This is a genomic window from Pseudomonas sputi, assembly GCF_021603585.1.
Classification (GTDB): Bacteria; Pseudomonadota; Gammaproteobacteria; order Pseudomonadales; family Pseudomonadaceae; genus Aquipseudomonas; species Aquipseudomonas sputi.
Map to the genome: position 1 here is coordinate 54,903 of NZ_BQHI01000008.1, position 114,548 is coordinate 169,450.

Annotated in this window: 102 protein-coding genes and 1 pseudogene (2 of these 103 cut by a window edge); 52 read left to right on the forward strand and 51 right to left on the reverse strand. The window is 62.1% G+C overall.

What is annotated here, in order from left to right; all coding sequences use genetic code 11:
- A protein-coding gene (locus tag L6D81_RS13800) for an MFS transporter (RefSeq protein WP_236180160.1) crosses the window boundary here: on the reverse strand, positions 1-847 show its 5' portion. The gene continues 365 nt to the left of window position 1, outside the view; 847 of the gene's 1,212 nt are visible here — the first part of the coding sequence; it begins with the start codon at positions 845-847; the stop codon falls past the left edge of the window.
- A 257-nt stretch (positions 848-1,104) separates the two neighbouring features.
- On the opposite strand from L6D81_RS13800, the pseudogene L6D81_RS13805 reads away from it, so the two are divergent.
- Positions 1,105-1,296: pseudogene (locus tag L6D81_RS13805) on the forward strand (hypothetical protein); the annotation flags it as partial.
- A 116-nt stretch (positions 1,297-1,412) separates the two neighbouring features.
- On the opposite strand, the gene L6D81_RS13810 reads toward L6D81_RS13805, so the two are convergent.
- A complete protein-coding gene (locus L6D81_RS13810) occupies positions 1,413-5,708 on the reverse strand; it encodes a DEAD/DEAH box helicase (protein ID WP_236180162.1) in 4,296 nt (1,431 codons plus the stop codon).
- A gap of 178 nt (positions 5,709-5,886) precedes the next feature.
- Between L6D81_RS13810 and L6D81_RS13815 the strand changes: the two genes are divergently transcribed.
- Positions 5,887-6,771, forward strand: coding sequence for a sugar nucleotide-binding protein (locus L6D81_RS13815; RefSeq protein WP_236180164.1), 885 nt, complete (start codon positions 5,887-5,889; stop codon positions 6,769-6,771).
- The gene (locus tag L6D81_RS13820) at positions 6,764-7,693 is read left to right on the forward strand and encodes an NAD-dependent epimerase/dehydratase family protein (protein WP_236180166.1); all 930 of its coding nucleotides are present in this window, start codon (positions 6,764-6,766) and stop codon (positions 7,691-7,693) included. Before L6D81_RS13815 ends, L6D81_RS13820 begins: the two co-directional genes overlap by 8 nt.
- A gap of 178 nt (positions 7,694-7,871) precedes the next feature.
- Here the strand turns inward: L6D81_RS13820 and L6D81_RS13825 are convergent, their stop codons facing one another.
- From L6D81_RS13825 to L6D81_RS13845, 5 genes are all read right to left on the reverse strand, one after another.
- Positions 7,872-8,570 (reverse strand): OmpW/AlkL family protein, encoded by a 699-nt coding sequence (locus L6D81_RS13825; protein WP_236180168.1) that lies wholly within the window; start codon positions 8,568-8,570, stop codon positions 7,872-7,874.
- A 177-nt stretch (positions 8,571-8,747) separates the two neighbouring features.
- Entirely contained in the window at positions 8,748-9,266 is a 519-nt protein-coding gene (locus L6D81_RS13830; RefSeq protein WP_236180171.1) for a DUF3299 domain-containing protein, read from the reverse strand.
- Between the two features lie 11 nt (positions 9,267-9,277).
- Complete coding sequence (locus L6D81_RS13835; RefSeq protein ID WP_236180174.1) at positions 9,278-10,543, reverse strand: ABC transporter permease; 1,266 nt, start codon at positions 10,541-10,543, stop codon at positions 9,278-9,280.
- A gap of 1 nt (position 10,544) precedes the next feature.
- Positions 10,545-11,255, reverse strand: coding sequence for an ABC transporter ATP-binding protein (locus L6D81_RS13840; protein ID WP_236180176.1), 711 nt, complete (start codon positions 11,253-11,255; stop codon positions 10,545-10,547).
- Between the two features lie 14 nt (positions 11,256-11,269).
- Positions 11,270-11,863 (reverse strand): DUF2796 domain-containing protein, encoded by a 594-nt coding sequence (locus L6D81_RS13845; protein ID WP_236180177.1) that lies wholly within the window; start codon positions 11,861-11,863, stop codon positions 11,270-11,272.
- A 135-nt stretch (positions 11,864-11,998) separates the two neighbouring features.
- Between L6D81_RS13845 and L6D81_RS13850 the strand changes: the two genes are divergently transcribed.
- A complete protein-coding gene (locus tag L6D81_RS13850; RefSeq protein WP_236180180.1) occupies positions 11,999-12,355 on the forward strand; it encodes a hypothetical protein in 357 nt (118 codons plus the stop codon).
- 4 nt (positions 12,356-12,359) lie between these two features.
- Here the strand turns inward: L6D81_RS13850 and trxA are convergent, their stop codons facing one another.
- Genes trxA through L6D81_RS13865 form a run of 3 tightly spaced genes read right to left on the reverse strand, consistent with a single transcriptional unit; the run spans position 12,360 to position 14,389 of the window.
- Positions 12,360-13,232 (reverse strand): thioredoxin, encoded by an 873-nt coding sequence (gene trxA / locus L6D81_RS13855; protein WP_236180182.1) that lies wholly within the window; start codon positions 13,230-13,232, stop codon positions 12,360-12,362.
- A gap of 39 nt (positions 13,233-13,271) precedes the next feature.
- The gene (locus L6D81_RS13860) at positions 13,272-13,928 is read right to left on the reverse strand and encodes a class I SAM-dependent methyltransferase (RefSeq protein WP_236180184.1); all 657 of its coding nucleotides are present in this window, start codon (positions 13,926-13,928) and stop codon (positions 13,272-13,274) included.
- Positions 13,925-14,389 (reverse strand): YbaY family lipoprotein, encoded by a 465-nt coding sequence (locus tag L6D81_RS13865; RefSeq protein ID WP_011336139.1) that lies wholly within the window; start codon positions 14,387-14,389, stop codon positions 13,925-13,927. Before L6D81_RS13865 ends, L6D81_RS13860 begins: the two co-directional genes overlap by 4 nt.
- Before the next feature lie 128 nt (positions 14,390-14,517).
- Here L6D81_RS13865 and nrdR point away from each other — a divergent pair, with 128 nt between their 5' ends.
- The 12 genes from nrdR to L6D81_RS13925 all read left to right on the forward strand — a co-directional run bounded on the left by nrdR (position 14,518) and on the right by L6D81_RS13925 (position 23,208).
- Positions 14,518-14,982 (forward strand): transcriptional regulator NrdR, encoded by a 465-nt coding sequence (gene nrdR, locus L6D81_RS13870; protein WP_003228656.1) that lies wholly within the window; start codon positions 14,518-14,520, stop codon positions 14,980-14,982.
- On the forward strand, positions 14,979-16,112 hold the full coding sequence (ribD, locus tag L6D81_RS13875) for a bifunctional diaminohydroxyphosphoribosylaminopyrimidine deaminase/5-amino-6-(5-phosphoribosylamino)uracil reductase RibD (protein ID WP_236180186.1): 1,134 nt from the start codon (positions 14,979-14,981) through the stop codon (positions 16,110-16,112). Before nrdR ends, ribD begins: the two co-directional genes overlap by 4 nt.
- Positions 16,113-16,159: 47 nt before the next feature.
- Positions 16,160-16,822, forward strand: coding sequence for a riboflavin synthase (locus L6D81_RS13880; protein ID WP_007955571.1), 663 nt, complete (start codon positions 16,160-16,162; stop codon positions 16,820-16,822).
- Between the two features lie 16 nt (positions 16,823-16,838).
- Positions 16,839-17,930 carry a bifunctional 3,4-dihydroxy-2-butanone-4-phosphate synthase/GTP cyclohydrolase II gene (gene ribBA, locus L6D81_RS13885; protein ID WP_039771922.1) on the forward strand — a complete coding sequence of 364 codons (1,092 nt, stop codon included), beginning with the start codon at positions 16,839-16,841 and terminating at the stop codon, positions 17,928-17,930.
- A 91-nt stretch (positions 17,931-18,021) separates the two neighbouring features.
- Positions 18,022-18,498, forward strand: a complete 477-nt coding sequence (gene ribH / locus L6D81_RS13890) for a 6,7-dimethyl-8-ribityllumazine synthase (protein WP_003228649.1) — start codon at positions 18,022-18,024, stop codon at positions 18,496-18,498.
- Positions 18,495-18,995, forward strand: coding sequence for a transcription antitermination factor NusB (gene nusB, locus L6D81_RS13895; protein WP_024014489.1), 501 nt, complete (start codon positions 18,495-18,497; stop codon positions 18,993-18,995). The genes ribH and nusB overlap by 4 nt, the downstream gene beginning before the upstream one ends.
- Before the next feature lie 27 nt (positions 18,996-19,022).
- Complete coding sequence (gene thiL / locus L6D81_RS13900; RefSeq protein WP_236180188.1) at positions 19,023-19,988, forward strand: thiamine-phosphate kinase; 966 nt, start codon at positions 19,023-19,025, stop codon at positions 19,986-19,988.
- The gene (locus tag L6D81_RS13905) at positions 19,985-20,488 is read left to right on the forward strand and encodes a phosphatidylglycerophosphatase A family protein (protein ID WP_127651238.1); all 504 of its coding nucleotides are present in this window, start codon (positions 19,985-19,987) and stop codon (positions 20,486-20,488) included. The genes thiL and L6D81_RS13905 overlap by 4 nt, the downstream gene beginning before the upstream one ends.
- Positions 20,489-20,516: 28 nt before the next feature.
- A complete protein-coding gene (locus L6D81_RS13910) occupies positions 20,517-21,242 on the forward strand; it encodes a substrate-binding periplasmic protein (RefSeq protein WP_236180190.1) in 726 nt (241 codons plus the stop codon).
- A gap of 132 nt (positions 21,243-21,374) precedes the next feature.
- Positions 21,375-21,992, forward strand: coding sequence for a GTP cyclohydrolase II (ribA, locus tag L6D81_RS13915; protein ID WP_007955551.1), 618 nt, complete (start codon positions 21,375-21,377; stop codon positions 21,990-21,992).
- The gene (locus L6D81_RS13920; protein WP_236180191.1) at positions 21,989-22,408 is read left to right on the forward strand and encodes an MFS transporter; all 420 of its coding nucleotides are present in this window, start codon (positions 21,989-21,991) and stop codon (positions 22,406-22,408) included. The genes ribA and L6D81_RS13920 overlap by 4 nt, the downstream gene beginning before the upstream one ends.
- Positions 22,408-23,208: a cobalamin-binding protein gene (locus L6D81_RS13925; protein ID WP_236180193.1), complete on the forward strand. Its 801-nt coding sequence runs from the start codon at positions 22,408-22,410 to the stop codon at positions 23,206-23,208. Before L6D81_RS13920 ends, L6D81_RS13925 begins: the two co-directional genes overlap by 1 nt.
- On the opposite strand, the gene L6D81_RS13930 is transcribed toward L6D81_RS13925, so the two are convergent.
- The 4 genes from L6D81_RS13930 to L6D81_RS13945 all read right to left on the reverse strand — a co-directional run bounded on the left by L6D81_RS13930 (position 23,205) and on the right by L6D81_RS13945 (position 28,356).
- Positions 23,205-25,088, reverse strand: coding sequence for a TonB-dependent receptor domain-containing protein (locus L6D81_RS13930; RefSeq protein WP_236180195.1), 1,884 nt, complete (start codon positions 25,086-25,088; stop codon positions 23,205-23,207). The two genes, L6D81_RS13925 and L6D81_RS13930, sit on opposite strands and share 4 nt — an antisense overlap.
- Positions 25,089-25,239: 151 nt before the next feature.
- Entirely contained in the window at positions 25,240-27,138 is a 1,899-nt protein-coding gene (gene dxs / locus L6D81_RS13935; protein ID WP_236180196.1) for a 1-deoxy-D-xylulose-5-phosphate synthase, read from the reverse strand.
- A gap of 91 nt (positions 27,139-27,229) precedes the next feature.
- Positions 27,230-28,117 carry a (2E,6E)-farnesyl diphosphate synthase gene (gene ispA, locus L6D81_RS13940; protein ID WP_236180198.1) on the reverse strand — a complete coding sequence of 296 codons (888 nt, stop codon included), beginning with the start codon at positions 28,115-28,117 and terminating at the stop codon, positions 27,230-27,232.
- A complete protein-coding gene (locus L6D81_RS13945; protein WP_007894317.1) occupies positions 28,114-28,356 on the reverse strand; it encodes an exodeoxyribonuclease VII small subunit in 243 nt (80 codons plus the stop codon). The genes ispA and L6D81_RS13945 overlap by 4 nt, the downstream gene beginning before the upstream one ends.
- A 363-nt stretch (positions 28,357-28,719) precedes the next feature.
- Here L6D81_RS13945 and L6D81_RS13950 point away from each other — a divergent pair, with 363 nt between their 5' ends.
- Genes L6D81_RS13950 through L6D81_RS13975 form a run of 6 tightly spaced genes read left to right on the forward strand, consistent with a single transcriptional unit; the run spans position 28,720 to position 38,893 of the window.
- Positions 28,720-29,511 (forward strand): YfaP family protein, encoded by a 792-nt coding sequence (locus L6D81_RS13950; protein WP_236180200.1) that lies wholly within the window; start codon positions 28,720-28,722, stop codon positions 29,509-29,511.
- A 35-nt stretch (positions 29,512-29,546) separates the two neighbouring features.
- A complete protein-coding gene (locus tag L6D81_RS13955; RefSeq protein WP_236180202.1) occupies positions 29,547-31,259 on the forward strand; it encodes a DUF2138 domain-containing protein in 1,713 nt (570 codons plus the stop codon).
- A complete protein-coding gene (locus L6D81_RS13960) occupies positions 31,229-31,894 on the forward strand; it encodes a DUF1175 domain-containing protein (RefSeq protein WP_236180204.1) in 666 nt (221 codons plus the stop codon). The genes L6D81_RS13955 and L6D81_RS13960 overlap by 31 nt, the downstream gene beginning before the upstream one ends.
- Entirely contained in the window at positions 31,891-36,456 is a 4,566-nt protein-coding gene (locus L6D81_RS13965; RefSeq protein WP_236180206.1) for an alpha-2-macroglobulin family protein, read from the forward strand. Before L6D81_RS13960 ends, L6D81_RS13965 begins: the two co-directional genes overlap by 4 nt.
- A 1-nt stretch (position 36,457) precedes the next feature.
- Positions 36,458-38,077: a DUF2300 domain-containing protein gene (locus L6D81_RS13970; protein WP_236180207.1), complete on the forward strand. Its 1,620-nt coding sequence runs from the start codon at positions 36,458-36,460 to the stop codon at positions 38,075-38,077.
- Positions 38,078-38,080: 3 nt separating this feature from the next.
- Positions 38,081-38,893, forward strand: a complete 813-nt coding sequence (locus L6D81_RS13975; RefSeq protein WP_236180209.1) for a YfaP family protein — start codon at positions 38,081-38,083, stop codon at positions 38,891-38,893.
- A 9-nt stretch (positions 38,894-38,902) separates the two neighbouring features.
- On the opposite strand, the gene L6D81_RS13980 is transcribed toward L6D81_RS13975, so the two are convergent.
- From L6D81_RS13980 to exaC, 10 genes are all read right to left on the reverse strand, one after another.
- Positions 38,903-39,439 carry a hypothetical protein gene (locus L6D81_RS13980; RefSeq protein ID WP_236180210.1) on the reverse strand — a complete coding sequence of 179 codons (537 nt, stop codon included), beginning with the start codon at positions 39,437-39,439 and terminating at the stop codon, positions 38,903-38,905.
- A gap of 344 nt (positions 39,440-39,783) precedes the next feature.
- Positions 39,784-40,524: a S24 family peptidase gene (locus L6D81_RS13985; protein WP_236180212.1), complete on the reverse strand. Its 741-nt coding sequence runs from the start codon at positions 40,522-40,524 to the stop codon at positions 39,784-39,786.
- A gap of 221 nt (positions 40,525-40,745) precedes the next feature.
- A complete protein-coding gene (ppa, locus tag L6D81_RS13990) occupies positions 40,746-41,273 on the reverse strand; it encodes an inorganic diphosphatase (RefSeq protein WP_007933577.1) in 528 nt (175 codons plus the stop codon).
- Between the two features lie 114 nt (positions 41,274-41,387).
- Positions 41,388-42,200 carry a M90 family metallopeptidase gene (locus L6D81_RS13995; protein WP_236180214.1) on the reverse strand — a complete coding sequence of 271 codons (813 nt, stop codon included), beginning with the start codon at positions 42,198-42,200 and terminating at the stop codon, positions 41,388-41,390.
- Positions 42,201-42,204: 4 nt separating this feature from the next.
- Positions 42,205-42,855: a DedA family protein gene (locus tag L6D81_RS14000; protein WP_236180216.1), complete on the reverse strand. Its 651-nt coding sequence runs from the start codon at positions 42,853-42,855 to the stop codon at positions 42,205-42,207.
- A gap of 227 nt (positions 42,856-43,082) precedes the next feature.
- On the reverse strand, positions 43,083-43,544 hold the full coding sequence (locus tag L6D81_RS14005; RefSeq protein ID WP_007958617.1) for a GNAT family N-acetyltransferase: 462 nt from the start codon (positions 43,542-43,544) through the stop codon (positions 43,083-43,085).
- A gap of 116 nt (positions 43,545-43,660) precedes the next feature.
- Entirely contained in the window at positions 43,661-44,494 is an 834-nt protein-coding gene (eutC, locus tag L6D81_RS14010; protein WP_373874306.1) for an ethanolamine ammonia-lyase subunit EutC, read from the reverse strand.
- Positions 44,491-45,885, reverse strand: coding sequence for an ethanolamine ammonia-lyase subunit EutB (locus L6D81_RS14015; RefSeq protein ID WP_236180220.1), 1,395 nt, complete (start codon positions 45,883-45,885; stop codon positions 44,491-44,493). Before L6D81_RS14015 ends, eutC begins: the two co-directional genes overlap by 4 nt.
- Before the next feature lie 52 nt (positions 45,886-45,937).
- Positions 45,938-47,389: an ethanolamine permease gene (eat, locus tag L6D81_RS14020; protein WP_236180222.1), complete on the reverse strand. Its 1,452-nt coding sequence runs from the start codon at positions 47,387-47,389 to the stop codon at positions 45,938-45,940.
- A 103-nt stretch (positions 47,390-47,492) separates the two neighbouring features.
- Positions 47,493-49,013, reverse strand: coding sequence for an acetaldehyde dehydrogenase ExaC (gene exaC, locus L6D81_RS14025; RefSeq protein ID WP_236180223.1), 1,521 nt, complete (start codon positions 49,011-49,013; stop codon positions 47,493-47,495).
- Positions 49,014-49,312: 299 nt separating this feature from the next.
- On the opposite strand from exaC, the gene L6D81_RS14030 reads away from it, so the two are divergent.
- The 4 genes from L6D81_RS14030 (at position 49,313) to L6D81_RS14045 (ending at position 53,604) form a co-directional block, all read left to right on the forward strand.
- Entirely contained in the window at positions 49,313-51,229 is a 1,917-nt protein-coding gene (locus L6D81_RS14030) for a sigma-54-dependent Fis family transcriptional regulator (RefSeq protein WP_236180225.1), read from the forward strand.
- Positions 51,230-51,333: 104 nt separating this feature from the next.
- Positions 51,334-52,683 (forward strand): UDP-N-acetylmuramate:L-alanyl-gamma-D-glutamyl-meso-diaminopimelate ligase, encoded by a 1,350-nt coding sequence (gene mpl / locus L6D81_RS14035; protein ID WP_236180227.1) that lies wholly within the window; start codon positions 51,334-51,336, stop codon positions 52,681-52,683.
- Positions 52,680-53,327: a flavin prenyltransferase UbiX gene (gene ubiX, locus L6D81_RS14040; protein WP_236180229.1), complete on the forward strand. Its 648-nt coding sequence runs from the start codon at positions 52,680-52,682 to the stop codon at positions 53,325-53,327. The genes mpl and ubiX overlap by 4 nt, the downstream gene beginning before the upstream one ends.
- Positions 53,320-53,604, forward strand: a complete 285-nt coding sequence (locus tag L6D81_RS14045) for a YceK/YidQ family lipoprotein (RefSeq protein ID WP_236180231.1) — start codon at positions 53,320-53,322, stop codon at positions 53,602-53,604. The genes ubiX and L6D81_RS14045 overlap by 8 nt, the downstream gene beginning before the upstream one ends.
- Positions 53,605-53,647: 43 nt before the next feature.
- On the opposite strand, the gene L6D81_RS14050 is transcribed toward L6D81_RS14045, so the two are convergent.
- From L6D81_RS14050 to L6D81_RS14065, 4 genes are all read right to left on the reverse strand, one after another.
- On the reverse strand, positions 53,648-55,663 hold the full coding sequence (locus tag L6D81_RS14050; protein ID WP_236180233.1) for a hypothetical protein: 2,016 nt from the start codon (positions 55,661-55,663) through the stop codon (positions 53,648-53,650).
- An 830-nt stretch (positions 55,664-56,493) separates the two neighbouring features.
- Positions 56,494-57,135 (reverse strand): oxidoreductase, encoded by a 642-nt coding sequence (locus L6D81_RS14055; protein WP_236180235.1) that lies wholly within the window; start codon positions 57,133-57,135, stop codon positions 56,494-56,496.
- A gap of 27 nt (positions 57,136-57,162) precedes the next feature.
- The gene (locus L6D81_RS14060) at positions 57,163-58,890 is read right to left on the reverse strand and encodes a C13 family peptidase (RefSeq protein WP_236180237.1); all 1,728 of its coding nucleotides are present in this window, start codon (positions 58,888-58,890) and stop codon (positions 57,163-57,165) included.
- A 110-nt stretch (positions 58,891-59,000) separates the two neighbouring features.
- Positions 59,001-59,456 (reverse strand): MaoC family dehydratase, encoded by a 456-nt coding sequence (locus L6D81_RS14065; protein ID WP_007909575.1) that lies wholly within the window; start codon positions 59,454-59,456, stop codon positions 59,001-59,003.
- A gap of 193 nt (positions 59,457-59,649) precedes the next feature.
- Here L6D81_RS14065 and L6D81_RS14070 point away from each other — a divergent pair, with 193 nt between their 5' ends.
- From L6D81_RS14070 to L6D81_RS14080, 3 genes are read left to right on the forward strand one after another with little or no spacing between them, the layout of a single operon-like run.
- The gene (locus L6D81_RS14070) at positions 59,650-60,012 is read left to right on the forward strand and encodes a CidA/LrgA family protein (protein ID WP_236180238.1); all 363 of its coding nucleotides are present in this window, start codon (positions 59,650-59,652) and stop codon (positions 60,010-60,012) included.
- Positions 60,012-60,728, forward strand: a complete 717-nt coding sequence (locus L6D81_RS14075; RefSeq protein WP_236180240.1) for an LrgB family protein — start codon at positions 60,012-60,014, stop codon at positions 60,726-60,728. Before L6D81_RS14070 ends, L6D81_RS14075 begins: the two co-directional genes overlap by 1 nt.
- Positions 60,729-60,738: 10 nt before the next feature.
- Positions 60,739-61,329, forward strand: a complete 591-nt coding sequence (locus L6D81_RS14080) for an LON peptidase substrate-binding domain-containing protein (protein WP_236180242.1) — start codon at positions 60,739-60,741, stop codon at positions 61,327-61,329.
- 19 nt (positions 61,330-61,348) lie between these two features.
- On the opposite strand, the gene L6D81_RS14085 is transcribed toward L6D81_RS14080, so the two are convergent.
- The 4 genes from L6D81_RS14085 to L6D81_RS14100 all read right to left on the reverse strand — a co-directional run bounded on the left by L6D81_RS14085 (position 61,349) and on the right by L6D81_RS14100 (position 69,188).
- Positions 61,349-63,169, reverse strand: a complete 1,821-nt coding sequence (locus L6D81_RS14085) for a hypothetical protein (protein ID WP_236180244.1) — start codon at positions 63,167-63,169, stop codon at positions 61,349-61,351.
- Between the two features lie 1,047 nt (positions 63,170-64,216).
- Positions 64,217-66,877: a hypothetical protein gene (locus L6D81_RS14090; RefSeq protein WP_236180246.1), complete on the reverse strand. Its 2,661-nt coding sequence runs from the start codon at positions 66,875-66,877 to the stop codon at positions 64,217-64,219.
- A 243-nt stretch (positions 66,878-67,120) separates the two neighbouring features.
- Positions 67,121-68,437 carry a bifunctional DedA family/phosphatase PAP2 family protein gene (locus L6D81_RS14095; RefSeq protein WP_236180248.1) on the reverse strand — a complete coding sequence of 439 codons (1,317 nt, stop codon included), beginning with the start codon at positions 68,435-68,437 and terminating at the stop codon, positions 67,121-67,123.
- 55 nt (positions 68,438-68,492) lie between these two features.
- On the reverse strand, positions 68,493-69,188 hold the full coding sequence (locus L6D81_RS14100; RefSeq protein WP_236180250.1) for a DNA-3-methyladenine glycosylase: 696 nt from the start codon (positions 69,186-69,188) through the stop codon (positions 68,493-68,495).
- Positions 69,189-69,365: 177 nt separating this feature from the next.
- Between L6D81_RS14100 and L6D81_RS14105 the strand changes: the two genes are divergently transcribed.
- From L6D81_RS14105 to L6D81_RS14165, 13 genes are all read left to right on the forward strand, one after another.
- The gene (locus tag L6D81_RS14105) at positions 69,366-70,637 is read left to right on the forward strand and encodes a glutamate-5-semialdehyde dehydrogenase (RefSeq protein WP_236180252.1); all 1,272 of its coding nucleotides are present in this window, start codon (positions 69,366-69,368) and stop codon (positions 70,635-70,637) included.
- Positions 70,606-71,328, forward strand: a complete 723-nt coding sequence (nadD, locus tag L6D81_RS14110) for a nicotinate-nucleotide adenylyltransferase (RefSeq protein ID WP_236180255.1) — start codon at positions 70,606-70,608, stop codon at positions 71,326-71,328. The genes L6D81_RS14105 and nadD overlap by 32 nt, the downstream gene beginning before the upstream one ends.
- Positions 71,329-71,400: 72 nt before the next feature.
- Complete coding sequence (gene rsfS / locus L6D81_RS14115) at positions 71,401-71,895, forward strand: ribosome silencing factor (RefSeq protein ID WP_007958654.1); 495 nt, start codon at positions 71,401-71,403, stop codon at positions 71,893-71,895.
- 9 nt (positions 71,896-71,904) lie between these two features.
- Positions 71,905-72,372, forward strand: coding sequence for a 23S rRNA (pseudouridine(1915)-N(3))-methyltransferase RlmH (gene rlmH, locus L6D81_RS14120; RefSeq protein WP_009051038.1), 468 nt, complete (start codon positions 71,905-71,907; stop codon positions 72,370-72,372).
- A gap of 9 nt (positions 72,373-72,381) precedes the next feature.
- A complete protein-coding gene (gene mrdA / locus L6D81_RS14125) occupies positions 72,382-74,277 on the forward strand; it encodes a penicillin-binding protein 2 (protein ID WP_236180257.1) in 1,896 nt (631 codons plus the stop codon).
- Between the two features lie 31 nt (positions 74,278-74,308).
- Complete coding sequence (rodA, locus tag L6D81_RS14130; protein WP_236180419.1) at positions 74,309-75,412, forward strand: rod shape-determining protein RodA; 1,104 nt, start codon at positions 74,309-74,311, stop codon at positions 75,410-75,412.
- Positions 75,413-75,429: 17 nt separating this feature from the next.
- Positions 75,430-76,440 (forward strand): lytic murein transglycosylase B, encoded by a 1,011-nt coding sequence (gene mltB / locus L6D81_RS14135; RefSeq protein ID WP_007958658.1) that lies wholly within the window; start codon positions 75,430-75,432, stop codon positions 76,438-76,440.
- The gene (locus L6D81_RS14140) at positions 76,440-77,447 is read left to right on the forward strand and encodes a septal ring lytic transglycosylase RlpA family protein (protein WP_236180259.1); all 1,008 of its coding nucleotides are present in this window, start codon (positions 76,440-76,442) and stop codon (positions 77,445-77,447) included. The genes mltB and L6D81_RS14140 overlap by 1 nt, the downstream gene beginning before the upstream one ends.
- A 184-nt stretch (positions 77,448-77,631) precedes the next feature.
- Complete coding sequence (locus tag L6D81_RS14145; protein ID WP_236180260.1) at positions 77,632-78,789, forward strand: D-alanyl-D-alanine carboxypeptidase family protein; 1,158 nt, start codon at positions 77,632-77,634, stop codon at positions 78,787-78,789.
- Between the two features lie 84 nt (positions 78,790-78,873).
- Entirely contained in the window at positions 78,874-79,149 is a 276-nt protein-coding gene (locus L6D81_RS14150; RefSeq protein WP_011336094.1) for a DUF493 domain-containing protein, read from the forward strand.
- Positions 79,149-79,796: a lipoyl(octanoyl) transferase LipB gene (gene lipB, locus L6D81_RS14155; protein WP_039771855.1), complete on the forward strand. Its 648-nt coding sequence runs from the start codon at positions 79,149-79,151 to the stop codon at positions 79,794-79,796. Before L6D81_RS14150 ends, lipB begins: the two co-directional genes overlap by 1 nt.
- A 25-nt stretch (positions 79,797-79,821) precedes the next feature.
- A complete protein-coding gene (gene lipA, locus L6D81_RS14160; RefSeq protein ID WP_162130488.1) occupies positions 79,822-80,820 on the forward strand; it encodes a lipoyl synthase in 999 nt (332 codons plus the stop codon).
- Positions 80,821-80,993: 173 nt separating this feature from the next.
- Positions 80,994-81,941 carry a S66 peptidase family protein gene (locus tag L6D81_RS14165; protein ID WP_236180262.1) on the forward strand — a complete coding sequence of 316 codons (948 nt, stop codon included), beginning with the start codon at positions 80,994-80,996 and terminating at the stop codon, positions 81,939-81,941.
- A gap of 51 nt (positions 81,942-81,992) precedes the next feature.
- On the opposite strand, the gene L6D81_RS14170 is transcribed toward L6D81_RS14165, so the two are convergent.
- The 5 genes from L6D81_RS14170 to leuS form a co-directional block, all read right to left on the reverse strand.
- Positions 81,993-83,315: a lytic murein transglycosylase gene (locus L6D81_RS14170; RefSeq protein WP_236180264.1), complete on the reverse strand. Its 1,323-nt coding sequence runs from the start codon at positions 83,313-83,315 to the stop codon at positions 81,993-81,995.
- A gap of 61 nt (positions 83,316-83,376) precedes the next feature.
- Complete coding sequence (gene arfA, locus L6D81_RS14175) at positions 83,377-83,541, reverse strand: alternative ribosome rescue factor ArfA (RefSeq protein ID WP_007958672.1); 165 nt, start codon at positions 83,539-83,541, stop codon at positions 83,377-83,379.
- Between the two features lie 140 nt (positions 83,542-83,681).
- Positions 83,682-84,719, reverse strand: a complete 1,038-nt coding sequence (holA, locus tag L6D81_RS14180) for a DNA polymerase III subunit delta (RefSeq protein WP_236180266.1) — start codon at positions 84,717-84,719, stop codon at positions 83,682-83,684.
- 39 nt (positions 84,720-84,758) lie between these two features.
- Positions 84,759-85,364: an LPS-assembly lipoprotein LptE gene (locus tag L6D81_RS14185; protein WP_236180268.1), complete on the reverse strand. Its 606-nt coding sequence runs from the start codon at positions 85,362-85,364 to the stop codon at positions 84,759-84,761.
- 87 nt (positions 85,365-85,451) lie between these two features.
- Complete coding sequence (leuS, locus tag L6D81_RS14190) at positions 85,452-88,058, reverse strand: leucine--tRNA ligase (RefSeq protein ID WP_236180270.1); 2,607 nt, start codon at positions 88,056-88,058, stop codon at positions 85,452-85,454.
- A gap of 254 nt (positions 88,059-88,312) precedes the next feature.
- Here leuS and L6D81_RS14195 point away from each other — a divergent pair, with 254 nt between their 5' ends.
- Both L6D81_RS14195 and L6D81_RS14200 read left to right on the forward strand, forming a co-directional pair.
- A complete protein-coding gene (locus L6D81_RS14195; RefSeq protein WP_236180272.1) occupies positions 88,313-88,636 on the forward strand; it encodes a hypothetical protein in 324 nt (107 codons plus the stop codon).
- Positions 88,637-88,741: 105 nt separating this feature from the next.
- Complete coding sequence (locus L6D81_RS14200; protein ID WP_236180274.1) at positions 88,742-89,521, forward strand: YdcF family protein; 780 nt, start codon at positions 88,742-88,744, stop codon at positions 89,519-89,521.
- Between the two features lie 73 nt (positions 89,522-89,594).
- Here L6D81_RS14200 and lnt read toward each other — a convergent pair whose 3' ends face one another.
- From lnt to miaB, 5 genes are all read right to left on the reverse strand, one after another.
- Positions 89,595-91,118 carry an apolipoprotein N-acyltransferase gene (gene lnt, locus L6D81_RS14205; RefSeq protein ID WP_236180275.1) on the reverse strand — a complete coding sequence of 508 codons (1,524 nt, stop codon included), beginning with the start codon at positions 91,116-91,118 and terminating at the stop codon, positions 89,595-89,597.
- Between the two features lie 15 nt (positions 91,119-91,133).
- On the reverse strand, positions 91,134-91,973 hold the full coding sequence (locus L6D81_RS14210; RefSeq protein WP_007909641.1) for an HlyC/CorC family transporter: 840 nt from the start codon (positions 91,971-91,973) through the stop codon (positions 91,134-91,136).
- A gap of 5 nt (positions 91,974-91,978) precedes the next feature.
- Positions 91,979-92,473 carry an rRNA maturation RNase YbeY gene (gene ybeY / locus L6D81_RS14215; protein ID WP_236180282.1) on the reverse strand — a complete coding sequence of 165 codons (495 nt, stop codon included), beginning with the start codon at positions 92,471-92,473 and terminating at the stop codon, positions 91,979-91,981.
- Positions 92,466-93,470 carry a PhoH family protein gene (locus L6D81_RS14220; protein WP_011336084.1) on the reverse strand — a complete coding sequence of 335 codons (1,005 nt, stop codon included), beginning with the start codon at positions 93,468-93,470 and terminating at the stop codon, positions 92,466-92,468. Before L6D81_RS14220 ends, ybeY begins: the two co-directional genes overlap by 8 nt.
- Positions 93,471-93,593: 123 nt before the next feature.
- Positions 93,594-94,922 carry a tRNA (N6-isopentenyl adenosine(37)-C2)-methylthiotransferase MiaB gene (miaB, locus tag L6D81_RS14225; protein ID WP_011336083.1) on the reverse strand — a complete coding sequence of 443 codons (1,329 nt, stop codon included), beginning with the start codon at positions 94,920-94,922 and terminating at the stop codon, positions 93,594-93,596.
- Positions 94,923-95,054: 132 nt separating this feature from the next.
- On the opposite strand from miaB, the gene L6D81_RS14230 reads away from it, so the two are divergent.
- Positions 95,055-95,384 (forward strand): DUF1820 family protein, encoded by a 330-nt coding sequence (locus L6D81_RS14230; protein ID WP_007958692.1) that lies wholly within the window; start codon positions 95,055-95,057, stop codon positions 95,382-95,384.
- A 115-nt stretch (positions 95,385-95,499) separates the two neighbouring features.
- On the opposite strand, the gene L6D81_RS14235 is transcribed toward L6D81_RS14230, so the two are convergent.
- The 4 genes from L6D81_RS14235 to L6D81_RS14250 form a co-directional block, all read right to left on the reverse strand.
- Positions 95,500-96,054, reverse strand: coding sequence for a tetratricopeptide repeat protein (locus L6D81_RS14235; protein WP_236180284.1), 555 nt, complete (start codon positions 96,052-96,054; stop codon positions 95,500-95,502).
- A gap of 226 nt (positions 96,055-96,280) precedes the next feature.
- Positions 96,281-97,564: a glutamate-1-semialdehyde 2,1-aminomutase gene (hemL, locus tag L6D81_RS14240; protein ID WP_236180286.1), complete on the reverse strand. Its 1,284-nt coding sequence runs from the start codon at positions 97,562-97,564 to the stop codon at positions 96,281-96,283.
- A 10-nt stretch (positions 97,565-97,574) separates the two neighbouring features.
- On the reverse strand, positions 97,575-98,198 hold the full coding sequence (gene thiE / locus L6D81_RS14245; protein WP_236180289.1) for a thiamine phosphate synthase: 624 nt from the start codon (positions 98,196-98,198) through the stop codon (positions 97,575-97,577).
- 18 nt (positions 98,199-98,216) lie between these two features.
- Positions 98,217-99,014 carry a hydroxymethylpyrimidine/phosphomethylpyrimidine kinase gene (locus L6D81_RS14250; RefSeq protein WP_236180291.1) on the reverse strand — a complete coding sequence of 266 codons (798 nt, stop codon included), beginning with the start codon at positions 99,012-99,014 and terminating at the stop codon, positions 98,217-98,219.
- Positions 99,015-99,318: 304 nt separating this feature from the next.
- Between L6D81_RS14250 and L6D81_RS14255 the strand changes: the two genes are divergently transcribed.
- The 4 genes from L6D81_RS14255 to L6D81_RS14270 all read left to right on the forward strand — a co-directional run bounded on the left by L6D81_RS14255 (position 99,319) and on the right by L6D81_RS14270 (position 105,673).
- On the forward strand, positions 99,319-101,667 hold the full coding sequence (locus L6D81_RS14255; RefSeq protein WP_236180293.1) for a hybrid sensor histidine kinase/response regulator: 2,349 nt from the start codon (positions 99,319-99,321) through the stop codon (positions 101,665-101,667).
- A gap of 95 nt (positions 101,668-101,762) precedes the next feature.
- Positions 101,763-103,412: an acyl-CoA dehydrogenase family protein gene (locus L6D81_RS14260; protein WP_236180295.1), complete on the forward strand. Its 1,650-nt coding sequence runs from the start codon at positions 101,763-101,765 to the stop codon at positions 103,410-103,412.
- Between the two features lie 59 nt (positions 103,413-103,471).
- Positions 103,472-104,971: an AMP nucleosidase gene (gene amn / locus L6D81_RS14265; protein WP_236180297.1), complete on the forward strand. Its 1,500-nt coding sequence runs from the start codon at positions 103,472-103,474 to the stop codon at positions 104,969-104,971.
- 66 nt (positions 104,972-105,037) lie between these two features.
- The gene (locus tag L6D81_RS14270; protein ID WP_085612563.1) at positions 105,038-105,673 is read left to right on the forward strand and encodes a pseudouridine synthase; all 636 of its coding nucleotides are present in this window, start codon (positions 105,038-105,040) and stop codon (positions 105,671-105,673) included.
- Here L6D81_RS14270 and L6D81_RS14275 read toward each other — a convergent pair.
- Positions 105,668-105,877: a DUF2788 domain-containing protein gene (locus tag L6D81_RS14275; RefSeq protein WP_003228500.1), complete on the reverse strand. Its 210-nt coding sequence runs from the start codon at positions 105,875-105,877 to the stop codon at positions 105,668-105,670. The genes L6D81_RS14270 and L6D81_RS14275 overlap by 6 nt on opposite strands.
- A 106-nt stretch (positions 105,878-105,983) precedes the next feature.
- Positions 105,984-106,463 carry an Lrp/AsnC family transcriptional regulator gene (locus L6D81_RS14280; RefSeq protein ID WP_008081091.1) on the reverse strand — a complete coding sequence of 160 codons (480 nt, stop codon included), beginning with the start codon at positions 106,461-106,463 and terminating at the stop codon, positions 105,984-105,986.
- Between the two features lie 455 nt (positions 106,464-106,918).
- On the opposite strand from L6D81_RS14280, the gene L6D81_RS14285 reads away from it, so the two are divergent.
- Positions 106,919-107,968, forward strand: a complete 1,050-nt coding sequence (locus L6D81_RS14285) for a DUF6515 family protein (RefSeq protein ID WP_236180299.1) — start codon at positions 106,919-106,921, stop codon at positions 107,966-107,968.
- Here the strand turns inward: L6D81_RS14285 and L6D81_RS14290 are convergent.
- Both L6D81_RS14290 and L6D81_RS14295 read right to left on the reverse strand, forming a co-directional pair.
- Positions 107,962-108,858: a cation diffusion facilitator family transporter gene (locus tag L6D81_RS14290; protein WP_236180301.1), complete on the reverse strand. Its 897-nt coding sequence runs from the start codon at positions 108,856-108,858 to the stop codon at positions 107,962-107,964. The two genes, L6D81_RS14285 and L6D81_RS14290, sit on opposite strands and share 7 nt — an antisense overlap.
- A 15-nt stretch (positions 108,859-108,873) precedes the next feature.
- The gene (locus tag L6D81_RS14295; protein ID WP_236180304.1) at positions 108,874-109,293 is read right to left on the reverse strand and encodes a polyribonucleotide nucleotidyltransferase; all 420 of its coding nucleotides are present in this window, start codon (positions 109,291-109,293) and stop codon (positions 108,874-108,876) included.
- 361 nt (positions 109,294-109,654) lie between these two features.
- On the opposite strand from L6D81_RS14295, the gene hrpB reads away from it, so the two are divergent.
- Complete coding sequence (gene hrpB / locus L6D81_RS14300; protein WP_236180306.1) at positions 109,655-112,174, forward strand: ATP-dependent helicase HrpB; 2,520 nt, start codon at positions 109,655-109,657, stop codon at positions 112,172-112,174.
- Positions 112,175-112,177: 3 nt separating this feature from the next.
- Here the strand turns inward: hrpB and L6D81_RS14305 are convergent, their stop codons facing one another.
- A complete protein-coding gene (locus tag L6D81_RS14305; RefSeq protein WP_236180314.1) occupies positions 112,178-113,092 on the reverse strand; it encodes a LysR family transcriptional regulator in 915 nt (304 codons plus the stop codon).
- Between the two features lie 239 nt (positions 113,093-113,331).
- Here L6D81_RS14305 and L6D81_RS14310 point away from each other — a divergent pair, with 239 nt between their 5' ends.
- Positions 113,332-114,548, forward strand: partial view of an aldehyde dehydrogenase gene (locus L6D81_RS14310; protein ID WP_236180316.1) — the 5' portion only. It continues 277 nt past the right edge of the window; 1,217 of the gene's 1,494 nt are visible here — the first part of the coding sequence; the start codon lies at positions 113,332-113,334; the stop codon falls past the right edge of the window.

Genomic DNA, 114,548 nt, shown 5'->3' on the forward strand with positions numbered 1-114,548 from the left:
GTACGAACAGCACGGCGGCGAGCAGGGCGAAGATGATTTTCAGCGCGCTGATCGGCCCGCGCTTGTCCGCCAGCTTGCCGCCCCAGAGGTTGCCGACGGCGACCGACACGCCGTACACCAGCAGCACCAGGCTGACAGTGCTGGCGCTGAAGCCGGAGATGTCCTGAAGGATCGGCGCCAGGAACGTGAAAGCGATGAACGAGCCGCCGTAGCCAATGGCGGTCATGGCATACACCAGCAACAGGCGCGGTTGCTTGAGCACCTGCAATTGCTGCAACAGCGAGGCTGGTTTGCTGTGGGCAATGTTGTTCGGCACATACAGCAGGCTGCCGATGAACGCGATCACGCCGAGTGCCGACACGGCGAGGAAGGTTTCACGCCAGCCGAAATGCTGACCGATGAACGTGCCCAGCGGCACGCCGGTGACCAGCGCCACGGTCAGGCCGGTGAACATGATCGCAATCGCACTGGCGGCTTTTTCCTTGGGCACCAGGCTGGTGGCAATGGTCGAGCCGATGGAGAAGAACACGCCGTGGGCCAGACCGGTGACGATCCGCGCCAGCACCAGCGATTCATAACTCGGTGCCAGCCAGGCCAGCAGGTTGCCGAGGGTGAACAGCACCATCAGCGACAGCAGCAACAGTTTGCGCGGGACCTTGCCGGTGAGCGCGGTCAGCACCGGCGCACCGATGGCTACGCCGAGGGCATACAGACTGACCAGCAGACCGGCGGACGGCAGGCTGACGCCGAGATCGGCGCCGATGGTGGGAAGCAGGCCGACGATGACGAACTCGGTCGTCCCGATGGCGAAAGCGCTGAGGGTCAGCGCGAGCAGGGCAATGGGCATGACAGCACTCCGGTGGGGGATTGAATGGAGCGCAGTGTCGGGGTTTGGTGGGGGTGGAAAAATACAGGGAGGGGCATTTGATATTTGCGTACCGCGCAAATATCCCCCCTAAGGTGATCGTTCCCATGCTCTGCGTGGGAACGATCAAGGAGGGGAGTGGAGCGTGGGAGCGATCAACCGCAAAAGCCGAACTTGCCCGCGATTTACCGATCAGTTCCTTACAGGTTCAACCAAGGGATTTCTGCGTTTTGACCAGGTTCAGGATCGCGATTCTATTGGGGGCATTGCTGTTGTTCGGCGGTCATGCCGTGCAAGCCGCCAGCCTGCCGCTGTTCCTGATCGGCTTTCTCGCCGCATTGAGTGACGCCCTGACCAGCCCGCAGATCGCCCGGCAACTGGGCGGCAACATCACCAGCAGCATCGCGGTGGTCAACGGTCTGCTGGCAGCAGGTTTTGTTGCCCAGGCGCCAGGAAGAGGAGGGCACGGCACCGCAGGCATTGCGAATTGAATAGTCGATTTTGTGGTGGTAATGCAGGCCCCCATCGCGGGCAAGCCCGGTTTACATCAATGCCGAATCAGCTTGCTGCGAACCTGCTCCATGGAAACCTGATCCAGCTCCACCCAGAATTGCTGTTTGCCGGCGACCTCGGCAGCGACCGGCAAGCCGTCGCGATACACCAGCCGATTGCTCGCCAGCGCCGGCACTTTTGCCCCTGGCAACAAGGTCCCCGCGAGGTTCAGCGGGTCGACGCCGCACACCGCGATCAGGCTGCCATCATGGGGGCGACGGCGGACTTCGCGCAGCAGCGGAATTGCCTCGGGCAGGGCGAATTGCTCGCCCGCCAGACCGCTGACAAATCGCCCGCCGCGAATCTCGCCCCGTGCTTCCAGCCGATGGAACGTGCGCAGCAACTCGCGCCAGCTCGGCAGCCAGTCGGCTTCGCGTTCCAGCAGGCGCCAGAACACCACGCCATAGCGGCGCAACAAGGTCATGGCGATGTGTTCGAGGGTTTCGGGCGAGGCCATTTGACGGTTTTCCACCATCGGCCCGCGACGCAGTAACGCCCAGCGCCCGGCATCGTCCATGCCTGCGACAAATGCCCCGCGTCCGCGTCGACTGCTGCGCTGCTGGCGCTTGCTCGCCGGGGTGATCAGCGCGCGCAGTCCGGCAAAGCTGTCGGCATTCACCAGCCCGGCGCCGACCAGTTCCTGCAAGGCGATTTCCAGCTCGGTGCGCAGCAGGTGTGCTTCATGAATCAGCTCATCGAAAAACAATGCACCGTGCTGGCTCAGCGTGTCGAAAACCTTGCGGGTTTTGGGCGACAGGTCATTGACCGACGTCTGCTCGGCCAGCGCGCTCCACAAGCCGACCTGAGTGCGCGGCAGCAACACGATCGGTGTGCTGCGCAATGCCGTGCCGCCGATGTTTTGCCGGGCGCTGAGGCGCGTCCATACCAGTTTGCCGCTGCGGCACAGGTCATCCAGCCAGCTCGGTGAATAATCCTTGAGCCGCGCGGGAAGAATGTCGCTGTCCCATGCCGAAGCGGCAGCCGGATAGCCTTCGAACTGAGCGACAATCGCCGGTAACGCGGCGCTGCCCTGACCACGGTTGGAAGGGGACACGTGCTGCCAGTCGAACAGAAACCGCATGAAATCCTGCAACGCCACCGGCTCGATTTCCCGGCGCAGACGCTTGAGCGTGTAGCGGTGAATTCGCGCCAGCAGATGGCGTTCACACCATTGCTCAACGGTCGATCCCGGCGTGAACTGACCCCGCAGTACATAACCCTCGCGCTCCAGATGAGCGAGGGCTTGATGGACAGCGGTCGGCATCAGGGCCAGCGGTTCGGCAATCGCCGCCAGCGGTAGCGGGCCGAATGCGCCGAGTCGCGCGCGGATCACCTCAATCAGTGCGTCATCGGCCGTCCATGCTTCGTCGAACCCGGGCAACGGGGGCAGTACCGAATGCGCCTGTGGATAAAGCGCTTGCAGACAGTTCAGGCGTTCTCTTGCCAGCCACAGTGAATGCTCGGGATCGATCTGCAATCGGCAGGCTCGCCCGGTTTCGGCCAAGGCACCCAGCCACTCGCGCCAATGTGGATTGGCCTCGACTTCGCCGTCGTTGATGCAGGCCAGGCTCATCAGCGCTTCGTGCATTTCGTCGGCGCTGTTCGGCGTCGGCCAGGCTTCTTCGCGCACGGCGTCGATCGCATCGGCGTCCAGCGCGCCGAGGTCGTCGGTGGATTGCGGATCGCTCCAGCGGCGGTTGAGCACGGCCTGGGTGCGACGCTCTTCCAGCGGCGCATCGTCGAGAAAGGTGTAAGGGCGGGCGCTGAGGATTTCCGCCGCCAGCGGCGAGGGCGCCGGCAGGTCGCGGGCGATCAGGCGCACTTCGCCGCGCTCTATGCGCCGCAGCAGTTCGAGCCAGCCTTCGCTGTCCATCGCTTCGTGCAGGCAATCGTCGAGGGTCTGCTCCACCAGCGGATGCTCGGGAATTTCCCGTTCGCCGGCGAGGTTTTCCAGGCAGGCGATCTGATCGGGAAACACACTGGCGATCAGGTCTTCGCTTTTCATCCGCTGCAATTGCGGCGCGACCTTGCGCCCGCCGCTGTAGCGCGGCAGGGCCAGCGCCACGCCGGCATTCCAGCGCCAGCGCACACCGAACAGCGGCGCATCCAGCACCGCTTGAATCAGGATGTGCTCGGCGCTGTTGCTGTGCAGGTAACGCCAGACATCGTCGAGTTCGAAACTGTGGCTGGTGGACAGCGACAGCACGATCGCGTCTTCGCTGGCGGCGGCCTGCAATTCGAAGTTGAAGGTGCGGCAGAACCGCTTGCGCAGGGCCAGGCCCCAGGCGCGGTTGATGCGACTGCCGAACGGCGAATGAATAATCAGTTGGGTACCGCCGGACGCGTCGAAAAACCGCTCCATCAGCAGCGTGTCCCGGGATGGCAAGGCACCGAGGGCGAGGCGGGCGCGGGCCAGGTAATCCACCAGTTGCTCGGCGCTGGCCAGGTTCAGGCCGAGGGTATCGGTCAGCCAGGCAAGGGCCGGTTGCAGGTTGCCGGGGCTGGCGCTGAGCCGTTGATCCAGCTGCGCGTGCAGGCGCGCCACGGCCGCCGACAGCTCGTCGCTGCGCCCCGGTGCCTCGCCGAGCCAGAACGGAATGGTCGGCGGCTGGCCTTGAGCGTCCTCGACCCGCACCTTGCCGGTGTCCACCCGCAGGATGCGATAGGAGGCGTTGCCGAGTTGGAACACATCGCCAGCGATGCTTTCCACAGCGAAATCTTCGTTGACGCTGCCGATGTTCAGGCCCTGGGGTTCGAGCAATACGCTGTAGTCGGCGTTGTCGGGGATGGTGCCGCCGCTGGTGACTGCCGTCAGCCTTGCACCGCGTCGTCCGCGCAGGGTTCGGCTGACGGCGTCGCGGTGCAGATAAGCGCTGCGGATGCCCTGACGGCCGTTGTAGCCCTCGGCGAGCATGCCCAGCAGCGCCTGATAATGTTGTTCGTCGAGGCGGGCGTAGGGCTCGGCCCGGCGCAGCAGCGCGAGCAAATCGTCTTCGGCCCATTCCTGGCAACTGACCTCGGCGATGATCTGCTGCGCCAGCACATCCAGCGGCGCTTCGGGGATGTGCAGGGTATCGAGTTCACCCCGGCGCACACAGTCGAGCAGGGCGGCGCACTCGATCAAATCGTCGCGGGTGGTGGCGAACAGGCGTCCCTTGGGCGTGCCACCGACCTGGTGTCCGGAACGGCCGACCCGTTGCAGAAAACCGGCAATCGAACGCGGCGAAGCGATCTGACAAACGAGGTCGACTTCGCCGATATCGATGCCCAGCTCCAGCGAGGCGGTGGCGATCAGCACTTGCAGCTCGCCGCGCTTGAGCCGTTGTTCGGCGACGAGACGAAACTCTTTGGCCAGACTGCCGTGGTGCGCGGCCACGGCATGTTTGCCCAGGCGTTCACTGAGGTGTCGGCTCAAGCGTTCGGCCAGACGTCGGGTGTTGACGAAAATCAGCGTGGTGCGGTGTTCACGAGCCAGTGTGGCGAGGCGGTCATAAACCAGTTCCCAGACGTCATTGGCCATCACGGCCGACAACGGCACCGGCGGCACTTCGATGTCCAGATCCCGTGGGCGCGCGTGGCCGATATCGATGATGTCGCACGGGCGGTCATGGCCCACCAGAAACCGCGCGACCGCCTCGATCGGTTTTTGCGTGGCCGACAGGCCGATGCGCGTCAGTGGTTCAGGACACAGTGCTTGCAAACGTTCGAGACTCAGTGCCAGGTGACTGCCGCGTTTGCCGGCGGCGATGGCGTGGATCTCGTCGACGATCACCGTGCGCGTGGTGCCGAGCATTTTGCGGCCGGACTCGGAGCCGAGCAGCACGTAGAGCGACTCCGGGGTGGTCACCAGAATGTGCGGCGCGCTCTTGCGCATGGCGGCGCGGTCTTTCTGCGGGGTGTCGCCGGTGCGCACGGCGGTGGTGATTTCCAGCGCCGGCAGATCCATTTGGCGCAACTGGTCGGTAATTCCGGCCAGCGGGTTCTGCAGGTTGATGCGGATGTCGTTGGACAGCGCCTTGAGCGGCGAAATGTAGACCACCAGCGTCTCGTCCGGCAGGCCGTCCGGGGTTTCCAGGCCACGGTGGACCAGCTCGTCGAGCACGGCGAGGAACGCGGTAAGGGTCTTGCCGGAACCGGTGGGCGCGGCGATCAGCGTCGAGCGGCGCTGGCGGATCAACGGCCATGCGCGGGCCTGGGCGGCCGTCACCGTCGGGAAGGTACTGCTGAACCAGGCGCTGACGGCGGGGTGAAAGCCTGCCAGGGCCGCGTCCTTGGGGAGGGGCAGATTCATGGCTTCAGTTATGCGGGTGCGCAGGCGAAGTTGCAAGTACCGCTCGGGATCTACACTTTACGGGTGACGGTTGCGCACTAAACCCGCAAAATGCAACGATTCCGGCAATTATCGACGGCGGTGCCACAAGCATCGTCGCCAAAGCCATCGTTCCAATCAGACTGGGCCTGCTGACTCTATGCGAATGCGCCTTATGTTACTGGGCGGCGGAAATGCCCTTGGGCAGGCGCTGATTCGCCTCGGTGCAGAGGAAGACATCGGTTTCCTCGCCCCCCGCCCGCCCGAAGACGGCTGGGATGCCGCGAGCCTGACCCAATTGCTCGACGACACCCGTCCCGATGCATTGATCAACCTTGCCTACTATTTCGACTGGTTCCAGGCCGAGGCCGTCAGCGAAAGCCGTCTGGCCGGGCAGGAACGCGCGATCGAGCGCCTGGCCGAACTGTGCCAGCACCACAACATCGTGCTGGTGCAGCCGTCCAGTTATCGGGTGTTCGACGGTTCCCGCGCCACCGCCTACAGCGAAAAGGACGAACCGGTGCCGTTGGGGCTGCGCGGTCAAGCCTTGTGGCGGATCGAGCAGAGCGTCCGCGCCACTTGCCCTCAACATGTGTTGCTGCGCTTCGGCTGGCTGCTTGACGACAGCGCGGAAGGCATCCTCGGGCGCTTCCTGGCCCGTGCCGAACAGCCGGAAGAATTGCTGCTGGCCGATGACCGCCGTGGCAATCCGACCCCGGTCGACGATGCGGCACGGGTGATCATTTCGGTGCTCAAACAACTCGATTGCGCCGCGCCGCTGTGGGGCACTTACCACTACGCCGGCCATGAGGCGACTACGCCGCTGGCGCTGGGACAGGCGATTCTTTCGGAAGCGCGCAGCCTGCACCCGCTGGCCATCGAAGCCCCGACCGCCCAGGCCCACGCCGCGCGGCCGGATGCCGCCGAAGAGCCGCAACACGCGGTACTCGCCTGCAAGAAAATTCTGCACACTTTCGGGATCAAGCCGCGCGCCTGGCGTGCCGCGCTCCCGGGCTTACTGGATAGGTTTTATCGTCATGGCTGAAGGCCCTGTTCTCATCACCGGCGGCGCCGGTTTCATCGGCTCGCACCTGACTGACGCGCTGCTTGCCCAGGGCCATTCGGTGCGGATCCTCGATGATCTGTCGACCGGCAAGCGCAGCAACCTGCCGCTGGATAATCCCAAGGTGGAGTTGATCGTCGGCGATGTGGCCGATGCCGCTCTGGTCGCCCGTGCGATGCAAGGTTGCAGCGCGGTCGCGCACCTCGCGGCCGTCGCCTCGGTGCAGGCGTCGGTGGACGATCCGGTGAAAACCCACCAGAGCAATTTCATCGGCACGCTGAACGTTTGCGAAGCCATGCGCGAGGCCGGCGTCAAACGTGTGCTGTACGCCTCCAGCGCAGCCGTCTACGGCAACAATGGCGAAGGCGAGTCGATTGACGAAGACACGCCCAAGGCACCGCTGACGCCTTATGCGTCGGACAAGCTGGCCGGCGAGCAGTACTTCGATTTCTACCGCCGCCAGCACGGTCTGGAACCGGCGATCTTCAGGTTCTTCAACATCTTCGGCCCGCGCCAGGATCCGTCCTCGCCGTATTCCGGGGTGATCAGCATCTTCAGCGAGCGCGCGCAGAAAGGCTTGCCGATCACCGTGTTCGGCGATGGCGAACAGACCCGGGATTTCATGTACGTCGAAGACCTGGTCGATGTGCTGGTGCAGGCGATCGAAAAGCCGCAAGTGGATATCGGTGCAGTGAACGTCGGCTGGAATCAGGCGACCAACCTGAAGCAGATGCTGGCCGCGCTCGAAGCGGTGGTCGGCGAGTTGCCGCCCGTCAGCTACGGCCCGGCGCGCTCCGGTGACATCCGTCATTCGCGGGCGAACAACAGCCGGTTGCTGGCGCGATTCAAGTGCCCGACGCCAACGCCGATGAGCGTCGGCCTGGCCCGATTGCTCGGCCGCTGAGTTTCTCGCAGGCATGAAAAAGGCGCCTTTTGACAGGCGCCTTTTTCACGGCCGGAAATCGGGTTTCAAAAACATTTCCTGCAGCGAGGGAGCTTGCTCCCCGGTCGATGGCGTTACATCGCCGCCAGTTCTGAGCCTGCTCGCCACCCAGCCTCATTCACCACCACGTGAACGTTCTTTAGAACTTGTAGCCTAGACCAACCATGTAGATGAAGGGATCAACGTCCACGTTCACCCGTGCACGGGTGCCCGGAGCCACGGCGTTGTTCTCGACGGTGGCACGGGTGTCGATGTCGATGTAGCGCACCTGAGCGTTGAGCATGATGTTGTCGGTCAGCATGTAGTCGGCGCCGACCTGCCAGGCCAGGCCCCAGGAGTTTTTCGCCTTGAAGTTGCTGAAGCCGTTGGACTGGGCTTCGCTGCCGACGTGCTCGTCGTAGATCCAGGTGTAGTTGATGCCGCCGCCGATGTACGGCTGGAACGGCGACTTCGCGTCCAGCGGGTAGTAAACGACGCTCAGGGTCGGCGGCAGGTGTTTGAGGGTGCCGAGCTTGCCGTTGGCGGCGGGCAGGGCGGTGCCCTTGAGCTTCACGTCATGCTCGAACGGCGAGGCGGCCAACAGCTCGATACCGATGTTGTTGGTCAGCATGTAGGCGAAGTTCAGACCCAGTTGGGTGTCGCTGCTCATGGTCGCCTTGCCGCCCAGGTTGGTGCCGCTCAGCGGACCCTGATCGACCTTGATGCTGGAGCTGTCGGCCTTCGGGTTGACGGTGATCGCACCGGCACGAACGATGATGTCACCGGCTTCGTGGGCGTGGGCGAGCGGGGCTGCGAGCGCGAGGGCAAACAGCGAGGCGCTGAGCAAGGACTTGTTCATGGAAGCTCCCAAAGGACGTTAAAAATGTTGGATGTCCTATGGTACGAATCCGTCTGATACGGTCTTTTGACTCAGCTCAATGAAACAGTGATGCCCCGGATTTTTGTGGAACTTTCAGGGCCCCATCGCTGGCTTGCCAGCGATGGGGCCCTTACAAGCAGCATGGAACCCGCAGGTTTACTCCGGTAGCTCGTACACATAAATCTTGTCCGCTTCCATCTGATACCCGGCGTCGGCCAGTTCGCTGGTGGACGGCTTGACCTGCAACGGCCCCTCGACCCAGTACGGCTGATACAGCTCGTCGAGCTTCACGCCGAGTTCGCTTTTCACGTGCACGATCTGATTCGACGGCGGTGGCGGTACGTGGATGCAGGCGCCGAAATACGGCACCAGCAGGAAGTCCGTGGTGCGGCCCTCTTCGCTCACCTCCAGCGGCACGATGTAGCCCGGCAGGCGAATGTTCTGGCCGTCGAGGCTTTGCACCACGGGGGCGTTGGGCATGTCCTGTTTGGCCGCCGGCGCGGACTCGGCCGACAGCGCATCGCCCATCTTCGACAGGTCGTGCAGCGGCGTCATGTTCGGTACTTCCGGCGCCGCGTCCGGCGGGATCATTTCCGACCAGGTCAGGTCTTTCGGTGCCGCCGCCCACACGGGCAGGGCGACCAGCAACAGCAGCGCGAGCACGGCGCGGGGCATGGGGAGCATCCTCATAAACGGATCGACAGGCCATCGGCCAGGGATTGGCGATATGCACGCCAGGCCGGCACGCTGCCCATCAGCAGCGCGGCCGCCAGAATGCCACCGAGCAGCGTCCATTCATACTCGCTTGGCCAGGCCAACGGCAGATACAAGCCGTAATTGGCCTGCACATAACCCTGAGCAGCGGCGATGCCGATATACAGCAATGCCAGACCCGCGATCACCCCGGTCAGCGCCAGAGCGAACGCTTCCAGCACCAGCAGGCTCGCGATATGCCACGGCCGCGCGCCCACCGAACGCAGGATCGCCATCTCGCGGCGACGTTCGTTGAGACTGGTGAGGATTGCCGTGAGCATGCCGATCAAACCGGTCAGCACCACAAACAGCGAGACCACGAACAGCGCTTTTTCGGCGGTGCTCATCAGGCTCCACAATTCCTGCAAGGCCACGCCCGGCAGAATCGCCAGCATCGGCTCGCCACGGAATTCGTTGATCTCCCGTTGCAGGGCGAAGGTCGAGATCTTGTTGTTGAGGCCGAGCATGAACGCGGTGATGGCTTGCGGTGTCAGGTCCATGTTGCGTGCCTGATCGGCGCTGATTCGCCCGTTGCCCCGGGCCGGCACGCCGTTGTGCCAGTCGATGTGGATCGCCTCCATGCCGCCGAGGCTGATGTGCAACGTGCGGTCCACCGGGGTGCCGGTGCGCTTGAGAATGCCGACCACGGTGAATGGCTTGTCATCGTGCTTGACCAGACTGATCGCCGCCACACCGTGGGCCAGCACCAGTTTGTCACCGAGTTTGTAGTGCAGTGCTTCGGCCACTTCGGCGCCGAGCACCACTTCGAACGGATCGGTGGCGAAGGCCCGGCCATCCGCCAGTTGCAGATGCTGCTGGCGACCGTACTGGTAATGCTCGAAATAGGCTTCGGTGGTACCCATCACCCGGTAGCCACGATGGGAATCGCCGAGGGACATCGGGATCGCCCACTTCACTTTCGGGTTGCTGGCGAAGTGTTCGAAGCTGTCCCAGCGGATGTTGTTGGTGGCGTTGCCGATGCGAAATACCGAGTACAGCAACAGGTTTACCGAGCCCGAACGGGCGCCGACGATCAGGTCGGTGCCGCTGATGGTGCTGGCGAAACTGGCCTTGGCTTCGGTGCGCACCCGCTCCACGGCCAGCAGCAGGCAGACGGAGAGGGCAATGGCGAAAGCGGTGAGCAGGGCGGTGAAGCGACGGTTGGCGAGGCTGGCCATGGCCAGACGGAACAGATACATCTCAGACCTCGGCAGACGTGGCGGCGCGATTGAGTTCGGCCAGGGACAGATGACGATCGAACAGCGGCGCCAGGCTTTGGTCGTGGCTGACGAACAACAGACTCGAACCGGCTTCACGGCATTCGGCGAACAACAGGCGAATGAAGTTTTCCCGGGCGTCGAAATCCAGCGCCGAGGTCGGTTCGTCGGCGATCACCAGTTCCGGTTGCCCGATCAAGGCGCGGGCAGCGGCGACCCGTTGTTGCTGACCGATCGACAGCGAATCGGCGCGGCGACTCAGGAGGCTTTCGTCCTTCAAACCCAGGTGGGCGAGCAGGATGGCGGCGGCCTGATCGACGCTGCCGTGGCGCTGTTTCGCACGCTCGGCCCGCAGCGTCGAAAAGTGGCACGGCAGCTCGACGTTCTCGCGCACTGAGAGAAACGGCAGCAGGTTGAACTGCTGGAAAATGTAGCCGGTGTGATCGACGCGAAAGCGATCACGGGCGCCGGCACCCAGTTCGGTCAGTTCCTGGCCGAGCAGGCGAATGCTGCCGCGACCGGGTTTCTGCACCCCGCCCAGCAGGCCGAGCAGGGTGGTCTTGCCGCTGCCGCTGGGGCCCTTGAGGAACAGGGTTTCGCCGGCTTCCAGACGAAACGCCGGGATGTCCAGCAGCGGCGGGTGACCGGGCCAGTTGAAGCCCAGGTCGGACAGTTCGATGAGTGCTTGGGTCATGGCGCCGTTTCGTGTCAGAACTTCAGGGCGGCGGCCTTGGCCGTCACTTCCGTGCCTTGCTGGCCGCTCGGGCCGATCAGTTGTACCTGAATTTTCTGGGTGGCCGGGAAGGTCGTGAACAGGTTCGCCAGGTCCAGGGTTTTCAACGCACCCGGCGCCGCACAGCTGAACTGGTAGTGGGCGTGGATTTCACTGTGGTCGTGATGATGCTCGTGACCGTCCTTGCCGGCTTCCTCTTCGTCATGATCGTCGGTATCCGGTTTGTCACCGAACAGCGGGCTCTCCAGCTCTTGACGGGTGACTTTGCAACCGGCGGTGGCCGGCAGGCTGAACAGCGCCAGTGGTTTTTCCAGTTGCGCACGAGCGGCGGCGACCTTGGCCTTGTCGGCATCGCTGGTGGCGACGTGTTCAAAACCCACGAGGTTCATCGCCGGGCTTTCCAGCTCCAGCTCCAGGGTCTGGCCATCGAGGGCGGCGTTCAGGCGACCGACGCCATGTTCGTGAGCACCGAGACTGCCGTGCTCATGGTCGTGATCATGCTCATCGGCAGCATGGGCGATGGCCAGCGGCAACAGGGCAAACGGCAAAGCGAGCAGCAGACGACGCATGACGGTCTCCGGGAAGTAAAGTGAAGAGTTTGTTATGTAATCTTATAACGAAAGTGCGCAGAGTTTGCCCGCCCGCTTGGCGTTACACAAGCCCCATGGGAGCATGCAGGTCAGATAGGTGCGGGAGAACAGCTTATGTTGCGGATACGCGGAACCGTCGGCGACTTGCCGGTGGATTTGACCCTGGAACTGGATGAAAGCGACTGGGCGCGGCTCGGTTCGCAGTTTGGCGCGCAGGTGCAGGCCGCTCAGCCGCCGACAGCAGCGGCGCCAGTGGCGAAACCGGTGAGTCAGGACGATGCGTTGTGGCAGGTCGCCAGGGATCTGCTGCGCAAGGCCGGGCAGCTCAGTGGCCCGGACCTGCTGGATCAGCTCGAAGGGCTGACCGGCAGCGCGGCGGCGGGCAAGCGCTTGCTGGTGCGCCTGCGTCATTCATCCGATGTGAAAGTGGCGAGCGGCGGGGATACGCCGCTCTACAGCTGGATCGAGTAAGCGCTTAGTACAGCGCGGCAAACACCTTGCGTCGGTAAGCGGTCACCAGCGGATGATCGTTGCCCAGCAGTTCGAACACTTGCAGCAAGGTCTTGTGCGGCAGGCCTTCGCCGTAGCTGCGATTGCGGATGAACAGCTTGAGCAGTGCGTCCAGCGCCGCTTCGTATTGCTGACGGGCCAGTTGCTGGATCGCCAGTTGGTACACCGCTTCATCGTCCTGCGGGTTCTGCGCCAGACGGCTTTTCAGGTCAGCGGCGTCCGGCAGGTCACGGGCCAGGCCGAGGAACTTGATCTGCGCCTTGGCGCCGGCCAGCGCGGCTTTGTGTTCGTCGCTCTTGACCGCGTCGAGCACGGTTTGCGCTTCGCCCAGCTCGCCGCGTTCGGTCAAGCAGCGAGCGTAGAGAATCAACGCCTTGGCGTTGGTGTTGTCTTCATTGAGCATCACCGCCAGCGCGGCTTCGGCATCGGCGAAACGACCGTCATCGAACAGCGCCTGGGCTTGCTCGAACGGATCAGCCGCTGCCGGCGGTGGCATTTTTACGTGAGGTTCGAGCAGGGCGCGCACGGCGGATTCCGGTTGCGCACCGGCAAAGCCGTCCACCGGTTGACCGTCCTTGAACAACACCACGGTCGGCAGGCTGCGGATGCCGAAGCGGGCGACGATGTCCTGCTCGATATCGCAATTGACCTTGGCCAGCAGCAGCTCGCCCTGATAGCTCTCGGCGATGCCTTGCAGCATCGGCATCAGCGCCTTGCACGGCGCACACCATTCGGCCCAGAAATCCACCAGCACCGGTTTTTGAAAAGATGCCTCGATCACCGACTGGTCGAAGTCGGCCGTCGTGGCGTCGAAGATGTACGGCGTTTGCTGACTCATGGGGTCTCTCGTAAAAGCGTGAATGGGGCAACTATACGGTCAGGCGCGGGCCGCGTGGTAGAGGCTGACATGGCGAAACTCTTCGGGCTCGGCCAGGTCCGGCAGGGTCATGGCTTCAAGCATTTCGATGCGCCGGTACAACGGATGACGGAAATCCCGGACCCGCGAATCCGCCACCAGCGCTTCGCGACCACGGCTCAGGAAGGCGTCGAGCAGCGGAAGATTTTCCCGGTCGTAGAGAACGTCGGCCACCAGGATCAGATCGAAGCGATCGGCCTCGGCGAAGAAGTCTGTGGAATAACTCATCTGCACATCATTGAGATCGGCGTTCGCCCGACAGGCGGCAATCGCCAGCGGGTCGAGGTCGCAGGCCACCACCTCCAGCGCACCGGCCTTCACCGCCGCGATGCCGGCGATCCCGGAACCGGCGCCGAAATCCAGCACGCGTTTGCCTCGAACCCACTCGGGAAACGCCGCCAGGTAGCGCGCCACCGCCAGACCGCTGGCCCAGCAGAAACTCCAGTACGGCGGTTCATGCAGGATCCGTTGGGTTTCTTCCTGGCTGAATTCGCGCGCCATGTTGTCGCCATCGATCAGCCACAGTTGCAGGTCGGTGTCCGGCAGCGCACAGGCTTTCAGTCGGGCGTCGCCGAGCAACTCGCCCAGCGACTGTTGCAGGTCTGACGGTGCATTCATGGGGCTTTGACAAATTGCAGCTGGCCCAACGCCTGGGTGGTTGGCTGAGTGATGGTCTGCGACGGCAGGTGCAGGATCAACTGGCCGGATTGACTGGCGCGGCCGCGCAATTCAACCCGCGCGCCAACCGGGAAGGATTCGGGGTTGAAACGCAGGTGAAACGGCAGAATCTGGTTGTTGCCGATCAGGCTGGAACTGGCGAGCAATTGTTGCGGGCGATCCTTTTCGTCGATCACCAGCAGCGCCAGTTCGACTTCGGCGCCGGCCGGCACGCCTTGCAAGGTGCCGCTCAGTTCGCGTTGATACGCCGGCAGCGGGCCGAGGTCGGCGGCTTCCCGGGCTTTTTTCTGCGCCTGTTGCGGCGCCGGGCCCGGCGTGGGCGGCTGAGGCTTGGGCGCATCGCTGCCGCAGGCCACCAGCAGGCTGAAAACACTGAGCAAAACGAGCGGTCGTAGGGACATTGGTGGCTCCAGCAAAATGAAATCCATGGATCAATCGATCATGGCAGTCTGTATACCGCAAAGCCTATGGCTTGTCTTGCCACCGGGATGCGCTACCATGGCCCTCCCTTTTTTTGTTGCCAGCCACCATGCACTGTCCCTTCTGCGGTGCCAACGACACCAAGGTCATCGACTCGCGTCTGGTCGCCGAGGGCGAACAGGTGCGCCGCCGGCGTGAATGCCTGGCCTGCGGCGAACGTTTCACGACGTTCGAGACGGCCGAACTGGTGTTGCCGCGCCTGATCAAAACCGACGGCAGCCGCCAACCGTTCGACGAAGAAAAACTCCGCGCCGGCATGCAACGCGCCCTGGAGAAACGTCCGGTGAGCGTCGAGCGCCTCGAATCCTCGCTGGTCCATATCAAGCACAAGCTGCGCGCCACCGGCGAGCGCGAGGTCAAGTCCCTCGTGGTCGGCGAACTGGTGATGGCCGAGCTGCAAAAGCTCGATGAAGTCGCCTACATCCGTTTCGCTTCCGTGTACCGCCGTTTCCAGGACCTCAACGAGTTCCGCGAAGAGATCGACCGCCTCGCCCGTGAACCGGTGAAAGAATGACCACCGCCGCCGAGCAGGCCATTCTCGACGCCCACTTCATGGCTCGGGCCCTGGAACTGGCGCGCAAGGGGCATTACACGACCCATCCCAATCCACGGGTCGGCTGCGTGATCGTGCGCGACGGGCAGATTGTTGGCGAAGGCTGGCATGAGCGCGCCGGTGAACCCCACGCCGAAGTCCACGCCCTGCGCGCCGCCGGTGAATTGGCTCGTGGCGCCACGGCTTACGTGACCCTTGAACCTTGCAGCCACCACGGCCGCACTCCGCCGTGCGCCGATGCGCTGGTCAATGCCGGTGTTGCCCGGGTGATTGCGGCAATGCGTGATCCGAATCCGCAGGTCGCAGGACGCGGTCTGCAGCGTCTGGCCGATGCCGGAATCGCCACCGAAAGCGGTGTGCTGGAGAGCGAAGCACGCCAGCTCAATCAAGGTTTTCTGAAACGCATGGAACACGGCTTGCCGTTCGTGCGGGTCAAGTTGGCCATGAGCCTCGACGGTCGCACGGCGATGGAAAGCGGCGAAAGCCAATGGATCACCGGCCCTGCCGCGCGTTCGGCGGTGCAGCGTCTGCGCGCCCAGGCCAGCGTGGTGCTGACTGGCGCCGACACGGTGCTGGCCGATGGTGCACGCCTGACCGTTCGCGGCGATGAGCTGGGGCTGGATGCCGAACAAACCGCACTGGCCCTGAGCCGTCCGCCGCTGCGGGTGTTGATCGACGGACGTCTGCGAGTGCCGCTGGATGCGCCGTTCTTCAAGGCCGGCGCGGCGCTGGTCGCCACCTGCGTGGCCATTGAGGAGCAGTACGCCCACGGCCCGGAATGCGTGATCGTGCCGGGCGATGACGGGCAGGTCGATCTGCATCGATTGCTGATCGAACTGGCCAGTCGAGGCGTCAACGAAGTGCTGGTCGAGGCCGGCCCGCGACTGGCCGGCGCGTTTGCCCAGCTTGGTCTGGTCGACGAGTTCGTGATCTTCATCGCCGGCAAGTTTCTCGGCTCCACGGCGCGTCCGCTTCTGGACTGGCCGCTGGCCTGTATGAAGGATGCGCCGGAGCTGAAAATCACTGAAATTCGCGCGGTTGGCGATGACTGGCGAGTCACTGCCATCCCTGTCCCATCGGCGAGCGTATAATTCCCGGCCATCGCGTTAGCGCTGGCTTCGTTCTCAAGGAGAACCCCATGTTTACCGGCATCATCGAATCCATCGGCAGTATCCGCGCACTGACCCCAAAGGGCGGTGATGTGCGGGTGCATGTCGAAACCGGCAAGCTCGACCTGAGCGACGTCAAACTCGGCGACAGCATCGCGGTCAACGGCGTGTGCCTGACTGCGGTTGAACTGCCGGGCAACGGCTTCGCCGCCGACGTCAGTCGCGAAACCCTCGACTGCACCGCCATGAATGACCTGAAAAGCGGCAGCCCGGTCAACCTGGAAAAAGCCCTGACCCCGACCACCCGTCTCGGCGGCCATCTGGTCAGCGGTCACGTCGACGGTGTCGGCGAAGTGGTCTCGCGCAGCGACAATGCCCGTGCCGTGGAATTTCGCATCCGCGCGCCCAAAGAGCTGGCCAAGTACATCGCCCACAAAGGCTCGATCACCGTCGACGGCACCAGCCTGACCGTGAACGCGGTCGATGGTGCCGAGTTCCTGCTGACGATCATTCCGCACACCCTGAGCGAAACCATCATGGCGTCCTACAAGCCAGGTCGCCGGGTGAACCTGGAAGTCGATCTGCTGGCGCGTTATCTGGAGCGTCTGCTGTTGGGCGACAAGGCTGCAGAGCCAACGTCCGGGGGCATCACTGAAAGCTTTCTGGCCGCTAACGGCTACCTCAAATCCTGACTGAAGGGGGTGCCTTGTGGCGCTCAATAGCATCGAAGAACTGGTTGAAGACATCCGCCAAGGCAAGATGGTCATCCTCATGGATGACGAAGACCGCGAGAACGAAGGCGACCTGATCATGGCCGCCGAATGCTGCAAGGCCGAGCACATCAACTTCATGGCCAAGTACGCCCGTGGCCTGATCTGCATGCCGATGAGCCGCGAGCGTTGCGAAACCTTGAAGCTGCCGCTGATGGCGCCGCGTAACGGTTCCGGTTTCGGCACCAAGTTCACCGTATCGATTGAAGCGGCTGAAGGCGTGACCACCGGTATTTCTGCCGCCGACCGCGCACGCACTGTGCAAGCGGCCGCCGCGAAAGACGCGAAAGCCGAAGACATCGTCAGCCCGGGCCACATCTTCCCGCTGATGGCCCAGGCCGGTGGCACCCTGGCCCGCGCCGGTCACACCGAAGCCGCCTGCGACCTGGCGCGCATGGCCGGTTTCGAGCCAAGCGGCGTGATCTGCGAAGTCATGAACGACGACGGCACCATGTCCCGTCGTGCCGAGCTGGAAGCCTTCGCCGCCGAGCACAACATCAAGATCGGCACCATCGCCGACCTGATTCACTACCGGATGATCCACGAACGTACCGTTCAGCGGATTGCCGAGCAGCCGCTGGACAGCGAACTGGGCCAATTCAATCTGGTGACCTATCGTGATTCCGTGGAAGGCGACGTGCACATGGCACTGACCCTGGGCACCGTTTGCGCCGAAGAGCCGACCCTGGTTCGGGTGCACAACATGGATCCGCTGCGCGACCTGCTGATGGTCAAGCAACCGGGCCGCTGGAGCCTGCGCGCCGCCATGGCTGCGGTTGCCGAGGCCGGCAGCGGTGTGGTGCTGTTGCTCGGTCACCCGCTCGATGGCGACGTACTGCTGGCGCACATCCGCGAAACCGGCGATCAGGCAGCGCCGAAAAAACCGACCACCTACAGCATCGTCGGTGCCGGTTCGCAGATCCTGCGTGACCTTGGCGTGCGCAAAATGCGCCTGATGTCGGCCCCGATGAAGTTCAATGCGATATCCGGTTTCGATCTGGAAGTTGTAGAATACGTGCCCTCCGAATAATGACCGGTTGTTTCCGGCCCTGTATTCGCGGCAAATAAATCACTGAGGGACGCGAAACAGACGCGTCCCGGCTCTTTAAGAGATCTGACGAATGACCCTGAAGACCATCGAAGGTACCTTCATCGCCCCTAAAGGCCGCTACGCTTTGGTAGTGGGCCGTTTCAACAGCTTCGTGGTTGAAAGCCTGGTCAGCGGTGCAGTTGATGCCCTGGTTCGCCACGGCGTGAGCGAAAGCGACATCACCATCATCCGCGCACCTGGCGCCTTCGAAATCCCGCTGGTTGCGCAGAAAGTCGCCCAGAAAGGCGAGTTCGCAGCAATCATCGCCCTGGGCGCGGTCATTCGTGGCGGCACTCCGCACTTCGAATACGTGGCGGGCGAGTGCACCAAGGGCCTGGCCCAGGTGTCCATGGAATTCGGCGTACCGGTCGCTTTCGGCGTCCTGACCGTTGATTCCATCGAGCAAGCCATCGAACGTTCCGGCACCAAGGCCGGCAACAAAGGTGCTGAAGCTGCCCTGTCCGCTCTGGAAATGGTCAGCCTGCTGGCGCAGTTGGAGGCCAAGTGATTAGCGACGAAAGCGATCGTTTCAACCCGCGCGATCCGAAACCTGCGGATGCCGGCAAGCCATCGAAGAGCGCCAAGCGCCGCGAAGCCCGTCAGCTCGCGACCCAGGCCCTGTATCAATGGCACATGGCTCGGCAGTCGTTGAACGAGATCGAAGCGCAGTTTCGGGTCGATAACGATTTCACCGATGTCGACGGTGCTTACTTCCGCGAAATCCTGCACGGGGTTCCGCAGTTCAAGACTGAAATCGACACCGCGCTCACGCCGTGCCTGGACCTGGCGATCGAAGAGCTGGACCCGGTTGAACTGGCGGTTCTGCGCCTGTCCACCTGGGAACTGCTCAAACGCGTCGACGTGCCATACCGCGTTGTGATCAACGAAGGTATCGAGCTGGCCAAGGTGTTCGGTTCGACCGACGGCCACAAGTTCGTCAACGGCGTGCTCGACAAGCTGGCTCCGCGCCTGCGTGAAGCTGAAGTGAAGGCGTTCAAGCGCTGATCCGCGCTTGAATACTTTTTCTCAGCCATGGGCGAGTTTGAGCTGATCCGCAATTTCTTTGCCGCCGCGCCTTGTGCGCAGGGCGGCGAAGGCGTTGCACTGGGGATCGGCGACGACTGCGCCTTGCTGGCGGTTCCTTCCGGGGAACAGCTGGCGGTTTCCACCGATACGCTGGTGGCCGGCGTGCATTTCGCCGATCCCTGCGATCCGTTTCTGCTCGGTCAGCGCTCGCTGGCTGTGGCGGTCAGCGACCTCGCTGCCATGGGCGCCACGCCCGTCGCCTTTACCCTTGCCCTGACCTTGCCGACGGTGACCGCCGATTGGTTGCAAGCTTATGCCCACGGTTTGAACCGCATGGCGCAGGGCTGTGGCGTGGCGCTGGTTGGCGGCGACACGACTCGCGGGCCGTTGAGTCTGACCGTCACTGTGTTCGGTCGCGTCCCGGCCGGCAAAGCGCTGACCCGCAGCGGCGCACAGCCGGGCGATCTGCTGTGTGTCGGCGGTGAGCTGGGCAATGCCGCCGGGGCCTTGCCGCTGGTGCTGGGGCAGCGAGACGCCGAACCACACATCGCCCAACCGCTGCTTGATCATTACTGGTCGCCGCAACCGCAACTCGCCCTCGGTCAGGCGCTGCGTGGCAAGGCCACTTCGGCGCTGGACATCTCCGATGGTCTGCTCGCCGATTGCGGTCATATCGCACTGGCCTCGAAGGTTCGCCTCGAAGTCGAGCGCGAGCGTGTTCCGTTGTCGGAGGCGCTGGTGGCGTTTCTCGGTCAGCGCGGCGCCGAACGTGCGGCGTTGAGCGGTGGCGATGATTACGTGCTGGCCTTTACGCTGCCATCCGGCGAGTTGCCGGCGCTGCTCGCCGATGGCCGGCCGATCCATGTGATCGGTCGCGTGACGCAAGGGCAGGGCGTGGTGCTGCTGGACCGCGACGGGCACGACATCACCCCGCACATCCGGGGTTATCAACATTTTCAGGAGTCACCGTGACAGATCACCCGAAACAGGTTCCGGCCGAATTCGTTCCGCCGTCGGTCTGGCGCAATCCCTGGCATTTCCTGGCGTTCGGCTTCGGCTCTGGCACCTTGCCCAAGGCGCCGGGCACCTGGGGCTCGTTAGTTGCGCTGCCCTTCATCCCGTTGTGGCAGATGCTGCCCGACTGGGGGTACTGGCTGATGCTCGGGATCACCATGCTGTTCGGCTTCTGGCTGTGCGGCAAAGTGGCCGACGATCTGCGGGTGCACGACCACGAAGGCATCGTCTGGGACGAAATGGTCGGGATGTGGATCACCCTGTGGCTGGTGCCGGAAGGCTGGTACTGGTTGCTCGCCGGGTTCCTGATGTTCCGCTTCTTCGACATTCTCAAACCATGGCCGATCCGCTGGATCGACCGGCATGTGCACGGCGGTGTCGGCATCATGCTCGACGACGTGCTGGCCGGCGTGTTCGCCTGGCTGGCGATGCAGGGACTGGTGTGGGTTTTCGCCTGATTTCCAGGCGTGGATGAGGGACGCAGGGATGACTCGACGCTGGTTGGCGATAGTGGTTTTGACCTTGCTGGGCGCCATGGCCCAGGCACAGGACGCGCCGCCGTCGGTCATTCACCTGGCCAGTGAAGATTGGGAGGACTACACCGCCGCCGATGGCCATGGCCTGGGCTGGGACGTGTTGCGCAAAGTGTTCGAGCCGGCCGGCGTGACCCTGGATATTCGCACGGTGCCCTACACCCGCTCGGTCGGGCTGGTGCAGTTGAGGGAAGTCGACGCATTGGTCGGCTCCTATCGCGGTGAAGCCGAGCAGGTGCTGTACCCGAAATGGAATTTCGATTCCGACCACATCTACGCACTGGGTCTTGCCAGCAGTCCATCGCCGACTCAGGCGACACTGGGCAAGTACCGACTGGCCTGGGTGCGCGGCTATCGCTACGAAACCTACCTGCCGAACGTCAAACGCTTCAACCAGATCGAGCGCCGCACCGGGATCCTGTCGATGCTCAAGCAAGGGCGGGCGGATTACTACATCGATGCGCTGACGGAAATCGAAGCGGTGCTGCGAAACGCCGCCGATCCTTCGCAGTACCGTTATTCACATCTGGCGGAATTGCCGCTGTACCTCGGGTTCGCCGACACCCCGCAAGGACGGGCGCTGATGTCGCTGTACGATCGGCGCATGGAACAACTGGTGAAAAGCGGTGAGTTGAAGCCGGTTTTCGATCACTGGAAGCAGCCGTATCCCTTCGAATGAGCGCGACAAGGCCGAGCCTGTCATCAAACTTTTTGATAGTTATCCCCGATAATTCAGCCTAAGCGCCTGCGGGAACCTGCTGTTACAATGCCGCCCAGCGAATCTCGGACTTTTCAGATCAGGAGCACACCGGTGCCTGTCGTTTTTGTCGCCGCTTCCAAGCTGCCAACGCCTTTTGCGCAATTCACCATGCACGGTTTTCTCGATGAAGCCACCGGCCGCGAGCACGTTGTGCTGAGCCTGGGCGAGATTGCCGACGGTGCCCCGGTACTCGGCCGTCTGCACTCCGAATGCCTGACCGGCGATGCCTTGTTCAGCCAGCGTTGCGACTGCGGTTCGCAACTCGAAGGCGCCCTCAAGGCCATCGCTCGCGAAGGCCGTGGCGTGTTGCTGTACCTGCGTCAGGAAGGGCGCGGCATCGGTCTTCTGAACAAGATCCGTGCCTACGAACTGCAGGACGGCGGCGCCGACACCGTCGAGGCCAACGAGCGTCTGGGCTTTGCCGCCGACCAGCGTGACTACGCCATGTGCCTGCCGATGCTCGAGCATCTGGGCGTCAAATCCCTGCGTCTGATGACCAACAACCCGCGCAAGGTCAAAGCCTTGACCGACATGGGGATCGTCGTCGCCGAGCGCGTGCCGCTGCACACCGGCCACAACCCGCACAACAAGCTCTATCTGGCGACCAAGGCCAGCAAGCTCGACCACATGATGGGCAACGAGCATCAGGGCGAGGTAGACCGGGCGTGACCCGTGGGCAGGTGCGGCGCCGTCTGTCGATCGCCTGGTGGAAATACCTGGCGCTGGCACTGGTGCCGCTGTTCGTGATCAACGGTGTATTCGGCCAGGGCGAGGCGATTCTGCCGGTGCTGGCGATGCCTTTGTTTATCGCTGGCATGGCCTCGATGTTTGTCAGCCTGAAGTTTTTCGGACGCTACAAGCACGCGCTGATCGCCACACAAAAAGCCCTCGATACCCCTGAAGAACCCGCTGCCTGGATCGCCCTGGCCGCATGCCTTCGCAGTGCATTCGTGGTCGCAGCGCTGCCGGCATGGATTGGCGCGCTGGCAGTGTTTGTCGGCCTTGAAGCAGTGCCGCTGATGTTGCTGGCGCTGTCCACGGCGGTGCTGTTTTACCTCTATCGTATCCCGCGTCAACTCGCTTGATGCGTCGTCTCTGGCTGGCGGTTCTGCTGCTGGCCGTCAGCGGTGAAACGCTGGCCGCCCTGCGGGTGGTCAGCCTCGCGCCATCTCTGTCTGAAATTGTGGTTGAACTGGATTCGGCCGATCTGCTGGTCGGTGTGCTGGATGCCGGTGAGCGGCCATCCGCGATCAAGGACGTGCCGTCGGTGGGCCGTTATGGCCAGCTCGACATGGAACGGTTGCTCAGCCTCAAGCCTGACTTGTTGCTGTTGTGGCCCGGCAGTGTCGGCCCGGCTCAGCGCGATCAGCTCAAACGCCTGAACATCCCGACGTTGGTTGCCGAACCCCGCAGTCTCGAACAACTGACCGCGCAGATTGAAGCCATCGCGTCACAGCTCGGTCGTCCTGAACGTGGGATCGAACGGGCCGGGTCGCTGCGGCGCAACCTCGATGAGCTGCGCCAGCGCTACTGGCGGAATGTACCGTTGCGGGTGTTCTATCAGGTCTGGGACAAGCCGCTGTACACCGTCGGTGGCGGACAGATCATCAGCGATGCGCTTGAAGTGTGCGGTGCGCGCAATGTGTTTGCTGACCTGAGCCTGCCCGCGCCGCAGGTGAGCATCGAAGCGGTTTTACAGCGTGATCCCGAGGTGATTCTGGCCAGCGATCAGCCGCAACTGGATGCGTGGAAAGACTGGCCACAGGTGGCAGCGGTCAAGCATCGGCAATTGCTGCTGGTCACCGACAAAGGCCTTGAGCGCCCGAGCGGGCAGATGATCGAGGCGACCGCCAAGCTCTGCCAACTTATCGCGCCGGATCGTTAGCGCTGCGGCGTCCAGGTCACGCCGAACATGAACGCCCGACCTTCCTCGTGATAGCCATACTGACTGCCGTCATGGCTGTACAGCGCCCGGCTGTAACCCTTGTCCAGCAGGTTATCGACCTTGAAATCCAGCTTGATCTCACGGTTCAGCGCCCAGCTGCTGCGCAGTCCGAGCAGTGCATAACCGCCCAGCGGCTGCTGATTGTTCAGGTCGTCATAGCTGCTGCTCACGGCCTGCCAACTGGCGCCGAGGCCAAGGCGATCGAACTGTCGGTCCAGATCCCAGCTCAAGGTGCGACGGGCACGCCGGGCCAGGGTGTGGCCGGTGTCGCGGTCGCGGGGATCGATGATGGCCACGCCGAGGTTGCTCTGCCAGCCGAACAGCTCCTGCTTCAGCGCCGCTTCGAAGCCGTTGATCCGCGCCGAGGCGACGTTTTCCGGGCGTGAGTTGCTGCCGAAGATGATCGCGTCTTCCAGGTCGGTCCGATACAGCGAGGCTTCGAGGCGAGTGCTGTCGCTCAACTGGCTGCGCCATTGCAGCTCGTAGCTTTTCGAGGTTTCCGGTTTCAGGTCGGGGTTGCTGAAATCCGGGTAATACAGATCGTTGAAGGTCGGCGCGCGGAAGCCTTCGCTGTAGCTGAGCAGCAGATCGTTGTCCGGGTTGACCGGCAACGTCAGTGTGCCGCTCCAACTGTTCTGGCCACCGAATTGCTGGTTGTCGTCGCGGCGCAGGCCCAGTTCGGTGGAGAAGCTGTCGGCCTGAAAGCGATGCTGGATGAAGGCTGCGCGGTTCCAGCGTCTGTCTTTGTCGAACGCGGTGCTGCTGTTGATCCGGTCTTCGTACCAGTCGCCGCCGAGGATCAGGCTGTTGCGCGCATCGAGGGTCAGGTCGTTCTGCCAGGTCACCGAGTCGCGGTAGGTGTTGAACACCGAGCGTTCGTCGCTGAGCTTGTCGAAGGACTTCTCGCGGTTTTCGCTGTGGCCGAGTTCCAGGCGCGACTTCCAACGCTCGTTGATCCGCGCATCGATGTAGCTGCTGAAACTGCTGACGGTGAAATCGCTGTAAGGCTGCTGCTGGAGGGCGTCGAAGGTCACCGGGTCGAAGCGCCCGAACGGGTTGTCGAACTCGCTTTTGCCACGGTTATCCAGCAGGTTGGCGCCGACTTCGATGTCATCGCTCAGTGCATGGCTGAGGCTCAGGCTGATGGATTTATTGCGATAGGCGTCGTGATCGCTGTCGCTGGGGTACGACTCGTGGGTGCGGTCGATCCCGGCGGTTTCATCGAGGCTGGCGCCGAGGTTGAAGCGGGTTTTCTCGTCGCCACCAGACAGGCCGAGGCTGCGTTCCCAGGTTTGGTTACTGCCGAATCCGACATGCATCCGAGGCTGCAAGCCTTGTTCGCCGCCGCGCCGGGTGAAGATCTGGATCACCCCGCCAATTGCATCGCTGCCGTAGATCACCGAACGCGAACCGCGCAGCACTTCCACGCGTTCAATCTGCTCGATGTTGAGGTGTTGCAGGTTGCTGTCGCCGGACGTCGAGTTGCCGATGCGCTGGCCGTCGACCAGCACCAGGCTCTGCGCCGATTGCGTGCCGCGAATGTAGATCCCCGGCAGGCTGCCGCGCCCGCCGGTTTGTGCGACTTGCACGCCCGGCACCCGTTGCAGCAGGTCGGTGACACTGCGCGGTTGCAGGCGCTCAATGTCTTCGCGGGTGAACACGGTATTGGCGGCGCTGCTGTCGTTGCGCGCTTCGACCTGGCGGTTGGCGCTGATCAGCATGTCCGGCAGCTTCAGGGCCTGATCGCGTTCGAAGGTGTCGGCGAGGGTGTTGGCGGTTGGCAGCAGCAGGAAGGGCAGGGCGAGACGCGAGAGGTTCATCGGGGTCCGTTGGCACTTGAAGTGTTCACAAATCAAATGTGGGAGCGGGCTTGCTCGCGAAGGCGGAGTGTCAGTCAACTCATCATCGACTGATCCGACGCTTTCGCGAGCAAGCCCGCTCCCACATGGGGTTTTGCGTTGATCCAGCGAGTTAGCGGTTAAGCAGCTCCAGGCGCTCACGCACCGCCGCTTCGATCCCTGCCTCATCCAGCCCGCACTCGGCCAGCATCTGCGCCGGTTTGGCGTGCTCGACGTAAACGTCCGGCAAGCCCAGGTGCAGCACCGATTTGAGGATGTTCTCGCGGGCCAGGAACTCGCTGACCGCGCCACCGGCGCCGCCCATGATCGCGTTCTCTTCGACGGTCACCAGCAGGTCGTGGCTGTTGGCGATCTCGCGCACCAACGCGTCATCCATCGGTTTGACGAAACGCATGTCGACCACGGTCGCGTCCAGCGTTTCGCCGACCTTCAGGGCTTCGGCCATTTGCACGCCGAACACCAGCAGGGCGACCTTGCTGCCCTGGCGACGCACCACACCCTTGCCGATCTCGATCGGTTCGAGGTCTTTCTCGATGGTCGCGTTCGGGCCGGTGCCGCGTGGGTAGCGCACCGCCGCCGGGCCGTTGTACAGGTGACCGGTAGTGAGCATCTTGCGCAGTTCGTTTTCATCGCTCGGGGTCATGATGACCATGCCCGGGATGCAGCGCAGGTACGAAAGATCGAAGCTGCCGGCGTGGGTCGGGCCGTCTTCGCCCACCAGACCGGCGCGGTCGATGGCGAACAGCACGTCGAGATTCTGCACCGCGACGTCATGCACCAACTGGTCGTAACCACGTTGCAGGAACGTCGAATAGATCGCCACCACCGGTTTCGCGCCTTCGCAGGCCATGCCGGCGGCGAGGGTCACGGCGTGTTGTTCGGCAATCGCCACGTCGAAGTAGCGCAGCGGGAAACGTTCGCTGAACGCCACCAGATCCGAGCCTTCCTTCATCGCCGGGGTGATGCCCACCAGACGCGGGTCGGCAGCGGCCATGTCGCACAGCCATTCACCGAACACGCCGGAATACTTCGGCCCGCCGGCCTTTTTCGGCGCAGCGGCCGGGGCGTCCAGCGGTTCAAGCTTGGTGATGGCGTGGTAACCGATCGGGTCGACTTCCGCCGGGGCGAAGCCTTTGCCCTTCTTGGTGACGATGTGCAGGAACTGCGGGCCTTTCAGATCGCGCATGTTGCGCAGGGTGGCGATCAGGGTTGGCAGGTCGTGGCCGTCGATCGGGCCGATGTAGTTCCAGCCCAGCTCTTCGAACAGGGTGCCGGGAACCAGCATGCCCTTGGCGTATTCTTCGGTACGACGGGCGATTTCCCAGGCACCGGGCAGACGCGACAGCACTTTTTTGCTGCCTTCACGCATGCTCGCGTAAGTGCGGCTGGAAAGGATCTTCGCCAGATAGTTCGACAGCCCGCCGACGTTGCGCGAGATCGACATGTCGTTGTCGTTGAGGATCACCAGCATGTTGGCGTCGACTTCCGGCGCGTGGTTCAGCGCTTCGAACGCCATGCCGGCGGTCAGTGCACCGTCGCCGATCACCGCAATCGCCTTGCGATCACTGTTCTGCAGGCGGGCGGCGATGGCCATGCCCAGCGCGGCGCTGATCGAGGTGCTGGAGTGGCCGACGCCGAAGGTGTCGTACTCGCTCTCGGAGCGACGCGGGAAGGCCGCGATGCCGTCCTTCTGGCGCAGGGTTTCCATGCGCTCGCGACGACCGGTGAGGATCTTGTGCGGATAGGCCTGATGACCGACGTCCCACACCAGCCGGTCGTCCGGGGTGTCGAAGACGTAATGCAACGCGATGGTCAGCTCGATGACGCCCAGGCCGGCACCGAAATGCCCACCGGTCTGGCCGACCGTGTAGAGCAATTCCAGGCGCAACTCATCAGCCAGGGTTTCCAGCTCGGCTTCGCCTAACCGGCGCAGGCCGTCCGGCGTGTTCGCGCGGTCGAGCAGGGGCGTGGTCGGGCGCTTGCGGGGAATCTCATGAAACGTCGTGGGCATCAGGCGAATCGTTATAGGTATAAAAGATGCGGCAGTTTACCTGATGCATCGCCCCCTGCCCACGCGTTGGTCTTTTTTGGCAGATAAGCCTTCAGTTGCGCCGGTCGACGATATACCGGGCCAGATCGCGCAATGGCTCGGCAGCCGCGTCAAACGGTCGCAGCGCGTGCAGGGCCTGATCGCGCAGTTCCAGCGCGTAAGCCTTGGCCGCGTCCAGACCGAGCAGGGCCGGGTAGGTCGGTTTGTCGCGGGCGATGTCGGCGCCCTGGCGCTTGCCGAGGGTTTGGGTATCGCTTTCGACGTCGAGGATGTCGTCCTGAACCTGGAACGCCAGACCGATGGCCTGAGCGTAAGTCTGCAGGGACTTGAGTTCGTCCTTTTCGGCACGGCCGCAGGCCAGGGCGCCGAGCTTGACGCTGACTTCGATCAGCGCGCCGGTCTTGTGCCGGTGCATCTGTTCCAGGGCTTTCTGATCGAGCTTGAGGCCGACCGAACCGAGGTCGATGGCCTGACCGCCAACCATGCCGGCCGGGCCCGCTGCGTGCGCCAGCGCCGTGACCTGTTGCAGGCGGATGTCCGCGCTCAGGTCGCTCAGGCGCGGGTCGAGCAGGGCGCTGAACGCCAGGCTCTGCAAGCCGTCGCCGGCCAGAATTGCGCAGGCTTCGTCGAATTTCTTGTGAGTGGTCGGCTGGCCGCGACGCAGGTCGTCGTCGTCCATCGCCGGCAAATCGTCGTGCACCAGCGAGTACGCATGGATCAGCTCAACCGCACAGGCCGCGCCGTTGGCCTGTTCAGCCTTGCCGCCCAGGGCTTCGCAAGCCGCGTAGGCCAGCAGCGGACGCACCCGTTTGCCGCCGTTCATCACGCTGTAGCGCATGGCTTCATAGAGGCGCGCCAGTTCTGGCAGCGGGGCGTTGAACAGGGTTTCCAGCGCCGCGTTGACCCGCGCCTGGCTGGTGGCCGAATACGCTGCAATCATTCTGGCTGATCCGCGTCGAAGGGTTCCTCGGCGAGCTCGCCATCGCGCTCCAGCAACACCTGGACCTTCTGCTCGGCCTGGGCCAGCGCCGCCTGGCAGTCACGGGTCAGGCCGATGCCCTGCTCGAAAGCGGTCAGCGAGTCTTCCAGCGACAATTCACCGTTCTCCAGACGCTCCACCAGCGTTTGCAGATCGGCGAGGGACTGTTCGAAATCCAGTGCAGCTTTTTTGCGGGCCATGGCGGCTAATTCCGGTTGACGTTAAACCGGCGCGACACTAGCAGATAGGGGGGGTATGGGCAAATGAGCGGGGTGTTGTGGCCGTTTCATCATGGTGTCGATATCGATCTTGTCGGGCCCGAAAGTTATTCGGCTCATTTTGTGAGCCGAATAAGTCCGCTATTCGGCTCACGCCCCGTCAATGTGCGCGATTCCCACCGCAAATCCACATGTATCCGATTGTTAAAAAACTGCCGAATCGCTAACCTTCGCGCCTTCTACGACCCGACAGTCACGGGTCTTTCAGACGAAACGCAGTCTCGCCCACTGTGAAGCGCCGAGGATCGGGTGCAAGGTTTCGTCAGGCATGGCAGGAGGCATCACATGCGTTCACTTCTTTTGCTGCTGATCGGCTTGGCCTGCGCGCCCGCGCTGCTGGCGGCGCCGAGCGCGGAGCTGTCGGAGCCGGTGGGTGGCTGGCGCTATCACGGGCTGCTCGATCGCACGGAAAACCCGCAGGTCGCCTACCCCACGCCGCCGATTGATCGCGGCATCCAGCGCAATCGCACGATGATCCAGGGCCAGCTCAAGGCGCTCGGGCATCTGCGCCCGCCCCACAGCCTGGCGGTGAATGGCAATCCACTGAATCTGTACACCGACGACGATGGACGTTTCGCCCGGCCGTATGCGTTCGGCGCCGGCTCCAACAGCGTCGAGGTGAACAGTGCCGACGGCCAGTCGCTCAAGCGTGTTCAATTCTACGAAGCCAACAACCTGCGCACGCCGGCGCGGATCCGCGTGGTGCTCGGTTGGGACGACCCTAAAGCCGAACTCGACCTGCACGTCATTACGCCTGACGGCCAGCACGCCTTCTGGGCGCGCCCGGCGATGAGCAACGGCGGCGGCCTCGATCCGGACGGCGTCGATGGTCCCGGCCCGGAAATGTTCACCATGACCGCGCCGTTGCACGGCACCTATCTGGTTTACGTCAACTATTGGGGCAACTTCGGTAACGGCGGCTATAACTTCGAGGAGACCAGCAACCAGAACGAGGTGATCACCTCGCAGATCACGCTGGTGCTCAACGAAAACACCGTCGACGAAAAGCGCGAAACGTTCATCGTGCCCCTGCGGGCCATCGGTGATCTGCTGCTGGTCAAGACTTTCAACTATTAAGCATCCCGCCACGGATGAATTCGGGTTCTGGAAAGATGAGCGATAACACTGCTGCACCGGCCGCCGTTACACCTGCCGGCAAACCTTCCCGGCGCTGGCCGTTGCTGGCGGTCGGGCTGTGCCTTGTCGCCGGCGTCGCGGGCGGGCTCGGCTGGCTGATGAGCAAACCCAAGGCGCCAGCGGCGGAGTTGGCCAGCGACAAGCTCGGCCTGAGCCGCCCGGACGCGCTGCTGGAAACCCGCTCCCTGAGCCAGTTGCCCAAGGACCTGCTGACGGTGCCGTTTCTCAAGGCCACGCTCACCGAGGATTTCGTCTTCTATTACGAAACCCACGCCGACCGCCTCGGGCTGATCGGCAGTTTGCGGCGGATCATCTACGAGCATGACTTGAAACTGCAGGACAGCCTGATCGAGCAACTCTTCGATCAACCGGCTGACGTAGCGTTGTGGCGCGGCGCCGATGGTCGGCTGAAGGATTTCCTGCTGGTGATGGATCGCGGCGGGCTGGCCAAAGTGCTGGAGCCGCTGGCGAAAGTCGCGCTGGATGATTCGCAGTTGAGCGTGTTCAGCACCCTGAAAGTCGGCGGCGATGAAGTGCCGCTGTATCAACTGACCTACAACGCCGGCAAATCCCTGTTGTTCGCCTCCCGTGGCGACAAACTGGTGGTGCTGTCCAACCCGACCAAATTCTACGACCCGGAAGGTGGTGCTTCCGAGGAGTCCGGCCACGTTTCGCCGCAAGCGCTGGCGGCGCTGCTCAACGGTGAAAAACTGTTCCCCGAAGCGTTCGGGTTGCCGGCCAGGACGCCTGAAACCAAACAGCGCCTGTCGGTCAATTCCAGCGTCCTGGCCATGGGTTACCAGCGCTTCATCCCGAATTTCGCCGGCCTGCGTTTCGACATGGACGACAAGGGCTGGCACAGCTATCTGGCGATGGACGAACTGGAAAACCAGCCGGACTTCGATTTCAAACCGGTCTGGCAAGCCATGCCGCTGGGTGCCAGTGCCTGCGTGACCTTGCCGGTCGCCGCCGAACCGCAGAAACCGTTGCTGGTGAAGCTCGGCGCCGAAGAAGCCGTGGCGCAGACACTCACCGAGCACGTGGCCGGCGCGGCGGGCCTGTGCTGGTACGCCGATTCGCGGTTGTACACGCCCTTGCTGGTGGCCAGTCTGAACGACGAAGACAACGGCAAACTCGACGCGGAGATCGGCACGCTGTTCGATTCGATGGTCGGCGCCTATGAAAGCAAGGTCGACGACCACGCGTTCCCGGTGGTCGAGAAACAGGAAGGCCAGAGCCACCTCTGGCAGCGTCAGGTCAGCTCCAATTTCGGCCCGTACGCGGCCAAGGATGCCGAGAACCCGGACGCAATCACCGGCCGTGCCTTCATGAAAGTCAGCCTGGCGCGCCACGGTTCGACGCTGCTGTTTTCCCTCGACGACAAACTGGTCGACAAGGCCCTCGGCACCCTCGACAAACGCTTCCCGCCGATGGCCGATGTGTTGCCGAAAGACGTGCTGATGCCGATCTACTTCGGCCCGGACTCGATGGCGCAACTGATTCAGCAGGAAACCCTCGACAGCCTGCCGCAGGACATGGAGCCGGTGTTCTACAACGCTGCGCAAACCTACCTGATCCCGAAACTGCGCACCCTCGGCGGCATGGGCAAATACGCCCTGACCCTGCCGGAAGGCAGCGAGCCTGACGGTCACTGGCAATGGCTGCCGCTGGAGTGGAAAGCGCTGTGACCGGGTTGATCCGCAGCCTCGGCTTGCTGGCGCTGTTGCTCAGCGCCGGGGCCCGAGCCGTTGAGGCGCCGGCCCTGGATCCAGCGCAGTCCCAGGTCTTTCGCGCCTGGTTCGTGCGCATCGCCCAGGAACAATTGAGCAAAGGCCCCAGCCCGCGCTGGTACCAGCAGGACTGCGCCGGGCTGGTGCGGTTTGCCGCCAACGAAGCGCTGAAAGTCCATGACGACAAATGGCTGCGTAGCAACGGCGTGTCCAACCGCTACCTGCCGCCGGAACTGGATCTGAGCGCCGATCAGCGCAAGCTCGCCCAGCAATGGCAGCAGGGCGGCGGCAAGGTCGGGCCCTACGTCAACGCGATCAAACTGATTCAGTTCAACAGCCATCTGATCGGCCGCGACGTGTCCCAGGCACGGCCCGGCGATCTGATGTTTTTCGATCAGGGCGATGACCAGCACCTGATGATCTGGATGGGCCGCTACATCGCCTATCACACCGGTACGACCACCCCAACCGACAACGGCATGCGTTCGGCAAGCCTGCAGCAACTCATGACATGGAAGGACACCCGATGGGTACCCGACGCAGCCAACCCCAACTTCATCGGCGTCTATCGACTGAATTTTCTCTCCCAATGACCGGTGCCCGCATGCTGCGTTTACTGCCCTTTCTGTTGCTGTCAGTGCTGCCTTTTTCGGCCGTGAATGCTGAGGACACTGTCGAGCCGAGCGGCTACACGCCGGTCTCCGGTGAAAGCTTTTTCCTGCTGGCCGACAGCAGTTTCGCCGCCGATGAACAGGCGGTGGTGCGCCTCGAGGCGCCGGGTCGCGACTACCGTCGATTCCGCATGGAGCCCTACGGCGGCGCCGACATCCGCGTGTACAAGATCGACAAGCCGCTGGACTTCCTCAAGCGCCAGAAGAACCTGCACCGCGTGGTCAGCGACGGCCAGTTCAAGGGCGAAGGCCTGTCCAACACCCTGTCGTACTTGTGGGACAACTGGTACCGCAAATCCCGTCGGGTGATGCAGCGTGCGTTCTCTTACGAGTCGCGCCAGCAGGTCACCGAAGAAGTGCCGGAGCTGAAGATGGGCAATGCCATCGCCGCACCGACGCCGTACGACGCGCAACCGCAATTCGCCCTGATTCCGGGTCTGCCGGTGGTCAGCCAGTTCCGTTATCCGCTGTGGCAAGCGAAGCCGATCCAGCCGCCGACCGGAGTCAACCTGGCCGGGTCTTCCAGCGAGTTCGTCAGCGTCGCACCGGGTAACGTGTACATCCCGCTGGGTAACCTGAAACCGGGCCTGTATCTGGTTGAAGCGCTGATCGGCAAGTACCGCGCAACCACCATGGTTTTCGTTTCCAACACCGTCGCGGTGAGCAAGATTGCCGGTGATGAATTGCTGGTGTGGGCCGCACGCAAGCACGAAGGCAGCTCGGTGTCGAAGGTCAATGTGCTGTGGACCGACGGCCTCGGCGTGATGAGCAGCGGCGCCACCGACACCGATGGTTTGCTGCGCCTGAAACACGTCAGCCCGGAGCGTTCGTTCGTGATCGGCGAGGACGAAGAGGGCGGGGTGTTCGTCTCGGAAAACTTCTACTACGACAGCGAAATCTACGACACCAAACTCTACGCCTTCACCGACCGACCGCTGTATCGCCCGGGTGATTGGGTGTCGCTGAAAATCGTCGGCCGCGAGTTCAAGAATGCGCGGGACTCGGTCTTGCCGGGTGCGGCGGACGTCAATGTCAGCGTGCTCGATGCGACCGGCACCGAGTTGCAGCGTCTGGATCTGAAGCTCGATTCCAAGGCCGGCACCCAAGGCCGTTTCCAGCTGCCGGACAACGCGGTGGCCGGTGGTTACGAGCTGCGTTTCAACTACAAGGATCAGGCCTACAGCAGCGCGTTCCGGGTGGCGGAGTACATCAAGCCGCACTTCGAAATTTCGCTGAACCTGGCCAAGCAGGATTACCGCACCGGCGAACCGGTGAAGGGCAGCCTGGTGCTGCTGTACCCGGACGGCAAACCGGTGGCCAATGCCAAACTGTCCCTGAGCCTGCGCGCCCAGCAACTGTCGATGGTCGATAACGAGCTGCAATACCTCGGGCAATTCCCGGTGGAGCTGACCAGCACCGAACTGACCACCGACAGCAAGGGCAACGCGACCCTCGATCTGCCGGCTGCCGATAAACCCAGCCGCTACATGCTCACCGTGTTCGCCAGCGATGGTGCGGCGTATCGGGTCAAGACCACCAAGGAAATCCTCATCGACCGCGGTGCTGCCAGCTTCCGCCTGAGCGCGCCGCAGCGCTTCAGCGCAGTCGGTGACAAGGTCGCGTTCAGCTACGCCAACGAAGGTGGCAGCGAACAGGCTCAGGCCGTGGTGCCGAGCGGCTACAGCTGGGTTCGCCTCGAAGACCAGACCACCGGCGAAGGCAAACTGACAGCGAAAGACAAAGGCTTCAGCGTGGCTTTCGAGCGCCCGGGCACCTACAACCTGTCGCTGAAAGATCAGCACGGCCGAGTGCTCGGTGCGACCGGTCATTCGGTCACCGGCGACGGCGTCAAGGCTGTGCCAGGCACCGTGGAAATCGTCCTCGACAAACCCGAGTACAAGGCCGGCGACGAAGCGCTGGCGCTGATCACGTTCCCGGAGCCGGTCAGTGACGCACTGCTGTCGCTGGAGCGTGACAAGGTCGAAGCCACCGCGCTGCTGGCCAAGGGCGGCGACTGGCTGAAACTGGAGAAACTCAGCGACACCCAATACCGCGCGCGCATTCCGGTGAAGGACAACTTCGCGCCGAACCTGACGTTCTCCGTGCTCTACACCAAGGGCGGTCAGTACAGCTTCCAGAACGCCGGGATCAAGGTCGTCGCGCCGCAGATCGACGTGGCAATCAAGACTGACAAAGAGACCTATCAGCCGGGCGATACCGTGACGGTCGACCTGACCACGCAGTTCGCCGGCAAGGCTGTGCCGGCGCACCTGACGGTCAGCGTCGTGGATGAAATGGTTTATGCGCTGCAACCGGAAGTCGCACCGACCATCGACCAGTTCTTCTACCATCCGCGCCGCAACAACGTGCGCACCAGCGCCAGCCTGTCGTTCATCAGTTATGACGTGGCGTTGCCGGGCAGCCCCGGGGCACCCGGCAAGGCCAACCGCAGCGAACGCGGGGTGAAAGTGCTGGAGCGACCGCGTCGCGAAGACGTTGACACCGCCGCGTGGCAACCGGAGCTGCTGACCGACGCCGACGGCAAGACCCGTTTCACCTTCAAGATGCCGGACTCGCTGACCCGCTGGCGCATCACTGCGCGGGCGATGGCCGATGACGGTCAGGTCGGGCAGAAGAAGCAGTTCGTCCGTTCGGAAAAACCGCTGTACCTGAAGTGGAGCGGGCCGAACAAATTCCGCAAGGGCGATCAGCCGCAACTCGGCGTGTTCGCCTTTAGTCAGGCCGAAAAACCGGTCAAGGCCGAGCTGGTGACGCATTACGCCGGCGCCGAACAGCGCCTGCCGGTGACGCTCAACAACGGCATCAACTACCTGCCGCTGCCGGCCTTCGCACTGGCCACGGGCGAATGGACAGCGGAACTGGTGCAGGACGGCAAGACCGCCGACGCCCTGGCTGTGCGTCTGACCGCCACCGGCGAAGGCTGGCAGGTGACGCAGACCCAGAGCCTCGACGTGGCCAGCGGTGACACGCCGCTGAGCCTGCCGGCGGACGCCACCGACATTCGCCTGCGTCTGGATGACAGCCCGCAAGCGCTGTTCCGTTCGGCCCTCGACGACCTGCTCAGCTATCCGTACGGCGGCGTCGAACAGACCGCCAGCCGCTTGCTGCCGCTGAGCATCGCCTATCCGTCGCTGGCGTCGAGTCCGCAGATCCGCGACCGCTTGCGTCTGATCATGCAGAACAGCCGCTTGCGTCTGGTGCAAATGGCCGGGCCGTCGGCGAGCTTCACCTGGTGGGGCTTTGACGGCGAACCGGACGCGTTCCTCACTGCTTACGCCTATTACGCTGATTGGAACGCCAGCCAGGTGCTGGACCTGAGCCTGCCGCCGGAGCATTGGCAGCGGGTGCTGGAGGGTTACGCCAAGCAGGCGCCGAATACACCGTTGCTGCAACGGGCGCTGATTCTGTCGTTTGCCAAACAGATGCACTTGCCGGTCAACACGCTGCTCAGCGGCTTGATGGACGATCTGGGCAAGGCTGGCGAAGGCACTGCCGAAACCCTGATGGACGACGGCGAAGACAGTCTGGTGATGAGCGACCCGGACTCGGCGCTCGGTCTGGCGGCGGCGCGAGTGTTGAGCGCATCGCTGGCCACGCATTCGAAAGTTGCTTTGCCAGATGCGTTCAATCGTCAGTTGGGCGCTGCGCAACAGCGCTTGGCCGTCAGTTCGCAGCCGTTTGCTGAAGCGCTGAACCTGTCGCTGCAACCGTTCGATCAGGCGCGTGCAACAGCGTTGTTGCAACGCCTGCTGCCGCAGCAATCGACCCTCGAACGGGCGCTGGCGCTGACCTGGCTGCAACGCAGCATCACCCTGGCATCGCCGACCATCGCGCTGGCACCGGGCGAGGGCTGGAAGAAAAACTACGGCGCGACCGGCGAGATGTACTGGACGTGGCAGGGGGCGGCGCCGGTGCCGAGCGTGTTGACGGTATCGGGCACACAGGAGCGTCCACTGCGTGCGGCGCTGAGCTTCCAGACTCAGCAACCGGCGGTCGATCCGATTGCGGTGACCATCACCCGTCGCCTGTCGCGTCTGGTGCCGGGTGACGCAGCCTTCACCTTCAAACTGGAGCCGGTCGGCAGCAAGCCGTTGTCCAGCGACAGCCTGTACCTGGACGAAGTGATCCTCTCCAGCAAGGCACCGAAACCGCTGCGCTACGGCATGCTCGAAGTGCCGCTGCCGCCGGGCGCCGACGTCGAGCGCACGACTTGGGGCATCAAGTTGCAGGGCAAGGGCGGCACCGAACCGACCGCGCTGGAGAAAGCACGGTTCGAACCGGGCCAACTGGCCTACGCGGTGCCGGTGGATGCGCTGAGCGGCGAATGGCGTCTGCGCCATCTGGTGCGGTTCTCGCAGAAAGGTCAGTTCAACCTGCCGCCGGTGCGTTTCACGCAGGTCTACGCGCCGCAGCATCAGGCCCGGGAAGCGAAAGCCGCCCTCGGTCAGGTCACGGTCAACTGACATGACCCGGCCGCTGGTCTGGCTGCTGATGTGTGTGATTCCTGCGCTGGCGACGGCGCAGGATGAACCGTTGCGCGTGGCCTACGAGGGCGAATTGCTGTCGCTGAACACCACGCAGTTGATCGCTCGCGAGCCGTTGTCTTCGTCGCTGGATACGCCGCTGGGCAGTCTGTGGAAGCTGTTTGTCTACGCGTGGCTGGTGGATACCGGTGCGCACGAGCCTGCTTATGAATGTCGCGGGCAGTCGAAGGAAGAAGTCTATTGCTGCACCGCGGGCGGCAAGATCGAGCGTGATCAGGCGCTGGTGAAATCCTGCGGGCTGTATTTCGAGCCGGCGCGGTTGGGTATAACCGCTGACGATTGGAGAACCTATTGGCAGGCGCGACAGGCGCCGTCATGGTTGCTGGATTTGCCATCGGTGCAACCGGCTACTCGGGTTTCCGTGGCTGACTTGCTGAAGGTTTTGTCTTTGTTGCCGGCTCAGAATCAGATGCGTCGTGTTCTGCTCGATGTAGTGCTGAACGCGGCGGACGGCAATGTCGTCGGTGAACTCGGTGGGCGCTTGCGGGTGAAAACCTGGAGCTGGCTAGGCGATCAGGACCCGCAATCACGCCAGGGCGGATTCGCCGGCTGGACGGCGGACGGCTCGCCGATCTGGGCCGGTGGCTGGGGTACCAGTCAGAGGGTGTTGCGGCGTTACGGTTCGGCGTTGGCGACGGTGTTGCCTGCATCATGGCCGGCGGACGCGGGGCGTTGCGTTGAGGTCGGACTGTTCTCGCGTTATCCGGTTTCGCGGGTGCTGTCGGGTGAGCGCGTAGTCGGTTCCGGCCCTTTGCAGGGCGATTACCGCGTCGAATTCGCCAACGGCAATGCGCTGGATATCTACAGCGACGGCGAGCTGTTTCTGCTCAACGACAAACTGGTCGCCCGGCTGGATCGCGAGGAGTACGTCGCCCGAGTGCTAGAGCGTGAAGCCAGGCCTGAACCGGCCGAAGCCGCCAAAGCGTTGGCCGTGGCAATCCGCACGTATCTGCTGCAAAACGCCACGCGCAACGGCGACTGTTTGAGCATCGATGACAGCAGCACCCGCCAACGGGTCGCCCCGCGACCTGCTTCCGCCGAGTCCCGCAATATCGCTGCATGGACGGCGGATCTGGTCCTGGCCGGCAGCACCGTCACCTATCACTCCGATCAACCCGGCCCCGACAAACTCGCCTGGCAACAAGCCGTCGAGCAAGCCAATGCCGGCCAGCGTTACGACGCGATCCTGCTGCACGCCTATCCGCGCGCCAGCCTCAGCCGCTGGGACAACCCGGTGGCGTCCTGCGAAGCGCTGCCCGCCGCGCAAGACTGGCTGCAAAAACAACGGCGCGGCTGGCGCCCGAGGCTGGAAAGCGAAACCGGCTACAGCGAAGTCAGCACGTTCGCCGTCTGCAAACTCGCCTTCGGCCGCCCCTTCGTCGACCGCGAACGCCAGCGCATTTACGTGCGCGGCGTGCTGTCCCTGCAGGATCGCCTCGACCTGACTCACGAATACCTGCACCTGGCCTTTGAAGCACACCCCAACGGCCAGGACGAAACCTATATCGAAGGGCTCGCCCGTCACCTTTTGCTGGAATAGACCATGACACTCCGTTATCCACAGGTCTTGCTGTTGCTCTGCGCATTTGCCGCGGTTTCGCCGGTGATCGCCGCTGACGGCGTCAAACTCGACACCCCGGTCGGCGGCTGGCGCAGTGGCGCCCCCGAAGGCGAGGGCGAGAGCTTCCGCCAGACCGTCAACTACCCGGCCTCCTCGGTGAACACTCCGCTCGGCCAGGCCAACACCGCCCGCATCAGTGGTGAAATCAAAGCGACACCGAAAAGCAAAGAGCCCGGCCGCCTGATCGTCAACGGCGTCAGCATGCCGCTGAAAATCGACGACAGCGGCCGCTTCGACCGCCCGTTCTCCTTCCCCAACGGCAGCAACAGCGTCGAAGTCCGCAGCCCCGACGGCCAGCAACGGCATCGCACGCAATTCCTCAATACCCGTGGCGGCGCGACTCCGGCGAAACTCCGGGTATTGCTGGCGTGGGACAGCGACGGCACTGACCTCGACTTGCACCTGATCACACCCGACGGCGCGCACATCTGGTACGGCGATCGCGTTGCCCCCAATGGCGCTGCTCTGGATGTCGACGTGACCACCGGCTACGGCCCGGAAATCTTCGCCATGCCGGCGCCGATCAAGGGGCAGTATCTGGTGTATGTGAATTATTTTGGCGGTGGGTATCGCGGGGATGATGAGGGTGGGGAAGAGGCGGTGCAGCCGTTGACTACGGCGCAGGTGACGGTGATTACCGAGGAGGGGACGCCGAGCGAGAAGATGGAGACGTTTCTGGTGCCGATGCGGGCGGTGGGTGAGTTGACGTTGGTGAAGTCGTTCAGTTATCCATGAATCATCTGTTCATTTAGGAAAAACACCGCACAGGGCATTGCCTTCGTAACCGTGAACGATTGGCCCCAGCACCATGAGTGGGCCACAGGCGTAGAGCGGGGAGGGCACGGTTTGTTGCGTGTTGAGCAGAACAACTTCCCTGCCGAATTCGTCGCTGCCAAAAGATTGCTCGTCGTACGAATTGCACACCGGCAGTTTCAACGGCACCGGGATCACCAGCGCCCAGACAGTGATCCCGCACCATTCGCGGGTGGGAGTTGATCTTGCTGTTCGGGTGATCTGCGGGGGGAATGAGCGGTAACTTTGCGCTCTGTAGGCGTCGGTTTTCAGTGTGACTTTTTCCGGGAGGGAGATGCCTACTCCCACGCAAGCTGTCAGGCTGAGGCAGATGGTCGAAACCAGTCCGACGGATTTCAGGCGTGAATTCAGGGTAGATGGGAACAATCTTGAACGTCCTTGTAGTGTATTAAGCATCGAAGTTGCCAAGCGCTTTTTCACTGAACAATTGTGCAAGTACCTGCCGCACAATTTGGTGTTGATCAGCAATTGGCTGAACGCCTCTCGAAAATCACTTTTCCAACAGGCATTAAAAAGCCGGCTTGTGGCCGGCTTCTCGGGGACTGGCTTGGTTTATTTTTGGTAAACCGCGCCAGCCTTCAAAACGTACATCCGGATCTTGCGTCCGGCTGTGGGACTTGGTCAGACAGTGGTCTGCCGCGTCAGGCGTCATCTGGGCCGCTTGGCGGGTCGATGCGCGAATGTGGGGCGCAGGATACTGAGTTTTGCTTCTGATTCCCAGCTTGAAGTGCGGTTTAGAGCTATCAAACTGAAGGAAATCGAAGATTTGTACCGACTTTCAGGGCCTCATCGCCAGCAGGATGGCTCCCACTTCAGAGAAACGGCACCACCGGCCGCCGCTTGCCCAGCGTCGACCACCAGAACACCCACCCCAGCACATGAATCCGCTGCTCCTCGATCTGCGCTGCGCGAAAGATTTCGTCCGGGTATTCGGCACTATTGTGGCTGCGCAGGCGCAGGGCGTTACCCGGCATGCGATGCAGGTATTTGATGCGCAACATGCCGTCGTGTTCGATGGCGTAAATTTCGCCGTCCACCACCTGGGTGAGGCCGCGGTCGATGGCGAGTGTGGAGCCGTCCTCGATTTTCTCGGCCATGCTGTTGCCGATCATTTGGGTGCAGATGGCATCGGTGGGGCGGATTTCCAGGGCTTCGAGGTGGCTGCGGGGCAGGCGGATGGTTTGTTCCGGGTCCTTGATGACGTGGGTCTTGCCGGAGCCGGGGGCGGTCGGTGTTTCCTTGTAGAGCGGCAGTTCGATGTCGGTGGTTTCGAGCACCGTGTAGACGCCGCGAATGGCATGGGCATCGAGGATGTCGCCCGAGTCCGTCTGCAGGTGCGGGGCCTCTTTCGGACCTTCGCCGGTCTTCAGCCATTGGCTGTTGACGGACAGCAGGCGCGCAACTTCTTCCAGACGGTACGCGGGTACGCCCCGGGTGTACCAGTTATGAACGTTTTGGGCTTCCGTGCCCCAGAACTTTGCGAATCCCGTGGTGGTGATGTTCGCAGCTTCCAGGAGTGCCTTGAATCTTGGACCGCTAGTGTTCTTTCTCATAAACACGAGTCTACGACCGGCCTAGAGCGGTTTGAATAAACCTTGCGTTCAAAATCAGGGCAAATTTTGCGACGGGATGTAAGACGTCCTTGTGGGAAATTACACGAACTAAAACTTTTCTGTAGTCCGTCATAAACAAGTTGTTTAAGCCCCTGACGGTCGGGCACAAAAAACCCCGGATCAACCGGGGTTTTCTTCAAGCGCTTCGCAGGTCGTGAGGCTTAGCCTTTGTAGGCAGCAACCGACTTGGTGATCGCGGCGCGGGCGGCGTCTGCACCGTCCCAGCCTTCAATTTTCACCCATTTGCCTTTTTCGAGATCCTTGTAGTTCGCGAAGAAGTGCTCGATCTGCTGGATCAGCAGGGCTGGCAGGTCGGTGTATTCCTTCACGTCCACGTACAGCTGGGACAGCTTGTCGTGTGGAACGGCGATGACTTTGGCATCGCCGCCGCCGTCGTCAGTCATGTTCAGGATGCCGACTGGACGTGCGCGGATCACCGAACCTGGCGCAACCGGGTAAGGCGTTACGACGAGTACGTCCAACGGATCACCGTCGTCAGCCAGGGTGTTCGGGATGTAACCGTAGTTGGCCGGGTAGAACATCGGGGTGGCCATGAAACGGTCAACGAACAGGCAATCGCTGTCTTTGTCGATTTCGTATTTGATCGGCGCGTGGTTGGCCGGGATCTCGATCGCGACGTAGATGTCGTTCGGCAGGTCTTTGCCAGCCGGAATCTTGCTGTAGCTCATTGGGCGTTGCCCCCGTTAGTTGACCAAAAACACTTGGCCGGATTGACCAAAAAGTGGCGGCGATTATAGGCATATTCTGCCGTGGACGCCATGTACCGGAAGTCGTGCAGACCTTTACTCGTGAGCCTGATAGACCGGGTCGGTGGCCTGAAGTTGCTTCAGGCGCGCCAACGGGTCCTGGCGGTAGAAAAGCTGCAGCTGCGCATACACCTGTGGATAAGCCTCGTGCAGCAGATCCGGAGCGCTAAAGAAGTACTCACTGGTGACGGCGAAGAATTCGGCCGGGTTCTCGGCGGCATACGGGTCGATGGCGGTTTCGGCGTCGGGATGGCGGTCGAGCTGGTGATTGAGGTCGTCGTACGCCCTCTGCATCACCTCGGCCCAGTCGCTGACCCGCATATCGGCGTGCAGCGGTGGCAGGCCGTTGGCGTCGCCGTTGAGCATGTCGAGCTTGTGCGCCAGTTCGTGGATCACCAGGTTATAGCCTTCCCAGCCACCACTGGCCATCACGCCCGGCCAGGCGAGGATGATCGGCCCTTGCTGCCAGGCCTCGCCGCTGTGTTCGCCGTCCCACTCATGCTCCACGCCACTGGCATCGCGATGGCGCTGGGGGCTGAGGAAGTCGTCGGGGTAGAGGACGATTTCGTGGAAACCCTGATACCAGTTCAGATCGCCGAGATGCAAAAGCGGCAACTGCGCCTGGGCGGCAAGCAGCAGGCGCTGTTCCTGGTGCAGTTCGACGCCGGGCAGGGCGGTCAGGTGTTTGTCTTCAAGGAACAGCACGCTGGCTTCGCGCAGCCACTGGTCTTCAGCGGCCGTGATGCCGTCGAGAAAACTCAGGTGATGACGCACCCGTTGCCACAGTTCGTCGGCAATCGGGTGCCTGGCCAGAATGCGCCGGCGTCGCCAGGCGCTCAGCGACCACATCGGCTTAGTGCGATTGAGCTTTGGTGCTGCCGAAGCGGCTGCGAACCACGCCGATGATCATCGGTACCAGCGACAGCAGGATGATGCCCACCACCAGCAGCGACAGGTTCTTCTTGATGAACGGCACGTTGCCGAAGAAGTAACCGAGCGTCACCAGACCGCCGACCCACAGGACGGTGCCGAACACGCTGAAACCGAAGAAACGCGGATAAGGCATCTTCGCGACACCGGCAACGAACGGTGCAAAGGTGCGGATGATCGGCAGGAAGCGCGCCAGAGTCACGGTTTTGCCGCCGTGCTTGTCGTAGAAATCGTGGGTCTGTTGCAGGTAGTCGCGGCGGAAAATTTTCGAGTTCGGGTTGCTGAACAGCTTTTCGCCCGCCGTTCGTCCGATCACGTAGTTGGTGCTGTCGCCAAGGATCGCCGCCAGCATCAGCAGGCCCGCCAGCAACACCGGATCCATGCCGCCGCCCGCAGCGACTGCGCCGGCGATGAACAGCAGGGAGTCACCCGGCAGGAAGGGCATCACCACCAGACCGGTCTCGCAGAAAATCACCAGAAACAGGATGGCGTAGATCCATGGCCCGTAATTATTCACCAGCAGGTCGAGGTAAACGTCGAGATGCAGGACAAGATCGAGCGGGTTGAAATCCATGGAGGCACCTGTGGTGACGGCCTGACTCGGCAGACCTGTGCGGATGACTTCGTGTAAGCCTACAAGCGGGTGTAGTTTTTCTTACAAGCCGGAAAGATCGGGATTATACGGGCTGAAGGGTGAAAAGCGCGTTGGTTTTGTAGCGGGGGATGTCGGTGTGAATAAATGTCGGGTTGGCATGCATTTGGGGAGGGAGGCTGCCCCCTCCCCCGCAAGACGCCCCGCGATCAGAGCTCGTCGCTGATCGGCAGCACATAGTTTTTGAACTCGGTGTCTTCCTTGAAACCGATGGACTCGTAGGTTTTCTGCGCCACTTCGTTGTCCGCGCTGGTGGAGACGCGCATGCGCACGGCCTGGGTTTCCTTGGCCATTTTCTTGGCGGTGCGGATGAGATTGTCAGCCACCAGCTGGCGGCGGGCGTCTTCGGCGACATAGATGTCGTTGAGGATCCACACGCGCTTGAGCGACAGGGAAGAAAAGCTCGGGTAGAGCTGACAAAAGCCCATGAGCTTCTTGTCGTCGTCATCGGCCAGCGCCAGATAAATCACCGATTCCTTGCGGCGCAGGCGTTTTTCGAGAAAGGCCCGGGACGAATCCGGATAGGGCAGGGAGCCATAAAACTCGCGGTACTTAACGAACAACGGGGTCAGCAAATCCAGGTGTTCGAGGGTCGCTTGAATAATCCGCATGGTAGGTCTCGTCCTTCAAGTGGCTGTCTTCACGTGCTCTGACGGCGATGGGAAACCCGGGCGGCCGTGCATCGATCCTGCCTGAAACCGGCGCAGAAAGGCAATGCGGAAACGGTTCAGGCGGGGGGCGGATCGAGTAGGAAATTACTCTTCATGTCCGCACCGGCCTCCGATTCCAGCGTCTGAACCTGCGCTTCGTCTTTCAGATTGACCCCCGACAGTTGTCGCCGACAGGCTTCGCGAATCAGATACAGCAAGCGATGCGCCGCCATACCGTAGCTGAGTCCTTCCAGCCGCACATTGGAGATGCAATTGCGGTAAGCATCCGTGAGGCCGACCTTGGGATTGTAGGTGAAATATAAACCCAGGCTGTCGGGCGAACTGAGGCCCGGACGCTCTCCAATGAGCATCACGACCATTTTCGCGCCCAGCAACTGGCCGATTTCATCGCCAATCGCCACTCGGCCCTGCTCCACCAGTATCACCGGCGCAATCGACCATTCGTCGGCGGCCATCTGTTCTTCCAGACGGGTCAGAAACGGCAGAGTGTGCCGATGTACCGCCAGCGCGGACAGACCGTCCGCCACCACGATCACCAGATCCACGCCGCCCGGATGCGCCTGGGCGTATTCGCGCAGGGCTTGCGCCGATTGATCGCTCAACTTGCGCCCCAGGTCCGGGCGTTGCAGGTAGCTGTTGCGATCCACCGCCGCGCTGTGCAGCAGCAGGCTGTCGCGCTGGCGCTCGGTCAGTTGGGCGCTGAGCCCGGCGTGATCGAACGGCAGATGCACCGCATCCCGTGCTTGCGCGTGGGCGTACTGGAAATCCAGTTGTGCGCGGGTCGGCAGGCTGGTGCCGGTGCGGCCGAGAGCAATGCGCGCAGGGGTCAGACGACGCAGCTCCAGCCACGGGTTTTGCGGATCGACGGGCGGTTTTTCCATCTGACTCATCCCAGTTGCGCCAAGGCCTGGCGAAAGGCCGGCGGCAGGTTGTTGCCGAAGCGGACCTTGCCGTCCGCCTGGGTGAAGATGCCCATGTTCGCCAGCCACTGCTCGAACTCCGGCGCCGGTTTCAGGCCCAGGGTCTGGCGCGCGTAGAGCGCGTCGTGGAACGACGTGGTCTGGTAGTTGAGCATGATGTCGTCGGAGCCGGGGATGCCCATGATGAAGTTGATCCCCGCCACGCCCAGCAGGGTCAGCAGGGTGTCCATGTCATCCTGGTCGGCTTCGGCGTGGTTGGTGTAGCAGATGTCGCAGCCCATCGGCACGCCGAGCAACTTGCCGCAGAAGTGGTCTTCGAGGCCGGCGCGGATGATCTGTTTGCCGTTGTAGAGGTATTCCGGGCCGATGAAGCCTACGACGGTGTTCACCAGAAACGGCTTGAAATGGCGCGCCACGGCGTAGGCCCTTGTCTCGCAGGTTTGCTGATCGACGCCGTGATGGGCGTTCGCTGAAAGAGCGCTGCCCTGGCCGGTCTCGAAATACATCAGGTTCTGCCCGAGTGTGCCGCGATTGAGGCTCAGGCCCGCTTCGTAACCTTCCTGCAGCACGTTCAGGTTGATGCCGAAACTGGCGTTGGCCGCTTCGGTGCCGGCAATCGACTGGAACACCAGATCCAGCGGCACGCCACGGTTGATCGCTTCTATGGACGTGGTGACATGGGTCAGCACGCAGGCCTGGGTCGGAATGTCGTAGCGCTGGATGATTGCGTCGAGCATTTCCAGCATCGCGCAGATCGAGGCGATGCTGTCGGTGGCCGGGTTGATGCCGATCATCGCGTCGCCATTGCCGTACAGCAGACCGTCGAGAATGCTCGCGGCGATGCCGGACGGTTCGTCGGTCGGGTGATTGGGTTGCAGCCTTGTGGATAACCGTCCGCGCAGGCCGAGGGTGCCGCGAAATCGGGTGACCACGCGGATCTTCTGCGCCACCAGCACCAGATCCTGTACGCGCATGATCTTCGACACGGCAGCGACCATTTCCGGCGTCAGGCCCGGGGCGAGGGCGCGCAGGCTGGACTCGTCGGCCGCTTCGCTCAGCAGCCAGTCACGAAAACCGCCTACCGTGAGATGGCTGATGACCGCAAAGGCCTGCCTGTCATGGGTGTCGATGATCAGTCGGGTGACTTCATCGGTTTCGTAAGGAATCAGCGCTTCCTGCAAAAAGTGCGTGAGCGGGATGTCGGCCAGCGCCATTTGCGCGGCGACACGCTCGCCATCGTTGAGCGCGGCGACGCCGGCCAGGAAGTCCCCGGAGCGTGCCGGGCTGGCCTTGGCCATCACGTCCTTGAGGCTGTCGAAGCGGTAGGTCTGGGCGCCTACCGTATGAGCGAAACTGGCCATACACAATTCTCCGTGACGGCGCAGGCCAGGCCTGCGCCGTAATTTTCGGCAGTCAGTGCAAGGCTTCCTCAGCCTTCTGGATCGCCGCAAATTCTTCTTCCGGCGTGCCTGCTACCAAGTGATGTCGACTGTAGAGTGCAAAGTAAGCAATTAACACTCCATAGATGATGGCTGCGCCGATCACCACCCGTGGATCCACCAGAAAGCCCGCCACCACGGCGATGCACGCCAGCACCAGAGCGATGCCGGAGGTGAAGATGCCACCCGGGGTGCGATACGGTCGATCCATTTTGGGGCGGCGAATGCGCAGCGTGATGTGCGCAGCCATCATCAGCACATAGGAAATGGTTGCGCCGAACACCGCTACCAGAATCAGCAGGTCGCCCTGGCCTGTCAGCGACAGGCCGAACCCGATAATGCCGGGAATCACCAGCGCCAGCACCGGAGCCTTGCTTTTGTTGGTTTCGGACAGCTTGCGAGGAAGGTAACCGGCGCGGGACAACGCGAAAATCTGCCGCGAGTAGGCATAAATGATCGAAAAGAAACTGGCGATCAGCCCGGCCAGCCCCACGAGGTTGACGAAACTGCCCATCCAGGTCGAGCCGCCGTAGGCGTTGCTCAGTGCTTCGACCAATGGGTTGCCGGAGGTCAGCAGCGAGTTGGCGCCCGCACCGCCGGGGCCGACGATCAGAATCAACAGGGCAAACATCAGCAGCACCAGCATGGCCCCGATCAGGCCGCGCGGCAGGTCACGCTTGGGGTTCTTGGTTTCCTCGGCGGCCAGCGGCACGCCTTCAACGGCGAGGAAGAACCAGATTGCATAGGGTATCGCCGCCCAGACGCCGACATAACCGAATGGCAGGAACGGACTGGCGCCCGCAGCACTCGTCACGGGTATATCGAGCAGGTTGGCAATGTCGAAGTGCGGCACCATCGCCACCAGAAACACCCCCAGCGCGATCGCGGCGACAGCCGTGATGACAAACATCAGCTTGAGCGCCTCGCCGACCCCGAAAATATGGATGGCAATGAAGATGATGTAGAACGCCAGATAGATCATCCAGCCACCGATGCCGAACAGCGACTGGCAGTAGGCACCGATGAACACCGCGATGGCGGCAGGGGCGATGGCGTACTCGATGAGAATGGCAGTGCCGGTGAGAAACCCGCCCCACGGCCCGAATGCGCTGCGGGCGAAACCGTAGCCACCGCCGGCGGTGGGAATCATTGAGGACAGTTCGGCCAGAGAAAAACACATGCACAGGTACATGGTGGCCATCAGCAGCGTCGCGAGGAACATCCCGCCCCAGCCACCTTGTGCCAGGCCAAAGTTCCAGCCGGCGTAGTCGCCGGAAATGACATAAGCGACACCGAGCCCCACCAGCAGAACCCAGCCGGCGGCACCTTTTTTCAGTTCGCGTTGTTGGAAGTAGTCCGAACCGACTTTTTCGAAGTCGACGGAGGCGCCGGTCGCCGGAGCGCCAGCAGGAGATTCGCCAGGCATAAAGTGCACCCTTCTTATTGTTTTATTGGCCCGATCGGAATGTCGGGTCGAACGCCGGGAGCGAGCAAGCTCGCTCCCGCAGGGGGAGCGAGCTGCAGGTGGATCAGAAGAAGCCCAGCGGATTGATGTCGTAGCTCACCAGCAGGTTTTTGGTCTGTTGGTAGTGATCGAGCATCATCTTGTGGGTTTCACGGCCGACGCCGGACTTTTTGTACCCGCCGAACGCGGCGTGCGCCGGGTACAGGTGGTAGCAGTTGGTCCACACACGACCGGCCTTGATGGCGCGGCCCATGCGATAGGCGCGGTTGATGTCGCGGGTCCAGAGGCCGGCACCCAGGCCGAACTCGGTGTCGTTGGCGATCGCCAGGGCTTCGGCTTCGTCCTTGAAGGTGGTGATGCTCACCACCGGGCCGAAGATTTCTTCCTGGAACACGCGCATTTTGTTGGTGCCCTTGAGCAGGGTCGGCTGGATGTAATACCCGGTCGCCAGGCTGCCCTCGAGTTTTTCCACCTTGCCACCGGTCAGCAGCTCGGCGCCTTCGCCCTTGGCGATTTCCAGGTACGACAGGATCTTGTCGAATTGCTGCTCTGACGCCTGGGCGCCGACCATGGTGTCGGTGTCGAGCGGGTCGCCACGTTTGATCTGGCTGACCTTTTTCATCACCGCTTCCATGAACTGCGGATAGATCGATTCCTGAACCAGTGCGCGGGAAGGGCAGGTGCAGACCTCCCCCTGGTTGAAGAACGCCAGTACCAGGCCTTCGGCGGCTTTTTCAATGAAGCTTGGCTCGGCCTGCATGATGTCTTCGAAGAAGATGTTCGGCGACTTGCCGCCCAGCTCCACGGTGGACGGAATGATGTTTTCGGCGGCGCATTTCATGATGTGGGAGCCGACTGGGGTCGAGCCGGTGAAAGCGATCTTGGCGATGCGCTTGCTGGTGGCCAGGGCTTCGCCGGCCTCTTTGCCGAACCCTTGCACCACGTTGAGCACGCCCGGCGGCAGCAGGTCGCCGATCAGCTCCATCAGCACGCTGATGCCCAGCGGCGTTTGCTCGGCGGGCTTGAGCACCACGCAGTTGCCGGCGGCCAGGGCCGGGGCGAGTTTCCACGCGGCCATCAGGATCGGGAAGTTCCACGGGATGATCTGGCCGACCACGCCCAGTGGTTCATGGATGTGGTAGGCCACGGTGTTGCCGTCGATCTCGGCGGCGCTGCCTTCCTGGGCACGCAGGCAACCGGCGAAATAACGGAAGTGGTCGGCGGCCAGAGGGATGTCGGCGTTGAGGGTTTCGCGGATGGCTTTGCCGTTGTCCCAGGTTTCGGTGATCGCCAGGGTTTCGAGGTTCTGTTCGATGCGGTCGGCAATTTTCAGCAGGATCAGTGAGCGGGCCTGGGCGGACGTTGAGCCCCAGGCATCGGCAGCGGCGTGGGCGGCGTCCAGGGCTTTTTCGATGTCTTCGGCCGTGGAGCGCGGGAACTCGGCAATCGGTTGGCCATTCACTGGCGAGGTATTGGTGAAGTACTGACCTTTGACAGGCGCGACGAACTCGCCGCCGATGTAGTTACCGTACTTGCTCTTGAACGAGACTTTGGCGCCTTCAGTACCGGGGTGAGCGTAACGCATGATGTTCTCCTTGGCTGTTGTATTTATCAGAGAGACGCGCATGAGCGCTTGCTATAAGCGTAGAGCAAAGGTCGGGCCACTGCCGTGCAGGTCAGGCAAATCAAGGCCTTGCGAGATTTGTGTCGGACAAATGGCAAGCGTCTGTGACGGTATCGGTACGGCTCGGGTGACAGTTTGTACCGCTTTTGGCACAGCCCGTGACCGGGCGGTCTTGCCAGCATTGCAAAGACCGGTGGGCTGGAGGATGCTGGGCACCACTTCACGCATGGGCCGATGAGCCTCGGGGAGAATAATAAGAAATGCACGACAACCATTTGAGTCGCCATGCCCAACAGGTTCTCACCGTCACCCAGGGCAAGCCGCACCTGCATGGCCCCGGTGCCGACCCGTCGATCGCCCGCTCGTGGCTGCGCTGCCTTGAGGACTATCACCTCGACCCGGCCCTGACCATGGCGCCGACCGTGCTCGAACACGGTCGCATCCTCGAAAGCCGCGAACGGCTGCAACAGGTGTTGCAGATTGCCGGCAGTGAAATGAGCAGCCTGCATCAACAACTTTCCGGCGCCGGCCACGCGGTATTGCTGACCGACGCGCGCGGGGTGATCCTCAACTGCGTCACTGCCCCCGCCGAACGCAAGATCTTCGAGCGCGCCGGCCTGTGGCTGGGTTCCGACTGGAGCGAGGCCTGCGAAGGCACCAACGGCATCGGCACCTGTCTGGTGGAACGTCAGGCTTTGACCATCCATCAGGACGAACACTTTCGCGGCCGCCACACCGGCCTGACCTGCTCGGCGAGCCCGGTGTTCGACCCCCACGGCGAACTGCTGGCAGTGCTCGATGTTTCTTCCGCGCGGCATGACGTCTCGCGCCAGAGCCAGTTCCACACCATGGCGCTGGTCAATCTGTCGGCGAAGATGATCGAGAGCTGCTATTTCCTGCGCTGCTTCGATAATCAATGGTTGCTGCGTTTTCATCTTCAGGCCGAGTCTGTCGGGCTGTTCAGTGAAGGGTTGCTGGCGTTTGACGGGGAAGGGCGGATCAGTGCAGTCAATCAGAGTGCCTTGAACCTGCTTGGGCACATTCGTGGCGGCTTGCTCGGCAAACCGGTGGAGGCGTTTTTCGATTGTTCGCTGGATGAATTGCTCGGGCGCGCCAGTGCCAATGCCAGCGCCAGTTGGCCGTTGCGCACTCGTGACGGGCGGCATCTGTTTGCGGTGCTGCGCGGTGAAACCCGCCGGCCGCTGCCGGCAGCATCGGCTCCTGCGGCTGTCGCAGCGCCGCGTCTTGCAGGCATTTGCCTGGGGGATGCGGCGTTGCAGGCAGATTTTCGCAAGTCGCTGCGGGTGTTCGAGCGCGACGTGCCACTGCTGATCAATGGTGAAACCGGCTCTGGCAAGGAAGCTTTCGCCAAGGCTGTGCACAACGCCAGTCAGCGCGCCGGCAAAGCGTTCGTCGCCCTCAACTGCGCGGCAATTCCCGAGAGCCTGATCGAGAGCGAGCTGTTTGGCTACCGCGGCGGCAGCTTCACCGGTGCGCGCAAGGACGGCATGCGCGGCAAGTTGCAGCAGGCCGACGGTGGCACGCTGTTCCTCGATGAAATCGGCGACATGCCACTGGCCTTGCAGACTCGTTTGCTGCGGGTGCTCGAAGACCGGCAAGTGGTGCCGATCGGTGGCGAACCGGAAGCGGTCAACGTACGGATCATCAGCGCCACCCACCGCAATCTTCTGGAGCGGGTCGGCGATGGCAGTTTTCGTGAAGACCTGTATTACCGGCTCAACGGACTGGAAGTGGCGTTGCCGCCGTTGCGCGAGCGCAGTGACAAGTCGCAGCTGCTGGATTTCCTGCTGGCCGAAGAGGCGGGCGGGGAAAAGATTCTGATCGAAGAGCCGGCGCGCCAGGCGTTGCTGGGCTTCAACTGGCCGGGCAATGTGCGGCAGATGCGCAATGTGCTGCGCACGTTGGCGGCGTTGTGCGATGAAGGGCGGATCGGACTGGAGGATCTGCCGGCGATGTTCCGGCAGGTGCAGCCGCTGTTGGTCAAAACCGATGAGGCGGCATCCGGACAGCCGCTGGAAGACGCCGAGCGGCAGGCGTTGCTCAATGCGCTGGAACACACGCGCTGGCACATGACCCAAGCGGCTCAGCAACTGGGCGTGAGCCGCAATACGCTCTATAGAAAGCTGCGCAAGCACGGGATCGCCCGAACCGCCTGAATACTCCTGCAGAGCGTGGGAACGATCACGGTCGGATGAACAGCTAAAGAGTGCGGTTTTCACCTCCCTGCGCTAACCTGCGGCCATGTTTTACGAGGTCGACTATGCACATTCATATTCTGGGTATCTGCGGGACTTTCATGGGCTCGATGGCGGTTCTGGCCAAAGAGCTGGGCCACCACGTGACCGGCTCCGATGCCAATGTCTATCCACCGATGAGCACCCAGCTCGAAGCCCAGGGCATTGAACTGACTCAGGGCTACGACCCGGCGCAGCTTGATCCGGCGCCGGATCTGGTGGTGATCGGCAACGCCATGTCCCGCGGCAACCCGGCAGTGGAATATGTGCTGAACAAGGGCCTGCCGTACGTGTCCGGCCCGCAGTGGCTGGCTGACCATGTGCTGCAAGGTCGCTGGGTGCTGGCGGTTGCCGGTACGCACGGCAAGACCACCACCAGCAGCATGCTCGCCTGGGTGCTGGAACATGCCGGCATGAGTCCGGGTTTCCTGATCGGCGGCGTACCGCAGAATTTCTCGGTGTCGGCGCGTCTGGGCGGCACGCCGTTCTTCGTGATCGAGGCCGACGAGTACGACAGCGCGTTTTTCGACAAGCGTTCGAAGTTCGTCCACTACCGTCCGCGCACGGCGATCCTCAACAACCTTGAGTTCGATCACGCCGACATTTTCCCCGATCTACCAGCCATCGAGCGGCAGTTCCACCACTTGGTGCGGACTATTCCGAGCGAAGGCCTGGTGATTCACCCGACCACTGAACCGGCCTTGCAGCGGGTGATCGAGATGGGCTGCTGGACCCCGGTGCAAACCACCGGTGCCGGCGGCCAGTGGCAGGTCAAGTTGCTCAAAGACGATGGTTCGGCGTTCGAAGTGATGTTCGAAGGCGTGTCCCAAGGCGTGGTCGAGTGGGAATTGACCGGTCAGCACAACGTCGCTAACGCCTTGGCGACTCTGGCCGCCGCGCGTCACGTCGGTGTTGTACCGTCGATGGGCATCGCCGGGTTGAGCGCGTTCAAAAGCGTCAAACGCCGGATGGAAAAAGTCGCGGAAGTGCGCGGCATCACCATCTACGACGACTTCGCCCACCACCCGACCGCCATTGCCACCACCCTCGACGGCCTGCGCAAACGCATTGGCGATGCGCCGCTGATTGCGATCATCGAACCGCGTTCCAACTCGATGAAGCTCGGCGCACACCGTGACGGTCTGCCGGACAGCGTGGTCGATGCCGATCAGGTGATCTGGTACGCCCCGGCCAACCTCGGCTGGGATCTGGCGGGCACCGCCGCGTTGTGCACCGTGCCATCGATCGTCAGCGATTCGCTGGAAGGCATCATCGAACGGGTGAAGAGCCAGGCCCAGCCTGGCACCCACGTGGTGATCATGAGCAACGGCGGCTTCGGCGGCCTGCACGGCAAACTCGCCGAGGCGTTGAAATGAACACGCGTTTGGTGAGCAATGGCCCGGAGCGCATCACGCTGGCGATGACCGGCGCATCCGGCGCCCAGTACGGTTTGCGCCTGCTCGATTGCCTGGTGCGCGAGGACCGCGAGGTGCACTTCCTGATCTCCAAGGCCGCGCAACTGGTAATGGCCACCGAAACGGACGTGTCGCTGCCGGCCAAACCGCAAATGATGCAGGCGTTCCTCACCGAATATACCGGCGCGGCTGCCGGGCAGATCCGTGTGTACGGCAAGGAAGACTGGATGTCGCCGGTGGCTTCTGGATCGGGCGCCCCGGCGGCGATGGTGGTGGTGCCGTGCTCGACCGGGACCTTGTCGGCCATCGCCACCGGCGCTTGCAACAACCTGATCGAACGGGCGGCAGACGTGACGTTGAAGGAGCGTCGCCAGTTGATTCTGGTACCGCGCGAAGCGCCGTATTCGAGTATTCACCTGGAGCACATGCTCAAGCTGTCGAACATGGGCGTGACCATCCTGCCGGCGTCGCCGGGCTTCTATCACCAGCCGCAGACCATCGATGACCTGATCGATTTCGTGGTGGCGCGGATTCTCAACCTGCTGGGCATTCCCCAGGACATGCTGCCGCGCTGGGGCGAGCACCACCTGAGCAGCGATGAATAAGCTGCTGGCGATCCTGCTGGCGTTGCAACTGACCGGCTGCGCCACGGTGCGCACGCTCGATGCTGCCAAACCGGGGGCGCCGGTGGTGTATTCCGGCACGCGGCTGGATCTGTACGCCATGCAGGGCGGGTGCTGCCCGATGGACCGCTTCGGTGCCGAGGCGCCGAGCTATCCAGGGCTGGATCTGCCGGCCAGCGCATTGCTCGATACGCTGCTGTTGCCGTTGTCGTTGCTCACCGTGATCGGCGTCGGCTTCCAGGCGACCGGGGGGCTTTGAAAATCAATGGCTCGACCCGTCAGGATCGAGCCATTGATGCCTTCTACAGAGTGATCGTTTCGAGAGGAAAGACGATGTCGTTGGAGAAAATGTCTTTTCCCGCCGGTAACTCCAGCACACGTTTGCCGGCTTTTGCCAGTTCATCGATCAACACGTCGTATTCGTCCCGATTCAGGTCTCCGGCCCGGGTGCGGGCCTGGATCGCATCTGCATGGTTTTGACTTGAGCCGGTGCCACGTCCAAGCGCCTGTGCGTGTATATCGCCTACGGTGGCCGCACGGGTCATGCTCGAGTTGACCAGCCAGACGCGCCGGGAGGTGAACCCGATCGACGACACCGACACATGGCCTTCCCATTTCCGGCTCGGCAAGCGTGTCTGGTCGATCCGCGTTGGGTTGTAGACAAGATTATCCTGCCCTGGAACAACCTCTACCGTGCGGGTGTCGAGCACATAGCAAAACCTGATGCGTTGGGCGTCGTGCCCCGACGTGCTGCCATTCGGCGGTTGCGATTCGCGGTCTGTCGACGGACTGTCCGGCCGAGGCTCGGAGGCATTTGTCACGCCGTCGCCTTCCTTTGCCAAACCCATTGCGGCCTTGAGGCTGAACAGCGCGCTGACGGCCACCCCGCTCGTGGTGGCCTCGGTCACGGCTTCTTGTGGAAGCATGGCTGAGGGCCGGGCAATATCGAAGGGCGTCCGGCTATCCACTTTGAATACGGCAGGAATATCGGTCCTGTACAGATAACCATGAGCGTTGCGTTTAAATCCGCAGTACACCAACAACCTCTCAAAGAACGGTGGGCTCAGGCTGGCTTTCATCAGGCTGAGGCCCTCTCCCTGGTTTCTCAGCCTGATGATTTCGGCATGGAGCTCCGGCACAAACGGATCGAATTCCTTTGTATGGGTCAGGACCGTCGTACGCTCTTGATGGGTTTTGACCCACGCGGGTAACTCATCGTTGATGCGATTCTTGAACTGCCCTGTCGACGATAACTCCTTGCACAGCCGTCCAAGCTGCAGGGTGGACAGGTTGTAGGGGCGGAAGCGGGCAATGACGTGCACCAGCGGCTTGAGCGGAGAGTCCGGATTGGTCCACAGCCGCAAGTAGTTGATCAATTGTTCACGCAGAGACGGGTATTCCCGCGGCTCGACCCAGGTCGGCTGTTTCATGTGGAGCGCGACATCCTGGCGAAAACGCACGATATCTTCCCCCTCGATCCTGTACAGGTTCCAGATATCAATGTCTCGCCAGTAGGGACGCAATGCCCGTTGATTGACCGAATAGCTGACCGGTCTGACGATGGTCAGCTTGTCGCCTTCAGGGAACGCCACTTGGGTGAGCGGGCCGTGACTGTCATCCAGACCAGGCTTGCGCCGCATTTCGACGTAGCCATGAAAGTTTGTCTTGTCGAGGTCCCAGGTGTAGTGACTGTGGTCACCGTAAGCCGGCGTGGTGTCGGTTGGCTGCGGCGTACCGGAAGGTGTCAGGTGCGTTGACGGCGTTGACGTGGTTGAGGCCTCGGGGTGCTCCGGCGTATCGGGTGTCGGCAGGCGCGGCAACGGCGGCGGCCTGTCGGGCGTGCGGCGGTGCAGCGTGACGGATTCGAGGTGTTCTGCCCACTTGGCGGGCGTGAGCCGTTGGTGCTCCAGAAGGCGGTTGAACAGGTTGTGGTCCATCTCTGGACCTAGCCAGCGGCGAAGCTCCTCATACAGGTACTTGTTCTCCATCCGTTGTGCCCGAACCCTGGCCCATTGAGGCTTCTTTCCGGTTTGATGAGCTTCAGTGCGAAAGCGCGTGATGTCTTCGCCCTGCAAACCGTAGAGATCCCAGATGTCCCGGTCTGTCCAGGCAGGCAGCAGTTCGGCTGGCTGATCGATGGCATGAGAGGGAGACGCGACACGGACAAACGCTCCGCTTTCGTCCATGAACGCATGAAGCAGTGGAGGGCCGACGGAGTCGTCCAGACGCATTTTGCGGTGCATGACCACATAGCCGTGGTGATGAGGCAGTGACTGGTCCCAGAGATAGTGTCGGGTGTCGACGTAGGCATCCGTCATGTCCGACTGTGGCAGGGGGGGGGTGCTTTGGTTGAGGCTGAAATGTCTGTTCCGGGTGGTTATCTGTCTGCCTGGGGCTCGCCGGTTCTACCAGGAGGTGGGTGTTCTCGGGCTCGTCAACCCGCCAGGTATTACTGTCGGGATCGAAGTGCAGGGCAGGGCCTGAGGCGTGTGTTTCCTGAGGACGCATGGCCCGGTAAGTGCCGACGCTTTCGTCCCAGGCGACCATGACTGTTGTGGTCGTTGTGTACTGTACCTCGGCATAAATGCGCCCTCTGTGGACGCGCAGCCCTTCGGCGTTGACATTGGGCAACAGCGTTCGCGTTTGGGGCGCAAGCTCATAGTCGCGGATCGAGCCGGTCGAGTGCGGCGCGCTCGACGAGACGGGCAAGTCACGAACCTGTATCGCGGGCAGCGTGTCGCTTGAAAGTGGCTGGGGTGCCGGCTGCCGCCCGGGTTGATGGACGGAAGGTTCTGCGACTCGAATCGGTCCTGGAGGCTGGAAATGCTGGATCGGCAGTTGCGGCACTGTGTCAGGAGGATTGTTCGGTGTGACGGGGACATTTCTGAAGGGCGTTCTGGGGCTCATCAAGGAATCCTTTCATTGATTGGCTGACGTGCGGGATTGCCACCCGAAACGGGACGGCAGGCACCGACAGGCTGGTAAGCACGTTATCCATGAACGCAAAGGAGCAGGAGGTAGTTACTTAGGACATGGCTGGTGACAAGACCTGGCTTGTTTCGGTCTTGTCAGGAGGTTCACTGCAAGAGCCGCGGCTCCGTTGAAAACGGTTGTCCGGATCTGCATCGAACCCCCGACGTGAGTGAACTCACTTGCCGAGCTTTCTCAGTTCATCCGACTCGACAATCCTTACCCCGTCCTGCTCTTCCAGTGCGAGACGCCACATGGCACGGGCCAGTTGGCAAGCTTCGATCCCCCGGTATTTGCCGGGAATCAATTTAGAGAGCGGTGCGGCCAGCTGTTCGCCCAGGCGGGGCTCGCTGCGTTGGCCAAGTAACAGCGATGGTCGGCAAATGGTGAGTTGCGGCCAGTTTTGCGCACGCAAGGCGTATTCCATTTCACCTTTGACCCGGTTGTAGAAAATCGAGGATCGGCGATCGGCCCCCAGTGCGCTGATCACAATCAGGTGCCGTGCACCCATTTCCCGGGCGCGTTTGGCGAAAGCGACGACCATGTCCAGATCCACGGCGCGGAACGCCTCTTCGGAGCCAGCCTGCTTGATGGTGGTGCCAAGGCAGCAATAGGCGATGTCGACCCGGCCGGACAACTGCGGCAGGAAGGTCTGTGGGTCACCGACCGGGTTTTCCAGGTGCGGATGCTCGGCCAGCGGCCGGCGTGAAGGGGCAAGGACACGACTGATGGTCGGCTCGTTGAGCAGACGGTCGAGCAGATGTTCACCGGTCAGACCGGTGGCTCCGGCAAGCAAGACATGCTGAGGCGTCAAGTACATAGTGTCTCTCCCTTGATACTGTTCAGCTTAGTTGCTCTTTATCGCTCCGTCGTTCAACGCAGCACTTTGCAAGGCTTTTCTCGCTTGCTGTTTACGCAGCAGTTGCCAGTGCGCCAGCACGGTTTTCGGCGCCCAGATCTGCGGTTCAGAGGCTTCGAAGTTGTCCGCCAGTTCGCGCTCGGCGACCGTGGCCCGGGCCAGCTTGAAGGCTTGCTCCAGGTCGTCGGTCTGGTTCAATGCCTGGGCAAACAGGGCATCGCCGAAGTAGGTGAAGTTGGCCTCCTCGGAGCAGCCGAACGACACGCGGTCGGCGCGCGAGGCGGTCATGATCAGCGTGCGTTCATCCTTCAGTGCCGGAATGAAACCGCCGGAGTAGCACGAGGAGATGACAATGATCTTGTCGCGGTTCTTCAGCGGTGCGAGCACGGCGGCGAGTTCGTCGGCGGGCAGGTCGGCCAGTTCCATGCGCGGCTGGTCAAGCACCAGTTCGTGCTCGGCGGTGCCGTGGCTGGTCAGGTAGATGAAGACCAGATCTTCCGGGCCGCTGCGTTCGGCCAGGGTTTGAGCGGCGCGACGCAGATTTTCGCGGGTGGCCATCGGCCGGTCGCCGAGGTGGTCACGGTGGTTGACCAGGCGGATCTGGCCAAAGGCGCCGAAACGGCTGGTGAGCATGTTCGCGACGTAATCGGATTCGCGCAGGAACACGCTCTGTTTGCCATCGCCGCCGAGGGTCAGGGTGTACAGCTCCACCGCCGGAGTCGAGGCCGGCACATTGGCCAGCGCCTCGTCGAGCAGGCGACCCTGGGCCAGCAGGCCGAGCTCGAGGGTGTCGGGCAGCAACTTGCCGGCGGCATCGCGTACCCGCTGGCCGTTGATCCAGGTGCCGCTGAGCACGCTGCCATCGGTGAGCACCAGGGTGCCACGTCCGGAATAGCTGTCGCTGTCGAATCCACCGACGTAGAAACTGCCATCGGACAGGTTCAGGCGGCCCTGACCGCTGAAGCGCCAGTCGTTGAAATAGCCGATGTAGTGGCTGCCGTCGGCGCCGATCAGTTCACCCTTGCCGGTCAGCGCGCCTTCCTTGAACTGCCCGAGCCAGACGTCGCCGTCGGCGTTTTCGTAGCGGCCCTTGCCGTGCAGTTGATTGTTCTTGAAGCCGCCGACGTAGATGTCGCCATCGGCGCTGTTGAACGTACCGTTGCCTTCGAGCTGGCCATTGACGAAGTGACCGGTGAACTGATTACCGCTGGCATCGCCACGCTGGCCTTCGCCATTGGGTTTGCCGTGGGCGAACTGGCCTTGATAGGAACTGCCGTCGTCCAGCTCCAGGCGGCCGAGCCCGGAATACTGGTCGGCCTTGAATTCGCCGCGATAGGTCATCGCGTTTTCCTTGAGGGTGCCTTCGCCGTCGCGCCGGCCCAGCTTGAAACCGCCGGTGTAGCTGCCGGTCGGGGTGGTCAGCGTGCCCTGGCCGTCGAACAACCCTTGCTGGAAATTGCCGCGATAGACCTCACCATTGCTGCCGTGCCATTCGCCCTGGCCATGCCATTGCCCCTTGTCGAACGCCCCGGCGTACCAACTGCCATTGGGGTAGTCGACCCGGCCCTGGCCTTGCAGCAAGCCATCGACCAGTTCACCGCGATAGCGGCCGCCGTCGGGCAGGCGCGCATCCGGCGGCAACAGCGATTCGCCGTCGCCGCACGCGGCCAGCAACAGGGTCAAGGCAAGGGGAGCAAGAGGGGCGAATGAGCGCATAGCGGGATCCGGGCAATTAGGCGACCGAGTATGCCGCAGCTATGTGACCTTATACAGCCGGCAGGGAGGAGCGGATGCGAAACAGCGTGAGCCGCTTCGCATCCAGGCACTTAAACGAAGCAGAGCGACAGCGGTTCGGCGATGTAGGCCGGTTTGTCCGAGCCTTCGATCTCCAGGGTGGCGGTGGCCTTGAGCAGCCACTGGCCAGGTTTTTTCTCGGTGACTTCACCCAGATCGACCTTGAGCCGGACCTTGGAGTTGACCTTGACCGGCTGGATGAAACGCACGCTGTCCAGACCGTAGTTGACAACCATCTTCACGCCTTGCGGCAGGATCAAGATGTCTTCCATCAGTTTGGGGATCAGCGACAACGACAGGAAACCGTGTGCAATGGTGCTGCCGAATGGCGTTTGCGCGGCTTTGACCGGGTCGACATGGATGAACTGATAATCCCCGGTGGCTTCGGCGAACAGGTTGATGCGCTCCTGATCGATGGTGAGCCATTCGGAACGTCCGAGTTCCTTGCCGACATAATCTTTGAGCTCTGCAACTGGAACATAGGGCATTGAGACTCTCCTTGGGTTCATCGGTTTTGTAGTTTTTCAGGTAGGGGATTTGACCGCCCTGCGAACCACTGTAGATCATCATGGCGATTTGCTCAGGTCAACCGACCATGCTTTTGGCGAATGCCGATCCATAGCGCAGGCGTGCTTATAATGCGGGCGACCTGCAAGGTGAAAAGTAAGACGGAGATGTCGGATGTTGCTACGTGGCCTGACCATGCTGGTGCTGTTTCAACTGCTCGGCACGGCCCTCAATCATTTGCTGTTGCCGGTGCTGCCGGGGCCGATCATCGGCCTGTTGCTGTTGCTGGTATTTCTGATCGTGCGCGGTGAGGTCGGCGAGCCGCTGAATCTTGCGGCCGGCAACCTGTTGCGTTATCTGCCGTTGCTGCTGGTACCGCCGGCGGTGGGCGTGATGGTGTACGCCCAAGCGATTGCCGCGGATTTCTGGGCCATTGTCGGTGCGCTGGTGGTGTCGCTGATTCTGTCGATGGCCTTCGCCGGGGTGCTGATGCAGCGCCTGGTCAAGCGTCACGCGCCACATTCGGAGGAGTCCTGATGCTGTTCGACTGGCAAGGCGCCTGGGCTTCGGTGATTCACCATCCCCTGTTCGGCATCGGCATCACCCTGGGGGCTTATCAACTGGTGCTGGCAGCGTTCGAGAAAACCCGCTGGATCTTTCTGCAACCGGTGCTGGTCTCGATGCTGCTGGTGATCGGCGTACTGGTCGGCTGCGGCCTGACCTACACCGAGTACCGCAAGAGCACGGAAATCCTCAGCATCCTGCTGGGGCCGGCGACCGTTGCGCTGGCCGTGCCGCTGTATTTGAATCTGCGGCGCATCCGCCAATTGTTCTGGCCGATTTTTACTACGCTGGTGATAGGCGGGGTAGTCGCCACGGGCATGGGCGTGGCGCTGGGCTGGTGGTTCGGCGCCGATCACATGATCCTGATGACCATGGCGCCCAAGTCGGTGACCTCGCCGATCGCCATGCTGGTGGCCGAGCAGATCGGTGGCGTAGCGGCGCTGGCGGCCGTCTTCGTGCTGATTACCGGGGTGATCGGCGCGATCTTCGGCCCGGCGCTGCTGAACCGCCTCGGCGTGCACAGCCCCGAGGCGCGCGGCATGGCGCTGGGCATGACGGCGCATGCGGTCGGCACGTCGGTGGCGTTGCAGGAAAGCGATGAGTGCGGTGCCTTCGCGGCGCTGGCAATGAGTCTGATGGGCGTGGCCACGGCGGTGTTCCTGCCGTTGGCGGTGTCGATGGTGGTGTAGGGAAATGTCTATGAGTCTGCCGCTTTTTCCGCTGAACACGGTGCTGTTTCCCGGCTGCAATCTGGATTTGCAGATCTTCGAGGCGCGCTATCTGGACATGATCGGCCGTTGCATGAAACAGGGCGGGGGCTTTGGCGTCGTATGCATCCTCGAAGGGCACGAAGTCGGCGTGGCGCCCGAAGGGTTTGCGATGGTCGGGTGCGAAGCGCGGATCACCGACTTCCAGCAACAGGACAACGGCCTGCTGGGAATCCGGGTGCAGGGCGGGCGCCGCTTCATGGTGCAGCGCACCGAGGTACAACGCGATCAACTGATCCTGGCCGAGGTCGACTGGCTGGATGAAGAGCCTGAGCAACCGTTGCAGGATGAAGACGCGGATCTGGTAGCGCTGCTCAAGGCACTGGCCGAACATCCTATGGTCGAGGCGCTGAACATGGGGACCGAAGCGGTTGGCCAGCAGTCGCTGGCCAACCAGCTGGCTTACCTGTTGCCTTTTGCCGAAGAGGACAAGATCGATCTGCTGCAACTCGACGATCCGCAACAGCGCCTGGATGCGATCCAGGCGCTGCTCGATGAGTTGCAGGGGGAGTTGTTTGCATAGGACCGGCTGATCGGGTCCGTTAATCGGGCCAGACAATATCGCTGGCGAACCAGTCCTTGCCCGGGTCGAGCGTCAGTATCGGCTTGCCGGACTTCGCGACCTTGTCGATCAGTGCGTCATATTCATGCTGGTTGTGGACGCCCCTGTGGGTGCGTTCTTCAATACTGCGATTGCTCAACCATCTGTCTTTTCCGGCCTTGGCCACATCGTCGACTTTTGCCGCTCGGGTATAAGTTGAGTCGAACAGCCAGAGCCGGCTGGATTCGATGCCTTTTTTTGAAGTCGAGATCAGCGCTTCGAGATCATCGTCGGGAAACCATGCCCCCTTTTTCTCCATGGACGGATTGAACAGCTCATTTTCTTCCCTGAGCACGACTTCCATTTTTCGCGTGTCGATGATGTAGGCGAAAATGAATCTCTGGTTATGTCGAGTCGTTTCGTAGTTGCGCTCCGAATCCAGTTCCACATCAGAGGCATCAGACCACTCATTATCGGACTCGCCCGCATCGTGGTCAGGCTCGCCGGGTTTCTTGCCGGGATATTTGTTCTTCTGGTTGTTGTAGAGCAGGTATTCCGGATCCGGGGCATCCCTGCCTTTGCCGGCATACTCCGTGACCAGCTTCAGACTGACCGTTGCACTGATAGGCTTTTGGGTGGTCGCGCCGCGCGGATGATTCAAGCGCGGCAGCATTCTGCCGTCGTCATAAAACTCGAACGGCGTTCGTTCATCGGCCCTGAACAAACCGGGAATGTCGATGCGGTAAAGGCAGCCGTTACTGTTGCGCAGGTAACCAAGACTGCCTAGAGCCCCGTCGAGAAAGGGCCGGCTCAGGCTTTGGTCGAGGTCGACAAGGTCGCCGCGCCAAAGCGTGCCGTTCCTTGTGGGAATGATCAGCGGCTCAATTTCCTGGCGAAGTTGATCGAAGCGCCCCGGATCGTTCTCGTCGAGCGAACGCAACCGGTGCTGCTCTGCCCACTGCGGCATTTGTCGCGGGTTGTCCAGCAGGTCGTTGCGCAATTGCACATGTTGCCCGGGCGAAAGGTTGTAGTTGCGCAGGTGTTCAGTCACTTCATCCAGCGTCTTGCGCGGATGCAACCAGCGCAAACCATCCATGATCAGATCCTGCCTGGCATTGTTGGTCACCAGCGGTTTGACCCAGTGTGGCCGATGGCCGCTGGTCTGGGCTTCTTCCCGGAAACGGGTGATGTCCCGGCCATGAATGCCGTAAGCCTCCCAGATCTGATGATCCTTCCAGGCCGTCAGGTGGGTGGGCGAGCCATTGAAACCGGCTGGAGGTTCGTCAACCCGTACCCAATAGCTGTCTGGCCCCTTGAATCCGTAGAAGTAATCGGCGTCCGGCGAACTGTGGAAATGTTCTTGCCGTCGGTAATACCCCTGGTCGTCAAGCTCTATCCAGTGAGGCATGGGGTCCAGATGAGGACGCGTCAATGGCTGGAAAGGTTGCGGTTGGAAAATAGTTGGGCGCTTGGCCTGCGAGTCGTCCTGTTCAGAGGCTGGACGTTTGGCCGGTGGTGCTTTCGGCGGTTGGTGGGCAAGGCGCCAGGTTTTCTCGCCCGGATCTCTTAGGATCAGCGGGCCGGGCGCCAGTTTCCTGTACAGGTCGGTTACCCGATAGGCGCTGTGGGCTGCGTCGAACTCCACATGCACGGTGCCGATGTCCTCGATATCCACAAACCGGCGGCCGACGACAAAACGAAAGCCGTCGGCGTCCGCTGCCTGCATATTGCGCAACAACGCCTGGTTCAATAAATAGCCGGTCAACCCGCTGTCTGGCGCGGGCTGAACATCGGGCAGGTCTGAGATCTCGACTCCGGGCATGGCGTCGCCATCGACGGAGTGACTGCCCGGACCCTGTCCGGTCGAGACGGCAGGCCCGTTTGTATTCTCCGGGTGTGGCCAATGCAGTACCGGTATTTCCACCTCTGAACGCGGTCGATTGACAAACGTGTCCGTTGGCGTTTGCGAATGCCCTCTTGGAAAATTTGATGAAGGGGGGATCTTTGGGCGCATCGTGTCATTCCTTGACGGTTGAAATGTTGGTCCAGTGTTCGATTCAGATCGTTACTGCTTTTGCAGCCGATTTTTTTTCGATGACCAGGCGTTGCGGTTCGATGAGGCGTGTGGCGTCGCCGCGGGCTGTCCATTGAGCGGTAGCCGCGTTGTAGAAAATCTTTGCGTCAGGTGCATCGGGCAGATGGATGTTCTCGATGGGAACGTTATCGCTTTCCAGCATCTGCCGGCTTTTATGGTCGTCAACCAGGGCGACGACTGCCTGGGTCGAGGCACAAGACAGCGCATTGACAGCATGCAGACTGATCACCTCGAACAGTGTATTGACCCGATAGCGATGCCCCGCAGAGTCGATGACGTCGATGGTTTCCAGGGGCAGCGATGCGTCGTTGCTGTCGGGCAGGTGAATGTGAACGCTGCCGATCTTGAGCAGGTCATCCTTGATGGAGAGGTGGCTGTCGCTGATCGTTTCCTGCAGCTGTTGCGTATGAATGTGCCAGGTCGATGATCCCAGGTCGCGGGCGTCCGCTTCGGCGGTGGACAGGCGAATGGACATATTGCTGGCCGGGTACAGCGCGTACGTCGAGGATCGTCCCTCCAGCCAGAACGTCGCGTTGTGATCGATGGCCTTGAAATCGACGCGTTGCGGGGTGTCCTTGAGGGTTCGCTTTTCGACGGACGGTTTGACAAACAGGTAGGTCCCGGCGCGCTTTCGCAACGATGTGCGGCTTTCCACCGATCGGTACCCGGGATTTCTGGCATCGTCCAGAGCGGCAGTGCCCGGATAGTCGAGTTGAAAGGACACACCATCGCGCATGACCAGGGTGAAGGCGTGATTCATCTTCCAGCCGGCGGTCAGGATGCCTGCCCCTCTGTCACTTTTTCGATCCGTGCTTTCGATGACGGCGCCGTGTAACGAGAGCAGTCCGGCACCCGGTCCGAAAGCGATCGTGAAGTGGACGTCGTCGTAAGTGAGCACGGTGAATGCGTTTGTCTGCTGTGCCGTGACGGTATAGATCGCCCTGACTTCGGCAATGTCCTTGCTGTCGAAGTCGACATACAGCGTGCTGTGCGCCTTTTTGTCCGCCGCGCGGCTTTCAGGACGGTGTGATAGTTCTTGCTGGAGACGAAGTAATACGAGTGTGCACTGGGCGACGGAATGTTGACCGGGTTGTTGAGCGACAGCGGGGATGGCCTGGCCACGCCGACAGTGATGACGTTGACGTTCAGGGGGTGATCGGTCAGGGCTGTGATCTCGGCCGGCCAGTCTGGTTGCAAGTGGTAGCCATCCTGGGTGATGAATATCCACTTGTCGTTTTTCAGCAGGCGTTGGCCATCGACGTTCCGGTAGACCTCTTCGAGTACCAGTGTGCGTAGCGGTGAGCGAGGGTGGTCGTCACGCAACGACTCGATCACCAGAGCATTGGCACGGATGAACCAGCTCTGAACCGCTTCAAGTGTTACACCCAGATAAACCTTGCTTGGCTCACTGCCGTCCTCGGTGATGAGAATCTGGCGACTCAGAGGGTTGATCTGGTAAGTGTCGCTCCCGCTACCGCCATCGACACTGGCAAAGAGACCTCGTGCGTAAATGTGGTCATCGCCTGCACCGGCATTGACCTGGTCTTGCCCGTTGGCGGTAATGACGTCGGCCTGATCCGATCCCTTGACCTGGTTATAAGCGCCGGCCAGGGTTTCGACTTTTTCGATGGAGCTGAACGTGGAGTGCAGCACCGGTTCGACCGCCGGGTCCGCCGAGCGCAACCCGAGCCTGCCGGATTTCATGTCGATGTCGTAACCGAGGTAAGTCGGTGGATTCGGGATGTGATCCAGGTGCTTGTGAGTGCCTTGCAGCCATAGCAGGTCGGTACCGTCACCCCCTTGCAGATGACTCGGGCGGATTTCTGTGCCGGAAAGTGCATCGCTGGCGGACTGAAAAAGAAACGAGTCGTCTCTGTCACCACCACCGAGGTCTTTTTTGCCAGCGCCATAACTGAAGAAATTCGGTTTGTCGCGCACCCCCTGTACCGTGTCATTGCCACCGCCGAGGCTCCAGAAAACGCCTTTGGCGGGGTCGCTCTTCACGGTGGTAACGATAGCGTCAGAGACCGGCAGGCCGGCGCGTGCATCGTAATGGTCATCGGTCTCGACGATGACTGGCAGGTTCTCGGTGACGTAGGGTGTTTCACCCTTGGCTTCATCCCACTGGTATCGATGGATGCGCGTGGCTTGCAGCCTGACGTCGAACCGGCCGTTGACGATCGCGTCGACACTGTCCTTGAGTTCATTGTCGAGCCAGCGCAGGCTTTGGGTCTTCAAGGCCTTGGCATAGTTGCGGGTGGTTTTCGCGACCAGATAGCGCTCCATCACGGCCTTGTCCTGGTCCTGTCCGGTGAACGCGAACCAGCCGGCACGCCAGCGTTCGTTCACGGACAGTTCGATGTAATCGTCAATGTCGTCGACGACCCGGACGGCGCCATAGATTCTGGCGCCGACAATCATGATTGCCGCTGCTGCAATGCCCACCGGACCGGCCGCCTGAAAGCCTGCCAGCGCAGCGCAACCCAGCGCCAGGGACAGCGCGGCGCTGAATATACTCAGCCCTCCGGTCACGTAGAGGTCCTGAGCCTCTTTTCCCTGGGCCTTGGCAGCATCGTTGAAGGATTTGATGGCGGTGTAGATATCAAACGGCAGCGTCAGCACGCTGGCGATCAATCCCGCGCCCCGGCAGAGCCACTTGCCCATGCCGGTCCTGCCGAATTGTTCAAGGGTCGCCGAACCTTGTCGGATCATATGTTCGCCTGTTCGGGTCAGGGCATACTCGAATCCCAGTGAGGTTATTTCCGCAAGGCCGCCGCCGACATTGATCAGGACTTCCCCTGTATGGCCTTTCTTGAGGGCGTCAATGGCACCGGTGAACGCGCTGTACAGTCCGTAAGCCTGCAGTCCCACCCCCATGCCGGCCAGGCTTCGACTCTTGGCCTTGTCTACCCAGTTGGGTAAATGATCGGGCAGCGGCTCCTTGCGTATGTCCAGGCGCTGTGTGGCTTTGAGCAGGTTGTTGATCTTGTTCATGGACGGAGCGGATTCGCCCGTTGTCATCTCGCGCATCAGCGATGGGGCATCCGGTGAACGCTGTGTAACTATTTCATACAACAGCGGCGCAACTTTCTGGCCTTCTTGTGTATTGACTGACTTGATGCGCTGTTCAACTTCGGCCGGATCGAACGCCAACGCATCGATGAATGACTGATCGGGTTCGGAAAAGTAGGTATTGGCTGCGGTGATGGGCTGGCCATTGAGCCTTGCGCCCAAGGCCTGCAGTTCCTGGCGGCTGACGCTCATTTCGCCGATGCGCAGGGGGCCAAACAGGCTGTCTGTGTCGCGCAGGCTGGGTGTGCGGCGATCCGGGATGGAAGTTTCTGAATGACGGTTAGTTGATGAGTTGCTTATGTCTGAAATAACAATCGAAGTTGTAGGATAAGTTTCAGAAGTTGTTTCAAGAGGGATAGACAAGATCAATACTCTTCCATGAGGTGATGAGAGGATTAATCTGTCATGTAATGATTTTTTTGGTCAGGCTGATTGTTTTGCCAATTATATTTCCGGCGGTCGCTTCAATCGCGATGAGAGTCTTTTGTTTTGGCAGGTGTGGCGGTGACGTATTGGTTGAAACAGCAGCGTTTCAGTTGGCAAACAGGACTGATCGCCGCTTGCGGATTCGCCCCGAAGGGGAATCCGCGAAGCGTCGGATGCGGCTCAATAGGCGTATCGAAGCAGAGTGTGTGGCAGGTGTCGCAATACGAAGAAACCAAACAGAGCGACCAGCGCCGGCAAGACCAGCCACCAGACTTTCTGCGGCATCGCACCCAGAGGGGCGTCGCGTTGACTGAGCCACAGGCCCGCTGCGCACACACAGGCAGCGAGCATGGCGCCGGCCAGGACATCCGTTGGCCAGTGCGCGCCCAGATATACCCGCGACAGGGCAATTGCCAGCGCCGGTATACAGCCAAGCAACAACCAGGTCAGGCGCAGGCGCGGCGGCTGCCCGCGCCCGGCCAGCACGGCGAGTGTCAGGAACAGCGCGAACGACCCCGAAGCGTGACCGCTGGGCATGCTGTAACTGGTGAGTGGGTCAGTCAGCACTTCCGGGCGTACCCGGGCGAAAAACAGTTTGGTTCCGGTGTTGGCCAATGCCGTGACGAGCAGGGTGCCGCCGACGAAGATCGCGTGTCGCCACTGGCGGCATAGCAACAGCAGAGCGGTCAGCAGGCCGCTGAACAGCAGCATGTTGCGGAACTCACCGATCAGGGTGAACACCACTGCCACTTCATCCAGCGCCGGGCGCCGGTGTTCCTGCACCAGGGTCATGACGCCCTGATCGAGGGCGCTCAGGTACGGGAAGCCGATGAACAGGCCGATCAGGATCAACAGGCTCATGCTGCTGATCCAGACCGTCGCCCGGCGATGACGGCGCAGGCTGCTGTTGGCGCTCAGGCCGACCATCACCGCGATACTGCCGGCAACAATCCCGGCCTCGAGCCAAAAGCCTTCCGGCAACGGCAGACGGAACGCCGCCCCGGTGGCCCAGCCCGGCAGCAGATAGGCGAGGCTCCAGCCGGCCGCTGCCAGCAGGCTGACGGCCGCAAAGCGCGGGAAGGGCATGTCGCACATCCCCGCGACCATCGGCAACATTGGCCGCAACGGGCCGATAAAGCGCCCGACCAGCAGGCTGGCGATGCCGTAGCGTTGGAAGTAGGTTTCCGCGCCGGCCATCCATTCCGGGTGATGGCGCAACCCCGGCAAGCGCCGGATGTTCTGGTGGAAGTGGCGACCGAGGAAATACGAAATCACGTCGCCGAGAATCCCGCCGAGGAAACCCAGCAACAGGGTTTCGCTCAACGACAGCGCTCCGCTGCCGGCCAGCACCGCCACTGCAAACAGCAGCACCGTGCCAGGCACAATCAATCCGGCAATCGCCAGGCATTCCACACAGGCCACGACAAACACTGCAGCCGCCAGCCACTGCGGATTGGCGGCCAGCCACCCGGTCACGCTATCGAGCCATGGGCCCATACAAACCACTCCATTTCATTGATGTCCCTGAACGGCGAGCCGAAGGGGTGTGCATTCACAGCAGAAAATAATCGCGACCTTCGACCTGACCCCGGCGCAGCGGGTTCCGCGTGCACCATTGGGCATAGGCGGCATCGACGAAGCGATACATCAAGTGTTCGTCGCGGCCCTGGGGGATACCCAGGCGAGTGGTCTGAATCACATGGGGCGGCGCGGGGCCGGTGTCTTCCACCAGCAGGATTTCATGGTCGAAACGCTTGGCATCCCACACCGGCACTTTCAGTCCCAGCGCCTTGCACAGCAGCGTCTGCCCGGCACACAGTTTTTGCGACGGGCGCGGGCGGCCCTGAGCGTCGGGATTATTCAGCAGCATCTGCGCCAGGCTGGCCGGGCCGCTGATCTCGTCGACCCACGGATAGGCCGATTTGATCAACACCGCATTGCCCGGACCCTTCGCGCTGAAGTTCAGCGAATCGCCGCCCCGGGCGTAGTACATATAGATGTGGCCGCCATCCAGAAATAAAGCCTTACGCTTTTCCGTGTAGCCAAGGGACGCGTGACTGCCTTTCTCCTCGCAGTAATAGGCCTCGGTTTCGATGATTCGGGCGCTGAGCCACAAGTCACCGACCCGGTGGCGAATGACTTTGCCGAGCAGATCCTTGGCCAGCGTCTGGGCGTCACGGTCGAAAAAAGCATCCGCGAGGCCGACGGGCTGGCGCGCGAAGGTGGCACGAACGGTCAGGTTGGACATGGCAAACAGTGTCTATCCAGGCGGAGGAGGTCGTGATGATAACAATTCGAGGCTTAATCACGGCTGAACGTCGGCAAATCGTGGTCCATTTCGACCATCCGCCCGTCACCGCTGTTAGTCCCGGGACGCGACAGCTATAATCTGCCGCTTTCCTCTTTGCCAAGACCCCAGCAGACCATGACTGAGTCCGTTCTTGACTACATGACCCGATTGGGTCGCGCCGCCCGCGAAGCCTCCCGCGTCATCGGCCGTGCCAGCACCGCGCAGAAAAACCGCGCCCTGCTGGCTGCCGCCCATGCCCTGGACGCCGCCCGCGTCGAGCTTGCGGCAGCCAATGAACAGGATCTGGCCGCCGGTCGCGCCAACGGTCTGGAGCCGGCACTGCTGGAGCGGCTGGAACTCACCCCGGCGCGTATCGACGGCATGATCGTCGGCCTGCGTCAGGTCGCGGCGCTGCCGGATCCGGTGGGTGCGATCCGCGACATGAGCTTCCGTCCGTCGGGCATTCAGGTCGGCAAGATGCGCGTGCCGCTGGGCGTGATCGGGATCATCTACGAATCCCGTCCCAACGTGACCATCGACGCCGCGAGCCTGTGCCTGAAGTCCGGTAACGCGACCATCCTGCGTGGCGGTTCCGAAGCGATTCATTCCAACCGCGCGATTGCCGCCTGCATCCAGCGTGGTCTGGCCGAAGCCGAACTGCCGGCCGCCGTGGTGCAAGTGGTGGAAACCACCGACCGCGCCGCCGTTGGCGCGCTGATCGCCATGCCCGAGTACGTCGATGTGATCGTACCGCGCGGTGGTCGTGGCCTGATCGAGCGCATCAGCCGTGACGCCCGGGTACCGGTGATCAAGCACCTGGACGGCATCTGCCACGTTTATGTCAGCGAGCACGCCGACCTACCGAAAGCCGAGCGCATCGCCTTCAACGCCAAGACCTATCGCTATGGCATCTGCGGCGCGATGGAAACGTTGCTGGTCGATCAACGTGTCGCGAAGGAATTCCTGCCGTCGATGGCCAGACAGTTCCGCGAAAAAGGCGTCGAACTGCGTGGCTGCGAACGCACCCGGGCGATTATCGAAGCCGTCGCCGCGACCGAAGAAGACTGGAGCACCGAGTACCTGGCGCCGATTCTGTCGATCAGGGTGGTGGATGGCCTGGACCAGGCCATTGAGCACATCAACCGTTTCGGCTCCCATCACACCGACTCGATCGTCAGCGAAAACCTCGCCGACACCCGCCAGTTCGTGGCTCAGGTCGACTCGGCCTCGGTGATGATCAACACCCCGACGTGCTTTGCCGACGGATTCGAATACGGATTGGGTGCCGAGATCGGCATTTCTACTGATAAGCTGCACGCCCGTGGCCCGGTGGGCCTCGAAGGACTGACCTGCGAGAAGTACATCGTGGTCGGTGATGGTCAGTTGCGCGGCCAGGCGACGGTCTGACTTGTCCGACCTCGACCTGAAAGCGCCGAAATCCGGCAAGAAATCCCGTCCCCTGCGCATTGGCGTGCTGGGCGGGACGTTCGACCCGGTGCACGTCGGCCATCTACGTGGTGCGCTGGAAGTTGCCGAAGCGCTGGGGCTCGACGAGCTGCGCATGATGCCCAGCGCCCGGCCGCCGCACCGCGATACGCCGCAGGTGTCGGCGCAGGACCGGCTGGCAATGGTTGAATGTGCGGTGGCCGGTGTGCCGCCGCTGGTGGTGGACGCTCGCGAATTGCAGCGGGACAAACCGTCCTGGACCATCGATACCCTGGAGTCGCTGCGTGCCGAAATGGCCGCCGAGACCCAGGTTTTTCTGCTTCTGGGCTGGGACGCGTTTTGCGGCCTGCCCACTTGGCATCGCTGGGAAGAGTTGCTCCAGCATTGCCACATCCTGGTGCTACAGCGCCCGGACGCCGACAGCGAACCGCCGGATGCCTTGCGCAACCTGCTGGCAGCTCGTTCGGTGAGCGACCCGCTGGCCCTGAAGGGGCCGAGCGGACAGATTGCATTCGTCTGGCAGACACCGCTCGCGGTTTCCGCCACCCAGATCCGTCAACTGCTGGCCAGCGGTAAGTCGGTACGTTTCCTGGTGCCCGACGCGGTCCTGGCCTACATCGATGCGCACGGTCTGTACCGTGCGTCGAACTGAACAAGGCGTGCTTCACTGATACGAACCCACGTGTCGCCAAGCCGCCGAATATATGAGCAAAACGAGTTTTATATGACTGACAAAGACCAAACCAAAGTAAAGCGCAAAGGCACATTCAAGAGCGCCCCGCTGCCAGAACCGGTCAACACCAATGAACCGCTGAAGGGCGACGAACTGGTCAAGGTGGCCGTTGCCGCCCTGGAAGACGTCAAGGCCCAGGACATCCAGATCATTGATGTGCGCGACAAGCAGAGCATCACCGACTACATGATCATCGCCACCGGTACGTCCAACCGCCAGATCAACGCGATGCTGGACAAGGTTCGCGAAGAGGTCAAAAAGAACGGCGCCAAGCCGCTGGGCGAAGAAGGCAAGGGCGACAGCGACTGGGTCCTGCTGGACCTGGACCTGGTGATCGTGCACATGATGACCGCCTCGGCCCGTCAGTTCTACGACCTGGAGCGCCTGTGGGCCGGTGCCGAGCAAAGCCGTGCGGCGGACGCCAAGCACCACAGCCCGGAAAACACCCACGAGCATTTCACCAAGCTCAACAAAGACCAGCTGTAAGGGATTGCTGTGCGACTGCGCCTGATCGCCGTCGGTTCACGCATGCCCAAGTGGGTGGAAGAGGGCTGGCATGAATATGCCAAGCGTCTTCCGTCCGAGCTGGCGCTGGAACTGGTGGAAATTCCGCTCAATACCCGGGGCAAGAACGCCGACGTGGCCCGCTTCATCCGTCAGGAAGGCGAAGCCATGCTGGCCAAGGTCGGGCAGAACGAGCGGATCGTCACTCTCGAAGTTCATGGCAAGCCGTGGAGCACCGAGCAACTGGCGGTCGAACTCGATCGCTGGCGCCTGGACTCGCGCACGGTCAACTTCATGGTCGGTGGCCCGGAAGGGCTGGCGCCGGAAGTCTGTGCCCGCGCGGATCAGCGCTGGTCGTTGTCGCCGCTGACGCTGCCGCACCCGCTGGTGCGCATCCTCATCGGCGAACAGTTGTATCGTGCCTGGACCGTGCTGTCCGGTCACCCTTACCACAAGTAATCCGCCCTCATGTCTCAGCCGATCCGCATCAAGGACCACGAAAAAGACGCCCGTCTGGTGCGTGGTCGCGTCGTGTTCGGCGCAATTGCGGTGGTGGCGCTGATCTGCGTACTGATCGCACGGCTGTATTACCTGCAGGTGATTCAGTACGAGTACCACTCGACCCTGTCGGAAAACAATCGGGTTCACGTCCAGCCGATCCCGCCGACCCGTGGCCTGATTTTCGACCGCAATGGCGTGGTGGTGGCGGACAACCGTCCGAGCTTCAGCCTGAGCATGACCCGCGAGCGCTCCGGCGACTGGCAGCAGGTGCTCGACGTGATCGTCGAGGTGCTGGAGCTGACGCCGGAAGACCGGGTGATTTTCGAGAAGCGCATGCGCCAGGGGCGCCGGCCGTTCGAGCCGGTGCCAATCCTGTTCGAGCTGACCGAAGAGCAGATCGCCCGGATCGCGGTGAACCAGTTCCGTCTGCCGGGCGTCGAGGTGGTCGCGCAACTGGTGCGTCATTACCCGCAGGGCGCGCATTTTGCGCACTCGGTGGGTTACATGGGGCGGATCAACGAAAAAGAGCTGAAGACCCTCGATCCGGTGAACTACAGCGGCACTCACCACATCGGCAAGACCGGCATCGAGCGCTTTTACGAATCCGAGCTGCACGGCCAGGTAGGTTACGAAGAGGTCGAGACCAACGCCCGGGGCCGCGTCCTGCGCGTGCTCAAGCGTACCGATCCGGTGCCGGGCAAGGACATTGTCCTGAGCCTCGACATCAAATTGCAGGAAGCCGCCGAGGCTGCGCTGGGCGGCCGGCGTGGTGCGGTCGTGGCGCTCGATCCGAAAACCGGCGAAGTGCTGGCGATGGTCAGCCAGCCGAGCTTCGACCCGAACCTGTTCGTTACCGGCATCAGCTTCAAGGCTTACGCCGAACTGCGCGATTCGATCGACCGCCCACTGTTCAACCGCGTGCTGCGCGGCCTGTACCCGCCGGGTTCGACGATCAAGCCGGCGGTGGCCATTGCCGGTCTCGATGCGGGCGTGGTGACGGCATCGAGCCGGGTGTTCGACCCCGGCTACTACATGCTGCCCAACTACGATCACAAATACCGCAACTGGAACCGCACCGGGGACGGCTTTGTCGACCTCGACACGGCGATCATGCGGTCCAATGACACCTACTTCTATGACCTGGCGCACAAGCTGGGCATCGACCGGTTGTCGGCCTACATGAACAAGTTCGGTATCGGCCAGAAGGTCTCGCTGGACATGTTCGAAGAATCTCCCGGCCTGATGCCGTCCCGCGAGTGGAAACGCGCGACCCGCCGCCAGGCGTGGTTCCCCGGCGAAACCCTGATTCTCGGGATCGGCCAGGGCTACATGCAATCGACCCCGCTGCAACTGGCCCAGGCCACGGCGCTGGTGGCCAACAAGGGCGTGTGGAACCGCCCGCACCTGGCCAGGACCATCGAGGGCGAAAAACCCAAGGATGAAAACCCGATGCCGGACATCATCCTTCGCGATCCGTCGGACTGGAACAAGGTCAACCACGGCATGCAGCAGGTGATGCACGGTGCCCGAGGCACTGCGCGCAAGGCTGCGATCGGCGCGCAATACCGGATCGCCGGCAAGTCGGGTACGGCGCAGGTTGTGGCGATCAAGCAAGGCGAGAAGTACGACCGCTCCAAGGTTCAGGAACGCCACCGCGACCACGCCTTGTTCGTCGGCTTTGCTCCGGCGGATGACCCGAAAATCGTGGTGTCGGTGATGGTCGAGAACGGTGAGTCCGGTTCCGGCGTTGCGGCGCCGGTGGTGCGCCAGGTCATGGATGCCTGGCTGCTGGATCAGGACGGACGGTTGAAGGCCGAATACGCCAGCCCTATCAGTGCGGAGGCTACGGCCCGTGATGAATAATTTCGATCGCATGCTCTCCAGCGAGGATGTGATGCGTCGCCGGGCGACGCTGCTGCAACGTTTGCATATCGACGGCCCGTTGCTGGTGCTGCTGTTGATCCTGGCTGCCGGCAGCCTGTTCGTACTGTATTCGGCCAGCGGCAAGAGCTGGGATCTGCTGGCCAAACAGGCCACGTCGTTCGGCATCGGTCTGGTGTCGATGATCATCATTGCCCAGTTCGAGCCGCGGTTCATGGCGCGCTGGGTGCCGCTCGGGTATGTGATCGGGGTGCTGCTGCTGCTGGTGGTGGACATCATGGGCCACAACGCCATGGGCGCGACCCGCTGGATCAACATCCCCGGGGTGATCCGCTTTCAGCCCTCGGAATTCATGAAGATCCTGATGCCGGCGACCATCGCCTGGTACCTGTCCAAGCGCACGCTGCCGCCGCAGCTCAAGCATGTGGGCATCAGCCTGCTGTTGATCGGTGTGCCATTCATTCTGATCGTGCGCCAGCCTGACCTCGGCACTTCGCTGCTGATTCTGGCCGGCGGCGCCTTCGTGTTGTTCATGGGCGGGCTGCGCTGGCGCTGGATTCTCAGCGTGCTGGCGGCGGCTGTGCCAGTGTCGGTGGCGATGTGGTTTTTCGTCATGCATGACTACCAGAAGCAGCGGGTATTGACCTTCCTCGACCCGGAAAGCGATCCGCTGGGCACCGGCTGGAACATCATTCAGTCGAAAGCCGCCATCGGTTCCGGCGGCGTGTTCGGCAAGGGCTGGCTGTTGGGCACCCAGTCGCACCTGGACTTCCTGCCGGAAAGCCACACCGACTTCATCATCGCCGTGCTGGGCGAAGAGTTCGGGCTGGTGGGCATCTGCGCGCTGTTGCTGATCTATCTGTTGCTGATCGGCCGTGGTCTGGTGATTACCGCCCAGGCCCAGACGCTGTTCGGTAAATTGCTCGCTGGCGCCCTGACCATGACGTTTTTTGTTTACGTTTTCGTCAACATCGGTATGGTCAGTGGCCTGTTGCCGGTGGTGGGGGTGCCGTTGCCGTTCATTAGCTACGGCGGAACTTCGCTGGTGACGCTGCTGTCAGCGTTTGGGGTTTTGATGTCGATCCATACCCATCGCAAGTGGATCGCACAGGTTTGAATAAGGTGAAGAGTTCAATGCAAGTAATGCGTGACTGGGCGACACGATACGCACCGTGGCTCGGCCTGGTAGGCATCCTTGGCAGCGCGCAGGAAGCGTTGGCCGGCGATTACGAAGGCTCGCCCCAGGTGGCCGAATTCGTCGGTGAAATGACCCGCGACTACGGTTTCGCCGGCGAACAGCTGATGGCCGTGTTCCGCGAGGCTCAGCGCAAACAGGCGATTCTCGACGCCATTTCCAAACCCGCCGAGCGGGTCAAACAGTGGAAAGAATACCGGCCGATGTTCATTACTGACGCGCGCATCGCCCGCGGTGTGGACTTCTGGCGTCAGCACGAGGCCACCCTGGCTCGCGCCGAGCAGGAATACGGCGTTCCGGCCCAGGTGATCGTGTCGATCATTGGCGTTGAGACCTTTTTCGGACGCAATACCGGCAATTACCGGGTGATCGATGCCTTGTCCACGCTGGGTTTCGACTATCCTCCCCGTGCCGAATTTTTCCGCAAGGAACTGCGTGAGTTCCTGCTGTTGGCGCGCGAAGAGCAGGTCGACCCGCTGACCCTCAAGGGGTCCTACGCCGGGGCGATGGGTTTGCCGCAGTTCATGCCGAGCAGCTTTCGCGCCTACGCGGTGGATTTCGACGGCGACGGCCACATCAATATCTGGAACAACCCGGATGATGCGATCGGCAGCGTCGCCAGCTATTTCAAGCGTCACGGCTGGGTTGCCGGCGAGCCGGTGGTCAGTCGCGCGGATGTCCGTGGCGAGCAGGTGGATGAAGGTCTGACCACCGGCATCGAACCGACGAAAACCGTCGGGGAGTTGCGAGCGCTGGGCTGGTCGAGTCATGATGCGCTGCGCGATGACATGCCGGTCACCGCATTCCGCCTGGAAGGCGACAACGGCCCGGAATACTGGATGGGCCTGAAGAATTTCTACGCGATCACGCGTTATAACCGCAGCGTGATGTACGCCATGGCCGTACATCAACTGTCTGAACAGCTGGTACAAGCACGGGGCGTCAAGTAATGCGGGCATTGCCTATCAATAAACCCCTGAAGCTGGTGGCCTTTGCTGCATTGGCGGTACTGGTCGCCAGTTGTTCGACCAGTCGTTCGCCAAGTCAGAAGCCGACCACCGCCGTACGTTCGCAGCCGGGCCTGGACATCAACCGGGCCCACAAGGACGGCGCGCCGTGGTGGGATGTCGATGTATCGCGTATCCCGGATGCCACGCCGACCCTGCACACCGGCCCGTACAAGGCCAACCCGTACACTGTGCTGGGCAAGACCTACTTCCCGCTGCAGGAGTCCAAGACTTACGTGGCCTCTGGCACCGCGTCCTGGTACGGCACCAAGTTCCACGGTCAGAACACCGCCAACGGCGAGGTCTACGACCTGTACGGCATGAGTGCCGCCCACAAGACATTACCGCTGCCGAGTTATGTTCGGGTGACCAATCTGGACAACAACAAGAGCGTGATCCTGCGGGTCAATGACCGCGGGCCGTTCTACTCGGACCGGATCATCGACCTGTCCTACGCCGCCGCGAAAAAACTCGGTTATGCCGAAATCGGCACCGCGCGGGTCAAGGTCGAAGGCATCGACCCGCAGCAATGGTGGGCCGCCAAGGGCCGTCCGGCGCCTTTGATGCTCAACGAGCCACAAGTCGCGCAGAATAACGCCCCGGTGATCACGGCCTCGGCCGGTACCGTCGAGCAATGGACCCCGCCGCCGCAGCAGCACGCCGCGGCTGTCGTGCCGGTTCAGCTCGATGCAAAAAAAAACGCTTCTGCACCAGCGTCTGGCCAGTATCTGCAGGTGGGCGCGTTCGCCAACCCGGACGCTGCAGAACTCCTGAGGGCGAAGCTCAGCGGGATGGTGAGCGCTCCGGTGTTCATCAGCTCGATCGTGCGCAATCAGCAGACCCTGCACCGGGTTCGCCTGGGACCGATCGGTTCGCCGGGTGAAATTGCCCAGGTGCAGAACAGCGTGCGCCTGGCCAACCTGGGTTCGCCAAGTGTAGTCACCGAATAAACGTAGGACTTGATTGACGGTTCACCAGCAATTGGGGGGTGAACCAGGTTGTTGGCTCGTCGAAGAACAAAAGCCCGGCAAGGGTGACTGGAGTGAGCAACTGAACACGCGATGGCCCGTTAGAAAGCCATCTGATTAATTTTGCCCGCAAGGGCAAGTTTCCATTAGCGATTTCGAGAGACGGATGAACATCACCACCTTTGCCAAACGCCTGTGTCTGCTAGTCCCGCTGCTCCTCTCGCCTGCCGCTTTCGCGGCCGAGATGATGCCGTCGCCACCACAACTGGCCGCCAAATCCTATGTGCTCATGGATGCCAACAGCGGCAACGTGCTGGTGGAGAACAACGGTGACCAGCGTCTGCCACCGGCCAGCCTGACCAAACTGATGACCGCGTACATTGCCACGCTGGAAATCCGTCGCGGCCAGATCGGTGAGAACGACCTGGTGACCGTCAGCGAAAACGCCTGGCGCACCGGCGGTTCGCGGATGTTCATCAAGGTCGGCTCGCAGGTCACGGTCAGCGACCTGCTGCACGGCATCATCATTCAGTCCGGTAACGACGCCAGCGTCGCGGTGGCTGAACACATCGCCGGCAGCGAAGACGCCTTCGCCGACCTGATGAACAAGACCGTCGCCGATCTGGGCATGACCAATACCCACTTCATGAACCCGACCGGTCTGCCGAACCCTGAGCACTACTCGTCGGCTCACGACATGGCGATCCTGGCTCGCGCGATCATCCACGAAGACCCGGCTCACTACGCGATCTACTCGCAGAAAGAGTTCTTCTGGAACGGCATCAAACAGCCTAACCGCAACCTGCTGCTGTGGCGCGACAAGACCGTCGACGGTCTGAAGACCGGCCACACCGACGAAGCCGGCTACTGCATGGTGTCCTCGGCCGTACGTGATGGCATGCGCCTGATCGCCGTGGTGTTCGGCACCAACAGCGAAGTGGCCCGTGCCGCCGAGACCCAGAAGCTGCTGACCTACGGTTTCCGCTTCTTCGAAACCCAGACCTTCTACCAGAAGGGCACCGAACTGGCTCAGGCTCCGGTGTGGAAAGGCACGACCAGCCAGGTCAAGGCCGGTCTGGCTCAGGATCTGACCATGACCCTGCCGAAAGGCCAGCTGAAGAAGCTCGCTGCCAGCATGACCATGAACCCGCAACTGACCGCGCCAATCGCCAAGGGCGACGTGATCGGTAAAGTCGAAGTGAAACTGGACGACAAAGTGGTGCACAGCGCCGACCTGATCGCCCTGGACGCTGTCGAGGAGGGTGGTATCTTCCGCCGCATGTGGGATAGCATCCGTCTATTCTTCTACGGCTTGTTCAACTGATTTGAGTTGACCTGCATGGCCCCGTTCCGATCCGGAGCGGGGCCTTGTTCGTTACCGGGCTTACGCTTACGAGGCCGTTACGCCATGACCGATACCGAAGTAAAGGCGCCAAAGATCGAATTCCCCCAGGTTGATTATCCGGTTAAGGTGATCAGCGATACGGGCGTCGGCAACAAAGACAAGATCATCGACATCGTCAAGAAACACGCCAGAATCAACGATGAGCGTGTCGACGAGCGTCAAAGCAGCAACGGCAAGTACACCACCATCCAGTTGCACATCGTCGCGACCGACCAGGATCAGCTGTACAACATCAACAGCGAACTGCGGGCCACCGGTTTCGTGCACATGGTGCTGTGATGCCGGGCACGCTGGGCTTTCGCGAGCTTGGCCAGATGGCTTATGAGCCGGTCTGGCAGGCCATGCAGCGTTTTACCAACGAGCGTGGCACCACGGCCCCGGACGAAATCTGGCTGGTGGAACACCCGCCGGTGTTCACCCAGGGCCAGGCCGGCAAGGCCGAGCACCTGTTGCTGCCGGGGGATATTCCGGTGGTGCAGGTCGACCGCGGCGGTCAGGTGACCTACCATGGCCCCGGCCAACTGGTGGCATACCTGCTGCTGGATGTGCGCCGACTGGGTTTCGGCGTGCGCGATCTGGTCAGCCGCATGGAGCGCTGCCTGATCGAACTGCTGGCCAGCTACGGCGTGACCGCCGTCGCCAAGCCGGATGCTCCCGGCGTCTACGTCGACGGAGCGAAGATCGCTTCTCTGGGTTTGCGGATTCGCCACGGTTGTTCCTTTCATGGCCTGGCCCTGAACGTGGACATGAACCTGGAACCGTTTCGACGGATTAATCCCTGCGGCTATGCCGGGCTGGCAATGACCCAGCTGAGTGAGCACGCAGGATCGATTGAATTTGCCGAGGTAAGTGCCCGGCTGCGCGCGCAGCTCGTCAAACACCTCGACTATGCTGAGCAGACGACCCTGACGGGCGGAATCGACTGATATGACTACTGATGCAGTGCAAACCATGATCCCGACGCTCGACGTGACCGAGCGCCCGGCCCCGCGTCCCAAGGTTGAAGCCGGCGTCAAGCTGCGCGGCGCCGAGAAGGTTGCACGCATCCCGGTGAAGATCATTCCGACCACCGAACTGCCGAAGAAACCCGACTGGATCCGCGTGCGCATTCCGGTTTCTCCGGAGGTCGACCGCATCAAGAGCCTGCTGCGCAAGCACAAGCTGCACAGCGTCTGCGAAGAGGCGTCCTGCCCGAACCTGGGCGAATGCTTCTCCGGCGGCACCGCGACTTTCATGATCATGGGTGACATCTGCACCCGTCGTTGCCCGTTCTGCGACGTTGGCCATGGTCGTCCGAAACCACTGGACGTCAACGAGCCGGAAAGCCTGGCTATCGCGATCGCCGACCTGAAACTCAAGTACGTGGTGATCACCTCGGTTGACCGCGACGACCTGCGTGACGGCGGTGCCCAGCACTTTGCCGACTGCATCCGCGAAATCCGCAAACTGTCGCCGAACGTGCAGCTCGAGACCCTGGTCCCGGACTACCGTGGCCGCATGGACATTGCCCTGGAAATCACCGCGGCCGAGCCGCCGGATGTCTTCAACCACAACCTGGAAACCGTACCGCGCCTGTACAAGGCTGCGCGTCCGGGTTCGGACTACCAGTGGTCGCTGACCCTGCTGCAACGCTTCAAGCAGATGATGCCGCACATTCCGACCAAATCCGGCCTGATGCTGGGTCTGGGCGAAACCGACGACGAAGTCATCGAAGTCATGAAGCGCATGCGCGAACACGACATCGATATGCTCACCCTGGGCCAGTACCTGCAACCGTCTCGCAGCCACTTGCCGGTGCAGCGTTTCGTGCACCCGGATACCTTCGCCTGGTTCGCCGAGGAAGGTTACAAGATGGGCTTCAAGAACGTCGCGTCGGGCCCGTTGGTGCGTTCTTCGTACCATGCCGACGAGCAGGCGAAACTGGTCAAGGCCGAGCTGCTCGGTTCCTGATTCGGCGCTGAATGAGAAAATGCCCGCCGGGGTTTATCGCCCGGCGGGCATTTTTTTGCCCGGCCTACGCTCTTTACTGAATTTTCCTGCAACCTGCGGCGCGGCTGAGCCTCTTCTGTTTACCGCCGTTCCTGACTACTGTGTGAGCATGAATTCACACAGGGAGACCATGGATGACCGTTCGACCGACCCCCACCCTTTTTCCGCACAAGCCTGTGCCCGCGCTGCCGTCGGAAGGGCTGATAGGTGTCATCGCGCCAGCCGGCCCCGGCACGCTGGACACCGAAAAGGCCGTTCAGTGGATGCGCGCCCGGGGTTACGGTTTGCGCGTGTTCCCTGGCGTCTACCAGAAGGAGGGTTATCTGGCTGGCAGCGACGAGGTGCGGCTCAACGATCTGCACGCGGCCTTCGCTGACGAGGAGGTCGATGCGATCATTTGCCTGCGCGGTGGTTACGGTACGCCCAGGTTGCTGGACCGCATCGATTACGACCTGCTGAGTCGCCATGCCAAGCCCTTCGTCGGTTACAGCGACATCACCGCGTTGCATCTGGCTATCAGTCGCTACGCCGGGTTCGTGACCTTTCACGGGCCGCTGTTGAATGCCGACTTGCTGGGGGACAAGGAGCCGCCGACGGTGACGTCATTCTTTGCCATGCTGCGCGGTCAGTTGAAGGCCGGCAGCGTCCTGAGTCATCCGGTGGCTTATCCGTTGACCACCGTGGAGCCCGGCATTGCCCACGGGCGTTTGCAGGGTGGCAATCTGGCGATGATCGCCGCGACCTTGGGCACGCCTTATGAAATTGATGTCGAAGGGGTGATTCTGCTCATCGAGGACATCAACGAGCCGCTGTATCGAATCGACCGTTTGCTGACCCAGATGCGACTGGCGGGCAAATTGGCCAGATTGCGCGGCGTGCTGGTCGGGGATGTGGCGGGTGTCGATATTGAGGCCTTGAACCGCTTGCTCAAGCAGACCTTTGAACCACTGCGGATTCCGGTGCTGTCGGGCTGGCGAAGCGGGCACTGCGATCCGAACCTGACGTTGCCGCTGGGAGCGCTGGTTCGGCTGGATGCGGGGAAGAAAGAGCTGATGCTCGAGCAGGATGTGGTGATTTGCTGAACGAGCCACAAAAAAAGACCGCCACCTGAAGAGGTGGCGGTCTTTGTTGGTTTATGGATTGCGCAGGCTTTCCAGCAGCTTGTGCGTCGGATAGCCATCCGCCGGCCAGCCGAATGACTGCTGCGCAGCGCGAATCGCCTTGCGCGTGTTGGCGCCGATGATTCCGTCTGCCGCACCGGCGTCGTAGTTGCGCGCGGTGAGCAGGTTTTGCAGTTCGATCCGCTCGCTGCGGCTCAAAGGCAGGTCATCTTTTGGCCAGGAGCCATTGATCAGGCCGGCACCGTTGAAGCGCTCGGACAACAGGCTGACGGCCAGTGCGTAGGACGACGAGTTGTTGTACTTGAGGATCGCCCGGAAGTTATCGAGGATCAGGAACGCCGGGCCGCGGTAACCGGCCGGCAGTAGCAGGGCAGCGGACAGTTGCTCGGAACCGACCGGCACCTGGCCGCCGTTCGGCAGGGTCACGCCCAGCTGCCGCCATTCGGCCACACTTTTACGAATCGCGCCGTCGGCCAGGGTGTAGTTGAAACCGCTCGGCAGCTGCACTTCGAAGCCCCACGGCTGGCCACGCTGCCAGCCGGAGCTTTGCAGGTAATGCGCGGTCGATGCCAGGGCGTCCGCCGGGCTGCCCCAGATGTCGCGGCGACCGTCGCCGTCGAAGTCCACGGCGTGGGTGTTGTAGGTAGTGGGAATGAACTGGGTCTGGCCCATGGCGCCAGCCCAGGAGCCGAGCATTTTCTCCGGTGTGATGTCGCCCTGTTGCAGGATCTGCAGCGCCGCGATCAGCTGCGCATGGGCAAATCCCGGACGGCGACCTTCGTAGGCCAGGGTGGCCAGCGAGTTGATCACCGACTTGCTGCCCTGAAACTGGCCGAAGTTGCTTTCCATCCCCCACACCGACACCAGCGCCTGACGATCAACGCCATAACGCTGTTCGATGCTTTGCAGGATGTCGGCGTACTGGCTGATCAGGGCCTGGCCTTTGCGTACGCGCAAGGGCGAAAGGGCACCGTCCAGGTACTCCCAGACCGGCCGGGCAAATTCCGGCTGACTGCGATCGGCGCGAATCACGCTGGCATCAAAGCTGACATTGGCGAAGGCGCGGTCGAACAGGTCGGCACGAATGCCGGCGGCCAGAGCGTCCTTACGGAAGCCGGCCTGCCATTCGGCGAAGGTCTGGGTCGGTTGCAGGTCGAGGTCGTCACCGGACGGCACTACCGGCGGGATGATCGCTGGGGCTGTGGTAACGGGAGCGGTCTGAAGCGGTTGAGCGTCGGCGGCGGTGGGTTTTTCCGCGCAGGCGACGAGCAGTACGAAGCTGGAGGCAGCGATCAGTTGGCGAAAGGGCCAACGACGGGAAAGACTGAGGGGCATGCACAGGTCCAGGGAATACGAATCAGGTGCAGACCTTAACATGAGGAAGGGGTGCTGCGCTTTAAGCGGCCAGAAAGTAAGAAGCCTCCCAGCTGTCAGACTGGAAGGCTTCGCGGCGGTAGCTGCCCTTGCCCTTGGTTGGTCGTTCCTGGCGGCTGCGGAACAGGGGTTGGGCGACGATGGATTTGGCCTTGTTGTGGCCATGTTTCGATGGCTTTTTGCTCATGAGGATTCTCTCGATTGAGTGAGGTTTTGCGCGGCAGATAATCTGCCGATCTCGAGCGTCTGTCTATAGGACCGAGGGCGGGATGTTCTGTAGGAAATGGACTTGATTAAAAACGGGACCGCAGAGCGTGATCCCGGATTTCATTCGGCAGGCAATGTCAGGCGCTGACCGGCCATCAATAGCGCCAACCGGCTCAGGCTCATCCATGGCGAACCAGCCGCCTGACCCTTGATCTGCGCATCGATGCGCTGGGCCTCTAGCAGCAATTGCGCCCAGCGTTGCGCCGAGTAGCGTTGCAGGGCCTTGCTCATCAGCGGTTTGCGCTTGTCCCAGACTGGCGGCTTAGCTTGGCTGAAGCACTTGTCCAGCGGCGTTCCCTGGCTGTATTGCAACGAGATGTTGGCCAGCAGGCGCAACTCCCGGGCCAGGGCCCAGAGGATCACCGGCGGCTCGACCCCTTCACCGCGCAGCCCTTCGAGCATGCGCAGGGCGTGAGCCGGTTCGCCGTTGAGCACCGCGTCGGTCAGGCCGAACACGTCGAAACGTGCACTGTCGGCCACGGCCGCCTGTACGGTTTCGACCGTGATCTGCCCGCCCTCGGCCATCAGCTTGAGCTTTTCGATCTCTTGCGCGGCGGCCAGCAGGTTGCCTTCGACCCGCGCGGCAATCAGCTCGACCGCGTCCTGGCTGGCCGACAAGCCGGCCTGGGACAGGCGCTGACGAATCCAGCTCGGCAGCTGGTTGGCATCCACCGGCCAGATCTGGATGAACTGGGTCTGCTGACCCTCGACCAGCGCCTTGCCCCACTTGGTCTTTTGCGCGCTACCGTCGAGCTTCGGCAGGCTGATCAACAGCACCGTGTCTTCAGCCGGGCGCGAGCAGTATTCGATCAGCGCGGCAGCACCTTTGTCACCGGGCTTGCCTGAAGGCAGGCGCAGTTCCAGCAGGCGCTTTTCAGCGAACAGCGACATGCTGGCGCCGGCCTGCAGCAGCGTACCCCAATCGAAATTGGCGTCGGCGGCAAAGACCTGGCGTTCGTCGAACCCTTGCTGACGGGCAGCGGTGCGAATGGCGTCGGCAGCTTCCTGGCACAGCAGCGGGTCATCGCCGCTGATGATGTAGACCGGCGCAAGGGCGCCTTGCAGGTGTTTGCCGAGTTGGGCGGGAGCGAGCTTCATAAGAGAGGGCGAACGGGGCGCCTGCGCGCCCCGAACGTCTTACTGCTGCGGCAGTTCGAGCGGCGACTGACGCGGGGTTTCCGCTTCAGCCTTCTGCGCCGCTTCGAGGGCGTCGGCCTCTGCCTTGGCACGGGCGTTGGCGGTTTGCTGCAGAGCGTCCAGCTGCGCCGGCGTCAGCTGTTGCAGACGCAGCATCATGCGCTGAACCAGCTCGCGGCGGGTTTCACGGCGGGCATCGTTGGCTTCCTGGTCGGAACCCACCAGGTTGTTGCCGTCGTGGATGAACACTTTCTGCACTTCAAGCTTGTCGCTTTTGAGCAGCAGGTTGTTTTCGCCACGGATGTCGTAGGTGAGCACGGTGCTCACCTGGTACTCGCCAGTACGACCGGCACCGGCGTAGCTGAGGATGCGCTGGTTTTCCTGCTCATCGGCCAGGAACAGCTTGTAAGGCGCACCGGAAACGATCTTGACGCCGCTGGCCTCCAGCACCTGACGCAGTTGCGTCACGGTTTCGCCGTAGGCGTTGCGGGCGCTCAGATCGAGCTCCTTGATCGACAGTTCGTTGGTGCCGGTACCACGCAGCTGGAAACCGCAGGCGCTCAACAGGACGGCGAGGCCCATCACCAGCAGATTGCGTTTGATCATTGTGTTGCTCCCCTTGAAACCATGTGGGCCGACTCTGTGGCCCGAAAGGTTTTACTGGGCGTCAGGCACACCTGACGCCCGATCCAATTAGCTGGCGACGATATTGACCAGTTTCCCGGGCACTACGATCACTTTACGAATCGTCAGGCCGTCCACGAAACGCAGCACGTTTTCGTTGGCACGGGCTGCCGCTTCGATTTCTTCACGGGTGGCGGCGGCCGGCATTTCGATCTGGCCACGCAGCTTGCCGTTGACCTGGATCACCAGGGTCAGGCTGTCCTGCACCAGCGCGCTTTCGTCCAGTATCGGCCAGCCGGCGTCGATCACCGGGTCAGCGTGACCCAGGCGGTTCCACAGCTCGTGGCTGATGTGCGGTGTGATCGGCGCCAGCAGCAGTGTCACGGTTTCCAGGCCTTCCTGAACCAGTGCGCGATCCTGTTCGGTCGCTTGCGCGGCTTTTTCCAGCACGTTCATCAGCGTCATCACCTGAGCGATGGCGGTGTTGAATTTGTGGTTCTGGCCGACGTCATGGCTGGCCTGTTTGATCGCCTGGTGGATCGCGCGGCGAATGACTTTCTGCTCGTCGTTCAGGCTGGCGATGTCCAGTTTGCCCGGCAGGCCCTGAATGACGTGGGCCTGAGCCAGGCGCCAGACGCGCTTGAGGAAGCGGTGCGAGCCTTCTACGCCTGAGTCGGACCATTCCGCGCTCATGTCGGGTGGCGAGGCGAACATCATGAACAGACGGCAGGTGTCGGCGCCGAACTGATCGATCATCGACTGAGGGTCGACGCCGTTGTTCTTCGACTTGGCCATCTTCTCGGTGCCGCCGATTTCCACCGGCAGGCCGTCGGCGATCAGTTTGGCGCTGATGACCTTGGCCTTGCTGTCGCGCTCGAGTTCCACGTCCGCCGGGTTGAACCAGGTGTAGGCACCGTTGGCTTCACGACGATAGTAAGTCTCGGCGACCACCATGCCTTGGGTCAGCAGGTTCTTGAACGGCTCGTTGGAGCTCACCAGGCCTTCGTCGCGCATCAGCTTGTGGAAGAAGCGCGCGTAGAGCAGGTGAAGAATGGCGTGTTCGATGCCGCCGATGTACTGATCCACCGGCAACCAGTGGTCGGCCGCGGATTTTTCCACCAGGCCGCCTTCAAAGTGCGGCGAGGCGTAACGGGCGTAGTACCAGGACGACTCGACGAAAGTGTCCATGGTGTCGGTTTCACGCTTGGCAGGCTGACCGCATTTCGGGCAGGTGCACTCGTAGAACTCGGGCATGCGTGCCAGCGGCGAACCGGCACCGTCCGGTACAACGTCTTCCGGCAGGACGACCGGCAACTGATCTTCCGGCACCGGTACGTCACCGCAGGCGTCGCAGTGGATGATCGGGATCGGGCAGCCCCAGTAGCGCTGACGGCTGATGCCCCAGTCGCGCAGGCGGAACTGGGTGCGCGAGGCACCGAGGTTTTTCTTGATCAGGGCAACTTCCATGGCGTCGAACGCGCCGGCGAAGTCCAGACCGTCGAATTCGCCGGAGTTGATCAGCGTGCCGTGCTCGCCGTAGGCGTCTTGCCACGGAGCCGGGTTGGTTTCACCGGAGCTGGTACGAACCACGGATTTGACCGGCAGGTTGTACTTGTGGGCGAACTCGAAATCGCGCTCGTCGTGAGCCGGCACAGCCATGACCGCGCCATCGCCGTAGTGCATCAGCACGTAGTTGGCGACCCACACCGGCAGTTTTTCACCGGTCAGCGGGTGCTCGACGAACAGGCCGGTCGGCAGGCCTTTCTTCTCTTGAGTGGCGACGTCGGCTTCGGCGACGCTGCCGCCCTTGCATTCGGCGATGAACGCTTGCAGCTCAGGGTTGTTCTTCGCAGCGAGAGCAGCCAGGTGGTGTTCGGCAGCCACGGCAACATAGGTTGCGCCCATCAGGGTGTCCGGACGGGTGGTGAAGACTTTCAGGGTGCCGGTTTCGCCGATCGAATCGACGTTGTACGGGAACTGCACTTCCATCCCGCGCGACTTGCCGATCCAGTTGCGCTGCATGGTCTTGACCTGCTCAGGCCAGCCGGTCAGTTCGTCGAGACTCTCCAGCAGCTCATCCGCGTAGGCGGTGATCTTGAAGTAGTACATCGGAATTTCGCGCTTTTCGATCAGCGCGCCGGAACGCCAGCCGCGACCGTCGATCACCTGTTCGTTGGCCAGAACGGTCTGGTCGATCGGGTCCCAGTTCACGGTGCCATTCTTGCGGTAGATCACGCCTTTTTCGAACAGGCGAGTGAACAGCCATTGCTCCCAGCGGTAGTAATCCGGTTTGCAAGTGGTGACTTCGCGCGACCAGTCCACCGCCAGGCCCAGGCTGCGCAGCTGGGATTTCATGTAGGCGATGTTTTCGTAGGTCCACTTGGCCGGAGCTACGTTGTTCTTCATCGCGGCGTTTTCCGCCGGCATGCCGAAGGCGTCCCAACCCATCGGTTGCAGAACGTTCTTGCCAAGCATGCGCTGGTAGCGGGAGATCACGTCGCCGATGGTGTAGTTGCGCACGTGCCCCATGTGTAGCTTGCCGCTGGGGTAAGGGAACATCGACAGGCAGTAGTAAGTCTCCTTGCCTGGCTGTTCACTGACTTCAAAGGACTTTTGCTCGTCCCAGAACGACTGGGCGGCGGCTTCGATTTCACGGGGCTGATATTGTTCGTGCATGGCTACTTTTGTACTGGATAGGGGTGGCCTAATCCTCTTCAATGCGACGTCCTGGGCATGTCGGACGAGCTGGAAGTGGAGTTACAGGAAGCGCCGTAGCATACATGACCGCGCTTGGCCTAGGGAAACCCTGATTGCAGCCGTTTGACCGGCCGGAATCGCGGCGAGGGCCGTTGGTCGCGGCGTGCAGCCGGTTTGTGCAGCGAAGCTAAGCTCTAACTGGGGAGTGAGTCTTATCTTCAATGAGGTGAGGGATGGTGGAGTCACAGCAAAAAAACGTTACCAAACCGGAGTTGTACGAGCGGTTGATCGATCGTCTGGGAATGGCCCTGGACGCGGCAAAAACCGCTGGAAGGCTGCGCGACGAGCGCCCCCTGGAACTGGAATTGCGTGGCTTGAGTCCCGCCGAGTTCAAACTGGTCAAGGCCTATCTGGATCGCAGTGAGCGTGAAACCCACGGATACCTGTCACAAGCCGTGAAACAACTCGATGCAGCCCATACGGCCAAGGTCATCTGGCTCAAGGACAAGGCGCCCGGCAGAGACACCCTCAAGGTTCGGACTCTGCAGGCCAAGTAAACGCATGGCAGGTCAAAAAGCGGATCTTTTTCAACGGGATCCGGCCCTACTGGTTGTCGCGTTGTAACAACCCACTTAGGCTTCGGGCATCTTTGGAGATGCTCGATGCCTATTCGCTATTTCATCAAACAACTTCTGTTGCCGCCTGGCCTTCTTTTATTGCTGTTGCTGACGGCCTGGTGGCTGCGTCGCTCGCGGCCACGGCTGGCCGGGCTGTGTTTTGCCCTGGGGTTTGGTGGCTTCTGGCTGATGAGTCTGCCGGTGGTCGTGCAGTGGGGCGCCAAGGCCCTGGAGCGCGAGCCGCCGCTGGCCCGGGATGCATGGACAAGCCTTGCGCAACGCGCCGATGCGATTGTGGTACTGGGCTCCGGGCGCGAGCGCGGCGATCTGGCCTGGGGCGAAGATCAGCCGACCGGCGTAGGTCTGGAGCGCCAACGTTATGCAGCGCGTCTGGCCAAGGCGTCAGGACTGCCGATTTTGACCAGCGGTGGCCTGCATTACGGCACGCCGCCGACTGAAGCCAAATTGATGGCTGATTCGTTGCGCGATGATTTCGGTGTGACGGTGCGCTGGCAGGAAGGGGAGAGCCGCACCACGTGGGAAAACGCTGCATTCAGCGCCAAAGTGCTGTTGCCGGAAGGCGTCAAGCGCATCGTACTGGTGACCCAGGCCTGGCACATGCCGCGAGCGGTGTGGAGTTATCAACAGGCTGGATTTGAAGTGGTGCCGGCGCCGGTCGGTTTCCTCGGCACGGACAATGCGCGACCGTTTGGCGGCTGGCTGCCGGAATTCAAGTCGATCTGGCAGAGCGGGCAGTTGATGAACGAGGCGGTGGGGCAGATCGGCTATTCGATGTTCTATCGAGGGAATGACAGCGCCGATTGATGCGTTGTCGTTGATGGCGCCTTCGCGAGCAAGCTCGCTCCCACAGTGGTCACCTGTGGGAGCGGGCGATTTCTCAGAGGGTCTTGGACATCCGGTTGGTCATCAGCGCCCAGCCGAACAGCATCACGCACAGGATGATCAACGGCCACGAGCGCCATTGCAGATACGGCGTCAGGTTGTGCATCGGCACCACTTCGCCGTACAGCACGCCCTGTTCGAACTGCGGGATGCGCTCGGTGATCTGCCCGAACGGGTTGATCAGCCCGGTCACGCCGTTGTTGGTCGCACGAATCATCCAGCGTCCGGCTTCAAGCGCACGCATCTGCGCCATTTGCAGGTGCTGCAGCGGGCCGATGGAGGTACCGAACCAAGTGTCGTTGCTGATCGTCAGCAGCAGATCGCTGCGTGCCGCCAGACCAGCTGCGAACTCGGGATACACCACTTCGTAGCAGATGAACGGCGCAATCTGATATCCCTTGGCCTGCAACAGCGCCTGGTCGGCAGGGCCCCGGGCGAAGTCGGACATCGGCAGGTCGAAGAACGCGATCAGCCCGCGCAGGATGTCCTGCAACGGTACGTACTCGCCGAACGGCACCAGTTTCTGTTTCAGATAAGTGCCATCGCCTTCGCCGACTACCGTGATGCCATTGAAGAAGCGTTTTTCGTGACGGACCATTTCGCGGATCGGCACGCCGGTGATCAGCGCCGATTTACGCTCGGCGGCGAAGTTGCCCATCATGTTCAGGTAGCCCTCGGCGGACTCCTTGAGCACCGGCACGGCGGTTTCCGGCCAGATCAAAAGATCCACCGGTTTGGAGCGGAAACTCAGATCGCGGTACAGCGCCAGTTGCGCATTGAGCTCGGCCGGGTCCCATTTCATGCTTTGCGCGACGTTGCCCTGAATCGCGGCAACGGTCAGAGGGGCGCCGGCCGGGCTGGTCCAGGCATGGCCCTTCAGCGCAATCCCCGCCGCCCATGGCCCGATCAGCAATACCAGACCGGCGGCGATGAAGGCTTTGCGGCGGGTTTGCAGCAGGCGCGGTGCGTTGTAGATCAGTGCAGCGGTCAGCGCGAGAACGAACGACACCAACCACATCCCGCCCACGGGCGCGAGCCCCGCCAGCGGGCCGTCGAGCTGGCTGTAACCGGAATACAGCCATGGGAAACCGGTGAGGAACCAGCCTCGGAAAGCTTCCTGACCGACCCACAACGCCGCAAACGCCAGGGCGTCGGCCACCGGCGCTTCGTTACGCCGCAACCAGCGCGCCCAGAGCCACGCGGGCAGGGCGAAGAACCAGGCAATGGCCGCCGTGAAGATCAGCATCAGGAACCCGGCCAGCAGCACCGAAGCGCCGCCGAAGTGGTGGATGCTGTAATAGATCCAGCTGGTGCCGGCGCCGAACAGGCCGAAACCGAAGCACCAGCCACGACCCAGTGCCTGACGCGGGCTCAGCTCGCGCAGGCCGGCATAGAACAGGCCGACCGCCAGCAAGGCCAGCGGCCAGAGATCGAACGGTGCGAGCGCGAAGGTGGTGATTGCACCGGCCGCCACGGCCAGCAGGTTACCGGGCCAGCCGGGGCGGGTTGTCCAGCGCATTTCAGTCCTTATTGATTACCGGGCGATTGGCGTCAGTCGCAGCAAATGAATCCGACGACTGTCGGCGTTCAGGATGCGGAAACGATAGGCGCCGATTTCAGTGATTTCGTTGCGTTTTGGCAAGTGCCCGAATGCGCTCATCACCAGCCCGCCGACGGTGTCGAACTCGTCGTCGGAGAATTCGCTGTCGAAGAACTCGTTGAAGTTCTCGATCGGCGTCAGGGCCTTGATCAGGAAATCACCGCTGGGCAGCGGCTTGATGTAGCTGTCTTCTTCGACGTCGTGCTCGTCTTCGATGTCGCCGACGATTTGCTCCAGTACGTCTTCGATGGTCACCAGACCCGCCACACCGCCGTATTCGTCGATCACGATGGCCATGTGGTTGTGGTTGGCGCGAAATTCACGCAGCAACACGTTCAGGCGCTTGGACTCCGGCACGAAGGTGGCCGGGCGCAGCAGGTCCTTGATGTTGAAGCTGTCGCCGTTCTCCTTGAGGATCAGCGGCAGCAGGTCCTTGGCCAGCAGCACACCCATCACGTCGTCATGGCTTTCGCCGATGACCGGGTAGCGCGAGTGGGCGGAGTCGACCACGGCAGGGAGGAATTCGCGGGGTGTCTGGGTCGCCTTGATGCTGATCATCTGCGAGCGCGGCACCATGATGTCGCGAACCTGCAGGTCAGCCACCTGGATGGCGCCTTCGACGATGGCCAGCGCTTCGCTGTCCAGCAGTTTGTTCTGATGTGCATCGCGCAGCAGCTCCAGCAGCTCCTGGCGGTTCTTCGGCTCGTGGGCAAAAGCCTGGGTCAATTTACCCAGCCATGACTTTTGCCCGTTGCTCGATCGATCTTCGCTCATAGCGATTACTCTGAATCCTTTGTTGTAACAGTAGGGGATGTTTCGGTTTCGTCGTCCGCGTACGGATCGGGATAACCCAATTCGGCAAGCAACTCGCGTTCCAGTGCTTCCATTTCCTCGGCTTCCTCGTCATCTATATGGTCGTAACCAAGCAGATGCAAGCAGCCGTGAATGACCAGATGTGCCCAGTGGGCCTTTAGTTCCTTGCCCTGTTCGGCGGCTTCGCGCTCGACCACGGCCACGCAGATCACCAGATCGCCCAGCAGCGGGATGTCGAGAAACTCGTCGGGCACTTCGGCGGGAAAGGACAGGACATTGGTCGCGTAATCCTTGTGGCGCCAGGTGTGATTCAGTTCGCGACCTTCTTCCTCGTCGACCAGACGAATGGTCATTTCCGAGTCGGCGGTGCGCTGGCGCAGGGCCAGTTCGCACCATTGGCGGAACTCGGCTTCGGTCGGCGCAGAGGCTTCGGTCGCGACTTGCAGGTCAAGCTCAAGCATCGTGGCGAGTGTCCTTTGGCGCTTCATCGGCCAAACGTGTCTCGAAGCGCTCATAGGCTTCGACGATGCGTTGCACCAACGGATGGCGCACCACGTCTTTGGGCTGGAAGTGTGTGAAGCTGATGCCCGGCACATCCTTCAGGACTTCGATGACGTGATGAAGTCCGGATTTGGTGCCGCGCGGCAGGTCGACCTGGGTGATGTCGCCGGTGATCACGGCCGTGGAGCCGAAACCGATCCGGGTCAGGAACATCTTCATCTGCTCGACGGTGGTGTTCTGACTTTCATCGAGAATGATGAAGCTGTTGTTCAGCGTACGACCGCGCATGTAGGCCAGTGGCGCAACTTCGATCACCTGACGCTCGATCAGCTTGGCCACGTATTCGAAGCCGAGCATCTCGTAGAGCGCGTCGTAGAGCGGGCGCAGGTACGGGTCGATCTTTTGCGACAGGTCGCCGGGCAGGAAGCCGAGTTTTTCACCCGCTTCGACCGCTGGACGCACCAGCAGGATGCGCCGGATCTGTTCGCGCTCCAGAGCATCGACGGCGCAGGCGACCGCCAGGTAGGTCTTGCCGGTACCGGCCGGGCCGATGCCGAAGTTGATGTCGTTGCCGAGGATTTCCTTCACGTAGCGCAGCTGATTCAAGCCCCGTGGGCGAATCATGCCTTTCTTGGTGCGCAGGGCGACGGAGGCTTCGGCGGGGGCGTGGTTGTCCAGTTGCTCGACGGCCGATTCCTGAAGGAACAGATGCACCGTATCCGGCGACAGCTCCGAGCCCTTGGTTTCCCGGTACAGGCGGCGAATCAGGTTTTCCGCGGAAGTGGTGTGTTTGGGTTCGCCGATCAGCTCGAACTGATTGCCGCGGTTGCGGATCTCGATGGCCAGGCGCTGTTCGATCAGGCGCAGATGCTCGTCGAACTGCCCGCACAGATTGGCGAAGCGGCGAGCCTCAAAGGGCTCGAGGATAAAACGATGTGGTTCGATGGGTGCGTTCAAGGTCGTATTTAGCCGCCCTGGGGCAATTAGGATGAAATCAAGGATAACGCCAGCGGCGTGGGTGCGAAAGCTCTTAAAAAGCCTTGCATCGATTCAGCCGTCTGGCGCGGTCTCCTTGCGGTGTTACTGGATCAGCGAGCCGCGCAGCGAGTGCGGTTGCGCCGCGTCGATGTGCACGTCGGCGAACTGGCCGATCAGGGTCGGATTATCGCAGCGGAAGTTGACGATACGGTTATTCTCGGTCCGCCCCTGCAGCTCGCCCGGGTCTTTCTTCGAATAATCGGTCACCAGAATCCGCTGGACCGAGCCGACCATTTGTCGGCTGATCTCGAACCCTTGCTGATTCAAGCGGTGCTGCAAGGCGTTCAGGCGTTCTTTTTTCAGTTCTTCCGGGGTGTCGTCGGCCAGATCGGCGGCCGGAGTGCCCGGCCGCTGGCTGTAGACGAACGAGTAGGAAAAGTCGAAACCGACGTCGGCAATCAGCTTCATGGTCTGTTCGAAATCTTTCTCGGTTTCCCCCGGGAAGCCGACGATGAAGTCCGAGCTGATGCAGATGCCGGGTACGGCGGCGCGCAGTTTGCGCAGCTTGGATTTGTACTCCAGCGCGGTGTGGTTGCGCTTCATCGCAGCCAGGATCCGGTCCGAACCCGACTGCACCGGCAAGTGCAGGTGCTTGACCAGTTCCGGCACTTCGGCGTGGGCCTGGATCAGGCTGTCGGAGAACTCCAGCGGGTGCGAGGTGGTGTAGCGGATGCGGTCGATGCCATCAACCGCCGCGACGACGCGGATCAGTTCAGCCAGGTCCGCCAGGCGACCGTCGTGCGTCAGCCCGCGATAACCGTTGACGTTCTGCCCCAGCAGGGTCACTTCACGCACGCCGTTTTCAGCCAGGTGGATGATTTCGGCGATCACATCATCGAACGGTCGGCTGACTTCTTCGCCGCGGGTGTAAGGCACCACGCAGAACGTGCAGTACTTGCTGCAGCCCTCCATCACCGACACGTAGGCGCTAGGGCCGTCGATGCGCGGCTCTGGCAGGTGGTCGAACTTTTCGATTTCCGGGAACGAGACGTCGACTTGCGGCAGTTTGCTGATGCGCGCGGCGTCGATCATTTCCGGCAGGCGGTGCAGGGTCTGCGGGCCGAACACCACGTCGACGTACGGTGCGCGATCACGGATCGCCGCGCCTTCCTGGCTGGCCACGCAACCGCCGACGGCGATCACCATGTCCGGGTTGGCCAGTTTCAGTTCGCGCCAGCGGCCGAGCTGGGAGTACACCCGGTCCTGGGCGCGTTCGCGAATCGAGCAGGTGTTGAGCAGAATCACGTCGGCATCTTCGGCGCGCGCCGTGACTTCCAGGGCCTGGTGTTCGCCCAGCAGATCGACCATGCGCGAGCTGTCGTACTCGTTCATCTGGCAACCGTGGGTTTCGATGTAAAGCTTCTTGGCCATGGAATAGGGTCGTCACGTGGTTCAAAGAACCGCGCATTATAGGGAACATGTCCCCAGGTTCCTACCGCTGCGCGTCCGGTGGCTATGCTATAGTTCGCGCCCTCATTTTTACCCCGATGCTGTCTGCCCGCCATGACCAAACGCGAAGCTCCAATCTACAAGGTGATTTTCCTCAACCAGGGCCAGGTGTTCGAAATGTACGCCAAGCAGATCTATCAAAGTGATCTGTGGGGCTTTCTGGAAGTGGAAGAGTTCGTCTTTGGCGAGCGCACGCAAGTGGTCGTCGACCCGAGCGAAGAAAAGCTCAAGGCGCAGTTCGAAGGGGTGGTGCGCAGCTTTGTGCCGATGCATTCGATCGTGCGCATCGACGAGGTGGAGCGTCTGGGGACGCCGAAAATCAGTGAAGCCCGTGGCGGCGTGGGTAACGTGATGCCGTTTCCGGTGCCGATGCCCGAGAAGTAAGTCTGTAACTATCGTTCCCACGCTCTGCGTGGGAGTGCCGCCTTCGACGCTCTGCGTCAATGACGCGAAGCGTCACAGAATGAGTTCCAACGCAGAGTACGGGAACTATCGTTAGTCAGGGCAGGGGCGAGAACGGTGTGCGCCCGTCGGCGCTCTGCAGTTCCATCAGGTATTTACGGAAAATCTGCCCGAGTACCTGGGTGGCGGTTTCCAGGTCCTCGCGGGACATTTTTTCGGCCACCTCGTCGGCCGTGTCCAATGCCTCTTCAGCACCATTGACCGCCGCCATCTTCAGCACGATGTACGCCTGAATGTTGTTGGCCTGCACGCCTTCACCGTGGAAGAACATGGTGCCGAGCTTGAACTGCGCCTGGGCGTGGCCTTGCAGCGAGGCCTTTTCGAAATAGCTCAGGGCTTGATTGAGATCGCGCGGCGCATTCTTGCCGTCGTAGTAGAACTCACCCAACTCGTATTGCGCTTGCGCATCCCCTTCGTCTGCCGCTTTCTGGCACGCGGCCAGTGCCTGCGTGACATCTTGCGGCTGAGTATTGAGGGTGCAGCGACCCATCGCCGGGATCAACAACGAGTTGCCGCCTGCTTGTGCATGTGCGAGCAGCGGCTGAAGGAGCAACAGGCAGCCCAAGGCAAGGGTGCGGCCGGTGCGGTTCATGGGAATCGACTTACCTCTGAAGGGCGCGCGGACCCGTCGAGGGATCCAATAAGCGCGCATTATGAAATAAGCAGGGCCATCCTTACAAAGTCTTTACTCGATTTTCTGCTGCGCGGGAAATATATCGCCCACTTTATGGGAGATTTTTGGCAGGCGTGTCGGAAAAGGCGTGCAGGTGTAGGAGAACGCTGACGCTGGCAATGGCCAACGTCAGCGGCGGGGCGTTTTATTTCAGTTTGGCGAAGGCGCGTTCGGCGGCGTCGAGGGTCAGTTTCAGCTCGGCTTCGCCATGGGCGATCGAGGTGAAACCGGCTTCGAAAGCGCTCGGCGCCAGGTACACGCCACCTTCCAGCATCAGGTGGAAGAAGCGACCGAACAGCGCCGCATCGCTGGCCATCACGTCTTCAAACGTAACAATGTCGTCGGCACCGCTGAAGTACAGGCCGAACATGCCGCCTGCCTGGGTGGTCACGAACGGAATGCCGGCGGCATCGGCGCGCTGTTGCAGGCCGTCGAGCAGGCGCGTGGTGTAGTCGGTCAGCTCGGCGTGGAAGCCCGGACGGCTGATCAGGCGCAGGGTGGTCAGGCCGGCGGCCATTGCCAGCGGGTTACCCGACAAGGTGCCCGCCTGATAGACCGGACCCAGCGGCGCGATGCGCTCCATGATCGAGCGCTTGCCGCCGAAGCAGCCGACCGGCATGCCGCCGCCGATGATCTTGCCGAAGGTGGTCAAGTCCGGAGTTACGCCGTAGTGGGCCTGGGCACCACCGAGGGCAACGCGGAAACCGGTCATCACTTCGTCGAAAATCAGCACTACGCCGTGCTTGTCGCACAGGCTGCGCAGGCCTTCGAGGAAACCCGGCGCCGGTGGTACGCAGTTCATGTTGCCGGCCACGGGCTCGACGATGATGCAGGCGACGTCCTGGCCGACTTCGGCGAGCATTTTTTCAACAGCGTCGATGTCGTTGAACGGCAGGGTCAGGGTGTGTTGGGCGAACGCCGCCGGCACGCCGGCCGAACTCGGTACGCCCTGGGTCAGTGCACCGGAGCCGGCCTTGACCAGCAGGCTGTCGGAGTGACCGTGGTAGCAGCCTTCGAACTTGATGATGCTGTCGCGACCGGTGAAGCCACGGGCCAGGCGGATGGCGCTCATGGTCGCTTCGGTGCCGGAGCTGACCATGCGCACCATCTCCATCGACGGCACCAGTGAGCAGACCAGATCGGCCATCTCGGTTTCCATCGCGGTCGGCGCGCCGTAGGACAGGCCGTGTTGCAACTGGTTGCGCACCGCGTCCAGCACGTCCGGGTGGCTGTGGCCAAGGATCATCGGGCCCCAGGAGCCGACGTAATCCACATAACGCTTGTCGTCTTCGTCAGTGACGTAGGCGCCTTCGGCGTGCTTGAAAAACAACGGCGTGCCGCCGACGCTCTTGAACGCGCGCACCGGCGAGTTCACGCCACCGGGAATGTGTTTCTGGGCGTTGGTAAACAGGGTTTCGGAACGAGACATGATCGGGCTCTCAGACTTTTAGTAATTCATTGAAGGCGCGGGCGCGGCGGGTCACTTCGGCGCTGCTGTCGGCACCGAACAGGCCATGGACCACGGCCAGCAGATCAACACCATGGGCCACCAGCGGCGCGGCGTTGTCGAGGGTGATGCCGCCGATCGCGCAGATCGGCAGGTGCAGGGTGCGTTTGGCCTCGTCGAGCAGATCGAGGCTGCAACTCGGTGCACCGGGTTTGGTGTTGGAATTGAAGAAACGACCGAAGGCGACGTAACTCGCGCCTTCCCTGGCGGCCTGTTCGGCCAGTTCCAGCTGCGCGTGGCAGGTCGAACCGATGATCGCCCTGGAGCCGAGCAGGGCGCGGGTCGGCGACAGCGGGCCGTCGTTCTGGCCCAGGTGTACGCCGACGTTCAGGCGCGCGGCCAGTTCGGCGTCATCGTTGATGATCAGGTGCGTCTTATAGCGTTCGCACAGATCGCGCAGGGCTTCGGCCTCACGCAGACGGCGGGCTTCGTCGCTGCTTTTGTCGCGGTATTGCAGCAGAGTGACGCCGCCTTCCAGCGCCGCCTCCACGTAGGACAGAAACTTGCCGGCCAGCAACTGGCTGTCGGTGATGGCATACAGGCCACGTAGTTTCATCGGGCAGACCTCACGACGTTACGAGCAGAAATCCAGCGGCAGGCGACGCGGGACGAACTGGCCTTTGCCCAGTTGTTCGGCATCGCGCAGGGTGCGCCAAGTGTAATCCAGCGCGGTACGCACGGCGCTGGCAAGGTTTTCGCCCAGTGCCAGGCGGCCTGCGAGGGTGCTGGCCAGGGTACAGCCGGAACCGTGATAGCTGCCGGGCAGACGCTGACACTTGAAGGTTTCGCGCAGACCGTCGCGGCTGTACAGGCGGTTGTGGATTTCGGTTTCGTCGCCGTGACCGCCGGTGATCAGCAGATTCTTGATGAACGGCAGGAGTTTTTCAGCGCACTCGTCCGCGGTGCCGTCTGGCAGTTCGGCGAGGATCCGGGCTTCGGGAAGGTTGGGGGTGGCGATGATCGACAGCGGCAGCAGGCGTTCGCGCATGGCGTAGCCGACTTCGTCCTTGCCCAGGCGTCCGCCGCCGCCGGCACGCAACACCGGGTCGCAGACCACTGGCAAGTGCGGGTGCGCCTGAAGCAGTTCGACAACGGTGTCGACCATTTCCAGGGAACCGAGCATGCCCAGTTTCACTGCCGCGACGTCGGAGTCGTTGAGTACGGCATTGGCCTGGGCCAGTACCCACTCACGGTCGAGGACGCGAAAGTCAGTGACGTTGACCGTGTCTTGCACGGTCAGGGCGGTGACGGCCGGAGCCGCATGGCAACCCTGAGCGAGCAGGGCTTCGATATCTGCCTGCAAGCCGGCGCCACCACTGGGGTCGTGGCCGGAGAGACAGAGGACAACGGGGCGTGAGCTGTAGATATTCATGGTGCGCGAGCTTACCACCAAACCTGTTTTTCGGGTGTTGCGGCACAGCGGGCGGCCGATAACACGGGTAGCGAGACCCGGAGCGCTTGTCACAATCTGACCGAGTCAACAGCTCTAGCCCGGCGCTCTGCTCTGGAACGCCCGTTCTAGAGCCTTTGTAGGAAAAATTTCCATGGTGCTCAATGGCCATCAACGGCTATGCTAGAGTGGATCCAAACCAATAACAGGTAATACCGGTTTTACGTCATCTCAAAGGGAATGGGGGGCTTCCTGACACAACCGGCCAAGCCACGCTGGGGCTTCAATGCGCTATTTGTTGATGTTGCTGTTCTGCTTGCCCCTCCTGGCAAGCGCCGTCGAGTTCGACGAGTTCACCCAGAGCCTCCCGCTGGGACGATCCCTGCAAGTGTTCGAAGACCCGAGCGGTCAGGCGAGCATTGCCGACGTCCGCGCGCAAGCCACCGCCGGAAATTTCAAACCTCATGACAAAGCCACGCTCAATGCCGGTTATTCGCACTCGGCGTTCTGGCTGAAGATCGACCTGCATTACCGCCCGACCAACCCGTCGGCGCAGCGCAGTTGGCTGTTGGAATTGGCCTATCCGCCGCTCGATCATCTCGACCTGTATCTGCCCGATGCCGCTGGCGACTATCGGCTGGTGCGGCAGACAGGGGACGCCTTGCCGTTCGCCAGTCGCGAGATCCGCCAGAACAATTACCTGTTCGACCTGGCGTTCAAGCCGGATCAGCAACGAACCGTTTATCTGCGGTTGTCCAGCGAAGGCTCGATCCAGGCGCCGGTGACGTTGTGGTCGAGCACCGCCTACCTCGAAGACCAGCCGGTGCGCCTGTACGTGCTGGGGATCATTTATGGCGTGCTGCTGGGGATGCTGGTTTACAACCTGTTCATCTACCTCAGCGTGCGCGACACCAGTTACCTCTATTACATCTTCTATATCGCGTCGTTCGGCCTCTATCAGCTGTCGGTCAATGGCGCGGCGGTCGAGTATTTCTGGCCGGACAACCCGTGGTGGGCCAACGCTGCCACGCCGTTCTTCATCGGGTGCGCGGGGCTGTTCGGCAGCCAGTTCGCCCGCAGTTTCCTGCAAACGAAGAACCACAGCCGCTGGCTCGATCGCCTGCTGATCGCCCTGATCGTTTTTGGCGCGGTGGTGATCGGCCTGTCGTTGATGACCCGTTATGGCCTGGCCCTGCGTCTGGCGACAACCCTGGCGCTGACTTTCACCGTGGTGATCTTCGCCGCCGGGATCCTCGCCTGGTGGCGCGGCCTGCGGGTGGCGCGGTATTTCATCATTGCCTGGTCGGCGTTCCTGATCGGCGGCATCGTCAACACCATGATGGTGCTGGGCTTGCTGCCAAACGTATTCCTGACCATGTACGCCAGCCAGATCGGTTCGGCCATCGAAGTGGCGCTGCTGTCGCTGGCCCTGGCCGACCGCATCAACGCGATGCGCGAACAACAGGCGCAGACCCTGTTCGATGCCGGCCAGAAACTCGAAGTACTCAACCAGCAACTGGCCCACAGCAACAAGCTCAAGGACGAATTCCTCGCGACCCTGACCCACGAACTGCGCACGCCGATGAATGGTGTGATCGGTTCGCTGGAGCTGATGCAGACCGTCGAGCTCGATCCGGAAGTGGAGCAATACCAGCAGACCGCCGCCGGTTCGGCGCGGGACATGATGCGTATGGTCAACGGCATCCTCACGCTGACCGAATTGCAGGCCGGCAAGCTCAAGGCAACGCCGGGCAGTTTCAGCCTGCGCGGGGTGGTCGAGGCGTTGCGGATTCAGTTCGATGGCAATGCTTCGAGCAAGTCGCTGGACTTCAAGGTCGACGTGCTGCCGACCCTGCCGGATCGCTTGCACGGCGACAGCGCCAAACTCGCGCAATGCCTGGAGTGCCTGCTGGATAACGCGATCAAGTTCACCCGCGTCGGCGGCCTCGCGTTGCGGGTCACGGGCAAGCCGTCGACGGACAATCGCCTGGCGCTGTCCTTCGCGGTGATCGACACCGGCATCGGTTTCACCGATCTGGGCGAGGCTACGCTGTATCAGCGCTTCTTCCAGCTCGACGGTTCGATGACCCGTGAATACGGTGGCCTGGGCGTCGGTCTGGCGATCTGTCGTCAATTGGTGGAGTTGCTTGGGGGCAAGCTCACGCACCGTTCCGAACCAGGGAGTGGCAGCCGGTTTCAGCTGGATGTCGAGTTCGAGTTGCCGGAAGTGGAGGATATGCCCGCATTCAGCCGCGATACCGAGCGCGCGCCGCAGGATTGCACCGTACTGCTGGTGGACGACAACAGCGTCAATCAGTTGGTGATGCGCGGCATGTTGCTCAAGCTCGGTTTCCGGGTGCGTACCGCTGACCACGGCGCGGCGGCGCTCGAGTGTTTGCAGCGCGAGCGCTTCGATGCGGTGCTGATCGATTGCCAGCTGCCACCGCTCGACGGGGCATCGCTGTGTTGCCAGATTCGTGACCTGCCGGGATGCGCCCATCTGCCGGTTTTCATGATCGCGCTGGGGGCGGATCGAGAGCATTGCGCGTCCGGTGGCTCGATCGATTACCTGAGCAAACCGGTGAAATTCGAGGATCTGCAGGTGGCGATGCAGCGGCGGGTCTTGAGCTGCTGATAGGGTGAAAGCGCCGGTATTTAGGCCGATATGACACTTTGATCGGTTCGGGGGCAGTGCTTAACTGAAGCTCTGGCCGATCAAGGAGCCCCGTCATGAACCTGCATCAGTTCGCCGAAACCCACGAAGTCACCAACCAGCCGCCGTCGCTGGACGGCACCAACCTGTACCGCATCGACCTGCCGTTGCAGGAGTGGTCACGGCGGTTCGGCGCCGGCTGGGCCGAGTCGCGGATCGACGCTTACGGCGCATTGGCCGGCGGGCCGCTGATGGAGGCCGGGTTCCTCGCCAACCAGAACAAACCGGTGTTCGCCAGCCATGACCGCTACGGTCATCGCATCGATCTGGTGGAGTTTCACCCGGCGTATCACGAGCTGATGCGCACCGCCATCGAACATGGCCTGACCTCGCTGCCCTGGGCTCATCCACAAGATGGCGCCCATGTCGCCCGCGCCTCCATGACCTACCTGCACAGCCAGGCCGAAGCCGGCAGCGGTTGCCCGTTGACCATGACCTTTGCCAGTGTGCCGGCGATGCGTTTGCAGCCGAACCTGGCTGAACAATGGCTGCCGAAAATCCTCGCCACCGAATACGACCCGCGCAATGTTGGCATGTCTCACAAGGCCGGCGTGACCATCGGCATGGCGATGACCGAGAAACAGGGCGGCACCGACGTGCGGGCCAACACCACCAAGGCTTATCCGGTCGGCGCCAGCGGCCCGGGCCAGGCTTATGAACTGGTAGGCCACAAGTGGTTCTGTTCGGCGCCGATGTGCGATGCGTTCCTCACGCTGGCGCAGACCGACAAGGGGTTGAGCTGTTTCCTGCTGCCGCGCCATCGCCCGGACGACACGCGCAATCAGTTCTATATCCAGCGCCTGAAAAACAAGCTCGGCAACCAGTCCAACGCCTCCAGCGAAGTGGAGTTCCGTGGCGCGCTGGCGTGGATGGTCGGTGAAGAAGGACGCGGCGTGCCGACTATCATCGAGATGGTGGCGATGACTCGGTTCGACTGCATGGTCGGTTCGAGCTCGCTGATGCGTCAGGCGCTGACTCAGGCCAGCCACCACTGTGCCCACCGCAAGGTCGGCGGCAAACTGCTCGGCGAGCAACCGCTGATGCAGAACGTGCTGGCCGATCTGGCGCTGGAAAGCGAAGCCGCGCTGGCCCTGAGCCTGCGCATGGGCAAGGCGCTGGATCATCTGGATGACCGCCATGAAGCGCAGTTCGCCCGGCTGGTGACCGCGGTGGGCAAATACTGGATCTGTAAACGTGCGCCCGCGATGATCAACGAAGCCGCCGAATGCATGGGCGGCGCCGGGTATGTCGAAGACAGCATTCTGCCGCGTCTGTACCGCGAAGCGCCGGTGAACTCGACGTGGGAAGGCTCCGGCAACGTGCAATGCCTCGACGTGCTGCGGGCCTTGTCGAAAGAGCCGGGTGTGCTCGATGTGCTGTTCAGCGAGTTGGGCGACGGCCATGGCGACAGGCGTCTTGCGGCGCACATCCAGCAACTGCAGGCGGCCTTCAAGGACACCAGTGACATTCAATACCGCGCTCGGCAATTGACCGAAGACATCGCCCTGGGGCTGCAAGCGAAGCTGTTGCTGGAGGCCGGGAATGCGGCGGTCAGCGATGCCTTTATCGCCAGTCGTCTGAACGGAGGCGGGCGGGTCTACGGCGCGTTGCCGCGCGGGCTGGATGTCGAGGCCATCGTCGCTCGCTCGACACCGCAGGGTTTCTGAAGGGGGATCGCGCCAAAGCCATTACGCCACTGTTTCCGTGACGCCACGATGCAGGCAAGATGAAGCTCTGCAAGTCAGAACACAGGAAGCTGATCGTGACCGAAGCGTTTATTGTCGTTCAAACCGCCGAACAAGCCGTGGATCGTCTCGCCGAGCTGCATGAGCGGGCCACCACGGCGCTGAACTCGGCGCTCAAGCGTTACCTCAAGGATCGCGTCGAGCCCGACGCCGAGCAACGTGCCCTGTTCCGTTATCCCGAACTGCGTCTGACCTACCACTGCCAGGGCGAAGTCCCACAGACCACCCGCGCCTATGCCAAGGTGCAGTTGCCGGGCACCTACAGCGTGACCGTTACCCATCCGAAGGCGTTTCGCAAATACCTGCTGGAACAGCTCACGCCGCTGATGCACGACTTCACCGTAACCGTCGAAGTCGGGGTCAGCGAGCAGAACATTCCGTACCCGTATGTGGTCGAGCAGGGCGATGAACTGGCCGGCTCCGGCGTCACCGCCGCTGTGCTGGCGCGAGTGTTCCCGAGTACCGACCTGTCCGCCGCCACCGATGGCATCGCCGACGGTCTCTACGACTGGGAAAACACCGATCCGCTGCCGCTGGCGCTGTTCGACGCCGCGCGCGTCGACTTCTCGCTGCGTCGTCTGGTGCACTACACCGGCAGCGACTGGCGCCATGTGCAGCCGTGGATTCTGCTGACCAACTATCACCGTTATGTCGACCAGTTCATCGTCCATGGCCTGGAGCAACTGCGCCGTGACCCGCGCTTCGTGCGCATGGTGTTGCCGGGCAACGTGATCATCGAAAAAGGCATGGATCACGGTGAAGCCTCGGCCATTGCCGCCGGCGTGGTCTGGCACCGTTACCAGATGCCGGCCTACCACCTGATTGCCAGCGATGGCCACGGCGTGACCTTGGTGAACATCGGCGTCGGCCCGTCCAACGCCAAGAACATCACCGACCACCTGGCCGTGCTGCGTCCGCATTGCTGGCTGATGATCGGTCACTGCGGCGGCCTGCGTCAGTCGCAGACCATCGGCGACTACGTGCTGGCTCACGCTTACATGCGTCGCGACGGGATTCTCGACCGGGTAGTGCCGCCGAACATTCCGATTCCGGCCCTGGCCGAAGTGCAGCTGGCGTTGCAGCAAGCGGCGGCCAACATCACCGGCGAAAAAGGCGAAGAGCTGAAAAAACGCCTGCGCACCGGCACCGTGCTGACCTACGACGACCGCAACTGGGAACTGCGCTGGGCCCAGGAGCGACCGCTGATCAACCTGTCCCGCGCCGTGGCGGTGGACATGGAAAGCGGCACCATCGCCGCCCAGGGTTATCGCCTGCGGGTGCCGTACGGCACGTTGCTGTGTGTGTCGGACAAGCCGCTGCACAGCGAAATCAAGCTGCCGGGTTCGGCCAACGCGTTCTACGAGCGTGCGGTCAGCCAGCACTTGAAGATCGGCATCGAAGCGGTGGATCTGCTGCGCACCGAACTCAATTCGCTGCACTCGCGCAAACTGCGCAGCTTCGACGAACCGCCGTTCCGCTGATTTGTGGATGGTCATTTAACGGTCGGGCTACTATGTCAGCCCCGACCGTTAGATTTTCTTTTCGCCATGTCCCGTCCCCAACGTCCACCTTCCCGCCGCCCCGGCGCGAAGCCAGCTTCTTCAGCCCCGCGCCGTGTCGCCAAGGCACCACCGGCCGAGCCGAAGCTGATCCTGTTCAACAAACCGTTCGATGTGCTGACGCAATTCAGCGACGGCGAAGGGCGGGCGACGCTCAAGGATTACATCGACATTCCGGGTATTTACCCGGCCGGGCGGCTGGACCGCGACAGCGAAGGTTTGCTGCTGCTGACCAACGACGGCCAGTTGCAGGCGCGGATCGCCGACCCCAAGCACAAGCTGGCGAAAACCTATTGGGTGCAGGTCGAAGGCGTGCCGACGGCCGAGCAGTTGCAGCGCCTGCGCGACGGCGTCGAATTGAATGACGGCATGACTTTGCCCGCGCAAGCGCGGCAACTGGATGAGCCTGAACTGTGGCCGCGCAATCCACCGGTACGCTTTCGCGCAACGATTCCGACAACCTGGCTGGAGCTGGTGATTCGCGAAGGGCGCAACCGTCAGGTGCGGCGGATGACGGCGGCGGTGGGGCTGCCGACGTTGCGGCTGGTGCGGGTCAGGATTGGTGACTGGACGATCGAAGGGCTCGATCAGGGCCAGTGGAAAGAAGTGCCGGCGCGCTTATAAGGCGCCGGATTCGATCAGGCCGATCACCACACTCTTGATGATGAACGCGGCCACGCCCAGGCCCAGCACGAAGAACAGAATGAACGAGCCGAAGCGCCCGGCCTTGGACTTCTTCGCCAGATCCCAGACGATGAAACCCATGAAAATGATCAGGATGCTGACCAGACCAGTCATCATCCACTCTTCAAATACTGCTGGATCCATCGGGTTCTCCGGCACGCAAGCGGCAAAAAGGGCGGCCGGGAGTATACGCCAGCGGCGAACGACGCAGCATTGACCTGCGTCGGTGTGCCGCAGTCATTCGTCGATTTCAGTTGCGCAGATGCGTCAGCGGCAATTCGGTGCTGTTGAGTACCTGATTCAGCACAAAGCTTGAGCGCACGCTGGTCACGCCTTCGATGCGGGTCAAGTGCCCCAGCAGCAACTTCTGATAGTGATCCATGTCCGGCACCACCACTTTCAGCTGATAGTCGGCATCCACGCCGGTCACCAGGCTGCATTCCAGCACTTGCGGCAAGGTGCGGATCGCCGCTTCGAAGTTCTCGAAACGTTCCGGCGTGTGCCGGTCCATGCCGATCAGCACGTAAGCGGTCAGGCTCAGGCCGAGCATCTTGCGATCGAGCAGGGCGACCTGACGGGAGATGTAGCCGTCGTCCTCCAGTTGCTTGACCCGGCGCGAGCACGGGGAGGGTGACAGACCGATGCGCTCGGCCAGTTCCTGGTTGGAGATGCGGGCGTCGCGCTGCAATTCCGCCAAAATACTCAGGTCGTAACGGTCGAGTTTGCTCATCAAACGGTCCCTTGTCTTAACTATTGCGGCGGATTATCTATCCAGGGTTAAAAATTGCGCAAGTGATGTTTATTTGAGCAATCTTCGCAATCATCTGTCGCAGCTCCCGGCCTATTCTTATCACCAGAATCACTGCTCGGTAACACAGTCCACTGCGGCCCGCCCAATCCGGCCCGCCGCGGCCGCCACCCCCACCGGGGTTGGGCCGGCCCCCGAGCTGCACACTGTCCAGAAGACGGCGTGAGGTGAGCCGACGTCAAAAGCGTCGAGCCAGGACGAAGTTCTCTAGAAGGGAGGCCGACGGGTCTCCCTTTTTTCTTGCCCGCGATTTGGCCCATCTCGCTCAATAAATAAATGACGTGACTGATAACCTGTAGCAGAACCCGGTGTGCTCATCCCCGGTCTTAGCTACACGCCCTCTTAATTACAGGCTCTCGTCCGCAGTGAGGAATTTCATGAAGTCGCGCATCTGGCGTCTGGCCAGTGTTGGTTTGCTGTGTGTGAGTGTCGGTGCGCAAGCGCTGGCGGATGAGCCGCAGAATCGCGGCCCCGACGGCGGCGGACGCGGGCCGGAGCATCAGGGCAACAATCAGGGCCATGGCGGCAGCAATCAGCCGCACGGCCAGAACAATCCACAGCGGCAGGACAACGACATCATTCGTGGCGACAACAGCCGCCAGTTCGAGCACAACGGCCAGCAGAGCCACGGCCAACCGAACAATGGCCAGTGGCATAACCAGAATCAGCCACGTCCGGCGTACAACCCCAACCCGGTGCGCCAGCCGCCACCGCCGCCGCAACTCCCGGCCAATGACCTGCCGATCCAGCCGCGCCCCGACACCGTGCGCCAGACCCAGGAACCTCGTCAGGGCTACTACCGCGACGAGCGCCCGCAGAATGGTTACCACCAGAACTGGCAGACCGGCAACCGTCCCAACGACAACCGCTGGCCCGGTCGTCCGGACGGGCATGGCAACGGCTGGGGCCCCGGCCCGCAGTACCGGCCGGGTCATGTAATCGACCGTTTCCCGGATCGCGACTATCGCGTGCCGTATCGCGGCCAGGACTATTTCTACTCCGGCGGCTACTGGTATCGCCCGCAAGGCCCGCGCTACATCGTGGTCCAACCGCCGCGCGGAATTCGCATCCAGTACCTGCCGGATTACGCCCGTGAAGTGTGGATCGGCGGTTCGTTGCTGTTCCTTGCCGCGGGCTCGTACTACGCCTATCAGGAAGCGACCCAGGATTACGTGGTGGTCGAGCCGCCGGTACAGCAGCCAGCGCAGCCGACCGGCAATGGTTATGACGTGGAAGCCTATCCGGCCAACGGTCAGTCACCGGAGCAGGTTCAGCGCGACGGGTACGAGTGCTATCAGTACGCGGTGCAGCAGAGCGGCTTCAATCCGCGCACCGCGACTTATCAACCGGCGCCGGAAGTGGTGCAGGCCTACCGCCAGGCCCAGGGCAATTGCCTGAGCAGTCGCGGTTATCAGGTCAACTACTGAGCCCGAGCGGCGTTGACCACTTCCTGCGGGTCGGCGTGCACCAGCACTTCGGCCCGTGGGTAGGCTTTGTGAATGGCATCCGCCGCCTGATCGCTGATGCCGTGGGCGACTGACAGCGTCAGCTCCCCCGGCAGTTCCAGGTGCAACTGCACGAACCAGTGATTGCCGGAAATCCGTGTGCGCAGATCATGAGCGCCCAACACCCCCGGCACAGCGCAGGCCAGTTCGAGCATGTGCTGACTGACATCCGTCGGCAGCTCTTCATCCATCAATACCGAAAAACTTTCCCGGGCGATCTGGATTGCGCTCCACAGAATGTACGCCGCAATTCCCAGAGCGAACCACGCATCCAGCTGCTCGAACCCCAGCCCGGCCAGCACCAGCGCAATCAGAATGCTGCCGTTGAGCAACAGGTCCGAACGGTAATGCAGCGAGTCCGCCCGCACCGCGTTGGAGCCGGTCTGCTTGATGACCCGATGTTGCAACATCAACAGCGCGACAGTCAGCACCAGGGAAAACACGATCACACCAATGCTCAGCCACGGCGCACCAAGGGGCTCGGGATTTTTCAGGCGCTCATAAGCCTGGAACGCGATCAGCAGCGCACTGCCGCCAATGAACAGTGCCTGCGCCATGCCCGCCAGTGACTCGGCCTTGCCGTGGCCATAACGGTGATCGTCATCCGCCGGGCGCAGCGCGTAATGCACCGCCAGCAGATTGAGCAACGACGTGATGCCATCGAGGGCCGAGTCGGTCAGGCCGGCGAGCATGCTCACCGAACCGCTCAGCCACCAGGCGATGGCTTTGGCAACGATCAGCGTACAGGCCACCGCCACCGAGGCGCGGGTCGCCAGCCGCAGCAGGCGGGCGTGTTCGGTGCTTGTGGTCATGGGGGCATGGATTCCTTATGCGGCAGGTTGCAGGCCGAACATCGCCAGTTGCTGGGTGCTGCCCTTGTGCTGGATCAGACGCGGGTCGTCCAGCGGCAGATTGCGGCCCAGCTCCGTTTCGAGAATAGCCTGCAACTTGAGGTTATCGACCTGGCCGTCCGGGCCGATGGCTGGCTTGAGTTTGGCCGGATCAACTTGCGCCGTGTGGCCTGGCTCGAAGTAGATCGCACCGGTGGCGAAGTCCACCGCAAACGCGATCACGCCCGGGAGGATATAGAACAGCAGGCCCACGGCATCGAGCACGGCAATCGCCGGGTCGATCTTGCCGTCGATCTGGCCGCGCCGGTCGGGATAGAAAATCGAACCGCACGCAGTGATCTGGGTGAGCAGGGTGGCAACCAGTACACCGCCGATCAGGCGAAAAGGTAAGCGCATGGGAATCTCCTGAGTCATCTGTTAACGAAGCGTCATCGTGTGAAGTTAAGACCCTGACGAACGCCTGGCAGTTCGCCGTTATACTCGCGGCGGCAGGGCGTGCCCACAGTAAATTGCGGCCCCGTCTCACCCCTATCGAAATACGTTGAGGATTGAAGTTGTTTTCTCCAGATCCATACCGCGTGATGGCTACCGAATTCTCTCGGGGTTCGGCCCTCCGGGCTAAAGCTGTGAGCGCGCCATGCTGCGTTGCGGGACTTGGTAAGGAAACGACCCTTACCTGCGTCCCGCGCCTTGCCTGGCACGCTCACAGCTTTAACGCGACTCGCAATTTACTGTGGGCACGCCCTGGGGAGCCAGCATGATTTCTTTGCCGATCGACGAAGTTTTACCCGCCCTGCGTGAAGCGTTGGCGACACGCCACGAAGCCGTGCTCGAAGCACCGCCCGGCGCCGGTAAAACCACCCGCGTGCCCCTGGCCCTGCTCAATGAAGCGTGGCTGAACGGGCAGACCATTCTCATGCTCGAACCCCGTCGGCTGGCCGCCCGCGCCGCCGCAGAACGGCTGGCCAGCGAACTGGGCGAGAAGGTCGGTGAAACCGTCGGTTATCGCATCCGCCTCGACAGCAAGGTCGGCCCCAATACGCGCATCGAAGTGGTCACTGAAGGCATCCTCACCCGGCGCTTGCAGGACGACCCGGCGCTGGAAGGCGTGGGCCTGCTGATCTTCGACGAATTTCACGAACGCAGCCTCGACGCCGATCTGGCACTGGCCCTCAGTCTGAACGGTCGCGAGCTGTTTCGAGCTGAACAACCGCTGAAGATTCTGCTGATGTCCGCCACCCTTGAAGGCGAGCGTCTGGCCGGGCTGCTCGACGACGCGCCGATCCTGCGCAGCGAAGGCCGGATGTTCCCGGTGACGATGCGCTGGGGCCGGCCTTTTCAGCCCGGCGAATACATCGATCAACGTGTCACGCAAACGGTGCTCGAAGCGCTGCACGATGAAACCGGCAGCCTGTTGGTGTTCCTGCCGGGGCAGGCGGAAATCCGCCGGGTTCATCAGCAACTGGCGGACGCCATCGGTGAGCGCAGCGACGTGTTGCTCTGCCCGCTGCACGGCGAACTCGACCTGAATGCCCAGCGCGCCGCCATCGACCCGGCCCCGGCGGGTCAGCGCAAAGTGGTGCTGGCCACCAACATCGCCGAGACCAGCCTGACCATCAATGGCGTGCGTGTGGTGATCGACGCCGGGCTGGCGCGGGTGCCGCGTTTCGATCCGGGCAGCGGCATGACTCGGCTCGACACTCAGCGCATCTCTAAAGCCAGTGCCACCCAGCGTGCAGGCCGGGCCGGGCGTCTGGAACCAGGCGTGTGTTATCGGCTGTGGTCGCAGGATCAGCACGAACAACTGGCGGCTTATGGCAGTGCGGAAATCCTTTCGGCGGATCTGGCTGGACTGGCCTTGCAACTCGGACGCTGGGGTGTGTCGCCGGGTGATCTGATCTGGCTGGATGTGCCGCCCGCCGCCGCTTATGCACAGGCTCAGGATTTGTTGCAGCGACTTGGTGCACTGGATGGCGAAAGCCTGAATCGCCACGGTCAGGCCATGGCCGAACTGCCGGCCCACCCGCGCATCGCTCATCTGCTGTTGCGCGGTCAGGCTCTGGGATTGGCAAACATGGCGTGCGACGTCGCCGCGTTGCTCGGTGAGCGGGATATCTTGCGTGGCGCGGGGGCCGATCTTCACAGTCGTCTGGCACTGTTGTCCGGCGAAGAGCGTGCGGCGCGTGGTGCCCAGGGCGGCGTGCAGCGTGCCCGGCAACTGGCGCGGCAATATCGTGGCTACCTGCGCGGTAAGGCGAGCGAGCCGGTCGCCGATCCGGATCACCCGCGCTGGCTCGGCGCGTTGCTGGCACTGGCCTACCCGGATCGCGTCGCCCAGCAGCGGCGTCCTGGTGGCGCCGAATATCGACTGGCCAACGGCCGAGCGGCGTTGTTCGCCGAAGCCGACAGCCTGATGAAGGAACCGTGGATCGTGATCGCTGACCTCGGCAGCCGCCAAGGGCAGCGTGAAGAACGGATTTATCTGGCGGCGGATTTCGATCCGGCGCTGTTCGATTCGGTGCTGGCCGAACAGGTGCACAACGTCGATCAACTGGACTGGGACGAACGTGAAGGCGTGCTGCGCGCAGAGCGTCAGCGCAAGGTTGGAGAACTGATTCTCAGCCGCGAACCACTGACCGGTCTCGACGAAAACGCCCGCAGTCAGGCGCTGGTCAATCTGGTGCGGCGCAAGGGGCTGGAGCTGCTGCCGTGGACCCCGGAACTGCGCCAGTGGCAGGCGCGAGTCGCGTTGCTGCGCCAGCTCGACCTGGACGCCAAGGGCGACAGCCAATGGCCGGATGTCAGCGACGCCACGTTGCTGAAAACCCTCGAAGACTGGCTGATGCCGTACTTGGGCAAGGTCTCGCGCCTCAGCCATTTCGCCAATCTCGACCTGTCGAGCATCGTGCGTAATCTGCTGCCATGGCCACTGCCGCAACAACTCGACGAACAGGCACCGCATCACCTGAGCGTGCCGTCGGGCTCGTCGATTCGCCTCGACTACAGCGAGCAGCCACCGATTCTCGCGGTGCGTTTGCAGGAGCTGTTCGGCCTGGCCGACACACCGCGCATCGCCGGCGGTCGGCAAGTGGTCAAACTGCACCTGCTGTCGCCCGCACGGCGTCCGGTGCAGGTCACGCAGGATCTGGCCAACTTCTGGCGCAGCACTTATGCCGAAGTGAAGAAGGATTTGAAGGGGCGGTATCCGAAGCACTATTGGCCGGATGATCCGTTGGTGGCCGAGGCTACCGCTCGGGCCAAACCGCGCGGTACGTGAGGCTCAGTGACTGGCCTTAGCGGTCAACTGCTCGCGGCAATAATCGGCAAACAACTGAGCCGGTTTGGTCAGTTGTCCGCGTTTGAGCCACGCCGCCACCAGCCCTGAGCCGGTGACGTCTTCGACGATGTCCACGCACACGACTTTCTTGCCGTCGTAGGTGCATTCCGAGTGTGGGCGGGTGACCAGGATCGAGAAGCCGAAACCCTGGCCGACCATGCCGCGCACCATTTCGATCGACGGTGAGCTGAACTCGATGCGTGGTGACAGCCCGAGTTCTTCGAACAGGCTGACGAAGTAGGTGCGGCTCGGTTGCACGTCCAAAAGGATCATCGGTTCCAGGCACAAGTCCCGCAGCGAAACCTGCTTGAGCTGGGCGAAGCGGTGATCCGCCGGGAGCAGGGCGTAAGGCCGTTGGGCCGGCATCAAGGGTTCGGTTTCGATGGTGGCGTCGAGGTCGTGCTTGTACAGGATTGCCAGGTCGAAGGTACCCGAAGTCAGGCCTTGCACCAGTTCCTGTTGTTCGCCGTCGCGAATGCGGATATTCACCCCCGGATACAGCGCCGAGAAGCCGGCAATCAGCTGCGGCAGGTACAGCGGCGCGACGGTTTCGAAACAGCCGATATCGATCTGCCCGGCCACCACGTCGTTGTCGGCGAGGGCGTTCTGTTCGAATTCCTTGGCCATGCGCAGCAGTTCCTGAGCCTTGCGGAAGAACCGCGCACCGCTCGGCGTCAGGGACACGCCCTGGGCGTGATGGCGGATCAGCAGTTGCACGCCGAAGCTGTCTTCCAGCCCTTTGATCGCCGTGGAAATCGCCGGTTGCGCGATGTACAGCTTGCGCGACGCTTCGGCAACGCTGCCGCATTCGACGGTGGTGATGAAGTATTTCAACTGACGCAGGTTGTAAGCGGCCACGGCGAACCTCAAAGCGAACGGATTGCACATCCAAGCAATTTGTACGCCGCCGGCCTCCGTTCTGTCGGCGGTTTTTTTGTCCCCGAACAATAGCCCCATACGCGCGCGAAGGGGCCATCGGCTGGTTACCTTTTTTATTGTCTGCGAAGACATTTTTACTGGTTTTAGCGCGCCCGGGCCTGAGCGACTATCGACTGCGCACTGTTCACATAAAGAAAAAAGTCCAAGGAGCGTCCACCGTGTTCGAGCTTGCAGACTGGCAGCGCAAGGCCGCTGAATTGAGCTATCCGTACCAGGCCGTGATCAATGGCCAACTGTGTGCGGCGCAGTCGGGGCAGACCTTTGCCACGATCAACCCGGCCACCGGCCAGCGACTGGCAAACGTCGTCGCGTGCGGTGAAGGAGAGGTCGACACGGCGGTGCGCAACGGGCGGCAGGTATTCGAAGCCGGCACTTGGGCCGGGCGTTCACCGACCGAGCGCAAGCAAGTGCTGCTGCGGCTGGCGGACCTGATTCTGGCTCATCGCGAAGAGCTGGCGCTGCTCGATTCGCTGAACATGGGCAAGCCGGTGATGGACGCCTACAACATCGACGTACCGGGCGCCGCCGGGGTGTTTCGCTGGTACGCCGAAAGCCTCGACAAACTCTACGATCAGGTCGCGCCGAGCGCCTCGAACGTGCTGGCGACCATCACCCGCGAAGCGCTGGGCGTGGTCGCCGCCGTGGTGCCGTGGAACTTCCCGCTGGACATGGCCGCGTGGAAACTCGCCCCGGCGCTGGCGGTGGGCAACTCGGTGATCCTCAAACCCGCCGAGCAATCGCCGTTCTCCGCGTTGCGCCTGGCCGAGCTGGCGCTTGAAGCCGGTTTGCCGGCCGGCGTGCTCAACGTGCTGCCGGGGCTCGGCGAACAGGCCGGTAAAGCCCTGGGCCTGCACCCGGATGTCGATTGTCTGGTGTTCACCGGCTCGACCCAGGTCGGCAAATATTTCATGCAGTACTCCGCGCAGTCGAACCTCAAGCAGGTGTGGCTGGAGTGCGGCGGCAAGAGCGCCAATCTGGTGTTCGCCGACTGCAAGGATCTGGATCTGGCGGCGCAGAAAGCCGCGTTCGGGATCTTCTTCAATCAGGGCGAAGTCTGTTCGGCCAATTCGCGATTGCTGGTGGAACGCTCGATTCACGACGAGTTCGTCGAGCGCATGAAGGCTCAGGCCGAATGCTGGCAACCGGGGGATCCGCTGGATCCGGCGAGTGCGGCCGGGGCGATTGTCGACAGCCGTCAGACCGAGAGCATCCTGCGCTTCATCCACCAGGCCGAGCGCGAAGGCGCGACCCGCGTCTGTGGCGGGCGGCAGTTGAGTTTCAACGGCTCGGACAACTTCGTGCAGCCAACGATTTTCATCGACGTGCAGCCGCACATGACCCTGTTTCGCGAAGAAGTGTTCGGCCCGGTGCTGGC

Bases quoted from the DNA above. Each gene is read 5' to 3' on its own strand.
- L6D81_RS13810 (WP_236180162.1), bottom strand. From the start codon at position 5,708: ATGAATCTGCCCCTCCCCAAGGACGCGGCCCTGGCAGGCTTTCACCCC.
- L6D81_RS13815 (WP_236180164.1), top strand. From the start codon at position 5,887: ATGCGAATGCGCCTTATGTTACTGGGCGGCGGAAATGCCCTTGGGCAG.
- L6D81_RS13820 (WP_236180166.1), top strand. From the start codon at position 6,764: ATGGCTGAAGGCCCTGTTCTCATCACCGGCGGCGCCGGTTTCATCGGC.
- L6D81_RS13825 (WP_236180168.1), bottom strand. From the start codon at position 8,570: ATGAACAAGTCCTTGCTCAGCGCCTCGCTGTTTGCCCTCGCGCTCGCA.
- L6D81_RS13830 (WP_236180171.1), bottom strand. From the start codon at position 9,266: ATGCCCCGCGCCGTGCTCGCGCTGCTGTTGCTGGTCGCCCTGCCCGTG.
- L6D81_RS13835 (WP_236180174.1), bottom strand. From the start codon at position 10,543: ATGTATCTGTTCCGTCTGGCCATGGCCAGCCTCGCCAACCGTCGCTTC.
- L6D81_RS13840 (WP_236180176.1), bottom strand. From the start codon at position 11,255: ATGACCCAAGCACTCATCGAACTGTCCGACCTGGGCTTCAACTGGCCC.
- L6D81_RS13845 (WP_236180177.1), bottom strand. From the start codon at position 11,863: ATGCGTCGTCTGCTGCTCGCTTTGCCGTTTGCCCTGTTGCCGCTGGCC.
- L6D81_RS13850 (WP_236180180.1), top strand. From the start codon at position 11,999: ATGTTGCGGATACGCGGAACCGTCGGCGACTTGCCGGTGGATTTGACC.
- trxA (WP_236180182.1), bottom strand. From the start codon at position 13,232: ATGAGTCAGCAAACGCCGTACATCTTCGACGCCACGACGGCCGACTTC.
- L6D81_RS13860 (WP_236180184.1), bottom strand. From the start codon at position 13,928: ATGAATGCACCGTCAGACCTGCAACAGTCGCTGGGCGAGTTGCTCGGC.
- L6D81_RS13865 (WP_011336139.1), bottom strand. From the start codon at position 14,389: ATGTCCCTACGACCGCTCGTTTTGCTCAGTGTTTTCAGCCTGCTGGTG.
- nrdR (WP_003228656.1), top strand. From the start codon at position 14,518: ATGCACTGTCCCTTCTGCGGTGCCAACGACACCAAGGTCATCGACTCG.
- ribD (WP_236180186.1), top strand. From the start codon at position 14,979: ATGACCACCGCCGCCGAGCAGGCCATTCTCGACGCCCACTTCATGGCT.
- L6D81_RS13880 (WP_007955571.1), top strand. From the start codon at position 16,160: ATGTTTACCGGCATCATCGAATCCATCGGCAGTATCCGCGCACTGACC.
- ribH (WP_003228649.1), top strand. From the start codon at position 18,022: ATGACCCTGAAGACCATCGAAGGTACCTTCATCGCCCCTAAAGGCCGC.
- thiL (WP_236180188.1), top strand. From the start codon at position 19,023: ATGGGCGAGTTTGAGCTGATCCGCAATTTCTTTGCCGCCGCGCCTTGT.
- L6D81_RS13910 (WP_236180190.1), top strand. From the start codon at position 20,517: ATGACTCGACGCTGGTTGGCGATAGTGGTTTTGACCTTGCTGGGCGCC.
- L6D81_RS13925 (WP_236180193.1), top strand. From the start codon at position 22,408: ATGCGTCGTCTCTGGCTGGCGGTTCTGCTGCTGGCCGTCAGCGGTGAA.
- L6D81_RS13930 (WP_236180195.1), bottom strand. From the start codon at position 25,088: ATGAACCTCTCGCGTCTCGCCCTGCCCTTCCTGCTGCTGCCAACCGCC.
- dxs (WP_236180196.1), bottom strand. From the start codon at position 27,138: ATGCCCACGACGTTTCATGAGATTCCCCGCAAGCGCCCGACCACGCCC.
- ispA (WP_236180198.1), bottom strand. From the start codon at position 28,117: ATGATTGCAGCGTATTCGGCCACCAGCCAGGCGCGGGTCAACGCGGCG.
- L6D81_RS13945 (WP_007894317.1), bottom strand. From the start codon at position 28,356: ATGGCCCGCAAAAAAGCTGCACTGGATTTCGAACAGTCCCTCGCCGAT.
- L6D81_RS13950 (WP_236180200.1), top strand. From the start codon at position 28,720: ATGCGTTCACTTCTTTTGCTGCTGATCGGCTTGGCCTGCGCGCCCGCG.
- L6D81_RS13955 (WP_236180202.1), top strand. From the start codon at position 29,547: ATGAGCGATAACACTGCTGCACCGGCCGCCGTTACACCTGCCGGCAAA.
- L6D81_RS13960 (WP_236180204.1), top strand. From the start codon at position 31,229: ATGGCTGCCGCTGGAGTGGAAAGCGCTGTGACCGGGTTGATCCGCAGC.
- L6D81_RS13965 (WP_236180206.1), top strand. From the start codon at position 31,891: ATGACCGGTGCCCGCATGCTGCGTTTACTGCCCTTTCTGTTGCTGTCA.
- L6D81_RS13970 (WP_236180207.1), top strand. From the start codon at position 36,458: ATGACCCGGCCGCTGGTCTGGCTGCTGATGTGTGTGATTCCTGCGCTG.
- L6D81_RS13975 (WP_236180209.1), top strand. From the start codon at position 38,081: ATGACACTCCGTTATCCACAGGTCTTGCTGTTGCTCTGCGCATTTGCC.
- L6D81_RS13985 (WP_236180212.1), bottom strand. From the start codon at position 40,524: ATGAGAAAGAACACTAGCGGTCCAAGATTCAAGGCACTCCTGGAAGCT.
- ppa (WP_007933577.1), bottom strand. From the start codon at position 41,273: ATGAGCTACAGCAAGATTCCGGCTGGCAAAGACCTGCCGAACGACATC.
- L6D81_RS13995 (WP_236180214.1), bottom strand. From the start codon at position 42,200: ATGTGGTCGCTGAGCGCCTGGCGACGCCGGCGCATTCTGGCCAGGCAC.
- L6D81_RS14000 (WP_236180216.1), bottom strand. From the start codon at position 42,855: ATGGATTTCAACCCGCTCGATCTTGTCCTGCATCTCGACGTTTACCTC.
- L6D81_RS14005 (WP_007958617.1), bottom strand. From the start codon at position 43,544: ATGCGGATTATTCAAGCGACCCTCGAACACCTGGATTTGCTGACCCCG.
- eutC (WP_373874306.1), bottom strand. From the start codon at position 44,494: ATGAGTCAGATGGAAAAACCGCCCGTCGATCCGCAAAACCCGTGGCTG.
- L6D81_RS14015 (WP_236180220.1), bottom strand. From the start codon at position 45,885: ATGGCCAGTTTCGCTCATACGGTAGGCGCCCAGACCTACCGCTTCGAC.
- eat (WP_236180222.1), bottom strand. From the start codon at position 47,389: ATGCCTGGCGAATCTCCTGCTGGCGCTCCGGCGACCGGCGCCTCCGTC.
- exaC (WP_236180223.1), bottom strand. From the start codon at position 49,013: ATGCGTTACGCTCACCCCGGTACTGAAGGCGCCAAAGTCTCGTTCAAG.
- L6D81_RS14030 (WP_236180225.1), top strand. From the start codon at position 49,313: ATGCACGACAACCATTTGAGTCGCCATGCCCAACAGGTTCTCACCGTC.
- mpl (WP_236180227.1), top strand. From the start codon at position 51,334: ATGCACATTCATATTCTGGGTATCTGCGGGACTTTCATGGGCTCGATG.
- ubiX (WP_236180229.1), top strand. From the start codon at position 52,680: ATGAACACGCGTTTGGTGAGCAATGGCCCGGAGCGCATCACGCTGGCG.
- L6D81_RS14045 (WP_236180231.1), top strand. From the start codon at position 53,320: ATGAATAAGCTGCTGGCGATCCTGCTGGCGTTGCAACTGACCGGCTGC.
- L6D81_RS14050 (WP_236180233.1), bottom strand. From the start codon at position 55,663: ATGACGGATGCCTACGTCGACACCCGACACTATCTCTGGGACCAGTCA.
- L6D81_RS14055 (WP_236180235.1), bottom strand. From the start codon at position 57,135: ATGTACTTGACGCCTCAGCATGTCTTGCTTGCCGGAGCCACCGGTCTG.
- L6D81_RS14060 (WP_236180237.1), bottom strand. From the start codon at position 58,890: ATGCGCTCATTCGCCCCTCTTGCTCCCCTTGCCTTGACCCTGTTGCTG.
- L6D81_RS14065 (WP_007909575.1), bottom strand. From the start codon at position 59,456: ATGCCCTATGTTCCAGTTGCAGAGCTCAAAGATTATGTCGGCAAGGAA.
- L6D81_RS14070 (WP_236180238.1), top strand. From the start codon at position 59,650: ATGTTGCTACGTGGCCTGACCATGCTGGTGCTGTTTCAACTGCTCGGC.
- L6D81_RS14075 (WP_236180240.1), top strand. From the start codon at position 60,012: ATGCTGTTCGACTGGCAAGGCGCCTGGGCTTCGGTGATTCACCATCCC.
- L6D81_RS14080 (WP_236180242.1), top strand. From the start codon at position 60,739: ATGAGTCTGCCGCTTTTTCCGCTGAACACGGTGCTGTTTCCCGGCTGC.
- L6D81_RS14085 (WP_236180244.1), bottom strand. From the start codon at position 63,169: ATGCCCGGAGTCGAGATCTCAGACCTGCCCGATGTTCAGCCCGCGCCA.
- L6D81_RS14095 (WP_236180248.1), bottom strand. From the start codon at position 68,437: ATGGGCCCATGGCTCGATAGCGTGACCGGGTGGCTGGCCGCCAATCCG.
- L6D81_RS14100 (WP_236180250.1), bottom strand. From the start codon at position 69,188: ATGTCCAACCTGACCGTTCGTGCCACCTTCGCGCGCCAGCCCGTCGGC.
- L6D81_RS14105 (WP_236180252.1), top strand. From the start codon at position 69,366: ATGACTGAGTCCGTTCTTGACTACATGACCCGATTGGGTCGCGCCGCC.
- nadD (WP_236180255.1), top strand. From the start codon at position 70,606: ATGGTCAGTTGCGCGGCCAGGCGACGGTCTGACTTGTCCGACCTCGAC.
- rsfS (WP_007958654.1), top strand. From the start codon at position 71,401: ATGACTGACAAAGACCAAACCAAAGTAAAGCGCAAAGGCACATTCAAG.
- mrdA (WP_236180257.1), top strand. From the start codon at position 72,382: ATGTCTCAGCCGATCCGCATCAAGGACCACGAAAAAGACGCCCGTCTG.
- rodA (WP_236180419.1), top strand. From the start codon at position 74,309: ATGCGTCGCCGGGCGACGCTGCTGCAACGTTTGCATATCGACGGCCCG.
- mltB (WP_007958658.1), top strand. From the start codon at position 75,430: ATGCAAGTAATGCGTGACTGGGCGACACGATACGCACCGTGGCTCGGC.
- L6D81_RS14140 (WP_236180259.1), top strand. From the start codon at position 76,440: ATGCGGGCATTGCCTATCAATAAACCCCTGAAGCTGGTGGCCTTTGCT.
- L6D81_RS14145 (WP_236180260.1), top strand. From the start codon at position 77,632: ATGAACATCACCACCTTTGCCAAACGCCTGTGTCTGCTAGTCCCGCTG.
- L6D81_RS14150 (WP_011336094.1), top strand. From the start codon at position 78,874: ATGACCGATACCGAAGTAAAGGCGCCAAAGATCGAATTCCCCCAGGTT.
- lipB (WP_039771855.1), top strand. From the start codon at position 79,149: ATGCCGGGCACGCTGGGCTTTCGCGAGCTTGGCCAGATGGCTTATGAG.
- lipA (WP_162130488.1), top strand. From the start codon at position 79,822: ATGATCCCGACGCTCGACGTGACCGAGCGCCCGGCCCCGCGTCCCAAG.
- L6D81_RS14165 (WP_236180262.1), top strand. From the start codon at position 80,994: ATGACCGTTCGACCGACCCCCACCCTTTTTCCGCACAAGCCTGTGCCC.
- L6D81_RS14170 (WP_236180264.1), bottom strand. From the start codon at position 83,315: ATGCCCCTCAGTCTTTCCCGTCGTTGGCCCTTTCGCCAACTGATCGCT.
- arfA (WP_007958672.1), bottom strand. From the start codon at position 83,541: ATGAGCAAAAAGCCATCGAAACATGGCCACAACAAGGCCAAATCCATC.
- holA (WP_236180266.1), bottom strand. From the start codon at position 84,719: ATGAAGCTCGCTCCCGCCCAACTCGGCAAACACCTGCAAGGCGCCCTT.
- L6D81_RS14185 (WP_236180268.1), bottom strand. From the start codon at position 85,364: ATGATCAAACGCAATCTGCTGGTGATGGGCCTCGCCGTCCTGTTGAGC.
- leuS (WP_236180270.1), bottom strand. From the start codon at position 88,058: ATGCACGAACAATATCAGCCCCGTGAAATCGAAGCCGCCGCCCAGTCG.
- L6D81_RS14195 (WP_236180272.1), top strand. From the start codon at position 88,313: ATGGTGGAGTCACAGCAAAAAAACGTTACCAAACCGGAGTTGTACGAG.
- L6D81_RS14200 (WP_236180274.1), top strand. From the start codon at position 88,742: ATGCCTATTCGCTATTTCATCAAACAACTTCTGTTGCCGCCTGGCCTT.
- lnt (WP_236180275.1), bottom strand. From the start codon at position 91,118: ATGCGCTGGACAACCCGCCCCGGCTGGCCCGGTAACCTGCTGGCCGTG.
- L6D81_RS14210 (WP_007909641.1), bottom strand. From the start codon at position 91,973: ATGAGCGAAGATCGATCGAGCAACGGGCAAAAGTCATGGCTGGGTAAA.
- ybeY (WP_236180282.1), bottom strand. From the start codon at position 92,473: ATGCTTGAGCTTGACCTGCAAGTCGCGACCGAAGCCTCTGCGCCGACC.
- miaB (WP_011336083.1), bottom strand. From the start codon at position 94,922: ATGGCCAAGAAGCTTTACATCGAAACCCACGGTTGCCAGATGAACGAG.
- L6D81_RS14230 (WP_007958692.1), top strand. From the start codon at position 95,055: ATGACCAAACGCGAAGCTCCAATCTACAAGGTGATTTTCCTCAACCAG.
- L6D81_RS14235 (WP_236180284.1), bottom strand. From the start codon at position 96,054: ATGAACCGCACCGGCCGCACCCTTGCCTTGGGCTGCCTGTTGCTCCTT.
- hemL (WP_236180286.1), bottom strand. From the start codon at position 97,564: ATGTCTCGTTCCGAAACCCTGTTTACCAACGCCCAGAAACACATTCCC.
- thiE (WP_236180289.1), bottom strand. From the start codon at position 98,198: ATGAAACTACGTGGCCTGTATGCCATCACCGACAGCCAGTTGCTGGCC.
- L6D81_RS14250 (WP_236180291.1), bottom strand. From the start codon at position 99,014: ATGAATATCTACAGCTCACGCCCCGTTGTCCTCTGTCTCTCCGGCCAC.
- L6D81_RS14255 (WP_236180293.1), top strand. From the start codon at position 99,319: ATGCGCTATTTGTTGATGTTGCTGTTCTGCTTGCCCCTCCTGGCAAGC.
- L6D81_RS14260 (WP_236180295.1), top strand. From the start codon at position 101,763: ATGAACCTGCATCAGTTCGCCGAAACCCACGAAGTCACCAACCAGCCG.
- amn (WP_236180297.1), top strand. From the start codon at position 103,472: ATGAAGCTCTGCAAGTCAGAACACAGGAAGCTGATCGTGACCGAAGCG.
- L6D81_RS14270 (WP_085612563.1), top strand. From the start codon at position 105,038: ATGTCCCGTCCCCAACGTCCACCTTCCCGCCGCCCCGGCGCGAAGCCA.
- L6D81_RS14275 (WP_003228500.1), bottom strand. From the start codon at position 105,877: ATGGATCCAGCAGTATTTGAAGAGTGGATGATGACTGGTCTGGTCAGC.
- L6D81_RS14280 (WP_008081091.1), bottom strand. From the start codon at position 106,463: ATGAGCAAACTCGACCGTTACGACCTGAGTATTTTGGCGGAATTGCAG.
- L6D81_RS14285 (WP_236180299.1), top strand. From the start codon at position 106,919: ATGAAGTCGCGCATCTGGCGTCTGGCCAGTGTTGGTTTGCTGTGTGTG.
- L6D81_RS14290 (WP_236180301.1), bottom strand. From the start codon at position 108,858: ATGACCACAAGCACCGAACACGCCCGCCTGCTGCGGCTGGCGACCCGC.
- L6D81_RS14295 (WP_236180304.1), bottom strand. From the start codon at position 109,293: ATGCGCTTACCTTTTCGCCTGATCGGCGGTGTACTGGTTGCCACCCTG.
- hrpB (WP_236180306.1), top strand. From the start codon at position 109,655: ATGATTTCTTTGCCGATCGACGAAGTTTTACCCGCCCTGCGTGAAGCG.